This window comes from Agrobacterium salinitolerans (assembly GCF_027498475.1).
GTDB classification, from domain to species: domain Bacteria; phylum Pseudomonadota; class Alphaproteobacteria; order Rhizobiales; family Rhizobiaceae; genus Agrobacterium; species Agrobacterium salinitolerans.
Map to the genome: position 1 here is coordinate 1653187 of NZ_JAPZLN010000001.1, position 113684 is coordinate 1766870.

The window sequence follows — 113684 nt, forward strand, 5'->3', positions numbered from 1 at the left end:
GGTATATTTGCAGCGGATGCAATTGTCGGTCACGACATATGTCATGATGAACTCCAGAATATGCAGGCCGGGTCTTTGGGCTTCGGAACACAAGCCGTCGCCCGGAATTCAGACAGGGCAATTTCGCAAGTGACGTAATGCCTTTGCTTACAGATAGCAAGGATAAACAATTCTGAAAAAGGAGTGTGACCCGGAGGTTTATTCTAATCTTTGCTTCCGTCGCTGTCAGACAGAAACCTGTCGAGCGCCCTGCGCTCTTTTTTGGTGGGACGCCCGCTGCCCGGCTGGCGCAACGCCTGCTCAAGAGGCGTCATACTGTCGGAAGGTTCCCGTGGCGGCGTCTCGTCCTCATAGAGAAGTCTGGCTTCCTCATAGGGTCCACGCCGTGTTCCGCCGGACTTGACGACGAGTACCTTGTCCATCCGCTCAAAGCCGATCTCCAGCCTGTCCCCCGCCTTCAGCATGTGGCTGGGCTGGCGGATGGCAACGCCATTGACCCTTACGTGGCCCGACTGAATGTAGCTCTGGGCCAGCGAACGGGATTTGGCCATGCGGGCAAAGAACAGCCACTTGTCCAGACGCTGACGCGTGCTTTCGAGTGGCTGTTCGCTGCTTCCCATGGGCTTACTTCTTCAGCTGCTCCTTGAGAGCAGCGAGCTTTGCGAAAGGCGAATCCGGATCGAGCGGCTTTTCCTTGCGCGGCGGCTTGGCTTCGAAGCGCTGCTGACCCTGCGGCTTACCACCACGGTCATTGCGTTCCGGCCGGTCCTTGCGCTCCCCGCGATCGTGACGATCGTTGTTGCGGTTGTTGCCACGGTCCGGACGGCCACCATCGCGCTTGCGCTCGCCGTCGCCGCTGCGATTGGCACTTGCACCGTCACGATTGTCGCGACGGCCTTCACCGCGACGCTCGCCCTGTTCGCGCGCTCCATCACCACGGCCCTGACCGCGATTGCCGGGACGACGGTTTTCGACACGCTGATTTTCGTTGCGGCCACCCGGACGCCACAGAAGAACGGGCTTGGGCTCGGCGGCCTCAGCGCTTTCCGGCGCAGCCTCGGCTGCGACAACCTCTTCGCTGGCAGCCACCGGCGCCTCGACAGCTTCGCCTTCGACAGCAGCCGCCGTCTCGGACACCTGTTCTTCGGAAGCCGGCTCGTGTTCCTCGGTCTCGACGCTTTCCTCTTCAGCCGTCGCCGCTTCCGCGGCAGCCGGAGCAGAGGCACCGGCGTGGCTGGCGAGGAAGGCCTGTGCCTCTTCCGCCGTCACCTGATCGGCGCGGTAACCGAGGCCCTTGAGAATTTCTTCCATGTCATCAAGCGTCGCGCCGAGAATGGAAAGCATGGCGGTCGTCGTCGTGAAACGGCGACCGTCATAAGCGCCTTCCGGGCGCGGCTGCTGACCGGGTTTCCACTGCAGCAGCGGGCGGATGAGATCGGCCAGACGCTCGAGAATATCGATACGCACGGCACGCTTTCCGAGGAAGCGGAAACCGGCGAGCTTGTAGAACATACGCTCGAAGCTGGCATCGGTGACGACCGAGGTACGGCCTGCGGCCAGCACCGGAATGAGATCGCCGTAACCCGGCTTTCTAAGGCCATCATTTTTCAAAGCCCAAAGCAGCGTCACAAGCTCCGCCGGAGCGGGCTTGAGAAGTGCGGGCAGGAAAACGTGATAGGCGCCGAAACGCACGCCATAACGGCGCATGGAGGCGCGCGCGTCCTGATCGAGGGACTTCACGTCCTCGGCGACGTCGCGGCGGAACAGCACGCCAAGATTTTCCACGAGCTGGAACGCCAGACCCTTTGCCAGGCCCTGAAGATCTTCTGCGCGGGAAATATCGTCCAGCGGCTTCAGCACGGTCGCAATCTGGTGATTGACGAAACGCTCGACGCGCGCCAGCGCGTGATCACGGGCATTGCCGTTCAGCTGTTCGTCGGCAAGCAGGATCACCCGCGGCTTCATGATGTTGTCGCCGGCCGAAAGCCGGGCAACCGGCTCGCCCAACCAGCGAACCAGACCATCGGAGCTCAAAGCGAGATCGCCGTTTCCACTGGCATGCAGACGCGCGGCGCGCGCCTCGTATTCGAGCGCGAGCGCTTTTTGCGCCGCAGCCTGCACGGCCTTCTGATCCGGCCCTTCCATTCCCGGCACCGGGGTGAACCGGAACCCGGCCAATTGGCCGACGTGATGTCCTTCTACGAAGACATCACCATTTACACTGATTTCAGCTTCAAGCATCGCATTCTCTCTCAGGCGCCTCATGAGCACAGATGTCCTGCGATCAACAAAGCGTTTCGTCAACCTTTCATGTAGCGCATCGGACAATCGATCCTCGATTTCCCGAGTCTTTTCTTGCCAGTGTGTCGGATCGGCAAGCCATCCTGGGCGGTTCGATACATAAGTCCATGTTCTGATCTGCGCAATCCTCGCAGACAAGGTATCGATCTCCCCATCCGTGCGATCGGCGCGACGCACCTGCTCGGCCATGAAATCCTCGTTCACCGCCCCGCGCTTGACGAGATCGAAATAGAGCGTGGAGATGAGGTCGGCATGCTGTGCGGGGGCGATGCGGCGATAATCGGGCAGCGCGCAGGCCTCCCAGAGTTTTTCCACCCGCACATCCGTCGTGGTCACGTCGATGATTTCAGGGTAACGCGACAGATATTCCAGCGCCTGCTGGTCGATGGCCGGCAGGGCGCGCGAAAGCCCCTGGATCGTCGGCGCGGCGTCAAGGCTCGCGCGCAGATTGGCGATGGAGGAAAAATCGAAATTTTTCGTCCGCCACTGCAGCACCTTCACCGCATCGAACTGATGGGTTTCGATCCGCTCGACCAATTCGTCATCGAACGGATCGACACGCCCCGTCACGCCAAACGTACCGTCGCGAAGATGGCGGCCAGCGCGGCCGGCGATCTGACCGATCTCGCCGGGATTGAGATTACGGAACTGATAACCGTCGAATTTGCGGTCCTGCGCAAAGGCGACATGGTCGACATCGAGGTTGAGTCCCATACCGATGGCGTCCGTAGCGACAAGATATTCGACGTCGCCCGACTGGTAGAGGCCTACCTGCGCATTGCGCGTGCGCGGCGAAAGCGCTCCCAGCACCACAGCCGCGCCGCCGCGCTGGCGGCGCACCAGTTCAGCGATGGCATAAACCTCATCGGCGGAAAAGGCGACGATCGCCGTGCGTTGCGGCAAGCGGGTGATCTTCTTCTGACCCGCATAAAAGAGTTGAGACAGGCGCGGCCGCTCGACCACGGTTATTCCCGGCAGCAGTTTTTCAAGGATAGGGCGCATCGTGCCCGCGCCGAGCAGCAGCGTTTCCTCCCGCCCGCGCAGATGCAGCACCCGGTCGGTGAAGATATGCCCGCGTTCGAGATCGCCCGCCAACTGCACCTCGTCTATCGCAACGAAGGCGGCCGTCGTCTCACGCGGCATGGCTTCCACCGTGCAGACGGAGTATTTGGCTTTGGGAGGCGCAATTTTTTCTTCGCCGGTAATCAGCGCCACATTCGGCGCACCCACTTTTTCAACTAGGCGGGTATAGACCTCCCGCGCCAGAAGACGCAGCGGCAGGCCAATGACACCGCTTCCATGCGCGACCATCCGCTCGATCGCGTAATGGGTCTTGCCGGTATTGGTGGGGCCGAGAACGGCCGTGACACCGCGGCCGCTCAGGATCATGGGGCGAAAATTCAACGTACTATCCGCGAATCGACTTCATCTGCTTGCTTTGCCGCCCGACATTGCTGATGGGCCGCAGGCCTCACACATGGCAACGCCCGCAGCCAAAGGCAATAGGCCTCACCCGCAAAGTGGCGCGGGGCGACCAGTCGACGGAATTTTCCTTTCAGATTCAGCCAGTTGAACGAACAAAAAGAATCCGGCAAAAATGAAATCGATTCGGCTGCGGAACAGTCTGCGAACGAATCGAATACGAATCGCTGACTCGATGGGATTCAGCTTTTGTTCTCCGCAATATCTGGTTGGTCAGGGCGCAGACCATACCAGATTGTGAATCCGGATAAGTCCTTGGCCGGATTCGGCTTTACGGCAAAGCCACCGGGCAGAAAATCCCGGAATCGGCTGTCAAGCGGCAATCCCGGAAAAACCGATCCGAAACATGCATGAGGGACTGGATCAGAGCACCTCGCCGGCAAGCAGACGCGGCGCATTCGCATCCGTCGTGCCGGCCGCCTGACCGATGAAATAGGATTTGAGACCCGGCAAACGATCCACGACCCCGAGACCGAAATCGCGCATGATACGGATAGGGCCAATATCGTTGGAGAAAAGCCGGTTCAGCACATCCGTCGTCACGCCCATCCGCAACGTGTCGAAGCGCCGCCAGGACTGATAGCGCTCCAGAACGTTGAGTGAGCCGATATCGAGGCCGAGCCGGTCGGCCTCGACCACGGTTTCGGCGAGAGCCGCCACGTCCTTGAAGCCGAGATTGAGGCCCTGCCCGGAAATCGGGTGAATGCCGTGCGCCGCATCGCCCGCAAGCGCGAAACGCGGCGCAACGAAAGAACGCGCCAGCGTCAGCCCCAAAGGGAAAGCGCGGCGGGGGCCGACCGGACGAAGAGGACCGAGCTTGTGACCGAACCGGCGTTCCAGCTCTTCCTCGAACACCAGGTCGTCGGAAGCCACCAGCCTGTCGGCATCGGCCGTGCGTTCGGTCCAGACGAGCGAAGAGCGGTTTCCCTTCAGCGGCAGGATGGCGAAGGGGCCCGATGGCAGGAAATGCTCCTCGGCGCAGCCCTCATGCGGCCGCTCATGCTCAACGGTCGTCACGATACCGGACTGATCGTAAGCCCAGTGCACGGTCTTGATTCCGGCCATGTCCCTGAGCGCGGAGCGAACGCCGTCACAGGCAATCAGCAATCGCGCTTCGAGCGTCGATCCGTCGGAGAGGCGAATGGCCGTCGATTGCGGACCCGCGGTAAAATCGGAAACACTGACACTGTGACGGATTTTTATGTCAAGACGCTCGCAAAGGCCTCGCAATGCGCCCACAAGAGCAACGTTCGGAACCATATGGGCAAACGGCCTGCCTTCTTCCACGGCGCCGTCGAAAGTCAGGAACACGGGACGCACCGGATCGGCGGTCTTCGAATCGGTGACGATCATCTTGTGTATTGGCTGGGCTTCCGGCTCGATCTCGTTCCATATGCCGAAAACATCGAGCATCCGGGTGGCCGCTGCTATGATGGCGGATGCACGAACGTCCTTTGCCCAGACATCCTCGGGAGCGGCCTCAACCACCTGCACATCGAGATGCCGGGCCGCCTGCTTGATTGCGACAGCAACGGAAAGACCGACATATCCGCCGCCTGCCACCACTACGTCCAGCATCGCGCTTCTCCTCAAATCTTGTGCACGCATCATCCGGGCACTATAGACCATGTGACGTATTCCTACAGCCGGAGCAGGCCGAAAAAATGTCGCATCCCTCGCAAACGTCAGATCCGATGGCCAATCTCATCGCCACACTCGATCTTGAGAAGCTGGAAGAGAACCTGTTCCGGGGCGAAAGCCCGCAGATCGGCTGGCAGCGGGTTTTCGGCGGCCAGGTCATCGCGCAGGCATTGATTGCCGCGCAAAGGACCGTGGATGACGACCGTTTCGTGCATTCGCTGCATGCCTATTTCATGCGTCCCGGCGATCCGCTGGTGCCTATCGTCTACGAAGTGGAACGCATCCGCGACGGCGCGAGCTTCTGCACACGCCGCGTGGTCGCCATTCAGCATGGCAAAGCCATTTTTTCCATGTCGGCCTCGTTTCAGATTTTCGAGGATGGTTTCGACCATCAGATCAAAATGCCTGACGTGACGCCGCCCGAAAAACTGATGAGCGAAGAGCAGATGCAGGCGGCCTTTCTTGCCAAGGCACCCGCTTCTATCCGCAAATACTGGAGCAACAAGCGGCCGATAGAGATACGGCCGGTTTCGCTGACCCACTATATCTCGAAAGAAAAGCTGGAACCGCAGCAGGATATCTGGGTTCGCGCCGTCGGTGATGTGCCCGATGATCCGCGTCTGCAGTCGGCCATTCTCGCTTATCTCTCAGATATGACCCTACTCGACACCTCGCTCTACGCCCATGGAACAACGATCTTCGATCCCTCCATTCAGGTGGCTAGCCTCGATCACGCCATGTGGTTCCATCGCCCCTGCCGTCTAGACGACTGGCTGCTTTACACACAGGATAGCCCCAGCGCTTCCGGCGCACGCGGTTTGACCCGTGGCAATATTTTCACCAGACAGGGTGAACTGGTCGCCTCTGTGGCGCAGGAGGGTTTGATCCGCAAAAGGGCAAATGATTAAATAATGTGCTTTTTTCTAAAATCGCACATTTAATAGACGCAAATTTTGGCGACAAATGCTCCTTTTTCAGACGTCTTTCATATAAGTTTTATATTTCAATAGGTTAGATACACACTCAAAACTGGCACGCCCTTTGAATGTATGTCCGCAGTCGCTGTTACTGATCTGCCAGCGGCAGGAGAGTCGGCTCCGTGCCGAGGACAAAACAAAGGATGGGAAACCAGATGAAAATTGTGATGGCCATTATCAAGCCGTTCAAGCTGGATGAAGTGCGCGAAGCGCTCACCGGCGTCGGCATCCAGGGCCTGACCGTGACCGAGGTAAAGGGTTACGGACGCCAGAAGGGGCATACCGAGATTTATCGCGGCACGGAATATGCGGTGAGCTTCCTTCCCAAGCTGAAGATCGAGATCGCAGTTCCATCCGACGTCGTCGACAAGGCCGTTGAGGCGATCGCATCTGCGGCAAAGACCGGGCAGATCGGTGACGGCAAGATCTTCGTTTACTCTATCGAACAGGCCGTGCGCATCCGTACCGGCGAAACCAACACAGAAGCGCTTTGAAGCACGGCTGACAGGGGAGTTTTCTAGCTATGCAACTCAACAAGTTTTCAACGCTCGGCAAGCTGGGCGCCGCAGCGGCGGCCCTGATGGCTCCGGCCATCGCCTTCGCCCAGGACGCCGCGCCGGCAGCAGCCGCAGCGCCCGTTCCGGAAAAAGCCGACACCGCATTCATGTATGTCGCGACGATCCTCGTGCTTTTCATGATCATTCCGGGTCTGGCCCTGTTTTACGGCGGTCTCGTCCGCACCAAGAACATGCTCTCCGTTCTCATGCAGTGCACGGTTGTCGGCGCAGTCATGATGCTCGTCTGGGTCATCTACGGTTACTCCTTCGCCTTTGGCGGCGGCACCGGCCCCTATTTCGGCGGCTTCGGCAAGCTGTTCCTGTCAGGCGTTTCGCTTGACAGCACGTCTGCGACCTTTTCCGAAGGCGTGGTGATCTACGAATACACCTTCATCGCCTTCCAGATGACCTTTGCGGCCATCACGCCAGCGCTGATCGTCGGCGCCTTTGCAGAGCGCGTGAAGTTCTCCGCCGTCATTCTGTTCACCATCCTGTGGGCCACCTTCGTTTATTTCCCGATCGCTCACATGGTCTGGGATGCAAACGGCCTGATCTTCGGCATGGGTGCTCTCGACTTCGCCGGCGGCACCGTCGTTCATATCAATGCCGGTATCGCAGGCCTGATCGGCGCGATCATGGTCGGCAAGCGCACCGGCTTCGGCAAGGACATGATGGCCCCTCACTCCATGACGCTCACTCTCGTCGGTGCAGCCATGCTGTGGTTCGGCTGGTTCGGCTTCAACGCCGGTTCCAACCTCGAAGCATCGGGCGGTGCGGTTCTCGCAACCATGAACACCTTCCTCGCAACTGCGGCCGCCATCGTTTCCTGGTCGCTGGTTGAAAGCTTCACCCGCGGCAAGGCCTCCATGCTTGGCGCCGCCTCGGGCATGATCGCCGGCCTCGTCGCCGTCACCCCCGCCGCCGGCTCCGTCGGCCCGATGGGCGCCATCGTTCTCGGCCTCATCGTCTCACCGATCTGCTACTTCTTCGTCTCCGTGGTGAAGAACAAGTTCGGTTATGACGACACCGCCGACGTCTTCGGCGTCCACGGCATTGGCGGCATCATCGGCGCTCTCGGCACCGGCATCTTCACCTCACCGCTGCTTGGCGGCACGGGCAAGGAAGATTTCTCCATCGCCTCGCAGGTCTGGACGCAGTTCGTCGCCGTCGCCATCACCATCGTCTGGTGCGCCATCGTCTCCGCGATCCTCTACAAAATCGTCGACGTGATCGTCGGTCTGCGGGTTCCGGTCGAAGCCGAACGCGAAGGTCTCGACCTCGCAACCCACGGCGAAGCCGCCTATCATTCCTGATATCCGGGAAAAGGGGTTCTCCATCCCCTCTCCGAAAAGAAGGCCCGCTCCGGCGGGCCTTTTTCTTTGCCATAAATCCGAAGCGCTTCAAAAAACCGCATGGTTAACACGACATTAACCAGCAAGCGGTTAGTTTTCCCTGTCAATCCGGGATCAGGTCTCTTGCCGGATCTTGCCGAAACCACAAAACAACGGGTTCAGGGACATGGGCAGAATGCATTCTCCGACATTCGATGGTCGTCACACGCGCTTCGTGTTGACGGCGTTTTTCGTACGTCAGATCATGGCTCTCGCCGGTTTCGCTCTGCTGGCCACGATTGCACTGGGCATCGCAGCGCTCGCGACATGGAATGTCGCGGATCCGAGCCTTTCCTATGCGACAGGAAACCAGCCCACCAATCTTCTGGGCTATGGCGGTGCGATTTTCGCCGATATCGTGATGCAGTTCCTCGGGCTTTCTGCAATCATCTCCCTCCTGCCCGTCATCGCCTGGGCGATCGCGCTGATCGCCGGCCACAAATTCCACCGCATACCCGCTCGCCTCGTAGCCTGGGTCGCAGGCGCCATCGTCTGCGCCGCCTCGCTCGGCTGTTTTCCGGCCCCCGTGACATGGCCGCTGCCGAACGGCATCGGCGGCGTCATCGGAGACATGATCCTGCGTTTTCCCGCCCTTTTCATCGGTGCTTACCCCACCGGCACGATCGCCACGGTACTGGGTGTCATATTTGCGGCGCCTGCCGCATGGCTGATGCTTTTTGCCGCCGGTGTCGTTGGCGGTCTGGATGACGAGCTGGAACGCGAAGAAGCGGCTCCCGTCGCCACCAGCAAGGCCCGCGCAGCCCGTGAGGCCGAGGAGGAGGATGAAGACGACGGCGAGGGGTTCTTTGCCAATATGCTCGCCTTCGGCGCGCTGGCGCATTACTGGTATATCACCCAGGCGCGCTTCCGCCGCCTGTTCGGTTTGAAGTCTAAATCCCTGCACGATGAATTCGAGCATCCTTATGACTTCAACGAATATGAATTCGGCACGCTGAACGAACCCTCACGCCTCAAGACCGCGATCAACCGCCTCGACCAGCGCGCGGAACCGTCTTTCGAAGAACGCGCCGCATCGCGTCGCCAGATGTCACCTCCCTCCATCGCGCTCGATCATGACGAGGACATGGATGACGAATCACGCTTCGACGCGGATGGACGCCGGCTGCCGGACGGCATTCTCTCCGACGACGAAACCGACCAGAAATTCACCGCCAGACAGGCGCCTGGTCGCGGGCAGACCAGAATAACCGCCCCTTCCGCACGCCCGAAACCCAGCGAACGCGTGGCGCGCGAAGCCCAAGCCTCCTTCATCGCCGCCGACGGCTTCCAGCTCCCCACCGTCCATCTTCTGGCAGAGCCTAAGAACGTCGTTCGCGACAATATGTTGAGCGAGGAAGTGCTGGAACAGAACGCCCGCCTTCTGGAAGGCGTTCTCGAGGATTTCGGCGTCAAGGGAGAAATCATTCATGTCCGCCCCGGTCCGGTCGTCACGCTCTACGAACTGGAACCGGCACCCGGCATCAAGTCCTCGCGCGTCATCGGCCTTGCCGATGACATCGCCCGCTCCATGAGCGCGATTGCCGCCCGTGTCGCCGTCGTTCCCGGCCGCAACGCCATCGGCATCGAACTGCCGAACCAGACACGCGAAACCGTCTTCCTGCGGGAACTGATCGGCAGCCGCGATTTCGAAAACAGCAAGGCCAAACTCGCCATGGCGCTCGGCAAGACCATCGGCGGTGAACCCGTCATCGCCGATCTTGCCAAGATGCCGCATCTGCTCGTCGCCGGCACCACCGGCTCGGGCAAGTCGGTCGCCATCAACACCATGATCCTGTCGCTGCTTTACCGCATGTCGCCGGAACAGTGCCGCCTGATCATGATCGACCCGAAAATGCTCGAACTGTCGATCTATGACGGCATTCCGCATCTGCTCTCTCCCGTCGTTACCGATCCGAAAAAGGCCGTCGTGGCGCTGAAATGGACAGTGCGCGAGATGGAAGAGCGCTACAAGAAGATGTCGAAGATCGGCGTGCGCAATATCGACGGCTTCAACAGCCGCGTGCAGCAGGCGCTCGACAAGGGCGAAATCCTCACTCGCACGGTGCAGACCGGCTTCGACCGCCAGACCGGCGAGGCGATATACGAGACGGAAGAATTCGATCTGAAGCCCCTGCCTTACATCGTCGTCATCATCGACGAAATGGCCGACCTTATGATGGTCGCCGGCAAGGACATCGAAGGCGCGGTGCAGCGCCTGGCGCAAATGGCGCGCGCCGCCGGCATCCATGTCATTATGGCAACCCAACGCCCCTCCGTCGACGTCATCACCGGCACGATCAAGGCCAACTTCCCGACCCGAATCTCCTTCCAGGTCACGTCGAAGATCGACAGCCGCACAATCCTCGGAGAGCAGGGCGCCGAACAGCTGCTCGGCATGGGTGATATGCTCTATATGGCAGGCGGCGGGCGCATCCAGCGCGTACACGGTCCCTTCGTTTCCGACAACGAGGTGGAAGAGATCGTCGCCTATCTGAAGACGCAAGGCGCACCGGAATATCTGGAAGCGATTACCGAGGAAGATGACGAGGAAGGCAATGGCGGCGGCCCGGCCGGTGCCGGCAATTTCTCCGATTCCGAAGACCCATACGATCAGGCCGTGGCCGTCGTGCTTCGAGATGGCAAAGCCTCCACCTCCTACGTGCAGCGGCGCCTCGGCATCGGTTACAACCGCGCCGCCTCGCTGATTGAGCGCATGGAGCAGGAAGGCATCATCGGCCCCGCCAACCACGCCGGAAAACGCGAGATCCTCGTGCCGACGGAAGCAGACATCATCGAGCGGTAACGTCCGCAACCAAGCGGGGCGAAGAAGCGTTATTACACGCTTTCAACGTCATGAAGCCGCCGCCTTTTATGGGGACAATCGCTGCGATGAAGGAGAATAGAATGAACGACCTCACCACCGGCGAAACGGCCAACGCAAACACACCGCAAAACGGCGTGACGCGTCGTGGCGTGCTGACGGCATTTTCCATGGCCGCAATCATGGCCAGCCTTTCTCCGCTTGACGCTTTCGCCCAGGCGGCCGGCAATACCGCGACAGCGCAGAAAATCGCCAATCACTTCTCGTCGGTCAAAACCATGATGGGGGAATTCGTCCAGTTCGGCCCGCGCGGGGAACAGACCGGCGGAAAATTCTACATCGAACGCCCCGGCAAACTCCGCTTCAATTATGAAGACCCCTCGCCCATGCGTGTCATCTCCGACGGCAAGAATGTCGTCATCGGCAATATGAAGCTGAAGACGTGGGACCTTTATCCGCTTTCCAAAACGCCCCTCAGCCTGCTTCTTTCCGACAAGATCGATCTCAGCAACCAGAAGGTTCGGAACGTGAAGGAAGAATCCGACCTGACCACCATCGTACTGGGCGACAAGAGCGTCTTCGGCGATTCCACTATTACCCTGATGTTCGATCCGAAGACCTTCGATCTGAGGCAATGGACCACGACCGATGCCCAGAACAAGGACACGACCGTCATGATCTTCAACGTCCAGACCGGCGTGAACCTTGATGAGCGTGTCTTCAGCATCAATTACGAGGAAGTCCGCAGAGGCGGCTGACACATAAAAGCCGGTGGAAATTTTTCGAGAGGCGGCCCTGCGGTCGCCTTTTTCATTTTACCGCTAAAATACATTCCCGTTTTCGTCGCGATGTTATAAGCCTGCGCCCCGGAAACTTGTCCCGAACCGTACGGTTTGCGGCAATAAAAGCGGAGCGGATGCATGTCGTTTTCGATAACCACCTGGAACATCAACTCGGTCAGGCTCAGAATGCCGATCGTTGAGCAGTTTCTGGTACGCTACAAACCGGACATTCTCTGCCTGCAGGAAACGAAATGCCCGAATGGCAAGTTTCCGATGAAGCCGCTGAAGGCGCTCGGTTATGAGCATGTCATCATCCATGGCCAGAAGGGCTATCACGGTGTCGCCATCGCCTCGAGGATCCCGCTGACCGAAGATCACCGACAGGACTATTGCGGTATCGGCGACGCACGCCACATTTCCGCAATTTTTGAGGTCGGATCGCGTCGCGTGCGGCTGCATAATTTCTACGTTCCGGCTGGCGGCGACGAGCCGGATCGGTCGATCAACCCGAAATTCGGCCACAAGCTCGATTTCATCGAGGAAATGAAGGCACTGCGCGCCGATGGCGTGCCCGGCACCTCCTCCATTCTCGTCGGCGACCTCAACATCGCGCCGCTCGAAAATGACGTCTGGTCGCACAAGCAGCTTTTGAAGATCGTCAGCCATACACCCGTCGAAACCGAAGGCATGCTGGATATCATGAGGAAGGGCAACTGGCTCGATCTGATGCGCCTGAATGTGCCGGAGACGGAAAAGATCTATACGTGGTGGAGCTACCGCGCCAAGGATTGGGAAGCTGCCGACCGCGGTCGCCGTCTCGACCATATCTGGTCCTCACAGGATCTCGGTTCCTCGCTTGAAAAAATCGAGATATTGCGTGAAGCCCGTGGCTGGAACCGACCATCGGACCACGTCCCCGTCACGGCCCATTTCCGCTTCTGAACGATAGAGTTTGCGTCACACGAAGCGGTTCTGCAAACGGGCCGCACCCGCCGCCAGCGCCGCGATATTGTCGCGAATGCGCGCCGACACGATATCGGCAACCTCCGGAAACTCCTCCACCAGCCGGTGAAAGAGGATGCGCGTTATCCGGATGACTTCGGAATCTTCCGCTGCAATGGCGGTGAACTTCCTTTCACAGAGGGTAAAAAGCGCCAACTCCGAAAGCAGCGCACCCTTGCCAGGCGTCGCCTGCAACAGGGGTTTGCCATCTCTTCCAGCCGTGAAAAGTTCGAAATGACCCGATGTCACGGCAAAGGCGCATTCTGCCGGCGAATGTTCCCGGAACAATGTCTGCCCTGCCGACACCCGGCGGCGTTCCGCACCGAAGGCGATGAGCCGCAACTGATCGTCACTGAACCCAGCAAATAACGGCACTTGCCCCAGCAGAATAATATCGTCCGTCAAGGCCATGTCGATCACTACTCCGGAAAGCCGCCTGCATCACTATAGCGGTTTTCCAATATCGGTCCTCAAAATACAAGACGTTGAAACGCCGCGCATCTTTTCAGGAGGCGCGGCGTGAGTTTTGCAGCGATGACAGAGCCTCGTCTCAGGGAACGATCTTGTAACCACCGTTCTCGGTCACCAGGATTTCGGCGTTGGAGGGATCCCGTTCGATCTTCTGGCGCAGACGATAGACATGCGTTTCGAGCGTATGCGTCGTCACACCGGAATTGTAACCCCAGACCTCTTCCAGCAGCACATCGCGCGTTACCACCGTGCTGCCGGCGCGGTAGAGATAACGGATGATCGCCGCTTCCTTTTCCGTCAGACGAATTTTCTTGCCGTCTTCAGTCGTCAGCAGCTTCTGGCTAGGCTTGAACTGATAGGGACCGACGGTGAAAACCGCGTCCTCGCTCTGTTCATACTGGCGCAGTTGGGCCCGGATGCGCGCAAGCAGCACGGCGAAGCGGAAGGGTTTCGTCACATAGTCATTCGCCCCGGCTTCCAATCCAAGAATAGTATCGGAATCTGTATCATGCCCGGTCAGCATGATGATCGGCGCCTTGAAGCCGCCTTTGCGCAACAGCTTTACCGCCTCGCGGCCGTCCATGTCCGGAAGACCGACATCCATGATCAAAAGATCGACCTGGGCGGTCTTGGCGGTCTGAATGGCCTGTGCGGCATTGGCGCCGTTGAGCAGCGAGAATTCCTCATAGGGAGACAATTGCTCGGTCAGCGTCTCCCGAAGATCGTCGTCATCGTCCACCAGAAGGATAGTGCGAGCCGTCATTCGGATTCTCAGCCTTTCTTACTTTAGCGCATCGGCCCAAAAATCAGGCTCGATTTTCGAGAAGCACGATACGTAGTTTAAAAGAGTTAGAGCGTCGCTTACGCATCCCAAAAGAGGCCCGGCGCTCTAATTATCAGCCAATTCAGCGGTTTGCCGATGAAAGGTCAACCCATTGCCATGATATAACGAAGTGCTATGACTTCACGTTAAATAACCTGCAAAGCAAAATCTCGTGAAAAACATGAGCACACAGCCCGTAAGACAACGTAAACGCGCATCGACGCTCATGGTTCGGCCAGCTCCCTCGAAAATCAGTCGCGCCATAGTCCAACTCGGGCACCTCAACTTTCCCGCAGCGATCGGCCGCAACGGCCGCACCGCATTGAAACGCGAAGGAGATGGAAAGTCTCCCATCTCCACCATCGGCCTGATGCACGGGTTTTACCGCGGCGACCGCCTTACCGGCATCGTCACGGCATTGCCGATGCAGCGAACACGCAAGTCCATGCTGTGGTGCGACGAGCCCCGCAGCCCGAATTACAACCGGCTGGTTAACGCGCCCTTCGCCCCGAGCCATGAAGAGATGATGCGAAACGACAGCCTCTACGACGTCTGCCTGGTACTCGACTGGAACATCACCTCGAGAAGCCGCAACCGCGGCTCGGCGATCTTCATGCATCTTATCAGACCGGGATATGAGCCGACCGCGGGCTGTGTCGCCCTCCATCCCCGTGATATGCGGCGCATCCTGCCGCATCTGCGCAAAGGCACGAAAATCCGCATCCTGTGAATTTCAGACCGCAACCGGGCAACAAAAAACCCGCCATCAAGGCGGGTTTTTTTAGAGGGAGAAAGCCGGTTATTAAGCGGCTTCGTCCTGAGAATCGTCCTCTTCGACGGTCTTGCCGCGCTTGGGGCCCTTGGCAAGGTTGACTTCCACCAGGCGAACAGCCTCGGTTTCAGACATCTTGTTGACGGCGGCGATTTCGCGCGCCATGCGGTCGAGAGCAGCTTCATAAAGCTGACGCTCGGAATAAGACTGCTCCGGCTGGTTTTCCGCACGGTAGAGATCGCGCACGACTTCCGCAATCGCGATGAGATCGCCGGAATTGATCTTTGCATCATATTCCTGCGCGCGGCGCGACCACATGGTCCGCTTCACACGCGCCTTGCCCTGCACCACTTTCAGCGCCCGCTCGACAAAATCGCCTTCGGAAAGCTTGCGCATGCCGATGCTGACGGCTTTGGCGACAGGAACTTTAAGACGCATCTTGTCTTTTTCGAAATCAATGACAAAAAGCTCAAGCTTCATGCCGGCGACTTCTTGTTCCTCGATGGCAGAAATGGTACCGACACCATGAGCGGGATACACAATCGCTTCACCGGTCTTGAAACCGTGATGTGCTGGAGATTTCTTCTGCTGGGTCGTCATTCGTTCTAAAAACTCCCTGTTACATACCCGGGGATGCCGGGGTTGGGTCGGTCAGGCCCTGATGAGACGGGGGAACCGTCAGGTGACTCCGCACTGGTCCAGCCGTGCACGCAAAAACACACCTTCCCGTCTTGCGGGGTTCGATAACGTAAACGCTCGATATGTCACGGAAACCGCGTGCAAAAGAGGTGTTGCTTTCGTGGTGTTTTTGGGCACACAAATGCCACGCTGTGGATCAGTGTCGTTGGTGTACCACAAAAATAGGTGCAAATCAATAATTTGCTTCAACCGTGGCCGCAACATCACATGGCGGCCCGAGAACCGCCTAAAAATTAGCCGCAAAAATACTGTCGTCTGCTTCTAAACCGAGCCTTACGACAAAAGAAGCAAAAAAATTTCACTTACCGGGTGAAGAAACACGATAGCCTCTTAAACTCTTCGTAATTCCACGCCAATATCCGATTCGACTGAAAAGGCAAAATCCGCAAATTGGCGATGCTTTTTTATATTAAAGTGTGATTTTTGGAGGAATCCACGTCAAATGGGCTACAGAAACAATCCAAAACGCGAAAAACAGATCGAAAAAGCGCGCCAGCAGGCAATTGCCGAAAATGTCCAATTTCTTGATCCGGGTATTCTTTATGGAAGGGCAAGTACCGACGATATAGAATATTATTCCGCAGAGATGCTGGCTGCGAGCGCCGCTCACAGTTTCGAGGCGCTTTCACACTGGACCGGAGACGCTCCTCATATCAGCATTTCCCAGGTGGAGGGCGTTTCACCGCGGGATATTCCGGTAACGGTCCTGACCATTATCGGCCGCAATATGCCTTTCCTGTACGATTCTGTCATGGGCGAGGTCACCAGCACCTATCGCGGTCTTTACCTCGCGGTGCACCCGATCCTGGTGCGCGACGAAAGCGCGCAGGCGGGCTATCGTCTTGCGGAACCCGAGGATGATCCCGCTGAAAACGTCAGCCTCATCCAGCTGCATATCGCCCCACTCACACCGCAGGCCGTAGCGGCGCTGGAAGAAAGGTTGCGTTTCGTGCTGACGCAAGTCCAGTTTGCCTATCGCGACTGGCGGCCGATGCTGGCGAAACTCGATGAGGCGCTGGATGAATTGTCCAAGCGCGGTTCGTCACGGCGCAAGACCGAGCGTGCGGAAGCCGTCGAGTTCCTCAACTGGCTTCGCAACGACAATTTCACCTTTCTCGGCATGCGCGACTACACTTATTCCGGCAAGGGAAAGAACGCGAAGATCGAGCGCGGTGACGGCATCGGTCTCGGCAGCCTCAGCGATCCGGATGTACGCGTGCTGCGCCTCGGCAAGAACGCCGTGACGACGACGCCAGAAATCCTCGCCTTCCTCGACGGCCCGGATTTCCTCATCGTCACCAAGGCCAACGTGAAGTCCATCGTGCATCGTCGCGCCTATATGGACTATATCGGCATCAAGCGCTTCGACGAGGACGGCAATGTCATCGGCGAACTGCGCATCGTCGGCCTCTTCACCGCCACCGCCTATACGCGCTCGGTCAAGCAGATACCGCTGCTGCGCGCCAAGGTCGCGGAAGTCGAGCGGCATTTCGGCTTCGACCCCAACAGCCACTCCGGCCGCATCCTGCAGAATACGCTCGAGGCCTATCCGCGTGACGATCTCTTCCAGATCGAGACCGATCTTCTGATCCGCTTCGTCGAGCAGATCATGGAACTGAGCGACCGGCCGCGCGTGCGCGTGCTTGCGCGTATCGACCGTTTCGACCGTTTCGTTTCCGCCATCATCTTCGTTCCGCGCGAGGAGTATAATTCCTATGTACGCGAGAAGATCGGGGACTATCTGAGCAGGGTCTATGACGGGCATATTTCCGCCTACTACCCCGCCTTCCCTGAAGGCGCCGTCGCCCGCGTCCACTTCATCGTCGGCCGCACGGAAGGCAAGACGCCGCGCATCGCCCAGGACAAGCTCGAAGACGCCGTCAGCGACATTGCGGCGCGCTGGATAGACCATTTCGTCGCCCTCTCCGAGCCGGGCGCACCGGTGCTGGAGGTCGATCAGGCCTATCAGGAAGCCTACACGCCGGAAGAAGCGATCGGTGACATGCCGGATATTCTGGGCGCCGCAAAGGGCGAACCGGTCCGCATCGAATTTTACCAGCAGGAAGGTCAATCGGCGGAAACGCTGTCGCTGAAGATTTTCCACCGCGACGGCCATCTGCCGCTTTCGCGCCGCGTGCCTTTGCTCGAAAATCTCGGTTTCAACGTCATCAGTGAGCGCACCTTCGATATCGGCGTTGTTTCGGACGGCAAAAAGCGTGACATCGTGCTGCACGACATGGAACTGTCCGTCGCCAAGGGGACGACACTCGATCTGGTGCATTATGGAGAGAAACTCGAAGAAGCGTTCCTAGCCGCCTTCTCCGGCAAGGTCGACAATGACAACTTCAACCGCCTGATCCTCGCCTGCGGCCTGACCGTGCGCGAAGTCTCCGTGCTGCGCGCCTATGCGCGTTATCTCCGCCAGACCGGCATCGTCTATTCACAGGAGCATATTTCCGAAACGCTCTATAAGTATCCGGCGATTTCCCGCAATATTTTCGCGCTGTTCAAGGCCGGCTTCGATCCGTCCGTCGACGAAAAGAAACGGCTGAAGAAACTCGCCGAAATACACAAGGCAATCGAAGCGGCGTTGAGCGGCGTTCCCAATCTCGATGAGGACCGCACGCTCAGGCGTTACGTCAACGCCATCGATGCTACGCTGCGCACCAATTACTTCCAGAAAAATGCCGATGGCACGCCGCGTGACCTGTTGGCATTCAAGTTCGATCCCAAGCATCTGGACGGCCTGCCCGACCCACGGCCTTTCCGCGAAATATTCGTCTACGGAACAGAAGTCGAAGGCGTGCATCTGCGTTTCGGCAAGGTCGCGCGCGGCGGTCTGCGCTGGTCGGATCGCGGTCAGGATTACCGCACGGAAGTGCTCGGCCTCGTCAAGGCGCAACAGGTCAAGAATGCGGTGATCGTTCCGGTCGGCGCCAAGGGCGGCTTCTTCCCGAAGAACCTGCCGGCCGGCGGCTCCCGCGACGAAGTCTTCAATGCCGGCCGCGAGGCCTATAAGACCTATATCCGCACCCTGCTGTCCATCACCGACAATATCGTCGACGACGCCATCGTGCCGCCAGCCGACACGTTACGGCTCGACGGTGACGACCCCTATTTCGTCGTTGCCGCCGACAAGGGAACGGCGACCTTCTCCGATACGGCGAACGGTCTTGCCCATGAAGCCGGTTTCTGGCTGGACGACGCCTTCGCATCGGGCGGTTCGGCCGGTTACGACCACAAGAAGATGGGTATTACCGCCCGGGGCGCCTGGGAAACGGTAAAACGCCATTTCCGCGAAATGGATACCGACATCCAAACCACGCCATTCACCGTGGCCGGCGTTGGCGACATGTCCGGCGACGTTTTCGGCAACGGCATGCTGCTGTCGGAAAAGATCAGGCTGATCGCGGCCTTCGATCACCGCGATATCTTCATCGATCCCGACCCGGATACCGACAGATCCTTTACTGAGCGCAAGCGGCTTTTCGAACTGCCGCGTTCCAGCTGGCAGGATTATGACCGTTCGGCCCTCTCGGCCGGCGCGATGATCATCTCGCGTGCCGAAAAATCGGTGACACTGACGCCGGAAGCCGTGGCCGCCATCGGCCTCGACAAATCAGTCGCCACACCCTTCGAGATCATGACCGCCATCCTGAAAGCGCCAACCGATCTTCTGTGGTTCGGCGGCATCGGCACCTACATCAAGGCGGCGGTGGAAACCAATGCCGAGGTGGGTGACAGGGCGAACGACCCCATCCGCGTCAACGCAACTGAGCTGCGCGCCAAGGTCATAGGAGAAGGCGCCAATCTCGGCATCACCCAGAAGGGGCGCATCGCTTATGCGCTTTCGGGCGGGCGATGCAATTCCGACGCGATCGACAATTCGGCCGGCGTGAACTCCTCAGACGTCGAGGTCAACATCAAGATCGCGCTTGCCTCCGCCGTTAACAGCGGTCGCCTGACGATGCCGAAACGCAACCAGCTTCTCGCCTCCATGACGCCTGATGTGGCGCAGCTGGTGCTGCGCAACAACTACCTGCAATCGCTGGCGATTTCACTGACGGAGCGGCTGGGGCTCGCCAACCGCGAAGAACTCGGCCGCCTGATGAGCGCGCTGGAGGCGACCGGACAACTGAACCGCAAGGTCGAGACCCTGCCGGACAATGCCGAATTCAGCGAAAGATACGCCACCGGCAAACCGCTGACCCGGCCGGAAATTGGCGTGCTCCTCTCCTATGCCAAGCTCACTTTGTTCGATGCATTGGTGGCAAGCCCGCTTCCGGACGAACCCTATCTCCAGCATCTGCTGGTCGATTATTTCCCGGCCAAGATGCAGAAGAATTATGCGGACGACATCAAGGCGCATCGTCTGCATCGCGAAATCGTCGCGACCGCGCTCGCCAATGCCGTCGTCAATCGCGGCGGCCCGGGCTTTGTGCAGAAACTTGCCGATGCGAGCGGCCTTCTGGCGGCCGACGTCGTCAAGGCGGCGGTGATCGTCGAGGATGGTTTCGGTCTCAAACGCCTGTGGAGCGAAGTCGACGCGCTGGACGGCAAGGTCGGAGGGGAAGTCCAGAACGGGCTTTATGCCATGATCACGCGCATTTTCTCCGACGCGAGCAGGCTTTACCTGCAAACCGGGAGCGCAGGTGCGGCCGCGGGTGACATGGCGACCGAAATCGAGCGACTGAAAACCGCAATCAAGACGCTGTCGCCGGCAGCGGCGAAGTATCGCCGCGAACTCGGCGTGACGGAAATCGATGGCGTTCCTTCCGGTCTTCTGGAGGAACTCGATACGCTTTCCCTGCTCGTCTATGTGCCAGAGATCATGCGCATCGCCGAAAGCGCTGGCACAACGCTCGCCCGCGCTGCCGAAAGCTATGCCACCGTCTCCTCGACCTTCCGTGTCGCGCGCCTCTTGGATGCAAGTCAGCGCATCACCCCGGCGGATCATTATGAGAGCCTGGCTCTCCTGCGCAGCCAGGACCAGATTTCCTCGTCGCGACGCCGGATTGTTATCTCCGCACTAACAGAATATGCCAAGGAGAAGGATCCGGTCCAGGCCTGGTATGCCGCGGACCGCGTGCGGGTCAACCGCATCGTCTCCGAACTCGGCGCACTCAGCGACAGCGGTGATACCAACCTTGCCCGTCTGACGGTCGCGGCCGGGCTGCTTGGCGATATCGTTCAGGTACGCTGATCGGAAGCCTCAAAAACGCCATCCGGGTCCCCCCGGATGGCCCCAGACAAGGCGGATGCGCCTGCATCACACATTTTATTCCTGATTTTCCGATAGGACGATGAATGACTGTCCCTTCCCCAAATGCGGAAACAGCGGTTGCCAAACGCGGCATCTGGGGCTGGGTGATGTTTGACTGGGCGGCGCAGCCGTTTTTCACGGTCGTCACGACCTTCGTTTTCGGGCCTTATTTCGTCGCGCGGCTCACCGACGATCCGATTTCGGCGCAGGCGACATGGAGCAACATGGCGACGGTGTCGTCGATCATCATCGCCCTCTTCTCCCCCATTCTCGGCTCCATCGCCGACCAGTCCGGCGCACGCAAGCCCTGGATCGCCTTTTTTGCCGTCATCAAGATTGTCAGTCTCTTTTTCCTCTGGTTTGCCGCGCCCGGTTCGCCGCTCATCCTTCCAATCGTCTGCATGATCCTCGCTTCCATCGCAGCGGAATTTTCCATCGTCTTCAACGATTCCATGATGCCGCGCCTGACCAACCCGCAAAATGTCGGGCGCATTTCCAATCTCGCCTGGGGACTCGGTTATCTCGGCGGTATGGTGGTGCTGATTGCCGTGGTGACGCTTCTCGCCGCCAATCCACAGACCGGCGTGACAATCGCCGGTATCAAGCCCCTTTTCGGCCTCGATCCTGCAACCGGCGAGGACGCCAGAATAACCGGCCCGCTCGCCGCACTCTGGTATCTCATTTTCATTCTACCGATGTTTCTTCTCACTCCCGATGCTGAAAAAGGTCTGCCCTTTGCCGCCGCAATCCGCTCGGGATTGGGGGAACTGAAGATCACGCTGCGCGAACTGCGATACCGCCCGATGCTGTTGCGGTTTTTGATTGCGCGCATGCTCTATCAGGATGGCGTAAATGGCGTTCTTATTCTGGGCGGGGCCTTCGCCGCCGGCATGTTCGGCTGGGCGACGATGGAAATCGGCCTCTTCGGCATCCTGCTCAATGTCGTCGCCATCGCCGGCTGCTTTGCCGCCGGACGTGTCGACCAGAAACTCGGGTCGCGCATCACCATCCTCATCAGCCTCGTGCTCCTGTTGCTGGCCACGCTCGGAATCGTCTCGACGGAAAAGGGCTCGACGCTGTTTGGCTGGATACAATTATCCTCGGCGGACAATGGCGGCATCTTCGCGACAGGCGCGGAAAAGGCCTATCTGCTCTATGGCGTTTTGATCGGCCTCGCCTTCGGCCCCGTCCAGGCATCGTCCCGCTCTTATCTCGCCCGAAATATCACCGTGGCAGAAGCGGGCCGTTATTTCGGCATCTACGCGCTTTCCGGACGCGCCACCAGTTTCATGGCGACACTGTCATTTTCCATAGCAACCTACATAAGCGGCTCCGCCCATATCGGCATGGCCACGCTCATCGTATTTCTGGGGGCAGGTTTCCTGCTCCTGTTGCGCGTACCGGAAAGAACGGCAGGCTAAGAGCCAGAAGCAAAAGCCGATGCGGTTTGCTGAAACCGGTCATCGGCCCGACAGGATCAAAGCTGATCGAGCTTTTGCTGCAATGCGCGCAACTGCGCCTTCAGCTCATCGATTTCGGATGCATTCGGCTTGCGGGTTTCCTTGGGCGCCTGCGGCATTGCGAAAGGTGTGAAACCCTGCATCGCCTGCCGGAACAGTTCCGTATTGCGGCGGATCTGCTCTTCCATCATTTGCAGCGGCGCCTGAAAATTGCGGGCAAGCGAACCATCGCCGAAAGCCTTGGCCATATGCTCCTGCATCTGGCTCTGCTGATCGGAGAAGGTCTTCATAGAATGTTCGAGAAATGTCGGCACGACCATCTGCATCTGGTCGCCGTAATAGGAGATCAATTGCCGCAGAAACGCCGTCGGCAGCAAGGTATTGCCGGTTTTGGCTTCCTGTTCGACGATGATCTGCGTCAGCACCGCATGCGTGATGTCTTCGGACGACTTGGCATCCTGAACCTTGAAGTCCTCGCCGCGCTTGACCATCTGCGCCAGATCATCGAGCGTCACATAGGTGCTGGTGCCGGTATTGTAGAGCCGCCGATTGGCGTATTTTTTAATGATTGTTTCGCCGTCGTGTTTCGCCATGCCCGCCTCCTCGCGATGATGGTATTTTCTTGTTTTTTGGTGTTATTGCTCTTCCCGGCGCAAAGTGTATGCGCAAAACGAGCCCTCTGACAAATGTTTTGTGCATCGCAACAGTTTGTTTTTTGCGCAGCAATTTTCCGCAAGATTTCGGCGTGATTTAGCAACATCTTTTAAAGCAACTTTCGCCATTTGACTTGTATTGAAAGCTTTGCCAGTCTCCGCCCGCAAGTGAGGAGAAAACTGATGACCCTGCCTTCAATCGTGATTGCCAGCGCCGCGCGCACAGCCGTCGGCTCCTTCAATGGCCACTTCGCCAATACGCCAGCCCATGAGCTCGGGGCGTCCGTCATCAGCGCCGTGCTGGAGCGCGCCGGTGTCGCGGCAAACGAAATCGATGAAGTCATTCTCGGTCAGGTCCTGACGGCGGGCGAGGGGCAGAACCCGGCGCGGCAGGCTGCCATGAAGGCCGGCATACCACAGGAAGCGACCGCCTTCGGCCTCAATCAGCTTTGCGGCTCCGGTCTGCGCGCCGTGGCCCTCGGCATGCAGCAGATCGTCACCGGCGACGCGAACATCGTCATTGCCGGCGGCCAGGAATCCATGTCCATGGCGCCCCATTGCGCGCACTTGCGCGGCGGCGTGAAGATGGGCGATTTCAAGATGATCGACACCATGCTGAAAGATGGCCTCACCGACGCCTTTTACGGTTATCACATGGGCATCACCGCCGAAAACATTGCCCGCCAATGGCAGCTTTCCCGTGATGAGCAGGACCAGTTCGCAGTCGCATCGCAAAACAAGGCCGAAGCCGCGCAAAGCGCCGGCCGTTTTGCAGATGAGATCGTGGCTTTCACGGTAAAGGGCCGCAAAGCCGATATCGTCATCGATACGGATGAGCATATCCGCGCTGGAGCTTCGCTGGAAACCATGGCCAAGCTGCGCCCCGCCTTCGACAAGGAAGGTACGGTCACGGCCGGCAACGCCTCCGGTCTGAACGATGGCGCAGCCGCTACACTTCTGATGTCGGAACAGGAAGCGGCAAAGCGTGGCATCAAGCCGCTGGCGCGTATTGCCTCCTGGGCGACGGCCGGTGTCGATCCGCAGATCATGGGCACCGGCCCCATCCCTGCGTCGCGCAAAGCGCTGGCCAAGGCCGGTTGGTCGATCAACGATATCGGCCTTGTCGAAGCCAACGAGGCCTTTGCCGCCCAATCCTGCGCGGTCGTGCGCGAACTGGGCCTTAACCCTGACATCGTCAACGTCAATGGCGGAGCGATTGCCATCGGCCATCCGATCGGCGCTTCGGGCGCGCGCGTCCTGAACACGCTGATTTTCGAAATGCGCCGCCGTAACGTGTCGAAGGGTCTCGCAACGCTCTGCATCGGTGGTGGCATGGGTGTCGCCATGTGCATCGAAGCACTCTGAAACCGCCTCACGACTTGCCAAAAAGCAATTCCGGTTCAGCGCGCAATAGGGTAGAAGCGGCCTCCCATTGGCCGCATTTCTGTGGCCGGTGAGCACGACGAACAAGTTCTGCAAGATATGGAAGCATCCTCGTATATGCAGGCGCTTCAGTGACAGGTCATGGAGGCCGATATGAGCCGGGTTGCGTTGATTTCCGGCGGGACGAGCGGCATAGGCGCCGCAATTGCCCGCGCCCTGCAGGCGGCCGGCTACCGGGTGGCCGTCAATTACGCCTTCACGACGGACAGGGCGGAAGCATTCCAGAAAGAAACCGGCATCCCCGCTTTTCAATGGGATGTGCGCGACTATGACGCCTGCGTCAATGGCATAGCCAGGGTAGAAGAGACCTTCGGTCCCGTCGAGGTGCTCGTCAACAATGCCGGCATCACCCGCGATGCGATGTTCCATAAAATGTCGCCGCAGCAATGGCGCGAGGTGATCGACACCAACCTCACCGGTGTGTTCAACATGACCCACCCCGTATGGCCGGGCATGCGCGACCGCGGCTTCGGCCGCATCGTCAACATCTCCTCCATCAATGGCCAGAAAGGTCAGGCGGGACAGGCCAATTATTCCGCCTCCAAAGCGGGCGACATCGGCTTCACCAAGGCGCTCGCCCAAGAAGGCGCCAGCCGTAACATCACCGTTAATGCCATCTGCCCCGGCTATATCGGCACGGAGATGGTAAGAGCGATACCGGAAAAGGTTCTGGCTGAGCGGATCGTGCCGCAAATTCCCGTTGGACGGTTGGGCGAACCGGAAGAAATCGCGCGCTGCGTTCTGTTTCTGGTGTCGGACGAAGCGGGCTTCATCACCGGCTCCACCATGACCGCCAATGGCGGGCAATATTTCGCCTGAGATCAGCTGCCCTTCCCTCTAATGGCAGTTCAGTCAGTAAACTTTTCGTGATAATGATGCTGCTCGATCTGCCACGCACAAAAACTTGACCAGGAAATACTGGAAAGTATAAATCGCTAAACTAATGAAAATACGATAGTTTTCGTTTAGTTTAGAATGAGTCTAGAAATGTAGCATCGATTCAAACATAGGTTTTTCTTGACAGTGGGTGTCCTGTTTTGGTTTAAGAATGAAAACAACGTGTTGCGTCATACAGGCAGTCCATCATGCTGGTTTGCAGCTGCAATTACATTACCGATCACGATATCCGGGACGTCATCAACGAGCTCCTCGATGAGGACTGTTGGCAATTGATCGTTCCTGCAAAAGTGTATCACGCCATGGAAAAACGCGGTCGCTGCTGCGGCTGTTTTCCAACCGTTGTTGACCTGATCATCAAGACCACTGAAGAATATCACGCCCGTCGCCACTCGACTGAGGCCGATGTTTTTGATTTTATGTCCCGCCTGAAGAGATTCCATGAAGACAACAGGAGAGCGGACATTGAAAGGCGACAAAAAAGTCATCGAGCGGCTTAACGAGGCCCTTTTCCTCGAACTCGGTGCGGTGAACCAATATTGGCTGCACTACCGGCTGCTGAACGACTGGGGCTACACCAAGCTCGCAAAGAAGGAGCGTGCCGAATCCATCGAAGAGATGCAGCACGCTGACAAGATCATTGATCGTATCATCTTCCTCGAAGGTCATCCCAACCTTCAGACGCTGGCGCCGCTGCGGATTGGCCAGAACGTGAAGGAAGTGCTTGAAGCCGATCTGGCTGGCGAATACGACGCCCGGACCTCCTACAAGAAATCGCGTGACATCTGTTCCGAGGCCGGAGACTATGTCTCCATGAAGCTGTTTGAGGCCCTGCTGATCGACGAGGAAGGCCATATCGACTTTCTCGAAACCCAGCTCGAACTGCTCGGCAAGATCGGCGAGGAAAAATACGGCCAGCTCAACGCCGATTCCGCCAACGAAGCAGAATAAGCACTGGCGACAAAACAGAAAAGGCGGCCAAGGCCGCCTTTTTTATTTGCCCGAAAGGTGCTGGAACTCCGCCACAACCTGTTCGTATACCGCACGCTTGAACGGTACGATGAGTTCCGGCAGGCTTTCCATCGGCTTCCAGGCCCATGCGTCGAATTCAGCCGTATGTCCGGTCGGCGGCGGATCGATCTGGATCTCGCTTTCGTCGCCTTCGAAACGGAACGCAAACCAGCGCTGCGCTTGCCCACGATATTTGCCCTTGAGACCGATACCGATCAGTTCGGGTGGCAGGTCATAGTGAATCCAGTCGCTCGCCTCCGCAAGCAGGCTCACCGTTTTCATGCCTGTTTCTTCGTAGAGTTCGCGAATCGCGGCCGTCAAAGGCCGCTCACCATCATCGATGCCGCCCTGCGGCATTTGCCACAGATGCGGTGAGCCGTCATATTCAGAATTGCCTTCCTTGATGCGCCTGCCGGCCCAGACAAGGCCCTCGGCGTTCAGAACCATAATTCCCGCACAGGGACGGTAAGGCAAATCTTCTGCTTTGATTGTCATGGGAAACCCGCACTGTCTGAGCGCCAGAAATGGCCGCACGCAAGGTTTACTGCCCTGCCTGCCCGGAAACAAGCGCAGAAACACCGACAATCTCGATGCCGCGCCCGCCAGCCTCACGCGACCATTTGGAGATCGCCGCAACGCTTTCATCAAAAGCCGAAGCTACGCCGATCGCCTGGCCGTTACGCCGTGCAATTCGCTCCAGTTCATCCAGCTTGCGTAGAATGGCAGCTTCGGTGACTTCGCCATCAAGCAGAATATCGGCAAAACCCTGTGGGGCGGAAATCGCCTTGGCAATACCGCCACTCAGCGATTGCGCTGAAGAGCCATCATCCAGAAACAGCAGGCCACGCTTGCCGATGTCGCGCATGACAGGCTCCAGCGCCGCCTGCTCGGCAAGGAAACGCCCGCCGAGATAATTCATGACGCCGGTGTAATTGGTGATCTTCGCCATGGAGCGATGCAGCCGGTCGATGTTGACCTTGGCGGGATCACCCGCCAGCAGCGTGTCAGGGCCGGGATTGGTGCCTGGATAACCGAAAGGCTCAAGCGGTATCTGCAGAAGGATTTCATGCCCCTGTCGGCGCGCTTCCTGCATCCAGCGCTGCAAGCTGTTGCCGCTGGCGGCAAAGCCGAGCGTCACCTCCGGCGGCAGCTCGCGGATCGCTTTTTGCGACCCCGTCTGGCTGAGACCGAGCCCGCCGACCACAATCGCCACCCGGGTGCCGCGTGCGCCAGACCAAGGCCGTGCATATTGCTCCATCGGCCGCAAACCGTCCGCGCCGATGACCGGTAATTTTCCGAATGCGGTTTCTTCCAGCAGTTCCTCATTGGGTCGCATCGCCATGCGCGGATCCTGGCCATAGGTTTGGCCGCTCATCAGCACCGGCCCTTCACCCTCACGCGAGCGGGGAGAGTAAACCGATACGACATTGCCATCAGGCATCGTCTCGCGACTGATCTTGGCGCCCGAGCGACCGCCTTGCGGCTGGAGACCGGCGGCATCGCCGGGAGCCATTACATCGGCCGGTGCGATTTCAGGTTTTTTTTCGGCAAGCTGGCGCTGTGCCTCCGGGCCGCTCGCCGTCTTCTGCAAATTGCCGGGCGAAAGCGCCGTATAGACGGACAAGCCGCCGACTGAGGAAACCGCAAGCACCGACAAAGCCACAATGACGGAAAAGCGCCGGTTGATACCGGCGCTTTTTTTCTGACGGCCCAGAAGCGGTTTTCGCAGGTCCGAAGGCAATGAACGATCCGTCCAAACGGTTGGGCAAGACAACGCGCCGGCTGACCGGCGAACTATCTTACTGCTTGTTGACCACAGCCTTTTCCGGATTCGGCGGGAAAGACGGATCCGTCTTGGTGCCGCGCAACAGGTCCAGAGCATAGTTGAGCTGGATGTCGTCCTTGGCTTCCGGCGGAACATAAGCGGAGGAACCCGAACCTTCATCGGTTTCGCTCTGTCCCTTGATGTGGCCTGAAAGACCGGATTCACCTTCGGTGGTCACCTTGCCCTGCAGCTCAGGCGGCAATGGCTGCTCCACCTTGATGTCAGGCTCAATGCCCGTACCCTGGATCGATTTACCCGACGGCGTGTAATAAAGCGCCGTGGTCAGGCGCAGCGCACCTGCCTCGCCGAGCGGAATGATCGTCTGAACCGAGCCCTTACCGAAGGAGCGCGTACCGACCACGGTTGCGCGACGCAAATCCTGCAGCGCACCCGCGACGATTTCCGAAGCCGAAGCCGAACCGCCGTTGACGAGCACGATCACCGGCTTGCCATCGGTCAGATCGCCTGCTGTCGCATTGAAGCGACGCGTCTCATCGGGATTACGGCCACGGGTCGAAACGACTTCGCCGCGCTCGAGGAACGCATCGGAAACATTGATCGCCTGATCGAGCAGACCACCCGGGTTGAGGCGCAGGTCGAGAACATAGCCCTTCAGCTTGTCGGCCGGCACTTCAGCCTTGATCTTCTTGATCGCCTTTTCGAGGTCGTCATAGGTCTTCTCGGTAAAGGAGATGACGCGCAGATAACCGACATTGTCGCCCTCTACACGGGACTTGACGGCCCGAACGGCAATGACATCGCGCATGACGGTGAATTCGAGCGGCTTGTCGGCGCCTTGACGGATGATCGTCAGCTTGATTGGCGTCTTGACCGCGCCGCGCATCTTTTCGACCGCCTGTTCCAGCTTCAGGCCACGAACCGGCGTACCGTCGATTTCCGAAATGAAGTCGCCGGCCAGGATGCCTGCGCGGGAAGCTGGCGTATCGTCGATCGGCGTGATGACCTTGACGAGCTCGTTCTCCATGGTCACTTCGATGCCGAGGCCGCCGAATTCACCCTTGGTCTGGGTGCGCATGTCGTTGGCATCCTTGGCATTCATGAAGCTAGAATGCGGATCGAGCGAGCTCAACATGCCGTTGATTGCGTTTTCAACCAGCTTCTCGTCATCCGGCGGCGTCACATATTGTGCGCGGACGCGCTCGAACACGTCGCCAAAAATCGACAGTTCCTTATAGGTCGAAGGCCCGGCCGCCTGTGCCGGCATGCTCGCCGAATAAATCACGCTCATCGCCGTGGCGCCCATAAGCCCACCGATAAGGAGAAGCGAAACCTTACGAATCATTGTGCGCCCTTCCGGTCTTTTTTGCGGTCCACCACGGCTGAGAATCAACCGGCACACCATCTTTCCTGAACTCAATGTAGAGCGTTGGCCTGTCGGTTTCCAGCGCCAATGCTGCTGCACTTGCTACTCTTTTTGCACCCATGGAAGCGATGGGCTCTCCGGAGAACACGAACATTCCCTGCCGCGTCCTCACATTGTCCATGCCCGTCATCACCACATGATATCCGTCACCCGTATTGAGGATGATCATCCGGCCATAACTGCGAAAATCTCCGGCAAACACCACGAAGCCGTCTGCAGGCGCCGTCACGATCGCTTCCGGTCCGCTCGCGACAACAATTCCCTTGGAAAAGTGGCCCGTTCCATCCGCATCACCGAAGCGCCGCAGCACATCGCCGGTAACCGGCAGCTCCAGCTTTCCCTTCAAACTCGCGAAGGGATATGCGGGCGCAATACGGTTTTTATCGGGCATTCCAGCCTCGGCCGCGGCCCGTTCCTTTTCGCGTTCCGCCTCCGAAAGACGGGCCAGGCGCTGCTCTTCCGCCCGCGCCTTTTCCATCGCCTCACGCACCGAGGTAATCTCGCCTTCAAGCGAACTGACCAGCCCCTCAAGACTCGTCGCCTTGCTTGCAAGCTCCTCAGATCGCTTGCGTTCCGCCTCCAGCTCCGCCGCCGTCTGGGTGTTCTTGCGATCGTTTTCGGCAATCAGCAGGTCGAGGCGTTTTTCCTCTTCCAGACTTGCCGTCATCATACCCGTAAGATCGTCCTTTTCGCGAGCGATTGCCTGCCGGACATCGGTCAATTCTTTGAGAGCGGCGACCAGCTTGTCGGTTTCACCGCGAATGCCGGGCACGACGGCGCCAAGAAGAATGGCGCTTCGCACGGACGCCAACGCATCCTCCGGCGAGACAAGAAGGGCGGGGGGCGGGTTTCGGCCCATGCGCTGTAACGCTGCCAGAACCTCCGCCAGCACGCCGCGTCTTTCCCGAAGCGACGCCTTGACGCCGTCCTCGCGCACCGAAAGCTTGGCCAGACGATCTTCGCCGTCGCTGATCTTGGCTTCCAGCGCCTTGCGCCGGGCGGCCGATGCGATCAACTCTTCCCGGATGCGTGCGCTGTCCTGATTGAGGGAAGCGATACTTTCCTCAAGCTTCCTTGTCTTGTCTTCCGAAAGACCGATGCTGTCGACCAGTTCCTCCAGATCCTGCCGGTTCTGGTCGCGGCGCTTCTCCAACGTCTGTAGCGCATCCGGCGACGTATCGTCGCCTGCGGCCGGAACCGCGCCCGCATCGTCCCGCGAATAGGTCGGACCGATCCCCATCACGAAAGCAGCAATAACCGCGCCCGCAAGGGCAGCGTGCCGTTTTCGTTGAGGCCTGTTGTCCATGTGAACTTTCTTTGATGCCGAAGCAGAAGCGCCAATATTAGGGATTTTGCCGCGATCTTCCAAGAGGCCCTGGAAAGGCCGCCGGCAAAGCCGTGAGCTATCAGCGGTGTCCGGGAGCTTCATGTTGAAATTGAGACATTTATCCGAATCGAAATCCGATCAAACGCGATGATAAGGATGACCGGAGAGAATCGTGACGGCGCGGTAAAGCTGTTCGGCAATCAGGATACGAACGATCTGATGCGGCCATGTCAGCTTGCCGAGATTGAGAACGACCGTCGCCTTGTCGTAAAGCGCAGGATCGAGCCCGTCTGCCCCGCCGATGGCGATAACGAGGTCACGCTTGCCGCTATCGCGCAAATCGCCAAAAAACGAAGCAAAGGCGGGACTGTCCAGCGCCTTTCCGCGCTCGTCCAGCAAGACGAGGGCGGCACCGTCTGCCAGATGTTTTTCCAGCATCGCGGCTTCTTCGCGCTTGCGGGTCTCCGCATTCGATGCCCGGCTTTCCGCAACCTCGATCACCCGCGAAAACTCCAGCCCGATCGCCGGGCCGGTCTTTGCCAGGCGCTCGATATAACGGGCCGCAAGATCCTTTTCGGGGCCGGATTTCAGCCGTCCCACCGCAAAAATTGAAATCCGCATCGCAAACCTGCATTCGTCGTGACCCAACAGGGTCACGCTCTTAACAGCATAGCCTGCGGATTCCTATGTGGCCGGTCTGATTTCCGGCCAGAGGCGCCGTTTCCGAAGTCAGGCATGATCTTCGGCAGAAGCGATGCACTCGCTCAAAGGCTCACCGCATCAATGCAGCGTCTCTTCCGGCATGTCCGGCGTCGCCCACATTTTTTCAATGTTGTAGAAAGCGCGGATTTCCGGACGGAAGACGTGAACGATGATGTCGCCGGTATCGATCAGCACCCAGTCTCCAGTCTCGAGACCTTCGACGCGGGCGTTTCCGAACCCTTCATCCTTCATATCCTTGAGAAGATGCTCGCAAATCGCCGAAATATGCCTGTTCGACCGCCCGGAGACCACGACCATGTAGTCCGCAAGCGCCGATTTTCCGGCAATGTTGAGAGAAACGATATCTTCAGCCTTGGAGTCCTCGAGGCTCGCGAGGACGGTTTCGAGGGCATGGCCGGCGGCATCGGCGCCACTGTCCTGGCCCTTCGGGATAGCAACAAATGCTCTTCCCTTGGCGTGTACTGTTGTCAGAGGTTTTCCTTTCCAAGAATGACAAAACAGGTACTGGCGACGCGATTCTCTGCGTCACACAATAAAGGTGGCATCAAAGCATTAACTTTTCAAGATATGGACCCATCCACACCCGGCACATACATCATTTGTGATCGAAGTCGTCATTTACGACCGTTACGCAACGCCGTGGAGCTGAGCGTCGAACGCGGCCCATGAATGAAAACCCAGGCAGGCGCCGCTTTTTTCCACAAAACGCCGGCATCGTCCTCATCCACCCGTGCATGGCTGAAGGCCTGCGCCATGGTGGAGGAGAGATAAGAGAGCGTGGAACCCGGCCGATCGATCACGGCAATCGGAAATGTCTCGGCGATCCGCCGCCATTTCTGCCAGCGATGGAAGCTTTTCAGATTGTCTGCTCCCATGATCCAGACAAAACGGACATGCGGATTTTTCGCCTTCACCTTGGCAAGCGTATTGGCCGTATAGCTCATGCCCAGTGATTTTTCGAAAGCCGTCACCTTGATGCGTGGATCATGGACCAGCTTTTCACAGGCGGCAATGCGGTCTTGGAGGGATGCCAGTTCGGAGCGGCTTTTCAGAGGATTACCCGGAGTGACGATCCACCAGAGCTGATCAAGACCCAGCCTGCGCAATGCAATTTCCGCCACCAGCGCATGACCGGCATGCGGCGGATTGAAGGAACCGCCGAAAAGCCCGACGACCATGCCGCGCTCCACATGCGGCATGGTGAGATAACGTCTGTCGAGGCGCTTATCGGCCGGCAAATATCAGGTCCGTGTCTGGCCGGTGCCATGCACACGGTATTTGAACGATGTGAGCTGCTCGACGCCGACAGGACCGCGTGCATGCATCTTGCCGGTGGCGATACCAATTTCCGCACCCATGCCGAATTCGCCGCCATCGGCAAACTGCGTGGAAGCATTATGCAGCAGAATGGCCGAATCGAGTTCGTTGAAGAACCGCGCGACCACCTCAGGGTCCTCAGCGATCACAGCCTCGGTGTGGTTGGACGAATAGGTGCCTATATGCTCGATCGCACCCGAAATACCCTCCACCACGGCGACCGAAATGATCGCATCGAGATATTCGGTGCGCCAGTCCTCTTCCGTTGCCGGTGTGAGACCCGCCACCACATCGCGAACGGCCTGCGAACCGCGCACTTCGCAGCCAGCTTCGATCAGGGCTTTGACGAGCGGCGTAAGATGCGTGGAAATGGCAGCGGCGTCCACCAGCAATGTCTCTGCCGCGCCACAAATACCCGTGCGGCGCATCTTGGCATTGACGACGATACGTTTTGCCATGTCGAGATCGGCGGATTTGTCGATGTAGACATGACAAATACCTTCCAGATGGGCAAAGACCGGCACACGGGCTTCCGACTGTACCCGCGCCACGAGACTTTTGCCGCCGCGCGGCACGATAACGTCAACCGTGCCGTTCAATCCGCTCAAAAGCGCGCCGACAGCGGCGCGGTCGGTCACCGGCACCAGCTGAATGGCATGCTCGGGAAGACCGGCGATCTTCAGCCCTTCCACGAGGCAGGCATGGATAGCACGCGATGAATGTTGCGAATCCGAGCCGCCGCGCAGGATGACGGCATTACCCGCCTTAAGGCACAATGCGCCGGCATCCGCCGTCACATTCGGACGGCTTTCGTAGATCACGCCGATGACGCCGAGCGGCGTGCGCACGCGCTCGATCTTCAGCCCATTGGGACGATCCCAGGCGGCGATGACTTCACCGACTGGATCGAGCAGCACCGCAACCGAACGGATGCCTTCGGCGATACCGGCGATCCTTGCATCGTTGAGGGTCAACCTGTCCACGAAGGAAGCGGCAAGGCCTGCGCTTTCCGCCGCAGCCAGATCTTTCCTGTTGGCGGCAAGGATCGCATCTCTGGATGCCTCGATGGCGGAGGCCATGGCAAGCAGCGCGCGGTTCTTCTGGTCTGCGCCGGCAATGGACAACGGTCGCGAAGCAGCTTTCGCCTGAGCGCCGATGGTGATCATCAGCGCGTCAATATCATGGCTTTGCTTCACGGCCTGTTCAGGCATGGACCTCATCCTTCTTTACATTTTTAACTTTGACGGCAGCGCCCGTCATGACCAGATCGTCACGATGAATCATGGCCGCTCGCCCGACATAACCGAGGATCGCCTCGATTTCGTTGGACTTGTGGCCGATGATGAGGCGCGCTTCCTCTGCATCGTAACCCGCAAGACCACGAGCGACTTCACGGCCTTCCGCGCCCATGATGGCAATGGCATCGCCGCGTCCGAAATTACCCTTCACCTGCCGCACGCCGGCAGGAAGCAGGCTTTTACCGGCATAAAGCGCCTTTTCCGCGCCGGCATCCACATGGATTTCACCGGCCGGCTGCAGTTGCCCGGCAATCCAGGTCTTGCGCGCCGTCACCGGCGTGCCCGATGGTGCGAACCATGAGGAGCGCGCGCCATTTTCAATGGCCTTCAGCGGATTGAGCGTCTTGCCCGAAGCGATGATCATGCCGCACCCGGCAGCTGTCGCGATCTTGCCCGCGTCGATCTTGGTGCGCATGCCGCCGCGTGAAAGCTCGGATGCCGCGCCACCCGCCATGGCTTCGATTTCGGGCGTGATATCGGCAATCGTCTCGAGAAATTTCGCATCGGGATCGAGATGCGGGGGTGCCGTATAGAGCCCGTCAATATCCGACAATAGCACCAGAAGATCGGCACCCGTCATGGTCGCCACACGCGCCGCCAGACGGTCATTGTCGCCATAACGAATTTCGGTGGTCGCAACCGTGTCGTTTTCATTGATGATCGGGATGGCGCCGATCTTCAGCAACTGGTTGATGGTGGCACGCGCATTGAGATAACGGCGACGCTCTTCAGTATCGGAAAGCGTCAAAAGAATCTGACCGGCAACGATCTCATGCCGCGACAGGCTTTCCGACCATGCCCGCGCCAGCGCAATCTGGCCGACAGCCGCCGCCGCCTGGCTTTCTTCCAGCTTCAATGCACCGGAGGGCAGGCCAAGCACGGTGCGGCCAAGCGCGATGGCGCCCGACGACACAACCTGCACATCTGCGCCATTTTTCTTCAGCGCGGCGATATCCTCGCAAATGGCGTCGAGCCAATCTTTTTTGAGACCGGTCTTCCGATCCACCAGAAGCGCCGACCCAATCTTGATGACGATCCGGTGATGGCTCGCCAGCGGCTTGCGCGTCAGGCTCATAGGCGGTCGTCCTCTTCCTCGGCCTCGCTGTCCTCATGCGGCATCGACCGGTCCGGCAGAGCGGTTTCGCCGCCATTGCTCGCCGACACAATAATATCGCGAAGGGCGCGCAGCGCTTCCGTCATCCCGATATGGGCGGCAGCGGAGAGAAGGAGCGGGGGACGGCCGCAGGCCTTCTCCAGTTCCTTGGCCTTCTTTTTCAGCTCTTTTTCATCCAGCACGTCGATCTGCGACAGCGCCACGATTTCCGGCTTGTCAGTCAGCCCGCCGCCATAGGCGTCCAGCTCAGCCTTGACCGTCTTATAGGCCTTGCCGACCTTTTCTTCCTGTGCAGAGACGAGGTGGAGAAGCACGCGGGTACGCTCCACATGGCCGAGGAAACGGTCACCGATGCCCACACCCTCATGCGCGCCCTCGATGAGGCCCGGAATATCGGCCAGCACGAATTCGCGGCCATCGATGGTCGCGACGCCCAAGTTTGGGTGAAGAGTGGTGAAGGGATAGTTGGCGATCTTCGGCCGCGCACGGGTGACCGTCGCAAGGAACGTGGATTTACCCGCATTGGGCAGACCGACGAGACCGGCATCGGCGATCAGTTTCAAGCGAAGCCAAACTGTCTTTTCCTCGCCTGCGAGGCCGGGATTGGCATGGGTGGGAGCCTGATTGGTGGACGACTTGAAATAGGCATTGCCGAAACCGCCATTGCCGCCGGCGGCAAGACGAAAGCGTTGGCCTTCTTTCGTCAGATCGACGATCAGCGTCTCATTGTCTTCCTCGAAGATCTGCGTACCGACCGGCACCCTCAGCACCACATCTGCGCCCTTGGCACCGGTGCGGGTCTTACCCATGCCGTGCTGTCCGATAGAGGCCTTGAAATGCTGCTGAAAGCGGAAGTCGATCAGCGTGTTGAGGCCGTTGACCACCTCAACCCAGACATCGCCGCCGCGTCCGCCATCGCCGCCGTCAGGGCCGCCGAACTCGATGAATTTTTCACGCCGGAACGACACGGCGCCCGCGCCGCCATCACCGGACTTGATATAGACTTTTGCTTCATCGAGAAATTTCATCGGACTGCCGTTCTGTCGGTTTGTGGACACATCAGCTCAAGGCGTTGTGCCAACCAAAAATATCGTCGTTTCGAATACAAGCGCTTCTCCACAAGGTCAAAGACTATCGTGCGGGAAGCGCGTGCGTGAGACAAGGCCGGTTTGCGGCAACCGGCCTTGTTTTGATTGTCAGCGGTGCTGCAGAACGAAATCCTCAGCCGTGATCGCCGTATCGATATGCGCCACCATCGCAGCACGCGCCGTGGCGTAAATCTGGTGGCAGCCGGTCACCCGGAAGCCGAGTTTCTCCTGCACACGCAGCGAAGCGGGGTTATCCGCAAACACACCGGAATGAAGGGTCACCCCCGGCATGCGGCGGAAGAACCGCTCCACCACGCCAGCCACCGCCTCGGTCATGTAACCCTTGCCCCAATAGAAGCGGTTCAGCCAGTAGCCGAGATGCCACTCGCCATGCCGCAATTCTACCGAAACGACACCGATCAGGGTATCGTCACCGCTGGTGATGGCGAAATCCCAGTCGGGCAGGGTGCCGGAGGTGCGCAGCACCAGCCATTCCAGCGCATCCTGCTTGTGATAGGGCGCAGGAACGCGAGCAAGCATCCTGGTCACGGCAAAATCGCCGAGCGATTCCGCGATGCTGCCGGCATCGGAAAGCCGCTGCGGACGCAACACCAGACGCTGCGTCTCGATGACGGGGCAGGGGCCGGGCGGTGCCATGGTGGTGGCAGTCCGGCGACGGGTCAGTTCGAGCGCGCTCATCCCATGTCCCCCCAGCTCTTCAGCGAAACCCAGGTCTTTCGGTCCAGCCGGTACCATTCAACCGGCACCATGCCGCCAAGCGCCAGCGAACCGACCATGCCGGAACCCTGGAACTGGAAACCGCATTTCTGGATGACGCGGCGCGAGCCAATGTTGGTGACCCGGCAACGGGCGTCGATCTGGTCGATTTCACGCGTGCGGAAGGCCATGTCGATCAGCGCATGCGCCGCTTCGGTCATGTAACCGTGGTTCCAGTAGGGTTCCCCCAGCCAGTAACCGATCTCCAGCGTCTTTTCGTCTTCCTGGGGCTCGAGCGCGCAGCAGCCCAGAAACTCGCCATTGTCCATGCGGGTAATCGCATAGACGCACTTGCCAATCTCGCCAGCTTTGGAGCGTCGCACAAAATCCGCGGCGTCTTTGGCCGTGTATGGGTGCGGCATACGCGACACCATGGTCGCGATATTGGCATTGTTGGCAAGATGGGCAAGGGCGTCGATGTCTTCTTCGTGAGGCTTGCGTAAGACCAGCCTCTGCGACAGTAAAACGGGGCAATCGCTCCTCGACCGATCGGGCCTCGGCCGCTCTTCGGGTGACCGTGATTGGTCAACCCTCAACAATTCAGCTTGCATGGTTCAGTCCCTCCATGAGGTTAAAGAAAAAGGGGAGTTGGGTGGTGCCCCATCTCCCCTGTTTTCTTGACTGAACCTGATACGTCTCAGCCGGGTCGATGGGACACCGGCTGCATATGACGCTTACCGGCTTATTCTGCGGCTTCCGCTTTCGGGGCCACGGATACGAATACGCGGCCATTGGCCTTCGTACGGAAGTTCACGTTACCTGCGGTCAGTGCGAAAATCGTGTGGTCCTTGCCGATGCCAACATTGGCGCCCGGATGCCACTGCGTGCCGCGCTGGCGCAGAATAATGTTGCCTGGAATGACAGCTTCGCCGCCGAACTTCTTTACGCCAAGGCGCTTGGATTCGGAATCGCGACCGTTACGCGAGGAACCGCCAGCTTTTTTGTGTGCCATTGGAGTTCTCCTTTAAACCTTGTTTCCCGTGTCGCGCCGATCAGGCAGCAACGATGTCCGTGATGCGGACGACAGTGTGATGCTGACGATGGCCGCGCGAACGCTTGGAGTTCTGACGACGACGCTTCTTGAAGGCGATGACCTTCTTGCCGCGGTTGTGTTCGACAACTTCAGCCTTGACGATGGCACCCTTGACGAAGGGAGCACCGAACTTGGCGTCGGCACCTTCGCCGACCACGAGAACTTCGGTGAATTCTACAGTTGCGCCTGCCTCTGCTTCCAGCTTTTCGATGGTCAGCACGGCGTCGGCCGCTACGCGGTACTGCTTACCGCCGGTCTTGATGACTGCGAACATTTTTTATCCTTTCATGTTCGTTCCGGCTCTGCCCGCAAATGCAAGCTGGCCGTCTTTTTATCAGTCGGAGTAGCGGAAATCCGTCAGGGCTGATGCCCCTTTGAATGTCTGCCGGTGAAACCGCCATTTGAAAGGCGGCATAAACAGAAGGCGCACTACGCCATCAATTTGGGTGCCGATTACGCGAGACGCCGGTTTATGTCAAGATGAAGACGGCCTGAAAAGTAACTGTAACGCCAAGAATTTCATGCTTTTTCGGCAGGTGCGGCAGTCAGGTCTCGAAATTTGTTCAGCAAGTGTTTATATGGGCCTTCCAACAAGGAGCAGAAATGGCCCGCATAGACCAGACCGACGATTGGCGGGACCGCCACGCGCCGACACTTTCCGCCTTTGAGTCGCTGGCGATCGAGGCATATGGCCACCTGCCGGAAGAATTTCGCGCACTGACCAAGGATCTCATCATCGAGATCGCGGATTTTCCGACCGACGATGTGTTCGAGGACATGGCGCTCGAAACGCCCTTCGATCTTCTCGGATTGTTCGAGGGTCGCGGCATCTCCGAACGTTTCACGATGGAAACGGGCGAGATGGTGAACCGCATCACGCTTTATCGCCGTCCCATTCTCGATTATTGGGCCGAGAACGAGGAGACGCTGGGCGATATTATCACCCATGTCCTCATTCACGAAATCGGCCACCATTTCGGCCTGTCGGACGACGACATGGAGCGGATTGAAGAAAGCGCCGACGAGGCCGCCGCCGAACGCTGATCGGGGCGGCTGCCGCAGCTATTGCTCGCCGAGCTTCATGTCTGGATGGTATTCCTTGCCCTCGACGACCTTGGTCACGGCCTGTCCGCAATGCATGACGCCGGCTGCAGCGTTAAAGGCGTAGCTTGGCGAACCCGCCAGTTCCCAGCCCTTGTTCAGAGCTTCGGTAACGCGATGACAAAATTTGGCGTCGTCGGGACCGGTGATGAAACGATAGACCTTCACGTCTCTTTTTCCTTTCTTGCCGCGATGATATCGGCCATGGCGACCAGCCTCTCGGCTTCCGCCACATGCAGCCGCTCGATCATGCGTCCATTCATGTTGATGACGTTCAATTCCACAGATCCGGGCCCTGCGAAAGCGGCAATGATCTGGCGTGCGTCGCTTACTGCCGCCTCGTCCGGACCGAAATGGCGATTTGCAGCTTCAATCTGGGCCGGATGGATCAGCATCTTGCCGTCGAATCCCATCGCCCGCCCCTGGGCACATTCCGCCTCGAAAGCGGCGATGTCGCGAAAATCATTCGACACGCTGTCGATGACATCAAGACCATAGGCGCGTGCGGCAAGCACGACCTGCATCATCCAGGGAACGAGATAAGTGCGTCCGGTCGCGTCTGGAACCCGGGTTTCCTTACGCAGATCGTTAAGACCGATAACAAAGGCAGCAAGCCGCGAATCCGGCGTATGTGCGGCATCAGCGATTGACGCGGCGTTCAGCACACCAAGCGGCGTCTCGATCATCGCCCAGATTTTCAGCGCCTCAGGCGCATCGGCCTCGGACAGAAGATCTGCCAGATCATGGATGGCAGCAGGCTGCTCCACCTTGGGCAGCAGCACCGAATCCGGCTTGCAGGAAAGGACAAGCTGCAAATCCGCTTTTCCATCCGGTGTCGAAAGCGGATTGATGCGGATAATGGCTTCCCGAAGACCGAAAGATCGCTCGGAGAACAGCTTTTCAAGATTATCCCGCGCCTTCCCCTTCATCCCGGGAGCAACGGAATCCTCGAGATCGAGGATGAAGCCGTCACAGTCGAGCGCCGGAATTTTCGCCAGCGCACGTTCGTTGATCGCTGGCACCGAAAGGATGGAACGGCGGGGTCTTGCAAGAATATTTTCTGAAAAACTGACCATGCCGCACTTGTGTCAAGCTTTTGTGACATCTGCAAGCTGACAATCCACCGAATCCTCTTGCAAGCCGGAAGAAGAAGGCCCACATTCGTCTGGAAAGAAAGGTTGAATCATGCAAGGCATCCGTTCATTTTTCATCGCCGCCTCCGGTATCGCAATTTTGGCCATGGCGGCTCTTTTCACGGCGTCGCTCACGGTGGCTTTCATCGGCGTACTCGCCGTTCTCAGTGCAGCCCGAATTTTGTCGGCGCGCCTGAAGCCAGCTCCCATTCCGGTCAAGACCCGCAACCAGCGCGACATGCGCGTCTGGAACGACGGTAAGGGCACCATTATCGATCTCTAAGATCGGTTAGCCGAGAAAAACGCCGGTGCGCCACATATGGCGTACCGAAGAACGGGTGTTTGCGCTTCTAAAGTTCCGCGTTTTAGAGTATTTCGAGGCCTGAACGCCGGGAAGCCGCTGCTGGCTCTGAACCCGTCATCGGAAATACGGAAAGCGACAGATGGAAAAATTCACCAAGCTGACGGGCGTCGCCGCGCCCATGCCAGTGGTCAATATCGACACCGATATGATCATTCCGAAAGACTATCTGAAAACCATCAAGCGCACCGGCCTTGGCAAGGGCCTTTTTGCCGAGTCGCGTTATCTCGAAGATGGTTCGCCCAATCCGGATTTCGTACTGAACAAGCCCGCTTATCAGAACGCCCAAATTCTTGTCGCGGGTGACAATTTCGGCTGTGGCTCGTCGCGCGAACATGCACCATGGGCCCTTCTCGATTTCGGCATCCGCTGCGTCATCTCAACCAGCTTCGCCGACATCTTCTACAATAACTGTTTCAAGAACGGCATCCTGCCTGTCGTCGTCAGCCCCGAGAACCTCGAAAAGCTGCTGGACGACGCCTCGCGCGGCTCGAACGCCGTTCTCTCCATCGATCTGGAGCGCCAGGAAATCAGCGGCCCCGATGGCGGCACGATTTCCTTCGAGATCGACGAATTCAAGCGGCACTGCATGCTGAACGGTCTCGACGATATCGGCCTGACTCTGGAACATGCCGGTGCCATTGACACGTTCGAAAAGGCAAACGCCTCGGTCCGCCCCTGGGCCTGACCACATTTCCGCTCTTCAAAAAAGCCGATCCCGTACCAAACCGTACCGGATCGGCTTTTGCTTTGCTTGAAAAGCCCCTGAGGCGGAGATAAGAAGCCCCCGATCCCGTCCGGCTGCAATACGACTTGGCATGCGCAGGACGGAACGAGTTTGACGCCGCGCTCGCCGCCATCGAAAACCCTTCGTGATGTTTTCCGGCGCGCCGCCCAAGGAGGGTTCTCATGACAGTCCGTTCGCTTTTCCTGCTGCCCGGTGATGGTATCGGCCCTGAGGCCATGGCCGAGGTCCGCAAGCTGATCGATTATATGAACAGCGCGCACAATGCCGGCTTCACCGTTTCGGAAGGCCTCGTCGGCGGCTCTGCCTATGACGCCCATGGCGTGGCCATTTCCGATGCGGATATGGAAAAGGCGCTTGCCGCCGATGCGATCCTGTTCGGCGCCGTCGGTGGTCCGAAGTGGGATGGCGTTCCCTATGAGCACCGTCCGGAAGCGGGCCTGCTGCGCCTGCGCAAGGACCTCGAACTTTTTGCCAATCTGCGCCCGGCCATCTGCTACCCCGCACTTGCCGCTGCTTCCTCGCTGAAGCCGGAACTGGTCGAAGGTCTCGATATTCTTATCGTTCGCGAATTGACGGGTGGCGTTTATTTCGGTGAGCCGAAGCAGATCATCGATCTCGGCAACGGCCAGAAGCGCGGCATCGACACACAGATCTACGACACTTTCGAGATCGAGCGTATCGCCAGCGTCGCCTTCGAACTGGCCCGCACCCGCGATAACCGCGTCTGCTCGATGGAAAAGCGCAACGTCATGAAATCCGGCGTGTTGTGGAACCAGGTGGTCACCGAAACCCACGCCGCCAAGTACAAGGACGTTCAGCTGGAGCATATGCTGGCGGATGCCGGCGGCATGCAGCTGGTGCGCAAGCCCAAGCAGTTCGACGTGATCGTCACCGACAACCTCTTCGGCGACATGCTCTCTGACGTCGCCGCCATGCTCACCGGCTCGCTCGGCATGCTCCCCTCGGCCTCGCTCGGCGCACCCGATGCCAAGACCGGCAAGCGCAAGGCCATGTATGAGCCGGTCCACGGCTCGGCCCCTGACATTGCCGGCAAGGGCATCGCCAACCCCATTGCCATGATCGCGTCCTTCGCCATGTGCCTGCGTTATTCGTTCAACATGGTAGATGAGGCAACGAAGCTAGAGACGGCCATCGCCAACGTGCTCGACAAGGGCATCCGCACCGCCGACATCATGGCCGATGGTTGCCGTCAGGTCGGCACGACTGACATGGGTGACGCGGTTCTCGCCGAATTCAAGGCGCTTTCGGCGTAACGCCTGACGAAACCGGCTGGGCAGTCGGCGCGTTCGTCTGCCCATCTTCCTTCGGCAAAAGATGCTCATATCTTTTGTCAGTCAGAGTCTTCAGAAAGGCGACGATGGCGTCCACACGCTTGTCGTCCAGCGCCGGCGCGGATGTCAGTTCCGCCATGGCGATATTTTCAGGCACTTCCGGCGCATCCCACGTCTTGCCCGTTTCCGGATTGATCTGGCGGCTCGGCTTCTTGCTTTTATATTTCACGTAAAACAGCACCACCGTGCGCAAATCCTTGAACACGCCATTATGCATGTAAGGACCGGTGACGGCGACATTGCGCAGCGTTGGCACCTTGAACTTGCCACGCTGGGCGGCATCGCCGGCAACTTCGGGATTTTGCGCCAGTCCCAGATCAACCGCGCTCGGTTTGGAGCCGTTTGCAGCCCGGACCGACGTATTGGCGGGAACGCCGATGTTGAAATATTTGTGGTTGGTGAAGAGGCCGTCTTCCAGACCCTTGGCGCCACGGATTTCATGGCATGTATTGCAATTGGTGAATTGCGTCGAGGAGATCAGGACCCGACCCAACTCTTCCTGATCGGTCAGCTTCTCCTCGCCGCGAAGGAAGCGGTCATATTTGGAATCGAAGGTGGAGAACTCGTCCGAGCGCTCGAAGCTCGCAAGCGCTTTGGTCATTGCGGCATAGGCGATCTCGTCGCTCTCAAAAACATCCTTGCCGAACTGCGTGCCGAAAGCCGCGACATAATCCGGGTTTTCCCTGAGCCGTTTGACGACCGAGGCCTTGTCCGGCATGCCCATTTCGAGGGGATTGAGCGGCGGACCGCCCGCCTGATCTTCAAGCAGGGAGGCGCGGCCATCCCAGAACTGCCCGCCGACATACTCTCCCGCCGCATTCCTGCCGAAGGGCGGCGTAAACCTAGCATAAGCTGCAGTGGGCGCGTTGCGGTCGCCCAGCGAAATCCCATCGTCGCCGACAGATACGTCCCGCCCGACCTTATCGCTCTCTCGCGCATCGGAAAAACCGGCAGCCTGCATATGGCAAGTGGAACAGGCCATGGTGCGGTTCATCGAAAGGTTGGGATCGTCGAATAGCGCCGCACCGAGCTTTTCCAGCGTTGCGTAATCTTCACCGCCGTGGGCAGCCATACCATCGACACCGGTGCCCAAGAGGGCCAGCAGAATGGATGCGGCAAAAGCAGCGGAGACAAAAAATCCGGGTTTCATCATCGATAGGCACGCTCGATATAAATGCGCGAGGGCAGGTTCGGACCGGGACGTATGAAGCGGCTTTCGATCCGGCTGCGCTTCACCGAACATGGATCACGGCAGACACCTCCGCTCTTCCATGCCCTATAAAGAAATCTATAGCACTTTCCTGTGGGCCAAGCCTACAAACTTTCGCAGCTTTGTCCACTTTGCCGCAGGTCCACGGACAACACCCGGAAACGATCAACCGCCTTTGGCGATGGCGTGGAAAAAAGTCCCCGAGACAAGACCTCTCCGGCCGCCCGATGGCCCGAGCGGACGACCCTGCCCGTCAGCAATCTGGGCGAAGGGCTCATCGCGGCCGGGATCGGTAACCCGCGCATAATGGAATTCATGGCCGCGCAGAACATCCCGCGCCGTGCCGAGCGGTCCGCTTGCCGCGATTGTCGCCTGCCGATAGCCGAGATTCATCTTGCGCGTCGCAAAGCTGGTGGCATGCGACAGAAGTCCGGTCATGGCATGGGTCACACCATCCGCATCTTCCAGCGCCTCGCCGAGCACCATGTAGCCGCCGCACTCGCCATGAACAGGTTTTGTCGCAGCAAAGCGGGCAAGGCCTGTCTTGAAACCAGCCGCATCCGCAAGTTTTCCGGCGAAAAGCTCGGGATATCCGCCCGGCAGCCAGCAGATATCGCAGCTTTCGTCAGGCGCCTCATCCGCGAGCGGCGAGAAGGGCACTATCTCGGCCCCGGCTGCCTGCCAATGCTTCCTGAGATGCGGATAAAGGAAAGTGAACGCCGCATCCTCCGCCAGCGCAATGCGCTGGCCGGGCGGTGCAATCGCCGTATCTACAGAGCCAGAAGGCACATTCACCGGCGCGGCGAGAGAAAGCAGGGCGTCTAGATCGATGGATTTTTCCATCACATCCGCCAGCCGTTCGATATGCGCATCGATTTCGGGATGTTCGCTGGCCTGCACCAGCCCCAGATGCCGTTCGGGCAGGATGAGCGAAGGATCACGCAACACGCAGCCGGCAAGGGGAAGGCCGATTTTCTCGATGGCTTCCGTGCACAGCGTCCGGTGTCTTTCACTGCCCGCCCTATTCAGCACCACCGCCGCCATGGTAACGGCCGGATCGTAGTGGGCAAAACCATGGGCGACGGCAGCAGCCGTCTGCGACTGGCCGGAGACATCCAGCACCAGCAACACGGGAATACCGAACAGCCGCGCCAGATCCGCCGCCGAACCCGTGCGATTTTCCGCAACCGGAATACCGTCGAACAGCCCCATGGCGCTTTCGATCAGAACAAGTTCCGCGCCATCGGCCTGCTGCGAAAACAGATGCCGCAGCAAGTCCGGCCGCATGGCCCAGCTATCCAGATTGAGACCTAGCGTGCCGGTGGCGAAGGCATGGAAACCGGGATCGATATAATCCGGCCCCGTCTTGATGCCGCGCACCTTGATACCCCGTCGAGCAAAGGCCCGGAGCAGGCCGATAGTCACGCTGGTCTTGCCGGAGCCCGAGCGCGGCGCGCCGATAATGATCGCCCGCGCTGTCATGAGCCGGAAACTCCAAGTCGCGCCCGCATCGATACAATCTCGCCGATAACAATTAAAGCCGGCGCTTCGAAATTTTGCCTGATTGCATCGTCAGCTATACTTTCCAAAGTGCCGATGAAAATCCGCTCCTGCGCCGTCGTCGCAGACGTGATGACGGCGACCGGCGTTTCGCCGGAACGGCCGCCCTGCATCAAAAGACCGGCGATCGTGCCGATGTTCTTCAGCCCCATGTAAACGACGATGGGTTCGCGTGTTTTCGCCAGCGCCAGCCAGTCAAGATCCTCTTCGGTGCCCGCCGCGTGGCCCGTGGCCAGCGTTACGGCGCGGCTGATGCCACGCATGGTGGCGGGGATGCGGGCGGAAGCAAGCGCGGTGAACGACGAGGTCATGCCCGGCAATATGCGAAACGGAATACCAGCATGGACAAGCGCCTCTGCCTCTTCCCCGCCACGCCCGAAGATAAAGGGATCACCGCCCTTCAGCCGCAGCACCTTTTTGCCTTGGCCGGCGAAATCGATCAGCGAAGCGGTAATGTCATCCTGCGTTGCGGAGGGCTTGCCACCCCTTTTGCCCGCAAAAACAATCTCTGCCTGCGGACCAAGCGCAACGACATCGTCGCTCACCAGCGCATCGCGCACGATGATATCGGCCTGAGACAGCGCGAGCGCCACTTCCAGCGTCAGATAACGCACGTCGCCCGGCCCGGCCCCCGCGAGCCAGACGTGACCGGCCTCAAAGACCGGACCTTTTGCGGCGATGCTGTTTAAAATCTGCGGTATCGACATTTTTTTGGCTGCTTTTTAACGATGACGGAAAAAGCCGTCCCGGCTATAGAAATTCATATGGATACGGATGGAAAGACCCTTCGCCGCGGCTGGACCACGGGCACCTGCGCGGCGGCCGCCACGAAGGCGGCCTGCGCTGCCCTTTTGACCGGCGAATTTCCTTACCCTGTCGAGGTCGAACTTCCAAGCGGCGCGAGGCCCGCATTTTCCCTCGCCATCGAGGAAAAGGGTGATAATTTCGCCCGCGCCGGTGTCGTCAAGGATGCGGGTGACGATCCCGACGTCACCCATGGCGCGCTGATCGAAAGCACGGTCAGACGAGGTCAACCGGGAAGCGGTATCATCTTCAAGGCCGGGAAGGGCGTGGGCACCATCACCCGGCCGGGCCTGCCCCTGCCGCCGGGAGAACCCGCCATCAATCCCGTGCCGCGCAAGATGATCGAAACGGCCATTCGCGAGGTGGCCGGAGAAAGTACCGATTTCGAGGTCGAGATTTCCGTCCGCGATGGCGAGAAACTGGCGGAAAAAACCCTGAACGGCAGGCTCGGCATCGTCGGCGGTATTTCTATCCTCGGCACCACCGGCATCGTCATTCCGTTTTCCTGCTCGGCGTGGATTCATTCGATCTGGCGCGGCATCGATGTGGCGCGCGCCACCGGCTGCACCCATGTGCTGGGCGCTACCGGCAACACCTCCGAAAAAGCCGGGCAGGCGCTTTACGATCTTCCGGAAACCGCGCTTATCGACATGGGCGATTTCATCGGCGGCATGCTGAAATACCTGCGCAGCCATCCGGTCGAGCGGGTGACGATCGCGGGCGGCGTCGCCAAGATGACTAAGCTCGCCCAGGGAATGCTCGACGTGCACTCCAAAAAGGGATTGGCCGATCTCGATGCGCTGGCGGCATTGGCGCGGGAAGCCGGAGGAAATGAAAATCTCGCCATTGCCATCCGTCAGGCCAACATGGTCGCGCACGCCTTTGAGCTGGCCGAAAGCGCCAAGATAGATCTCGGTGCGGTCGTTGCTGAAAAAGCCTGGGTAACCGCAGCGGCAGCGCTGAAGATGCCGGCCATTGCGCTCGATATTCTGGTGTTCGATCGTCAGGGCGCGCTCAAGGGCCGCACCGCCTCCACGCCGTCGCATCAGCCTTTCGCATCTTCCTTCGGAGACCGGAACCGCCGAACATAGTCGGTGCTATAAAGCGCGCTTTCACGAAAATCAGTCGAGGCAATCCCACGTCCGACGAAGATCAGGGCCGTCCGCTCCACCGGTTCGGCTGCGAGCTTGTCCTCAATGTCGAACAGCGTTCCTCTGATAACCCGCTCATCCGGCCAGGACGCGCGAACGACGATGGCGACCGGGCAATCCGAACCGTAAAGCGGCGTCAGCTCTTCCACCACCTTGCCGATGGCATGAATGGCGAGATGGACGGCGAGCGTTGCGCCCGTCGCACCGAAAGCCTTCAGCGTCTCACCCTCCGGCATCTTCGATGCGCGCCCGGAAATGCGGGTCAGCACAAGGCTCTGCGCCACTTCCGGCACGGTCAGTTCCCGCTGCAAAGTGGCGGCGGCGGCGGCAAAGGACGGCACGCCCGGGGTGACGGTATAATCCAGACCCAGCCGCTCCAGACGGCGAATCTGCTCGCCCATGGCGCTCCAGACGGAAAGGTCGCCGGAATGCAGCCGCGCCACATCCTTTCCGGCCTCCGCTGCGGCCACAAATTCCGCCTCGATCTCATCCAATGAAAGCGCGGCCGTATCGACGATGCGGGCGCCCGGAGGACAATATTCAATGAGCGCTTTCGGAACCAGCGAGCCGGCATAAAGGCACACCGGGCAGGCGGCGACAAGATCGCGCCCACGCACCGTAATGAGATCGGCGGCGCCCGGACCGGCGCCAATGAAATGAACCGTCATTATTGTTCTCCATGTTCGATGGCGCTGCTGCTTTTCTGCGGGGCGTCGTCAGTCGTTGCGATGGCCACCGTGACATCGTCAACCACAAGACGCGGCGCAACCAGCCTTGCATTCTCTCCGGCGGCGGCAAGCGCCGCCGCTTCGCTCACACTTGGCGAGCCGGCATGATCAAGGCTCGCCTGTGAAAATGTCATTGTTTTCGAAGCAACCGCCTCGAGCCGTTCCTGCGATACGATCTCAAGCGACAGCGACAGGCTTTTCGCCGCTTCCAAAAGACCGGCTTCACCGGCTTTGAGCGGCGCGGTCGCCAGGCATTCCGCCGTCACGTCAAAAGCACGTTCTGCGGCACGTACGGCGGCAATGACAGCAGCGGGACCCGTGCCTCTGCGACAACCTATGCCAGCCACGGTCACCATGGCTTGGTCCAGCTCCATTGCGTCACCGGCATTGCCGGACGCCAGCCCGACATGGAACCGACAGCCGCCACCCGCGACACATCCAGACGGATCATCGATCCGCCGTGCCGCGCATGGGCGGCAAGCAGAATGGCCTCCATTTCCAGCGTCACCGCATTGGCGACCAGCCGCCCGCCGGGTTTCAGGGCCTCCATAGCCCCCTCAAGCACACCGTCTTCACTGCCGCCGCCGCCAATGAAAATCGCATCCGGCTTGGCCAAGCCTTCGAAAGCCGCAGGGGCCGCGCCGATCATGACCTCAAGCGCCGGAACACCGAAAGCTTCGGCATTGCGAGCGATACGCTCCGCCCTTTCCGGGTGTTGTTCTATGGCGATGGCGCGGAGCGAGTGGTGCGACAGCATCCACTCTATGCCGATCGAACCCGAACCGGCACCAACATCCCACAGCAACTCGCCCCGCCGTGGGCCAAGAGAGGAAAGTGTCACGGCGCGGATTTCACGTTTGGTGATCTGCCCGTCATGTTCGAACAGGCTGTCATCAAGCCCACATGTGAAAGGCAGAACGCGGGCGCCATCGGCCGCGACGACGTCAATCCCCACCACATTCAGCGGGTCGATGTCTTCAAACGAGAAATCGGCCGCCCTGACCTGCCGCCGCCTCTCCCGCTCTCCGCCCAGGGCTTCGAGCAAAATGAATTCCGACTGGCCTAAACCGAGATCAGACAGCAGATTTGCAATCAAAGCCGGCGCATGCGCGTCAGACGTCAGGGCGATGATGCGCGCACCCCCATGGAGATGCGGGCGCAGAAGATCGACGGAACGGCCATGCAACGAAACGCACTCGGTTGATTGCAGCGCCCAGCCAAGCCGCGAGGCGGCAAGCGAAAAGGCGGAGGGCGAGGGATGACAAACCGTCTCGTCCGCCTCGATTTGCCGCAAAAGCGTGACGCCGACGCCGTAAAAAAACGGATCGCCTGACGCCAGCACACAAACGCGCCTGCCACGCAGCGCCACGACATCGCTCATCTCGGTGTCAAAGGGCACCGGCCAGCGCTGAGCGTCACCGCGAATGGCCGCAGCCGCCAACTCCAGATGGCGTTTGCCGCCAAAAACCACTTCGGCCGCTTCAATTGCCTCAATTGCCTTGCTGCCCAGCCCTTGCAGCCCGTCCTCACCTATGCCGACGATGGAGAGCCACGGCTTTTCTTTCTTTTCGGTGGAAGCCTCATTTTTTGTGGAAGCCTGGCCCGTTCCGGAATATTCAGACGTCATGACACGCTCCATACTCATCCTTGGCGGCACGGCGGATGCCCGGATACTGGCGGGCAGGCTGGCGCAGGAATCCTGCGACCGTATTCTCCTCTCCATGGCCGGCAGGACGCTCTCGCCGGTGGAACAGCCAGTGCCGATGCGTAGTGGCGGCTTCGGTGGAGCTAGCGGTCTTGCGGATTTCATTCGCACCGGGGATTTCGATATTCTCGTGGACGCCACCCATCCCTATGCGGCGAAAATTTCCGCCAATGCCATTGAGGCGGCGCGGCTCGCCAGAGTTCCGCTGGTCGTCCTTTCGCGTCCTGCCTGGCAGCGCCAGCCGGGTGACAGGTGGCATGAGGTCGACACTGTCGAACAGGCTGTCGCCGCGCTCGGCAGCGAAGGCAGACGCGTGTTTCTGGCTTTGGGACGGCAGGAGCTTCTTCCTTTCGAAACCGCGCCCCAGCACAACTATCTCATCCGCAGCGTCGACCCGGTGGAGCCGCCACTGAAACTGCCGCATGCGCGCTATATTACCGCGCGCGGCCCCTTTGCGCTGGACGACGAAATCCGCATGCTGGACGAAAACCGCATCGAGACGGTGGTCTCGAAAAACTCCGGTGGCAGCGCGAGCTATGGTAAGATCGAAGCGGCGCGACGGCTCGGCCTTCCGGTCATCATGATCGACCGGCCGCGACAGCAAAACGACGCGCCCCTGAATGACGTGACAGTGCCGGACATTGCCGCTGCGCTCACCGCCATTCGCCATCAGCTCTCTCTTCTCGAAAAACGCGGCGAATAAACCAGCGGTTCCTTGCCGGAACGTTCAATCAGACGGGTTTCAACCGAGCCGACGATGATGCAGGTAGCCATATCCGCCATATCGCTCGAAGCTTCCGAAAGAGGCACAACCCGGATACGCTCATCCGTCCGGCCTGCCGCGCGACCGAAGATCACCGGCACCGAACCGGGCAAATGCGCCCGCAACAGATCAAAAGCGGTCCCGAGCTGGTGCGGCCGTGCCCTGCTGACGGGATTATAGAACGCCATTACAAAGCCTGCTTCTGCCGCCGCGATCAGCCGTTTTTCAATGATGCCCCAGGGTTTCAGATTATCCGATAGCGAAATGGCGCAGAAATCATGGCCAAGCGGCGCGCCGGCTCTCGCAGCGACCGCCAGCATGGCTGTCACACCCGGCACGAAGGAGAAATCGATATCGCGCCATTCGGCGGGGCCGCTTTCGATCGCCTCGCAAACTGCCGCCGCCATGGCGAAAACGCCCGGATCGCCGCCGGACACCACGCACACCTTGCCGCCGGAAGCTGCAAGCCGCAGAGCCTGCTCGGCGCGGGAAATCTCCTCGCGATTGTCCGAAGCGTGGCGACGCTGGTCCGGCCGAAGCGACAGCCGGTCAATGTAAGGGAAATAACCGAAAAAATCGTCCGAAGCTTCAACGGCAGCGAGCGCTTCCGGCGTTATCTGGGCCTGACTGCCCGGGCCAAGACCGACGACGACGAGCCTGCCCGTCATGACTTTTCACCAGCCAAGGGTCTTGTTTTCCAGCCAGGAACCAGAACCAGCGAAAAATATGGAGCAGGCGACGCATCGCGATCGACAAGCCGCACCGCATGGCTGTTGGCCATGGTGCCGCGCTCGACATAAAGCGCGTCTTCAAGCTTGCCAGCCTTTTCCAGCGCCCGGCGGATTTTCGGCAGGTTGCGCCCGACCTTCATGATGACCGCCCCATCCGTTCCGGAAAGGCGGTCCGTCAAAACATCTTCTCCAAGTGTACCGGGAAGCACGCTTAAAATATCGTCGCCTTGCACCAGCGGCAGGCCAGCCATGGACCAGCATCCCGACATGGCGGTGATGCCAGCCACGACCTCGACGGGATAAGACGGCGCCAACCGCAGATGCAGGTGCATATAGGAGCCATAAAACAGCGGATCGCCTTCGGAGAGCACGGCAACATTTCGCCCAGCCTCGAGATGCACGGCAATATCCTTCGCCGACTGATCGAAAAAACCCGCGATGGCATCTTTGTATTCATCGCCGTTTTTGTCGCTTTCGACGGTTACCGGGTAAACCAGCGGCATTTCCAGCGTGCCCGGACGAATGAAGGCTTCGACAATACCGCGACCGTTGCCGCTGCTTCCCTTCTTGCAGAAGAAGGCGAGAACATCGGCACTTTCGATGGCACGCACGGCTTTCAGCGTCAAAAGCTCCGGATCGCCGGGACCGGTGCCGACGCCAACAAGCTTGCCCTTGGGATGTTCAAGGAGTGCCGCGCTCAAAGGCCCGCCCTCGCAACCGCGTTGATCGCAGCGGCGGTCATGGCCGAGCCGCCGAGACGCCCCTTGACGATGGCGTAGGGAATAGCGAGCGAACTTGCCTCTAGGGCGTCTTTCGATTCCGCCGCACCCACAAAGCCAACGGGCATGCCAATGATGGCCGCCGGGCGGGCATCGCCTTTTTCCAGTATTTCGAGGAGATAGAACAAGGCGGTTGGTGCATTGCCGATCGCGACAAGCGCGCCATCCAGCTTGTCCGCCCACAGATCAAGGGCGGCAGCGGACCGTGTGTTGCCTATCCGTTTCGCAATATCGGGCGTGCGAGCATCGCGAAGGGTGCAGATAACCTCATTGCCGGCCGGAAGGCGCGCGCGCGTCACGCCATGCGCCACCATCTCAGCATCGCAGAGGATAGGCTTGCCAGCGAGGAGGGCGGAACGCGCAGCGCCAACGAAATCGGGCGAAAAGCGGAAGTGGCTTGCCGCCTCCACCTGGCCACAGGCATGGATCATACGAATGGCGATATCTGCCTGTTCATCGCTGAAGGCGGACAGATCCGCTTCTTCACGGATGATGGCGAAGGAGCGTTCATAGATCGCATTGCCATCGCGAATATAGTCATAGTCGGTCATCAGTCATCCTGTCGAAGCGCCGCGCCGATTACTCCCGTGCCCAGACGGACAAGAAAGGTGGCAGCGTTTTCTCCGGGCTTATGTTCTTTTTCGTAAAGACGGGCAAGCCGCGAAAGCGCCGTCCTGCGATGCTGAAAAGGTAAAATGCCATTGGGCGCGTCGCCGGCGCGGCCCGAAATAGAAAATGCCAGGCCTTCAGCAGTGCCGGAAAACGTCAGAAGCGCCGGTCCTGGATGGGCACATCCCTTGCCACAGCCGGAAATATGAAGCGTGAAAGAGCCATCCAGCAGGGAAGGGCATTCTTCAGCCGCAAAGGCGGCCAACTCATGGGTGGCAAAGAAGGCCGACCCACAACGTGGCGCGCCCGAGCACACGGCAACGGAAGAGCGCGCGTCCCCGAAAGCAGTGATAACACCCGTCTCGCCCGCCACCGCAAGCAAATCGCGGCAGACCGTAGAAGGACCGAATAATAGCAGGCTATGGTTTGGCGATGGCCGCAACGTTTCGATACCGAGCGCATCGGCCTGCTCGCAGAGCTTCGCCAGATCGGAAGCCGGGAGTTGCCCGAAAGCAGGTGCGATGCCGACAGCAAAGCGATCCTCTCCCGTCGTCATCAGCCCCAATGGCAGAGACGTGTCCGTAAGTTCATCGGCAATCTCTCCAGCCAGCAGACGATCTCCGCAGATCGACCTCGTCGCTGCAACATCCAGATCGCGGCCGCGGGCAAGCGGTCCTTGAGCAGCCAGATGGACGAGCAGAGAGACAACTATATCCGGCGCCGCGTGCGTCTCGATCAACCCTGCCCTCAGCGCCTTCGGCTGCGGCCCGCCAAGCATCAATTGCCAAAGGGTTCTGCCACCCAGAGACGCCGCCTTCAGGCGAATATCGGCCAGCAAACCATCCAGAGACAGGCGACCGCCACCATCAATGACGACCGACATCTTGGCGGCGAGTTTTTCATGAAGTCGAAGCCTGCCGGCTTCTCGCCGAATTGCTGCGGCAAGCGGGCGGGCATCGGCAATTTCCGTATCATCCCGACCGGCGAGAGGCGAGGTCTCTATCGCAAGTCCGTGACGAAGCGGCAGGTCCAGCGCCAGTACCTCCTTCTCCAGCGCAATCGCACTGTCGGGCGTCAGACCGCGAAACTGCACCCCGCCGCGGGCGGTGATGTCGATCAATCCGTTGCCATGCCGCTCAGCAAGATGGCAAAGCGCCACCATCTCGCGCGGCGATATATCAGCCTCAAAAGCAATTCGCGACAAAAACCCGTCGCCTGTCCGCATGGGGGCGGAAAGGGCGGGGCAGACGCCACGGCGGCCAAACGGCTGAACGGTATCAACGGCAGCGGCCATCACGCCTTTCTCCTTTCGGAAAACGGCAGGATCAGCATTTCCAGTTCGGCATCAACCGCGTTGCGGCGGCTATGCCACAACCCGCGACGGCGCGCGGATAAAAAGCGTTCGGCCATCACCCGCGCCGCTGTCGGGTTTTCCCGCAGAAGAAAGTCGCGCACGGCCTCGTCGCCCAAATAGGCGTCGTAGAGGCATTCGATCAGAGATGAGGACACGACATGCGTCGTCTCCGCAAATCCGATCAGGCGGTCAACGGTTTCAAGCAGTTCCGCGGCACCACGCGGCCCATGCCGCATCTGGCCGGCGATGAAGCGCGGGTTGACGGCGCGTGCCCGCACCACACGCGTCAGCGCCTGCGAGATCGTCCGCGCACGCGGGCGGGCCGGATCGGTCGTATCCAAGGCAACGATATCGGCAATATCCCCGAGCGCAGCCTTCGCAGCGGAAAAACCGCCAATGAAGGCGACATCAGACGAACCGTCGAGCAAATCCCGACCGGGATCATCGCCGGTATGAACGAGAAGATCGGCCCGGCGCACAAGTTCGGTAAAGCCGGCATCCTCAACGATGTCGAGTCCATCGGCGCCGCCAAAAGCATGGTTTGCAGCCTCGAGATATGCCCGCCCCAGCTCCTCGCGTTCCTCCCAGGTACCGCCCGCCAGCTTTTCCTCGATACCCGCGCCATAGGTGCCGGGCGCAGAACCGAAGATGCGCGCCGGGATATGCCCGAGCGCTGCGGCCTCCTCCGCAAGCGGATTGTCGCCCGGCGCTTCATCCCTGCGCGCGACGGCTTTGGTGGCGGCGTCGAGAAGCGCGATCAGCGCCGGAAACATGTCGCGGAACAGCCCGGAGATGCGGAACGTCACATCAACACGCGGTCGCCCGAGGCTGGCGGGCGGCAAAACCTCGATACCGGTGACACGACCGGTAGCGGGGTCATGCATCGGCCTTGTCCCCATCAGATGCAGCGCCTGCGCCACATCCTCACCGCCATTGCGCAGGCTGGCGCTGCCCCAGAGATCGAAGACCAGGTGCTTCGGCCAGTCGCCATGGCTCTGTAGATGATGGCGCAATACTTCTTCAGCTGCCATTTTGCCGAGTTCAAATGCCGTCGGCGTCGGCATGGTGCGGGGATCGGCGGCATAAAGGTTGCGACCAGTGGGCAGCACATCGAGCCGCCCGCGCGCAGGTGCGCCGGAAGGGCCGGGAACGATATGCAGGCCATTGAGCGCGGCAATCAGGGCGGCTTTTTCCGATTTGGCGCTTTCAAGCCTCAGAAGGTCGGTCTCACCCTCGGCACTGCGGCCAAAAACATGCTGGCCGTCCTTGATCGCAAAATCCTTGAGGTCGCAGAGAAAAGCATCGATGCGCGACAGCGCCGCATCTGGATCATCTTTCTCCACCACGCCCGCTTCCGCCGCAAGCCCGGTCTCCAGCGCCTTTTCAACGATCAGTTTCGCCAGCCGGTCACGCCGGCGGCGATCCAACCCATCCGCCTGCGCATATTCATCGACCAGTTGCTCCAGCGCCGACTGCTCCGGCGAAAGCCCGGCATTCACGAGTACTGGCGGAACATGGCCGATGGTCACGGCCGCGATGCGCCGCTTGGCGACCGCCGCCTCGCCCGGATTGGAAACGATGAACGGATAGACCACCGGCAGTGAGCCGGTGACAATTTCGGGAAAACAATTGCAGGAAAGCGCTACCGTCTTTCCGGGCAGCCATTCCAGCGTTCCATGCGCGCCCACATGCACGATGGCATGCGCACCCGCAATCCGCTGCATCCATGCGCCGAAGGCAACAAGCGCGTGACGTGGCGGCAGGGCGGGGTCGTGGTAGTCCACCCGACGATCGTCATCGCGGCCCCGGTCCGGCGCGAGCGCCACGAACACTTCGCCGAAACGTGCGGCGCGGAACCGGAACGCGCCATCGACGAATGCGTCGTCATCGATTGCCGCGCCCCATGTCGCGTTCACGGATGCGGCAGATGCCGACGGCAAGGCGGAGAAAAAAACCTCGTAGGTGGAAAGATCAATTGCCGCTTCCTGTTGTTCGACGCAGGCGAGCAACGCCCGCGCAGTCTCAGGAATATCCTCGACCGTATAGCCAGCCCCGGCGAGATCCTGCATCATTTCGAGAACGCTTTGCGGCACATCGAGACCGACGGCATAACCGGTTCGCCCGGGCGCCGCACCGGGATAGTCCGGCATCAGAATAACGATCCGCCGATCCCTTGGAGCGGCATTCCGCAGCCGCAGGAAAGCGGCGATGCGATTTGCCGCCTGCTCGATGCGATCAGCCTCGGGTACATTGAGCAAACTCGCGCCGCCATCCACACGCGCCTGTTTGAATGAGATCGCACCGACGAGAATCCGGCCATCCAGCTCCGGCAGGACGACATGCATGGCGAGATCGGAAGGATTGAGACCGCGCGCATTTTCCGCCCATCCGTCCCTCCGCGTCGTCGCCATCACCACCTGAAACACCGGAACGCCCATCCGGTCAAACAAGGTTGCCCCGTCATCATCCGTCTGACTGGCGAAGGCGGTGGCGGCAATGATGGCGGCGGGCTTCAGATCGGGCAGCGCCGTTTCGAGGAAACGGATCGCTTCGCCATCCTTCAGACCACTGACAAAAATCGGCAATGGCGCAAAGCCGCGCTGCGAGAGCGCCTTAAAAAGCGCGTCCACCGGTGCGGCATCTGCCGCCAGAAGCATGGAGCGGTAAAACAGAATGGGCAGAACGGGCACACCTTCGGGAAAACCCGCGCAGGCTTCCGCCCTATCCACAACGCCCCTGCCGGGCCGGTAGAAACCGGCTTTTGGTAGCGGCTCGGCTTCGATATCCGGCCATGCCTCGGCCCTTGCAAGAGCGGCGAGACCAAGGGCAAGCCGATCCATATTCTCTTGCCCACCCTCACGGAAGAAGGAGAGGACCGAGGCCAAAATCCGCCGATCGACGGTCGAGGCCGCTTCCAGTTTCTCGTCCCTTTCGCTGCACTCACCCGGCAAAAGCAGAAGCTTGATGCCACGCCCGTGCGCAAGGATGGAAAGCTGATCGACGCCGTAACGCCAGCGTTCCGCGCCGCCGAGAATCCGGATAAGAATAACCTTGGCATGTTCCGCCGTCTTTTCGACCCAGAGATCGACCGACATGGGATGCCGAAGCTCGGAGAGGTTGGCGGCTGACAGGGAGGGGAGCGCCCCCCCTGTTCGCCGCCAGGCCTGTTCCAGCCCGGCAAGATCGCTTGCCGAAAAAGACAGTATCACCACATCAGACCGGGGCTGGTTGAGATCAACCGGCTCGATCAGATCGTCCAGAGACGAGGATGTGGTAGCGAGGATGTGCATCGTTAGGCGGCCAGCATCTGTTCGATCTTTTCGCGGTTGATGCCCTTTTCGCCGATGACGACGAGGCGGCTGCGGCGTTCCTCACCCGCAGCCCAGGGCCGGTCGTAATAATGGTTGACACGGCTGCCGACAGCCTGCACCTGCAGGCGCATCGGCTTCGCGGCAATTTCGATGAAGCCCTTGATGCGCAGGACATTTTCGGCAGCGGCCGTCTTGGCGATACGGGCCGCCAGCGCTTCTGGATCGGTAACAGTCGGCAGATCGATGACGAAGCTGTCGAAATCGTCATGCTCGTGGTCGAGTTCGCCATCATGGTGGGTGCGGCGGTTTTCGATATCCTCTTCCACCGCAAGACCAAGACCGATCAGCACGGCGGGGTCGATGGCGCCATTGGAGGCCACAACGATCTTTGCCGCCTTCGGCAGATGTTCGAGAACATGCTCCTTGGCCTTGTCCAGGCCGGCATCGTCAAGAAGATCGGCCTTTGTCAGCACGATAAGATCGGCGCAGGCAACCTGATCTTCGAAAACCTCTTCGACCGGGTCATCGTGATCGAGCGCCTCGTCATTGGCCCGTTGGGCCGCGAGTGCTTCCATGTCGTGCGCCACCTGACCCTCGGCAAGGGCGGCGCCATCCACTACGGCTACGACAGCGTCCACCGTCACACGGCTCTTGATCGCCGGCCATTGGAAGGCCTGCACCAAGGGCTTCGGCAGGGCAAGGCCCGAGGTCTCGATGAGGATATGCTCCACCTTCGGCTGGCGGCTCAGAATCTGTTCGATGGCGGGCTGGAAATCATCCGCCACCGTGCAGCAGATGCAGCCATTGGCCAGTTCGACGATGTTTTCTTCCGGGCAGCTTTCAATACCGCAACCTTTGAGAATCTCGCCATCGATGCCGATATCGCCGAACTCGTTGACGATGATCGCCAGCCGCTTGCCGTCCAGCTTTTCGAGAAGGCCGCGCAGCAGCGTGGTTTTGCCAGCCCCCAGAAAGCCGGTGACGATGGTGCAGGGAACGCGGTCCAGAAGGGTGCTCATGATCTCTCCTCGGTAAAATCGAATGGGGGAATGCGCGCCACCATGCCGCGCTTTAAGGGTTCGGGGCGGCCGCGCCAGGGCATCAGGCCGTCGGGGGCGGCCGCCAGCAGCTGCGCACCGGTCAGCAAATCTTCCGCATCACCGGTCGTCAGCCCGCCGAAGACATAGGACCAGCCATTGGCGCTGCGCAGCACGGCGCTAAGCCCGCGCTTGCAATTGGCGAGGCAGTTGACGGAACGAACGGTGACACCGGTTTCCTGCGCCTTTGCGATGACGGCATCGGCGAGACGTGAACCGGGGCGCGGTTCGGCATTGGGATCGGTTTCATCGCGGCAGCTTCTGCAAACGAAGACGGTCACGCCGGACGCCGTTTCGTTCTGCGTGTTTCCGCCTGCACATGAAGATGTCGCTGAAATATCCAAACCGTATCGTTTCCCGCGCCTTACAAAAAATCTCGGGGGTGCGGATGCCGAATACGGCATGCGGACAGACGCAAGCCGGGTGTTCGATCTAACCGACTGACCGGAGCACCCCGCCCGGCAGACGTTTTTCCTGAAACGGCAGGTCTCCTGGCTCGCGGCTTTACATCCTGACACCGCCTTCCCGAACCCGTTAAGGCGTCCAGTGGCTTTACGGTGCGGGCTTACCGCTTACAGTTGCGGGGGCAGCCACGGAATGACCCGGTAATCGGGTTGGAACCGTGTTCCCTCTTAGCTTTTCCCGTTGCCGGGAAAAGACCGTCAGTCCGTTACCCTTAGGCTGAACGGGCGTGGGGGTCAATGCCGCGACCCTGTGGCCCGCACATTGCCGGGTGCGGCAAATTGGGTATAGTCGCCGCTCCGAATGGCGGGGCACCGGGTCCCACGCCGCTTGATGAAAAGGAAAACGCGATGACACGCGACATCAGCGACAGCGAAGCCGAACGTCACCGGCAGAAAATGGTCAACCGCAAAACGGTGCAGGACGCCGAGGTTGCGGAAAAGACCATCGAAAAAGGTCTGCTGATGATCAATACCGGCCCGGGCAAGGGCAAATCCACCGCCGCTTTCGGCCTTGCCCTGCGCATGCTCGGCACTGGGCGGCGGGTCGGCGTGGTGCAATTCATCAAGGGTGCATGGTCAACGGGAGAACAGCAGGCGCTGAATTTGTTCGGCGACAGGGTGGTGTGGCGCACCATGGGCGAAGGGTTCACCTGGGACACGCAGGATTTGAAGCGCGACGTTGCGGCGGCGGCAAAGGCCTGGGAAGAAGCCAAGGTCCTGATGGCCGACGAGACCGTCGGCCTGCTGATCCTCGATGAGCTGAACATCGCGCTCCGTTACGATTACCTGCCACTGGAGGAGGTGGTCGAAACGCTATCCAGCCGAAGGCCCGATCTGCACGTCATCGTTACCGGCCGCAACGCCAAGCAACCGCTCATCGACGCGGCCGATATGGTGACGGAAATGACCCTAGTGAAACATCACTTCAAGGCCGGCGTAAAAGCGCAGGCGGGGATAGAATTCTGACATGGCTGCACGCGTGCTGATGTTTCAGGGAACCGGCTCGGATGTCGGTAAATCGCTGATGGTGGCCGGCCTTGCCCGCGCGTTCACCCGGCGCGGCCTGTCCGTCATGCCGTTCAAGCCGCAGAACATGTCAAACAATGCGGCCGTGACCGCCGATGGCGGCGAGATCGGCCGGGCACAGGCGCTGCAGGCACGGGCGGCGGGCGTGCCGCTTTCCGTGCACATGAACCCGGTGCTCCTGAAGCCGCAGAGCGAGACCGGCGCACAGGTGGTGGTGCAGGGCAAGATCGCCGGCAATGCCAGGGCGGCCGACTATCAGAACATGAAGGCCGGGCTGATGCCGCGCGTGCTCGAAAGCTTCAACCGCCTGAAACAACGGGCCGATCTGGTGCTGGTGGAAGGGGCGGGCAGCGCCTCCGAAATCAACCTGCGTACCAATGACATCGCCAATATGGGTTTTGCCAGAGCTGCGGACGCGCCTGTGATCCTGATCGGCGATATCGACCGGGGCGGCGTCATCGCCAGCCTCGTCGGCACCAAAGCCGTGCTCGAAGCTGAAGACGCGGCGATGATCGAAGGTTTCATCGTCAATCGCTTTCGCGGTGATCCGGCCCTGTTTTCAGACGGCATGCGGATAATTAGGGAACAGACCGGCTGGGCCTCTATCGGCCTTCTGCCACATTTCTCAGATGCCGCCAAACTGCCGGCGGAAGATGCGCTGGGGCTCTCCGGCCCGGCCCAACAGAAGCCTGGCGCAAAGATCCGCATCGCCGTGCCGATCCTGCCGCATATTTCCAATTTCGACGATCTCGATCCGCTGGATATGGAACCGGATGTCGAACTGATCCGCGTGCGGCCGGGCGAAACCATTCCGGCCGATTGCCGGCTGGTGCTGCTTTGCGGATCGAAAGCCACCATCGCCGATCTTGCCGTGCTGAAAGATGCGGGCCTAGACATCGATATAAAGGCGCATGTGCGGCGCGGCGGCTACGTTCTCGGCCTGTGCGGCGGATACCAGATGCTCGGAAAAACCGTTGCCGACCCTGACGGCATTGAGGGATCGCCGGCAACTGTCGATGGGCTCGGTCTGCTTGATGTCGACACGGTTTTGACGGGCGACAAGCGACTCGTTTCCGTTCAAGGCGTGAGCTTTGATGGTATTGGTTTATCCGGCTACGAAATGCATGTCGGGGAAACCACGGGAGCAGCGGGCAATCTGGCGTTTTCGACGATCGACGGGCATAGCGATGGAAGCATTTCACCCGACGGTCGCGTCTTCGGCACCTATATTCACGGCCTCTTCGCGGATAACAGCCAGCGGAGCGCGTGGCTGGAACGTCTCGGCGGGCAGGGCACGGAGCTGAACTACGATGCGCAGGTGGACGCCGTTCTTGATCGCCTCGCGGCGCACCTGGAACAGCACCTCGATCTCGACCGTCTGCTTGCTATAGCGCGATAAGGATCGCCAGAAGTCCGAACAGGCCGATCAAGAGCAGGTCGGCAATCCGCACAAGCCGCAGCGCCCTGCGAATATCGCCGGCAACCAGCGCCGCCCTGCCACCTTCACCCATGAAACGCGCCTCGATCATCTGACCGCCATAGGAGCGCGGCCCTGCGAGCGCAAAGCCGAGAGCACCGGCCAACGCCGCCTCCGGCCAGCCAGCGTTGGGAGAACGGTGATGATGGGCATCGCGACGTATCGCAGCCATAGCCCTGCCGGGTGATGCGCCCTTAACAAAAAACGCGGCAACCACGAAAAGACCGCCGCTCAACCGTGAGGCCGGCAGATTGACCAGATCGTCCAGCCGGGCGGAGGCCCAGCCGAAGGCCTCATGGCGGGGTGAGCGATGGCCGATCATGCTGTCAGCCGTATTGATCGCCTTGTAAGCCGCGCCGCCCGGCAGGCCCAGGATGCCGAGCCAGAAGGCGGGAGCGACGATGCCGTCGGAAAAATTTTCGGCCAGACTTTCAACCGCCGCCCGGCAGATCGCCGCTTCGTCCAGCTTTTGAGGATCCCGCCCGACGATCATCGATACCGCCTTGCGGCCGCCTTTCACACCCTCACGCTCCAGAGCAATGGCGACAGCCTCCACATGCTGCTCAAGACTTTTCTGCGCCGGAAGCGAAGCTCCCAGCACAGCAACCAGTAAAATGCCGAAGGGCAGAAAAAGCAGGGTGGATTGCGCAAACCACGCAACAAGCAGCGTCAGCCCGACGAAAACGAGGAGAGCCGCGACACCGGCTCCCTTGCGCTGTGAAAATGACGCACTCTCCCGGTTCCATTTTTTGTCCAGCAGCGCGATAAGCGAACCGATCCAGGTGACGGGATGGCCGATGCGTTTGAACAGCCATTCCGGATAGCCGGTCAGGCGTTCGATCACGAGCGACAGGAAAGCGAGAGCAAAAAACATGGGCGAAACAGTACCAGAAAAGGCGAAAGCTGCGATCCGTCACGGTGGCAATCTCGGCAGGGCGCGTCTGCTGTTTCCTGAAGCGCCTGAACCGTGGATCGACCTTTCGACTGGGATCAATCCGCACTCCTACCCGCATTCGCCGATCCCCGCCAGCGCATTCGCCCGCCTGCCGGAACCGGACGCCGCCGAAGAATTGAAAAGTCTGGCGGCAACGCATTTCAATGCGCCTTCCGCCCGGCATGTAGCGCTTTCCCCCGGCACGCAGATGCTGATGCCATTACTGGCTCAGATCGCTATCGCCCGCGGGGCAAAAAGCGGCGCCGTCCTTTCCCCCGCCTATGCGGAACATGCCCGAACCGCACGCATGGCCGGACTGGCTGTGACCGAGGCGGAAAACATCAGCGCGATGTCGGCTCATGACTATGGCGTCGTGGTCAATCCCAATAATCCCGATGGCCGCATCACGGATCGCACCGCCTTGTTGTCGCTGGCCGCCGCCATGCGCCGCAAGGGTGGGCTGCTCGTCGTGGACGAAGCCTTCATCGAGACAGGAGGTGCCGAAAGCCTCGCAAATGCCGCCTGTCAGGATGCACTGGTCATCCTGCGCTCTTTCGGTAAATTTTACGGCATGGCAGGCGTTCGGCTGGGTTTCGCGATTGCGCAGCCCGATATTGCTGCTGAACTGGAGGCAAGGCTCGGCCCCTGGGCGGTATCCGGCCCGGCGCTGCATATCGCGACGCAGGCTCTGGCGGACGGGGAATGGCAATCGTCCATGCGTCTGCACCTTGCAGAAGACGCCCGGCGCATGAACGCCATGCTGGAAAAAGCGGGGCTGGCAATTGCCGGCGGCACGTCGCTGTTTACTCTGGTGCGGGATCCCCGCACCACAAACCTGTCCAGCCATCTTGGCCGACACGGCATTCTGGTCCGCATTTTTGATGAGAGGCCGAACGACATGCGTTTCGGCCTTCCCGGTAGCGAAACGGAGTGGCAGCGCTTTGAGGAGGCGCTGTCATCCTTTGACTATTCCTCGAAGGTGTAGGTCTCAATCGACTCCGGCTTCATTTCGATGGAGAAGCCCGGCAATTTCGGCGGCATGTAAGCGGCGTTTCTGATATCGCAGGGTTCGATGAAATGCTCGTGCAGGTGGTCGACATATTCGATCACGCGGCCTTCCTTCGTGCCAGATACCACGAGATAGTCGATCATCGACAGATGCTGCACATATTCGCAGAGGCCGACGCCACCGGCATGCGGCCAGACCGGCAGATTGTATTTGGCGGCGATCAGCAGCACCGCCAGCACCTCGTTCAGACCGCCCATGCGGCAGCTGTCGATCTGCACCACATCGATGGCGCCCTCGGCGATGAACTGCTTGAACATGATACGGTTCTGACACATTTCACCCGTCGCCACCTTAACCGGACCGATGGCCGCGCGGATCTTGCGATGGCCGGCGACGTCGTCCGGGCTCGTCGGCTCTTCAATGAAGAAGGGGTTGCAGAAGGCAAGCTTGTTGACCCACTCGATGGCCTGATCGACTTCCCAGACCTGATTGGCATCAATCATCAGGTAACGGTCGGGACCGATCACCTCACGGGCAATGGTAAGACGGCGAATATCGTCTTCCAGATCGCGGCCAACCTTCATCTTCACATGGTTGAATCCGGCATCGATGGCTTCCTGGCAAAGACGACGCAGCTTGGCGTCGTCGTAACCCAGCCAGCCGGCCGACGTGGTGTAGCAGGCATACCCTTCGTTCTTCAGCGTCTCGATACGTTCCTTCTTGCCGCTTTCGGCTTTTTTGAGGATCGCAAGCGCTTCGTCCCGGGTCAGCACGTCGGTCAGATAGCGGTAATCGACGATATCGGCAATTTCTTCCGGGCTCATATCGGCAACGAGCTGCCACACCGGCTTGCCGGCCTTCTTGGCCAGCAAATCCCATACCGCATTCACAACGGCGCCGGTGGCGAGATGCATCGCGCCCTTGTCCGGGCCGATCCAGCGCAACTGGCTGTCGCTCGTCAGATGTCGCCAATATTTGCCGGGGTTCTCGGTGACGGTGGCAAGATCGGTGCCAACCACCAGATGACGCATCGCTTCGATGGCCATGCAGCAGATGTCATTGCCGCGACCGATGGTGAAGGTCAGCCCGTGGCCTTTAAGACCCGGCTCATCGGTATCGAGAATGACATAAGCCGCCGAATAATCCGGGTCGGGGTTCATCGCGTCCGAGCCGTCGAGACTTTGGGACGTCGGAAAACGCAGGTCGAAAACACGCAGATCAGTAATTTTGGTCATGGCCGTTCACTCGCGGTCAGTGTCAAAGGAAATCGTTTAGTCGAGGTGGAAGGTTTCTTCCATCATCGCCCACCACTCGCCTTCCTTGCGGCTTTCGAGCGGTTGCTGACAGGGAATGGTGAAAGACCACCACTCCTGGTTCTTCGGGCTTGCAGCCATCTTCGCCATGTCGGCGCTGATATCGCTGCCGTGATATTCCCAATAGCCGAAGAGCAGATTTTCCGGCTCGCGCAGGAAGATCGTATAATTGCGGATATTGCAGTCGCTGATGAGCGCCAGAATTTCAGGCCAGACGGCGGCATGCAGCCTTTTATATTCCGCGATCATTTCCGGTTTGACGCCTATGACCATGCCCATGCGCTGCATGAAAAACTCCGTTATTGCTTGATGGTGGCGAGCGCCGCGCGCAACTTCGACTGTGGCAGGCTCAATCCCAGCCGTTCCGCTGCGGCAACGACCGGAGCGAAGCGGCGGCGCTTCTTTTCATCGTGGTTGCCGGCGATATCGGCCAGCCGATGCGCGAGAAAGGGATTGCGCAAACGCGCCCGCAGCACGCCAATATAGGCCTGCGCCTCTTCTCCCATGCCTTCAGCGGCAAAGACCGGCAGAACCTCGTCCCGCCAAAGCGTCTCCAGATCCGCAACGAGAATATCGTCGACCATTGCCTGACGCACGGTTTCATCCTTGCCTCGCCCATCCTGCAACCAGCGCTCCGCCAGATAGGAATGACCGAGATTGAGCAGGAAAAGCTTCAGCTTTTCATAATGATCGAGATCATCGGTCAACACCACGGCGGGGTGCGTGCAGGGAAGGACAAGCCCGTCCTGCTTCTCGATTGCCCAGAGTGCATAGGGCTCCGCGACGGCACCCACCGGGTCGATAGGCTCGGAGACGATGCGATCCACGAGACTATTGGCGAAACGGCACTTCTCATTCAGATAAAGGGCAAAACCCGCCGGCAATTGCCATTCATCTGCAAGCCGGCGAATGACCTGTTTCAGCTTTTCGCCATTACGTGGCACGAGCTCACAAGGGAAGATGGAGACCGGTGCTTCCGGATTGCTCTGAAAACGCTCCAGCAGCAACATGCAGAGTTTGGCCGGAAAGCTTTTCGGTACGATCGTGAAATCGTCAGCAAGCCCGGCATTATCAGCCGAATCCAGCTCATAACCGCGATCGCCCGTATTGGACAGAATGACCTCGGCCTCGCAGGCAAGGCGGCGCACTTCGGCCCAGTCGGTCGCAGCCGTCAATGCCCGCGCGACAGCCCCGCCCCGAATTTCCTCATCCACTTCCTGCCCATCGCGGATGCCGCAAATACGCACGGGGTAGGGCGCCCCGCCGTTCAGCGCCGTAACACGCTTCAGGCTCTCCGCGTTGCCGGTCGTCTGTACAATCGCGATGCGCCCCAGAGCCTCGCCCTTGTCCAGCGCCTGCGAAACAAAGAGATCCGCATGCGCCAGAAGAAAGCGGCTGGTGCCGAATTGCAGGATGGGCGTATCGGGCGTCATGCGACCTCCACCATGCCCTTGATAACTCCGGCCTTCGGATCGGTCAGGCCGGCGAATCGTGAGGGCACATCGGCAAGCGTCATGCGATGGGTGATCAGTGCTTCCGGTACCTTGCCCTCCCGCAGCGCCTGCAGGACGCGCTCGAAATCCTCAGGCGTAGCATTGCGACTGCCGAGCAGCGTCGTTTCCCTCTTGTGGAACTCCGGATCGTTAAAGCTGATATCGCTGGCGACGATGGAGACCAGCACATAGGAACCGCCATGGCCGACAAAGGAAAAGCCGCGTTCCATGGCTTTCGGATTGCCGGTCGCGTCGAAGACCGCATCGAAAAAATCGCCGCCGGTGATGTTGGAGAGGCAATCCCTGTCGCCCTCGCCGAGCGCCACCGTGTGTACGACCCCGAGATGCTCTCTGCAGAAATCCAGCCGGTCGCTGCGCCCATCGATCATGGTCACTTCGCCGCCATCGAGAACCGCGAAAACCGCAACCGCCATGCCGATCGGGCCGGCGCCGACGATCAGAACCTTCTGCCCCTTCTCGACTGCGCCACGGCGCACCGCATGCGCACCGATAGCCAGAAATTCGGTCATCGCCGCCTGATCGAGGCTCAACCCCTCCGCCTTCAGCACGAATTGTTGCGGCACGCTCAGATATTCGACCATGCCGCCATCGCGATGAACGCCCAGCACACCGATATTGCGGCAGCAATTGCTCTTGCCCTTCAGGCAGGCGCTGCATTTGCCGCAAGAGATATAGGGAATGACGGTGACCACGTCGCCTGCGGACAGATGGCTGCCTTCCGGCGCCTCTTCCACCGTGCCGGAAAGCTCATGGCCCATGATGCGCGGATAAGAGAGATAAGGCTGGTTGCCGGTGAAGATGTGCAGATCCGTGCCGCAAACCCCGATGCGGCGAATACGCACCAGCACTTCGCCTTCGCCACGCACTGGTGTCGGCAGTTCCTTGGAAACGAGTTGACCTGGGGTTTCGCAGAAAATCGCCAGCATGTATCACCTGTGGGAAAGGGAATAAAAACGAACGGCGTTACCGCCAAAGACTGCCGCATGGTCCTTTGCCGGCACGATATCGCGGCAGAAATCCAGCCATACCTGATAGTCGCCCGCCAGCCGCAACACCGGCCAATCACTGCCGAAAATCACGCGGTTGCCGCCAAAGAGTTCCAGAATGGTCTCGGCATAAGGCCGTATCGCTTCCGGCCGCTGATCGCCGCGCTCGGTCAGCAGACCGGAAAGCTTGCAATGGACATTCGGAAGAGCCGCCAGAGCGGCCATATCCTTGCGCCAGTCGCTGTAGTGTCCGGCGGCAATCAGCGGCTTCGCGCCGTGATCGATGACGACAGGCAATTGCGGATGGCGGCGAGCAAAGGCGAGGAGATGAGGGAGATTGGGCGGCAGGACCAGCGCATCGAACGCCAGACCGTGCTCTACCAGCGTCGCCACGGCGGGATCGAGTGCCGGATCATCGATCCAGGCGACATCCTCGATGCCCTGCAACATCGGACGCACACCCTTGAACGCCGAATGTTTTGCCCGACGGGCGATTTCACTCGCCGCATCGGCGGACTTCATATCCACCCAGCCGACAACGCCCCTGATGAAATCGGTCTTTTCCGCCAGTTCCAGCATGAAATCCGTGTCGGCCGCCGTCTCCATCGTCTGAACCAGCACGGTGCCGGAAACTCCGGCAGCGGCCAGCAAAGGCGACAGGTCGGCGGGGAGAAAATCCCGGTAGATGGCGGCGAGCGACGGCGGCGGCCACTGCCCGGCGCGATCCTTCATCAGCCAGAAATGCTGGTGGGCGTCGATGAGCATCGCCTCAGGCCTTTCCGCCCGGTACGGGCGCACCTTCGGCGACCAGGCCGCGCCTGTGCAGTTCGGACCAGAATTCATCCGGGATCGACTGCTCGAACCACTCTATATTGGAGGCGAGCTGCTGCGCATTGCGCGCACCCGAAACGACCGTGACCGATGCCGGATGGGCAAGCGGAAATTGCAGTGCGGCCGCCTGCAGCGATACGCCGAGTTCCTCGCAAACACCCTGCAGCGCATCGACACGCGTAAGAATATCGGCAGGCGCGTCGGCATAATTGAATTTGCGGTTGCCGGCCAGAATGCCGGAATTGAATGCACCGGCGACAACGATGGCGACACCGCTTTCAGCGCAACGGTTCATGAAAGCAAGGCTCTGCTGCTCCAGCAGCGTATAACGGCCGGCAAGCATGGCGACGTCTATATCGAAGACATCCATGGCGTCGCTGACGATTTCCCACTCATTGACACCAAGGCCGACGGCCCCCGTCGATCCCTCCTCGCGCAGCTTGCCAAGCGCCCGGAAGCCGCCGCCGGTGGTCAGCTGCTCCCAGTAGTGCTGATGCTTTTCGCCATGGGTGAAGGAGCCGATATCATGGACATAAAGAATATCCGGCTTCAGAACGCCTAGCCGTTGCTGGCTTGCCTCGAAGGAGCGCAGAATACCGTCATAGGAATAATCATAGACCGGGCGGAACGGCAGGGGCGTTATATAGGCATCCTCCTCCGGACCCACGGTCTCGTCCGGCACCATCACACGGCCGACCTTGGTGCTCAGCGTGTATTCGTTCCGGTCATGCTCCGTCACCATGGTGCCGAGGCGGCGCTCCGACCGCGTATAGCCGTAGAACGGCGCGGTATCAAAATAACGCATGCCGCTTTCCCATGCCTTGTCGAACGCGCCCTTGGATTCCTCATAGGGCGTGACGCGGTAGAGATTGCCCATCTGGGCGCAACCGAGGCCCATGACGGTGACGTCGACGGCGCGGCGCGGCAATTTACGTGTATCGGAGACTTTCATCGCAGGGACTTTCCAGCTCGCCTTTGGAAGGACGCGCCGCCGCAAGGCGGCGCGCCGTCAGCATTAGTAAAGCACGTTCTTGGCTTCAGGCTTCTCGATATTGTCCTTGGTGACAACAACAACGCCGGTATCGACGAACTTCTCAACCTTTTCCTTGTTGATGAGCTTGGTCACGGTTTCCACGCCCTTTTCACCCATCTGGTACGAACCCTGAACCACGATGCCGGCAAGCGTGCCGTCCTTGACGAAGCTCTGCAAATCCTGGTTACCGTCAAAGCCGATGGCGACGACCTTGCCGGCCTTGCCGGACTGGGCAAGCGCGCGGCCGACACCGATGGCAGTAGGCTCATTGGCGCCGAAAATGCCCTTCAGGTCGGAATTGGCGGCCAGCACGTCGGTGGTCTGGTTCAGCGCGGTCGCCATCTGCGACTGCGAATAGAACGGACCAACGATCTGAAGCTTCGAGTGCATCTGGATGTAGTCGGTAAAACCGCCGACACGGCCGATTTCGGAACCGGCACCGGCGACATAGGACATGACGGCAATCTTGCCTTCCGTGCCAACCTTGTCGATCAGCGCCTGGGCCGCCAGTTCGCCGGCCTTCTTGTTATCGGTTGCCAGGAACGACTGGTAATATTGCTCCGAACCCTTGGCGAGCTGCGAGTCGATCAAAACGACGGGAATACGGGCTTCCCAGGCCTTCTTGACGGCCGGCACCAGCGCGTCCGGGTCGGAAGGTGCCAGGACAATGCCCGCGACCTTACGATTGATGGCGTTTTCGACCATGTTGACCTGGTCGGCAATGGCGGACTCGGCAGCCGGACCCTGGAAGGTCATGGTATTGCCGGAAGAGTTCTTCATCGCCGCATCAGCACCCTTCTGAACATTCTGCCAGAAGGTGGAGTTGACGGTCTTGACGATGACGGCGATCTCACCGGCCTGCACGGTGGAAACGCTCCACAGCGCGATTGCGGATGTCAGAAGGGCAGTCGCAATTTTCTTCATTTCTTCCTCCGTGATGTCGGCATACCGGGCCTCCCCTGCCGATCTTGTTTGCGGAAAGGGTCCGCAGCCCTTTGGTCAGCGGCGGTTGCGCAGCTGGTCGATCCAGACGGTGACCAGAATGACGAGGCCGATGATGATCTGTTGCGTGAAGGCGGACACGCCATTCATATTGAGACCGTTGCGCAGGATGCCGATGACGAAGGCGCCAATGGCCGTGCCGGAAATGGTGCCCACGCCGCCGATCAGCGACGTGCCACCTATGACCGCACTGGCAATGGCATCCAGCTCATACATCACGCCTTCGTTTGGCTGGGCGGTAACGAGACGCGACATCAGCACGCAGCCCGTGAGCCCGGCGAGCGTGCCGGACAGGATGTAGGTGAAATTGGTGACACGGGCGACATTGACGCCGGAAAGGCGCGCGGCTTCGGCGTTGGAACCGACAGCGTAAATGTGACGGCCAAGGATCGAGCGGTTGAGCATGAAGGAAACCGCAAGCGCAATCACCACCATCAGGATGACGGGGTAGGGGATACCGGGAAACACCACATTAGGAAAGCCGTCGTCACCGATAGTGACGATGCGAAAGAGGGCGCCGTTGCCAAGTTCGCCAAAGGATTCGCCGAGGCCCGAAACGGCGCGCGCGCCGGTGATTTGCAGGGCCACGCCGCGGGCGATCAACATCATGCCTAGGGTGGCGATGAAGGGCGGTAGCTTGAAACGGGTGACCAGAAGACCGTTAATGAAGCCGCAGAGCGATCCCGTCAGAATGCCGAGCAACATGCCGACCGGCACCGGCATACCGAGTTCCTTCACCGCAAGAGCGGCGACGACACCGGCGAGCGCCAGCACCGAACCGACCGAAAGATCGATACCACCGGTGATGATGACGCAGGTAGCCCCGATGCCGAGCAGCGCGATGGACGTGACCTGCAAGGCAATCGTCATGCCGTTATTGACGGTGAAGAAGGCGCTGCTGGTGGCGGAGAACACCGCGACGAGGGCGAACAGGCTGCCGAGCGCGGCAAACTTCTGGATGATGTCCTTCTGGCGATCGCTGACAGCGAAGCCCTTTTTAGGTTCTGCAATATTGGCCATGTCGTTCCTCACTGCGCGGCCCGGCCGTAACCGGACGCATACCGCATGATTTCTTCCTGATTGGTCTTGGCGGTTTCGAGCACGCCCGTAATCCGGCCCTGATGGAAAACGGCGATACGATCCGTCAGCCCCAGAATTTCCGGCAGTTCCGAGCTGATGAGAATGACGCCGATACCCTGCGCGGCGAGCTCGTCCATGATCTTGTAGATCGCGAATTTCGCGCCGACATCGATGCCGCGTGTCGGCTCGTCGAAGAACAGCACGCGCGACTGCCGGAACAGCCATTTGCCGATAATGATTTTCTGCTGATTGCCGCCGGAAAGCAGTCGCACCGTCTGCCCGATGGAGGGAGTACGGATATTCAGGAGATCGACGTAGCGCTTTGCCACATCGTCATGCTTTTTGAAGTCGATGAGCCCGAAACGGTTGGAAACCTCGCCGAGATTGGCAAGCGTCGTATTGGCCGCCACTGACATCTTGATGGCGAGGCCATCGCTTTTGCGATCTTCCGAGAGATAGGCGATGCCTTCTTCGATGGCGTCCTGCGGTGAGCCGATCGAAAGCTCGCGCCCGTTGAAAACGATCCTGCCCGCATCGAGCGGATCGGCGCCGAAGACAGCCCGGGCGACTTCGGTGCGGCCGGCACCCATCAACCCGGCAAAACCGAGGATTTCACCACGGCGCAGCGAAAAACCGACGTCGTGGAACACGCCGCTGCGCGTCAGGCCCTCGACGAAAAAAATAACGTCTTCCGTGGGGCGCGATGTCCGCTCGGGGAATTTGTCTTCCAGCGAACGCCCCACCATGCGCGTGACAATGTCATCAACGGTGATCGAGGCAAAATCGTCGGTTGAAATATAACGTCCGTCGCGCAGAACCGTCACACGATCGACGATTTCGGCCATTTCATCGAGACGATGGGAAATATAAACGATCCCGACACCGGATGCCTTGAGATCGCGGATGACCTTGAACAGGAGCCGGGTCTCCTGCTCGGTCAGCGAAGAGGTCGGCTCATCCATGATGAGCACTTCAGCGTCAAGAGAAAGCGCCTTGGCGATTTCCACCATCTGACACTGAGCGACCGAAAGGCCGCGGACAATCTGGTCCGGATCGATATCCACACCCAGCCGGTCGAGACAACGCTTGGCATCGAGACGCAGCTTCTTGCGGTCGACGAGTAAACCACGACGTGGTTCGCGCGCAAGATAGATGTTTTCAGCGACGGAAAGATGCGGAACGAGGTTGAGTTCCTGGTGGATGATGGCGATGCCGGCGGCTTCGGATTCCAGCGGCGATGCATATTGCACCTTCGCACCTTTATGAAGGATGGTGCCGTCGCTCGGCTGATAGACGCCGCTGACGATCTTCATCAGCGTCGATTTTCCCGCGCCATTTTCGCCGCAGACGGCATGCACCTCGCCTGCGCGCAGATCGAAATGCACGTTCGAAAGTGCTTTGACGCCGGGAAATTCCTTGCTGATATTATCGAGGCGCAGGAGCACCGCGCGCTGTCCGTGCGCCATCCGTTCAGACGAAAAATCGCCCCGAATTGTCGATGCGCCCTGCGACATCTGGAAACCTCCACCCTGTTCCCCGCTCCACCGGGGGCCTTTAACAGGGCAAATGGTTAGGCCGGTTTTTTATAATGGTCAAGCCAATTAGGTTAAAAATTGGAGGCTAGCTTTAGAGGCAACGGATAGCCATCGTGAGAAACTTTAAAATAGTATCGTATTTTCAGTATATTGAGTAATTTCTTGCGTATTGCTACACTTGGCGTTACGGTAAGGCCAAATACAAGCATCACGAAGGCTTCAGCAAAAAACACATGAGTGGTCAGGCCAAAATAGCGGAACCGCGCAGGCTGTATCAACAGATTGCGGATCAGATACGCGAACTCATCGACATGGGTGAATTCCTGCCTGGGACGCGGCTTCCTGCTGAGCGGGAACTGGCGCAGAAACTCGGTGTATCGAGGCCTTCCTTGCGCGAGGCGCTGATTGCGCTTGAAATCGATAACACCGTTGAAATTCGCATGGGTTCCGGCGTCTATGTATCGGCCGAAGCGCTGCAGACTACCCATCATACCAAATCGCTCGGTGACAGCCCCTCCGAACTGATGCAGGCGCGCGCCGCTCTGGAGGGTGCCACCATCGTGTTGGCGGCAAGCCGGATGACTGATGAGACAATCGCGACCCTCCGCCAGATACTCAATACCATGCAGCGGGAAATCGAAGCCGGCCGCAAGCCTCTGGATCAGGATCGACTGTTTCACGTCATCATCGCCGAGCAATCCGGTAACAGCGTTTTGGCCCGAATGGTGGCGAACCTCTTCGACGAGCGCCACAGCCCCATTTCGGCCCAGCTTCGCGTGAAATTTGAAGACCGCGATACCTGGACCCAAGCCCTTCAGGAGCACGAGGCCATTCTGGCGGCGCTTGAACTGAAAGACCCGCTGCTGGCGCAGGCCGCCATGCATACGCATCTGGAAGGTTCGAAGAGACGCTGGGTCGAAAATTGATCTAGAAACATAGCAGGCAATATAACGGGAGGAGGATAACCCGTGAGTGAGAATTCCGAGGCAACCATTTTGCTGAACGCCAACGACAATGTCGCGGTGGCACGTCGGTCCATTCCGGCCGGCGGCGCGACGGGCAGGGGCGATCTGGCGGCGCTCGAGCTGATCGGGCGCGGGCACAAGGTGGCCCTGAAGTTCATCAAATCGGGCGATGAGGTGCTGAAATACGGACAGGTCATTGGTATCGCCACCCAGGATATTGAGCCCGGCCGGCACGTGCACCTGCACAATCTCGCCATGGTGCCTTCCGAACACGCACATCAGTTCAGTGTTGATATCGAAGAAAAGGGCATGGTGCCGGAAGCCGAACGCCGGACGTTTAGGGGTTATGACCGCGGTCTCGGTGGTGTTGGAACGAGAAACTATATCGGCGTCATCGCTTCGGTGAACTGTTCCGCCACGGTGTCGCGTTACATCGCGGATTATTTCAACAAGCAGGGCGGCCTTGATGGTTTCGACAATGTCGATGGCGTCGTGGCGCTGACCCATGGCGGCGGCTGTGCGCTGAATACGAAATCGGAAGGTTACCGCCTGCTGATCCGCACCATTCAGGGTTATGCCCGCCACCCGAATTTCGGCGGCATTCTGCTGATCGGCCTCGGTTGTGAAACCAACCAGATCGCGCCCATTCTCGAACATTACAAGATGGAAGAGGGTGAGCGGCTGCGCACCATGACGATCCAGCAGCATGGCGGCACCCGCAAGACAATCGATGCGGCGATCGCCGAGATCAAGGCCATGCTGCCTATGGTCAATGCCGCCCGCCGCACGGAACAACCGCTTTCCAAGCTGAAGGTGGCGCTGGAATGCGGCGGTTCGGATGGTTATTCCGGCATTTCCGCCAACCCGGCTCTGGGTTACGCCTCCGACCTCATCGTCCGTAACGGCGGCACCACAGTCCTCTCGGAGACGCCGGAGATTTACGGCGCCGAGCATCTCCTGACGAAGCGCGCCGTCACCCCTGCCGTCGCCGAGAAGCTCCTACAGCGTATAGACTGGTGGCGTGATTATACCGCCCGCAATGGCGACGAACTCAATAACAACCCCTCCCACGGTAACAAGCTTGGCGGCCTGACCACGATTCTGGAAAAATCGCTGGGCGCGGTCGCCAAGGGCGGCTCCATGCCGCTGAAGGCGGTTTATGAGTTTGCTGAAACCGTGACGGAACAGGGTTTCGTCTTCATGGATACACCCGGCTATGACCCCGTTGCCGTCACCGGCCAGGTCGCGGGCGGCTGCAACGTCATCTGTTTCACCACCGGTCGCGGCTCGGTTTCCGGTTTCAAGCCGTCGCCGTGCATCAAGATCGCCACCAATTCCGAAATGTATGAACACATGAAGGAAGACATGGATATCAATTGCGGTGAGATCGTCACCGGCGCTGAAACCATCGAAGAATCCGGCAAACGAATTTTCGAGCATATTCTGGCGGTAGCGTCCGGCGACAAGACCGTCAGCGAAATATACGACTACGGCGATAATGAATTTGTGCCGTGGCAGGTTGGAGCCGTGACCTGAACACTGCGGCGCCAAGACTGTCCCACGTGAAACAAAAGGCCCGGAAATCAATTTCCGGGCCTTCTTTATTCCTGATTATTTCCGCGCTTAATGGCGGAAGTGGCGCATGCCGGTAAAGACCATTGCCACATTATGCTCATTCGCAGCGTCAATCACTTCCTGATCGCGCATGGAGCCGCCCGGCTGGATGACAGCGGTAGCGCCAGCAGCAATCGCGGCGAGCAAACCATCGGCAAAGGGATAAAATGCTTCCGAAGCGACGGCGGAGCCGCGCGTCAACGGCTCGGCAAGACCAAGAGCCTTGGCGGCATCTTCCGCCTTCTGGGCAGCGATACGCGCGGAATCCACACGGCTCATCTGGCCTGCGCCGATACCCGCGGTCTGCCCGTCCTTGGCGTAAATGACGGCATTGGACTTCACATGCTTGGCGATCTTGAAGGCAAACTTCATGTCTTCAAGTTCCTGCGGTGTCGGCGCTCGCTTGGTGACGACCTTGAGGTCCAGATCCTCGACCATGCCATTGTCGCGGCTCTGCACCAGCAGGCCGCCCGAGACGGTCTTCGCAGTGAGGCCAGCCGCGCGCGGATCAGGCAAACCGCCAGCGGCAAGAAGGCGCAGGTTCGGCTTGCGGGCGATGATGGACTTGGCTTCTTCGGTGACATCAGGCGCGATGATGACTTCGGTGAAGAGCTTGACGATCTCTTCCGCCGTTTCCGCATCGAGCGTGCGGTTCAGGGCAATCACGCCACCAAAAGCGGAAACGGAATCGCATGCCAGCGCCCGCCGGTAAGCTTCGGCAAGTGTCGGCCCCGTCGCCACGCCGCAGGGATTGGCGTGCTTGATGATAGCGACTGCCGGCGTATTTTCCGGCAAGAATTCCGCCACGAGCTCGTAAGCTGCATCGGTGTCATTGATGTTGTTGTAGGAAAGCTGCTTGCCCTGAAGAAGCGTCGCGGTCGCAACGCCAGGACGCTTTTCGCCGGTGAGGTAAAAACCAGCGCTCTGGTGCGGGTTTTCGCCATACCGCATCTTTTCCTTCAGCGCGCCGCCGATAGCGCGGTAATCCGGCGTTTCGATTGCAAGCGCCTCTGCGAACCAGTTGGAAATCACCGCATCATAGGCAGCGGTGCGGGCATAAGCCTTGGCGGCAAATCGCTGGCGCAGCGTATAGGACGTCTGGCCGTCATCGGCCTGCAGGGCCTCAACCAGATCGGGATAGTCAGACGGATCGGTAACCACAGTGACATAGGCGTGGTTCTTGGCGGAAGCGCGGATCATGGCCGGGCCGCCAATATCGATGTTTTCCACCGTCGTCGGATAATCGCCGCCCTTGGCGCGAACTTCTTCGAAGGGATAGAGATTGATGACCGATAGATCGATCGCCTCGATGCCGTGCGCCTTCATCGCCTCGACATGATCGGCATCATCCCGGATCGCCAGCAAGCCGCCATGAACGCTGGGATGCAGCGTCTTCACGCGACCATCCATGATCTCGGGAAAATTCGTGACGTCTGAGACATCCGTAACCGGCAGGCCTGCCTCAGCAATGGCCTTTGCCGTACCGCCGGTCGAAAGCAGCTTGACGCCAAGCTTGGAAAGCACCGTCGCCAATTCGATAATGTCCGTCTTGTCAGACACGGAGAGAAGCGCCGTGCGGATTTTTACCTTATCGGGGGCGGGAATTTTCTTGGACACGACGGCCATCAGGCATACTCCGTTTAACGGGGAGGACAGGCTGGAATGGAATTGATCCAGCAATTGCCGCCGCGTTAACACAGCTTACCGGATTAATAAACAGCGGGGATGCCGAACGATGACAACTATGGTGGTTTTTGACCGGCATCGCCGGAAATTTGCCTAGGCTTGGCGTTCGATCAGCCAGCGGATTTCCCGCGTATTCGCAAGATTGAAGGGGAGTTCAATCTGCTGCGACGGGCGCATACCGGATGCGTCGGCCATGAAGACGTCTTCGGTGACGAAAAGCTCCAGCCCGGGTGCGGAAAACAGCCAGACGATTCCATCCGCTGCCTCCAGATAGACCGACTCCTCATCCCGCTGATGTAGCTGAATGTGGGGATGAATATGGAAACGTGAAACCGCTGTGACCGACTGCGATTGCGCTTTCGCCGCATTTTCGTCGCGCCGCAGCAGATCCCGACCCTTTATCTTGGTGCCGACCGCATTCAGTTCTATTTCCCGCTCATGGTAACAACCGAAATTCTGCAAATAACCGTCATGTGATGCCCAGAGAACATCATTACCGTTAGCATCCGCCCCGCGCCTGCTGTCGACGTGGGTGACGCCTGACACCATAATCGGACCAAGTAGCCGCGAGCGCGACAGTCTACAGGATGAGGTATCCGCAAGCGTGACGGTGGAATGCGCCGCCGTGGAACGGCTGGCGCGCTGATATTCCGGCGCGGCGTTACGTGGAAAGCCGGAATTGACGATGAAGCGGTTCTTGCCGCAGGACATTTCGAAAGACAGGCAACCCGAATGAGCACTCCGTGAAAGCTCCGCCGAGCCGGGATACCCTGTATCGACGATGATGACCGTATCGTCCGTCGCAAGCCGGTGATAGTTCACATCCGGCAGGACCTTTGAAGGCCGGCCGGCCGTTTCATCATAGCGCAATACGGAAACAAGCTCATTGGCGAGCGTGGCCGTGGCGCCGTTGAACAGCGCGAGATCGCCGCCCTGATGCCGGAAGAATCGGATCGCCGGGAACATGCGGTCTATCGCCGGCACCAGACCTGACGGCAGATCATGGCCGAGATTGATATAACTTTGCCGAAGCGGCAGGAGATCGAGCAACAGATCCAGCATGACGCGTGGATTACGGGAAACATGTCCGCCATCGGGCAGAATCTGGCGTTCCATTTCCTGAGCCAGCTTCATTCCATTCCGCGTGATCCGTGAAAGGCGCGTTGGCATGGCAATGGAAGCCATGGCCAATGCAATCCTGATCCTCAGCCGCGCTTCGCCATCGGGCGCGTGTCTGACAATTCTTTCGAGATACCGCACATGAAAGGCGAGGCTTTTCAGAAACCGGCGATAAAAGCCGGCATCGGCCTCGTATAAAACGACGGGAGAGTGCGAAAGCCAGGCAATGAGCCTTTGTGCGGCGATTTCCGGTGACCAAGCAATACCTGCAAGCCGTTTGCCATGAAGCACCATCCACTCCGCAACAATGCGGCGCGCTCGTTTGCAGGCCTCGCTCGATTTATCGGAGCGAATATGCCGTAGCCAACTAAATGCATGCAGCCGTTCTTCAAAGACCACCGAGGGATATTCCATCTGAAATGGCGAAGCTCCGCCAGTTTCGACGACACGCCCGGCCAGCGCGATGCGGCCCCGCAACAGTTCCTCGGCGAAATAGGGATCGATGGCTCTAAGATCGGTCGGCGCCGCCACCAGACCGTCTGGCGCACGAGTGGCAAATCGCGACATATGCAGGCGCAGAGGAGTGAGTCCGACACACAGATGACGATACGCCATCCGCGACAGAAGACCGGCGGCATTCATGCTGCCTGCAAAGGACCCTAACAAGCTGTGTTTCCCGTTTCACATGTTTTGTTTTTATCAGTGAACCGCGACGACCGGAACGTTTTCGATAAATATCTAATGATTCGCGAGAGCTTGGCTTTTTTCTACTTCTTACGCAAGACACTGCTAAAAAACCCATCGACGCCGCCGAACATATCCGGCGTTGTGCGAAGATCGCCATCGGGACTGATGGCCGCTTCCATTCCGGGCCAATCCTCGCGGCGGACGGCAACACGCTCCACGTCGGGATTTTCCGCCAGAACCTCGGCAATCATCGCTTCTCCTTCAGAAGGATCCAGCGAGCAATTGGAGAAGACAACGAGACCGCCCGGTCCAACAAGGGTCAGCGCATGCCGCAGCATCTGGCCCTGAAGGGCAGCGAGTTTGGCAATATCGTTCTCATCCTTGGTCCAGCAGACATCGGGATGTTTGCGAAGTGTCCCGGTGGAAGAACAGGGCGCATCGAGGAGGACCGCGTCAAAGAGCTGTTCCGGCTGATACTTCAGCATATTGGCCTCCACCGTTTCGGCACGGAGACCAAGCCGGTCGAGGTTTTCCCTGAGGCGACGAAGACGGTTTCCCGACTGATCCAGCGCCGTCACCTTGGCGCCCGCCAGCGCAAGCTGCGCGGTCTTGCCGCCCGGGGCCGCACAGAGATCGGCAACACGTTTGCCCGCAATGTTACCCATAAGCCGAACCGGCATGCTGGCGGCAAGATCCTGCACCCACCATGCACCCTCCGCGAAGCCTTCGAGCGAGGGGATCTGCCCCTCGAATTCACCCAGACGCACGCTGCCGTTCGGCATCAGCGTACCGCCCAGTTTTTCCGCCCACAGAGCGGGATCAACCTTGATCGTGAGATCGATAGAGGAAGGCGTCAGCTGCGCTTGCGAAATCCTCTGAGCCGCCTCAATTCCGTAAGCCGAAACAAGCCGCTCGTAGAACCAGTCCGGCAGCACGGGAACGTCGGCGACAGCCTTTTCGATCTCCATCTTTTCACGACCGAGCCGTCGAAGAACAGCGTTCACCAGTTTGACGAAACGCCGGTTGCGCGGATCGCGGTGAGCCTGCTCCACGGCGAGATCGACAGCGGAATGGTCCGGCACATCGAGGTAAAGCATCTGCGCCGCACCGACGACAAGAACGTGATGCAGCGATCGCGCGCCCTGCGGCAGCGGACCATCGAGCAGCATCGACAAAGCCGTTTCAATCCGGGGGAGGTGGCGAAGCGCGCTGTTGACGATGGCCCTCACGAGCGCCCGGTCGGCAAGCGACAGGGCTCGATAGACGGGATTGCCGTTCTCGCTATCGAGCATCCCATCCAGCGAGGTCTTTTTTTCCAGAACGGCGGCCAGAATGCGAGTGGCGGCAATGCGCGCGGCGAGACCCGGCTTATCCTGGAAAGACGAAGGGCCGTCTTCACGGCCCTTCCCATTAGCCGGTCTCGGTTTTCTGGACCGCGCCGGCTTATTCTGAATATCGGATGTCAAGACCACGGCCCCTTGCGCTCGTTTTCATTGCCTCGTCCCCAGCCTGTTTTGGGAACGGAGCTTGATTTGCGCAGAGGTCTATCACCCGATGGCGGCGGCGTCGATCCTCGCGGGGAAAACTCCTGCGCCATGGCGTGCAGTGCGGCCAAGCGATTTTCCGTATTCGGATGCGTGGAGAAGAGATTGTCCATGCGCTCGCCGGAAAGCGGATTGATGATGAACATATGCGCCGTTGCCGGGTTACGCTCGGCATCGTCATTGTGGATACGCTGCGCCATGCCCGAAATCTTCTGCAATGCGGAAGCAAGCCAGAGCGGGTTGCCGCAGATTTCCGCGCCGCGCCGGTCGGCGGAATATTCCCGTGTGCGGCTGATCGCCATCTGCACCAGCATCGCGGCCAGCGGCGCCACGATCATCGCCACCAGCACGCCGATAAAGCCGAGCGGATTATTGTTGTTCTCCCGGTTGCCGCCGAAGAAGAAGGCAAAATTGCCGAGCATGGATATGGCGCCCGCCAGCGTGGCGGTGATTGTCATGGTCAGCGTATCCCGGTTCTGCACATGCGCAAGCTCATGCGCCATGACACCGGCCACTTCCTCCGGTGTCAGACGCTGCAGCAATCCTGTCGAAGCGGCAACGGCGGCGTTCTGCGGATTACGCCCGGTCGCGAAGGCGTTGGGTTGCGGGCTATCGTAAATATAGACCTTCGGCATCGGCAGACCGGCATTTTGCGACAGGTCGCGGATCATGTGAAAAAATTCGGGCGCATTCGCCTCGTCGATCTCCCGCGCATGATAGGCGGAGAGAACCATCTTGTCAGAGTTCCAGTAGGAAAAAATATTCATACCGGCTGCTATGACCAGGGCAATCATCATGCCGCCCTTGCCGCCGATCAGAAAACCGACACCCATGAACAATGCGGTCATGAAGGCCAGAAGCATTGCCGTGCGCATCATGTTCATCCGTTTAACTCTCCTTGTCACTCACCGGGAATATTCCGGGGTTTATAAAGCCCCTCGGATTATATATCATCTGGTAAACGGCAAACGTATTTCAATATCCCGTCATAGGGAGGATTTCATGCAGAATGCGAATAATGACAACGCCACAGACAGCGGCGCGGAAGGTGTAAAGCGACTTTCGCCGGCGGCGCAGCGAGCGTTGAAAGAAGCGGAAGAACGGCGCAGGCAACAGGCCGATCTCAAGTTGCCGCCGGAAACCGGCGGCCGCGGCGGTGCAGAACCCGTGCGTTTCGGCGATTACGAAATAAAAGGCCGGGCCATCGATTTTTGAGCCCATAAATAAAAATACCCGCCAAAGGCGGGTATTTTATATTTTAAAACAAATAGGTACTTATTTCTGCTCCAGAAGCCGGCATACCGCTTCAAGCTGTTCCAATGTCCGGTAACCGATACGGATTTGCCCAGATCCGCCCTTGTGGCTGATCTTTACATCCAGCCCAAGAGCATCGGACAGGCTGCGTTCGAGCGCAATCGTATCGGAATCCTTTTCCGCAGCAGGTCGCTTCTCCGCAACATCGCCCTGCGATTTGATGTCATTCTGCGCCAGGCGCTCGGCATCACGAACCGAAAGTCCCTTGGATACGATTGTTTTCGCGAGCGTCGCCGGATCGGAAGTGGAAACAAGCGCGCGCGCATGACCTGCGGAGAGCGAACCATCCGCCAGCATATCCCTTACCGGATCGGGAAGCTTCAAAAGCCGCAGGCTGTTGGCAACGTGGCTTCGGCTCTTGCCGATGATTTCACCGAGATCATTCTGCGTATAGCCATGTTCGGCGATGAGCTGCTCATACCCCATCGCTTCTTCGAGCGGATTGAGATCGGAACGCTGTACGTTTTCGACAATCGCCAGTTCCAGCGCCGTGCGATCATCCACGTCGCGAACAATGACGGGAACATCGGTAAAGCCCGCCAGCTGCGCCGCGCGCCAGCGGCGCTCACCGGCTATAATCTCGTAGCGGTTGACTCCTACCGTTCTCACCACCACTGGCTGAACAATTCCATGCTGACGAATGGAGGCAGCAAGGTCCTGCAGCTCGTTTTCATCAAAATGACGCCGCGGGTTTCTTTGGCTGCGAGCGATGAATTCAATGGGAATGGTGCGATCAGCGTTAACCGCGCGTTGAGGCTCGCCGACCGGTACGGGCTGATCCATTTCACCGATCAATGCGGCAAGACCGCGCCCCAACCGACGCTTGGAAAGATCATCACTCATAAAATATTACTCCATACAGTCCGCAAATGTCAGGCAGCTTTGCGCAGGCGCTCTCTCTGGATCACTTCGGATGCAAGTTGCAAATAGGCCTGACTGCCGGCGCATTTCAGGTCATAAAGAATGGCCGGTTTACCATAGGACGGTGCTTCCGAAACACGAACGTTGCGTGGAATGAGGGTATGGTAAACCTTCTCGCCAAGATGGCTTCTCACATCCGAAACGACCTGTTGCGCAAGATTGTTACGCGCATCGAACATCGTCAAAACGATACCCTGTATATCAAGCTGCGGATTGACCGATCCACGTATCTGGCTGACCGTATCCAGCAGCTGGCTGAGACCTTCCAGGGCAAAGAACTCACATTGCAGCGGCACCAGCACCGAATGGGCGGCCGTCATCGCATTCATCGTCAAGAGATTGAAAGAGGGCGGGCAATCAACAAGAATGTAGGAGTAGCCCTTGGCTTCCATCGTCTCCATGGCCGCACGCAGCAGGAAAACGCGGTTGGAAACATTCGCGACCTGCATTTCGAAACCGAGCAAATCCATCGTGGAAGGCACGATATCGAGATTTGGAACGGCCGTGGGAACAGCAACGTCCGCTACCCCATGATCCCCCAGGAGAAGATCATAGGAAGAAAGCTTGCGCTCCTTGCGGTCAATGCCAAGCCCGGTACTCGCATTACCCTGCGGGTCCAGATCCACGATCAGTACACGCTCACCAATAGCCGCCAGTGCGGTAGCCAGATTGATGGCGGTTGTTGTTTTACCGACGCCGCCTTTCTGGTTAGCAACTGCGATAATCCGGTTTTTTTCAAAAGTCATGCCGCACCTGGCCAGTTCGTCAGCGCCTCAAAGCAAGGTTGCTGATTTCAAGAACAACAGAATCTGCCTCAATGGCACTCTGATGTTTTACCAGATCAAACTTCCAGCGACCATGTGCTTTCTGCACTTCAGAATCATAATCCCGGCCTTTATTAAAATAGGCCTTGAGATTTGGGTTATTCTGCGCCCAGGGATGAATATAATCGAAAAGCAAATCCAGTTCGGCGAGCGCGCGAGCCGAAACAGCCTCGCAGTTTTTGATGATCTCCGGTGCCGTCTCGATCCTGACGGGGTGAACTGCACCTCTTGCACCGGTTTCCTTCAGTGCAATTCGCAGGAATGCCGCCTTTTTATTGTTACTTTCGACCAGATCAACCCAGCCGTCGCCAAGATCAGCAAGAAAAATCGCGGTGACAATACCGGGGAATCCGCCGCCGCTTCCAAGATCAATCCATTTTTTTGGCTGCGGAGAGAGTTGGAATATTTGCGCGCTATCAGCCACATGCCGGTTCCAAAGCTCCGCGAGAGTGGAAGGTGCTACCAGATTCGTGGTCTTGTTCCACTTCTTAAAAAGCTCGACAAAATATTCGAGTCTTTCCTGTGTTTCACGTGAAACACTCTGGCCGTTTATCTTCATAATCCGACTCGCTATTGGTGCATGCGTAATTTTTCACTTCGCGTTGCGGAATCCTTCCGCAGAAGTGCGAGCAGCAGCGATATCGCAGCCGGTGTCATGCCGTCAACACGAGCGGCTTGGGCAATATTCTCAGGACGGGCTTTTTCCAGCTTTTGTTTAAGCTCGTTGGAGAGGCCGGATAGGCTCTTAAAATCAAAGTCATCAGGGATTTTCCTGTCTTCGTCCCGTTTGATATCGATGATATCAGCACTCTGCCTTTGCATGTAGACCGCATAACTCGCCTCAATCTGCAAGGTCTCGGCCACTTTCCCATGGAGGGCGCCCAGTTCTGGCCAATGCTTGGCAAGGACTTCGAGAGACATATCCGGATAGGCGAGCAATTCATAAACAGACCTGCGTTGACCGTCCTGATTAAGTTTCAACCCTTGCTTCGCCGCCTGGGATGGGCTGATGGAAATAGCCTTCAGCAGCTCTCGAGCACGATCCAAATCGGAAATGAAATTCGCGAAGCGTTCCTGCCGCTCGCGGCCGACAATGCCAGCAATCTGGCCAACTGGTGTAAGCCGCAGATCCGCATTGTCCACGCGCAGCGAAAGGCGATACTCCGCTCTGGAGGTAAACATGCGGTAGGGTTCACTGACGCCCTTCGATGTCAGGTCATCAATCATGACCCCAATATAGGACTCGGTTCGGCTAAAATAGACCGGATCGGCATTGCCTGCATAAAGCGAGGCATTCAAGCCGGCAACAAGACCTTGAGCACCCGCCTCTTCATAACCCGTCGTTCCATTGATCTGGCCGGCTAGAAACAATCCCGCAATCTTACGGCATTCCAGCGAGGGTTTCAGCTCGCGTGGATCGACATAGTCATATTCGATCGCATAACCCGGCTGCAGAATCGTCACCTGTTCAAGGCCCGGTATCGTTCGGATAAATTGTTCCTGCACGGCAGCGGGAAGGGACGTTGATATGCCATTTGGATAAATGGTGTGATCGTCGAGACCTTCCGGCTCGAGGAATATCTGATGACCGTCCCGTTCACCGAAACGGGTGATTTTATCCTCAATCGACGGGCAATAACGCGGACCGACCCCTTCGATCTGTCCCGAATACATCGCCGACAGATGAATATTGTCCTGAATGATCTTGTGGCCAGCTGGCGTGGTTCGAGTTACACCACATTCAATTTGGGGATTGAGAATACGATCCGTCATGAAGGAAAAGGGGACAGGATCCTCATCGGCAGCCTGCCGATCCACCGCATTCCAGTCAATCGTGCGTCCGTCCAGTCGGGCAGGGGTGCCGGTTTTAAGGCGCCCCATAACGAGACCCAATCGCGAGAGCGTATCAGAGAGGCCAACTGACGGCATTTCTCCAACGCGTCCCGCCGGAACCTTTTCGGAACCGATATGAATGAGGCCACGTAGGAAGGTACCGCTCGTCAGCACCACTGCGCCACACGGAATCCGGCTACCATTCTTCATGATAACTGCCGCGACACGATCATGCGCCATCTCAATATCGAAAGCATCGCCTTCAATAATGGTCAGGTTTTCAATCGCATCGATCTCCTGATGCATGGCATCGCGGTAGAGCCGGCGGTCGGCTTGGGTTCGCGGACCACGGACAGCCGGACCCTTCTTACGGTTGAGCATGCGGAACTGAATACCTGCCGCATCGGCAACCCGGCCCATCAAACCATCCAGCGCATCGATTTCCCGAACGAGGTGTCCCTTTCCCAGACCGCCTATGGCAGGATTACAGGACATGACACCAATCGTCTCACGCTTATGGGTAACAAGGGCGGTTTTTGCACCATGCCTTGCGGCAGCAGCTGCGGCTTCGCTTCCCGCGTGGCCACCGCCAATAACAATGACATCAAATGACTGGTGCATATCCCTGCGCCCTGTTCTACCAACATCGACATCACCGCTTCGGCCGCCGATGTTTCACGTGAATCATTTTCCTATGCAGAATTCCGAGAAGATCACGCCGAGCAAATCTTCCACATCAACGCGGCCGGTAATCCGTCCGAGCGATGTTGCAGCGAGTCTTAAATATTCCGACCTTATCGCAAGGTCCAGGGTCTCGGAATCGACCGCATCACTAACATAGTTCAGCGTCTCTTCAAGTCGTTTTTTATGCCGAGCGCGCGCAGGAACCAAAGTCTGGCCGGCACCGACGCGTTTTTCTAGTTCCTGCTTCAGCATCGACCGCAGTTCATTCAAGCCTATTCCTTCCTGGGCTGAGATAGACAGATCAAATCCATCATTCAAAGTAGGGGAATGGAGCGCTGTTTTCGTTCTCACTCGCAAATAGCTCTGGCTCCCGAGCGATTCAACAGGTTGTTTCGGGAACGAATCATTATCCTGAAGCAATAGAACGAGATCTGCCGTCTCGGCTGTCAAAACCGCGCGCCGCACGCCTTCAAGCTCAACGATATCCTGTGTTTCTCTTATTCCTGCCGTATCGAATATCCGAACCAAATATCCTTCCAGATTGATATCGACGCTCAAAACGTCTCGTGTTGTACCGGCAATGTCGGTAACGATCGCAACATCCCGACCGCTAAGAGCGTTCAAAAGAGTGGATTTGCCTGCATTTGGTTCACCGACCAGCGCCACCTTGAACCCGTCGCGAATGATTTCACCGCCGTTACCGCCCTGGAGATGATCACGGATTTCCGTTTTGAGAAGCGCCATGGCCTCCCAAACCTGAGCCGCCACGGAATCTGGAACGTCCTCCTCGTCGGCAAAATCTAGTTCCGCTTCGATGAGAGCGCGGGCTCGCGTCAGGCGGCTGGCCCAATCGTCATAAAGCGCCGACAATTTGCCAGTGCTCTGTTCCACCGCCAAGCGCCGCTGCATCTCCGTTTCAGCCTGCAACAGATCAGCGAGGCCTTCGACCTCAAGGAGATCCATCTTCCCATTCTCGAAGGCTCTACGAGAGAATTCACCGGCATCCGCGGGCCGAAGACCCTCAAGATTTTCGAGCTCGGCAAAAATCGAAGCCATGACCGCACGACTGCCATGGCTATGAATTTCAACGCAATGCTCACCCGTGAAGGAATTTGGAGCTGGAAAGGCGATTACCAGCGCCTGGTCGATGACATCGTCGTTTCGACTCCGAATCGAGCACAACATGGCCTTTCGTGGTGACGGAAGTTCCCGTCCCGTCAGCATCTTCAACGCATCGAAAGCTCTGGAGCCGCTAATCCTGAGAACAGCCACACCCGCCGGCAAGGCACCGCTGGAAAGCGCGTAGATCGTATCGGTGGAAGCTGGCATCATTCACCTCAGTCTAAAACAGGCAAGCCGCATCCGAATAAACGGACGCGGCTTTGAAGCTCTCACGATGAATCCGGCTAAAGGCCGGATCAGGTATTCATCGATTCGAAGAAATCCGAATTGTTCTTGGTCTGCTTCAGCTTGTCGATCAGGAATTCGATGGCGTCCATCGTACCCATCGGCGCGAGAATACGGCGAAGAACAAAAATCTTCTGCAGATCCTGACGCGGCACCAGCAGGTCTTCCTTACGCGTACCGGATTTCAGAATATCCAGTGCCGGGAAAATGCGCTTGTCGGCAACCTTGCGGTCAAGCACGATTTCCGAGTTACCCGTACCCTTGAATTCTTCGAAGATGACTTCATCCATGCGGCTGCCGGTATCGATCAGCGCGGTCGCGATAATGGTCAGTGAACCACCTTCTTCGATGTTACGCGCGGCCCCGAAGAAACGCTTCGGACGCTGCAGGGCGTTGGCATCGACACCACCCGTGAGAACCTTGCCGGAGGAGGGAACAACCGTATTGTAGGCACGGCCGAGGCGGGTGATGGAATCGAGCAGGATGACGACGTCGCGACCGTGTTCGACCAGGCGCTTGGCCTTTTCGATGACCATCTCGGCGACCTGCACGTGACGGACGGCTGGTTCGTCAAAGGTCGACGACACAACCTCGCCCTTCACGGAACGCTGCATGTCGGTCACTTCTTCCGGACGCTCATCGATAAGGAGAACGATCAGATAGCATTCCGGATGGTTTGCCGTGATGGAATGGGCGATGTTCTGCAGCAGAACGGTCTTACCCGTGCGCGGCGGCGCTACGATCAATCCGCGTTGACCTTTGCCGAGCGGTGCGACGAGATCGATCACACGCGACGACAGGTCCTTCGAAGTCGGAACGTCCAGTTCCATCTTGAAGCGCTCATTCGGGTAAAGCGGCGTTAGATTGTCAAAGTGAACCTTATGGCGGATCTTTTCCGGATCGTCGAAATTGATCGTATTGACCTTGAGAAGCGCGAAATAACGTTCGCCTTCCTTGGGGCCGCGGATCGGGCCTTCAACGGTATCGCCGGTTTTCAGCGAGAAGCGGCGGATCTGCGACGGCGAGATATAGATATCGTCCGGACCGGGCAGATAGTTTGCATTTGCGGATCGCAGGAACCCGAAACCGTCCTGCAGGACTTCGACGACGCCCTCGCCGATGATTTCGATGTCCTGGCTCGCGAGAACCTTGAGGATTGCGAACATGAGCTCCTGCTTGCGCATGGTGCTCGCATTTTCAACTTCCAGGGATTCGGCAAAAGTCAGCAAGTCGGTAGGCGATTTGCTCTTAAGTTCCTGAAGCTTCATTTCAGCCATGAAGAGAAGACCGTTTGATAATGTAATGTCGGGGGAGGGCGTGTTCGCGAATCAGATGCTGTGGGAAATGCCGCAGATGACTGAATAATTCACATGCCACGAAGATGAGTGGCCCGAAAATAGCGATTGTGCACGGCCGCTGCAAGAGGAAAGCACGAATTCCGCGAAATTTATCGTTGCACCGCCCTAGCCGAAGGGTTTCACAACCACAAGTATGACGATGGCGATCATCAGCACCGTCGGAACCTCGTTCATCAACCGCCAGTGACGGGCAGGCCGCGTATTTTCATCCCGCGCGAAACGTTTTGCGCTGCGCGTGAAATAAACATGGGTCGCGGTCAGAAGCACCACCAGCGCGATCTTGGCATGCAGCCAGCCGCCGGAAAAACCATAAACCGACCAGGCGAGATAAAGTCCCAATATCCAGGATATCATCATCGCTGGGTTCATAATCACCTTGATCAGCCGCTGTTCCATGACCTGGAAGGTTTCGGACTGCTGCGAACCCGGGGGTGCATCGGTGTGGTAGATGAAGAGCCGCGGCAGGTAAAAAATTGCCGCCATCCAGGAAATCACGGCGATGATATGCAGCGCCTTGATCCAGAGATAAAGATCGGCCGGATCGGCATAAAATAACAGGGCGACGAAAGCGGCAAAGACACCAATTGCGATGCCCGCGCGCAAAGCCGCCCGGTTACCGGAACGGGCGGAGGTTTGTTTTTCGTCACTCATGCCCCGGCTCCGCCGCGCACGCGCTGCACCAGCCGGGTCACGTTTTCCGGGTCAGCCTGGGGGGTAATGCCATGGCCCAGATTGAAGATCAGCGGACCTTGTCCCAGCGCCTGCAGCACAGCATCGATGCCATCCTGCAAGGCCTTGCCGCCCGCCACCATCAGCATGGGATCGAGATTGCCCTGCACCGGGCCTTCCTTCTGCAAGTCTCTGGCAAAACCGAGCGGCACCGACCAGTCGAGCCCGATGGCGTCGGCGCCCGTCTTGCGGCGATAATCTTTCAGAAGATAACCAGCTCCTTTGGCGAAGGCGATGATCTTTGTCGAGGGCCGGCGGGCGCGCACCGATGCGATAATGCGGGCGACCGGCTTTATCGCATAGTCCTCGAATTCCTTCTCACCGAGCACACCGGCCCAGGAATCGAAGATTTGAACCGCATCGGCACCGGCATCGATCTGCGCCACCAGATAATCGGCGGAAACCTCGGCCAGAAAAGCCAACAGCTTTTCCATGGCGGCCGGCTTCTGATAACCGAACAGCCGCGCCGGGGCCTGATCCGGCGTTCCGTGTCCCGCGATCATGTAGGTCGCAACCGTCCATGGGGCACCGCAAAAACCGAGAAGCGTCGTTTCATCCGGCAAAGAGGTGCGCAGACGGGAAACGGTTTCGAAAACGGGCGAAAGATGCGCCATGACATTTGCGCCGTCCAGCTTCTCGATACCGCTGACATTGATCGGGTCCATGGCCGGACCTTTTCCTTCGCTGAAAGACACGTTGCGATGAAGCGCATCCGGAATCACGAGAATATCGGAAAAAAGAATGGCGGCATCCAGCCCAAACCGGCGAATGGGTTGGAGAGTAACCTCCGTCGCCAGTTCGGGATTATAACAGAGATCGAGGAAACTACCGGCGCTCTTTCGCGTTTCCCTGTACTCGGGAAGATAACGCCCAGCCTGCCGCATCAGCCATATGGGCGGTGGTGTGACCGTTTGCCCGTTCAACACCGTCATAACCTTGCGTTCGCTCATGGCACCCAGCTTCTAAAAAATAAAATCAAAGAGATTTAAAAGATTTTCTATTTCTTAGAGTCTGTGGGTAGCAAGGATTAAAATCATTCCAGTCGAAATGCCGCAGTCACCAAGTTTCAAGCGTGCCTGCGGATGTTATCGCTCCGTTTGTTTTGGAATAATCCGTAGAATCTAAATTTTATAAATGATTTCAGTTGTTTATGTCAGAACAGAATAACAGAGCGATTGTGGATAATTTGTGGAAAATTTTGAACAGTTGCGCATTCTCCCAACAATCCACAAGCACGTCGGAGACGACTTAAGCCACTTGCGGATTGTGGAAAAACACCACTTTATTCACGTCGCGGTTCGACCCGCAGGACAATTCGGAGATTTGTCCCGGTTTATCAACAGCGGGAGAAAAACAGCGTGGAGAACAAAAAAAGCTTCTTCCATCTGCACCTGATTTCGGACTCAACGGGGGAGACTCTAATGTCGGCTGGTCGGGCCGTCTCGGCCCAGTTCCATGCTTCCATGCCTGTGGAACATGTCTATCCGATGATTCGAAACCAGAAGCAGCTCGCGCAGGTCGTGGATCTCATCGACAAGGAACCGGGCATTGTTCTCTATACGATCGTCGACCAGCAGCTGGCGGAGTTTCTGGATTTGCGATGCCACGCGATTGGCGTACCCTGCGTGAATGTTCTTGAACCAATCATCGGCATCTTCCAGACCTACCTCGGTGCGCCGTCCAGACGGCGGGTGGGTGCGCAACATGCCTTAAATGCGGATTATTTCGCGCGGATCGAGGCGCTTAATTTCGCTATGGATCATGATGACGGGCAAATGCCGGAAACCTATGACGAGGCCGATATCGTCATTATCGGTATTAGCCGCACATCGAAAACACCAACCAGCATCTATCTCGCCAACAGGGGAATAAAGACCGCCAATATTCCTGTTGTTCCCAATGTACCGCTACCCGAAAGCCTGTATGCCGCCACCCGGCCGCTGATTGTGGGCCTGGTCGCGACATCGGACCGCATATCGCAGGTGCGGGAAAACCGCGAACTCGGCGCGACGGGCGGATTTGACAGCGGTCGCTACACGGATCGCGCCACCATCATGGAAGAGCTGAAATATGCGCGAGCGCTCTGCGCCCACAACAATTGGCCGCTGATCGACGTTACGCGCCGCTCCATCGAGGAAACGGCGGCGGCCATCCTTGCCCTTCGTTCGAGGACACGATAATCCGAATCGCATCATTCGGAGCAGACAGTCGATGAAACAGGAACTGATCCTCGCCTCGTCCAGCGCATCCCGCCAGATGTTGATGCGTAATGCGGGGCTGACATTTTTAGCCATCCCGGCGGATATTGACGAGCGCGCGCTCGATGAACAGCTGGAACGAGACGGAGCCAGCCCGGAAGAGGTGGCACTGGAACTCGCCAGGGCCAAGGCTCTTGCCGTCAGCAGGCTCTATCCCGGAGCATTGGTTCTCGGCTGCGACCAGACCATGGCGCTCGGCGCCCGCGTCTATCACAAGCCAAAAACCATGGCGGAGGCCGAATCGCATCTCCTGTCATTGTCCGGCAAGGTTCACCGCCTGAACAGCGCCGCCGTTCTCGTACAACATGGTGAGGTGGTGTGGCAGATTGTTTCCAGCGCTGAGCTGACCGTTCGGACTTTGAGCGCCGAATTTGTCTCCCGCCACCTGCAACGGGTGGGAGAAAAGGCCTTGAGCAGTGTCGGTGCGTACCAGCTCGAAGGAGAAGGAATCCAGCTATTCACCTCGATCGAGGGTGACTATTTCACGATTCTCGGCTTGCCGCTTCTGCCGCTTTTATCCAAACTGCGCGACATGGACGTTATCGATGGCTGATTCACGTGAAACATTAACCATAAACGCATTCGTTGTCGGCTATCCGATCAAGCATTCCCGATCGCCCATCATCCATTCTTATTGGCTGAAGAAATTCGGCATTGCCGGTTCCTACAAGGCTGTGGAAGTCTCCCCGGATGATTTTGCGAATTTCATTGCAACGCTGAAGCAAGGAAAACCGGGCACGGCCGTCGGTGGCAATGTCACCATTCCCCATAAGCAAGCGGCTTATCAGCTAGCAGACAGGCCCGATGCGCTGGCGGAAGAACTCGGTGCCGCCAACACAGTCTGGATGGAGGAGGGCGAACTCCACGTTACGAATACGGATGGTTATGGTTTTGTCTCCAATCTCGATGAGCGACATCCGGGTTGGGACAGGGCCGAGCGGGCCGTGGTTCTAGGCGCTGGCGGTGCAAGCCGGGCGGTCATCCAATCGCTTCGTGATCGCGGCATTGCCGAAATCCACGTCCTCAACCGTACCGTCGAACGGGCCCGCGAACTGGCCGACCGTTTTGGGCCGCGGGTTTTTTCCCATCCCCAGGCAGCGCTTTATGAGGTCATGCAGGGTGCCGGACTTTTCGTGAATACGACGTCGCTCGGCATGGACGGGACGGAAGCGCCGCATCTTGATTTTTCGCTGTTGGCCGCCCAGGCCGTCGTAACCGATATCGTCTATGTGCCGCTGAAAACCCCGATCCTCAAAATGGCGGAAGAGCAGGGCATGGCTACCGTCGACGGGCTCGGCATGCTGCTTCACCAGGCAAAACCCGGCTTCGAGCGGTGGTTCGGCAAAACGCCGGAGGTCGATGAGGCCCTGCGTTCTCTCATCATCGAGGATATGGAGAAACATTGATGATCGTCATCGGTCTCACCGGCTCGATTGGAATGGGAAAAACGACGACGGCGAGGTTGTTTGCGGGAGAAGGCGTTCCGGTTCTCGATTCCGATGAGGTCGTGCACGGGCTTTACCGGGCGGAAGCCGCCCCGCTGATCGAAGCGGCCTTTCCGGGCACGACCGTTTCCGGTGCGGTGGACAGGCAGAAACTCGGTGAGATCTTGCGGCAGAATCCGGCTAATTTTAGCAGACTGGAAGAGATCGTGCATCCGCTGGTGCGGGATAGGCAGGAGGCTTTTCTGGCTCAAGCAAGGAAAGAGGATCGGCAATTCGCCCTCCTCGATATTCCGCTGCTGTTCGAAACCGGGGCGGAAAGCCGCGTCGATAAAGTCGTTGTCGTCAGTTGCGCGCCGGAGATTCAGCGAGAGCGGGTTTTGTCCCGACCGGGAATGACGGAGGAGAAATTCGAAATGATCCTCGCCCGCCAGATGCCCGATGTGGAAAAGCGCCGGCGTGCCGACTTTATCGTCGATTCCGGAAATGGTGTCGAAGCGGCAAGGGATCAGGTAAAAGAGATTCTGCACAAACTGGCCGCTCAGTCGCGCCGCGGAGATATGAATGCGTGAGATCATTTTCGATACGGAAACTACGGGGCTTGAATCGAAGCTGGACCGCGTGATTGAAATCGGCGGCATCGAGTTGATCAACCACTTTCCCACCGGCCGAACTCTGCATCTGTACATCAGCCCGGAAGATCGCAAGGTTCACCCCGACGCACTTGCCGTTCACGGGATTACCGATGAGTTTCTGAAGGATAAACCCAAATTCGCTGAGGTCGTCGACCAGATTCGTGACTTCTTCGAGGGTGCGCGCTGGGTGGCGCACAACGCCACGTTCGACATGGGCTTCATCAACGCCGAATTTGCCCGTCTCGGTATTGAACCGGTCTCTGCCGAGCTGGTGACGGATACGCTTTCGCTTGCCCGTCGCAAGCACCCGATGGGACCGAACTCGCTGGACGCGCTTTGCCGTCGTTACGGCATCGACAATTCCCATCGCACCAAGCACGGCGCGCTTCTTGACTCCGAACTGCTCGCCGAGGTTTATATTGAAATGATTGGCGGGCGCCAGACGGCGCTCGGTTTCGGTTCCGCCGCCAAGCAGGAAACCATCATCGTCGAGGACGATGTACCGCTTGAGCCGCTGCAAAGGCCGCGGGCTTTGCCCTCCAGGCTGGATGCGGAAACGGTCGCGGCCCATGGCAAACTTGTTCTCGGCATGGGCGACAAGGCGATCTGGAACCGTTACCAGAATTGATACCTGTCCAGGCACTTTAAACGGTGAATGCCATCAAAGAAAAACCCGGGCATGAACCCGGGTTTTGTTTTGTCTGAATTCTGCAGCGCAGAGCCGCGTCACTTAGTTCGGTACCGCCTGAACCTTGGCCTTGGCCTGTTCCTCGGCAACGCGCTGGGCGAACATCTGCGCGAAATCGATTGGATCGATCATCAGCGGCGGGAAACCGCCATTGCGGGTAACGTCCGCAATGATCTGGCGCGCGAAGGGGAACAACAGGCGCGGGCATTCGATGAACAGCACCGGCAGCATATGTTCCTGCGGGAAGCCGGCAATGCGGAACACGCCGCCGTAAACCAGTTCGGCCGCGAACAACACCTTGTCGCCATCCTTGGCTTCCGCGTTCAGCGTCAGAACAACATCGAAATCCGAACCGGAGATCGGGTTTGCGTTGACGTTGACATTGATATTAATCGACGGCGCATTGTCACGTGCCTGAAGCGAGCGAGGAGCACCCGGATTTTCGAAGGAAAGATCCTTGATGTACTGGGCAAGAATGTTGAGGGAAGGACTTACTGCGTCCTGTGCACCATTTTCAGCGGTCATTACATTTCCTCACGGCATGAATTCGTGGAAGGCGGTCTACCATTTCGACCGGGGGCTTACAACCCTTCGTGATCGGGTCACCGCGATCCGTTCCGCCCGGGATCAGGGTTTTGGCAGGTCGCGATTGTCCGGTTTGCGCGACCATGGGGAATCATCCTTTGGCTCGTCGCGATGAAACTCTTCCTCGTCGAGATCCACTACCTTCGAATTGCCCGTATGTCCCGGGTCATTCCGAAAGCCGGAAAAATCTCCGGGCTGAGAACCAGATTGCTGGCCGGAGTGCCGAAAGGAACCAGCAACGACGACGCGCGGCCCGAAGGCCTTCCAGAAAAAGCGCCGTACGGTGGGAGACAGAAGCAGAAGGCCAAGAATGTCGGTAATGAAACCGGGAATGAAAAGCAGGATCCCGGCAACGACGCGCATGGCGCCATTCACCAACTCATCCGCCGGCTGCGCGCCGGTACGCCCCGCGTCCTGGAGGTTTCTCACCATGCCGATGCCTCCGAGCCGCAGGATGAGCAACCCCAGAAACGAGGTGAACAGGACAAGCGCCAATGTCAGCCACAAACCGATTGCCTTGCCAACAATGATGAAACCGGCAATTTCGAGGATGGGCATCATCAGGATGACGATGGGGAGAAAGGAAAAACGCATCTTCTAGCCTTGCGTGTGCATCTCTGGCAGATTGCCGGTTCCCGGGACACCGATGATTGAATCTGCGCATTTGAATGATGATAAGATGCAGACTATATGATGGTGTAGTTTTCGAATTTAAATGGCGGTTTTGGTAAAAGATGGGCTTTAGCGACTTTATCACATTGTTTTTTCTCGTTGCAGCGGTGCTGATCTTTTTTCAGCTGCGCAGTGTCCTCGGCCGCCGCACGGGCAATGAGAAGCCGCCATTCGACCCCTATAGCCCGCGAGATGCGGTGAAGGGCCCGGTTGCAGATGATAATAAGGTCGTGACCTTGCCAAAGCGCAGCGAGGGGGACGACGAAAACCGTTTTGCCGAGGCGGACGCGCTTGCGCCCGTCGATACGCCGCTCAATGCGGCTCTGCGTGAGGTGATGACCAGGGACCCGTCCTTCGGGCCGAAGGAATTCCTGAACGGCGCCCGCATGGCCTATGAAATGATCGTCATGGGCTTTGCCGATGGCGACCGCAAGACGCTCAAGAACCTTCTGTCGAAGGAGGTTTTTGACGGTTTCGAGGCGGCCATTTCCGAGAGGGAAGGTCGTGGCGAGGTGGTGAAGTCCACCTTCGTGGGTATCGAGAAAGCAGATATCACGCAGGCCAGTGTGCGTGATTCCGAAGTGCAGATCACCCTGAGGATCGTCAGCCAGCTGATTTCGGCGACCTATGACAAGGATGGCAAGCTGGTGGATGGCGATCCGGATGCGGTTGCGGAGGTGGACGACATCTGGACCTTCTCGCGCGATATCCGCTCGCGCGATCCGAACTGGAAGCTGATCGCCACCGAATCCGAGCAATGACCGCGCCCTTTTCGATCGAAGAAGTTTCTTTCAGCGACCTGCCCGGATGGCGGCAAGACGATCCGGGCAAGCTTTTTCCGGCGATGGCGACAATCCTGTCGCACCTTCGGAACGCAAAACCCTACAGGACAGGCGCGCTCGGGGTCACGGCAGCGGAACTGGTTTCGCTTCTGGAAAGCGCAGAGAAAAACCCAATAGACAGCTCGGAGCAGGCGCGCCGGTTTTTCGAAACCAATTGCGTGCCTTTCAGGATTTCTTCAGCTCCGGGAAAAAGCGGTTTCGTGACCGCTTTTTACGAACCCGAACTGGAAGTGTCATCTGAACCCGACGACATCTGGCGTTATCCGATTTACCGCCGTCCGCCCGAACTGGTGGATATCGACGACGCCAATCGGCCCGTCGGTTTCGATACGTCCTATGCTTTCGGCAGGGAGGATGAAAACGGTATTTGCTATTTTCCCGACCGGCGGGAGATCGATGAAGGGTATCTGGAGGGCAGGGGCCTTGAGATTGCCTGGGCAAGATCGAAGGTCGACGTGTTTTTCGTCCATGTGCAGGGTGCGGCGCGTCTGGTGTTTCGCGATGGCGCGGTAAAGCGCATCACCTATGCGGCAAAGGCCGGGCATGCTTTTTCACCGATTGGCCGTCTGCTTATCGATCGCGGGGAACTTGATCCGAAAACCGTGTCGATGCAGGCGATCCGCAAATGGCTCGCTGACCATCCCGACAAGGTGGATGGGGTACTATGGCATAACCGCTCCTATATTTTTTTCCGGGAGGCGGATGTCGCCGGTCAGGATATGGGGCCGATTGCGGCTGCGAAGGTTCCGTTGGTCGCGGGGCGCGCGCTTGCGGTGGACAGGCTCATCCACACGTTCGGGCTTCCCTTCTTCATCCATTCGCCGTCGCTTACGCATCTCGATGACGGAAAACCTTTTGCGCGGCTGATGCTGGCGCTCGATACGGGTTCAGCCATTGTCGGCCCGGCCCGTGGCGATATCTTCACTGGTTCCGGTTTCGAAGCAGGAGAGCTTGCCGGTACGGTGCGCAATGAGGCCGACTTTTATATACTGATACCGCAGATGGCTGCGCAGAGGTATCGGTGATGAAGAGCAGTCGCAAGCTCGGCAAGGAAGAGCGCATTCTGTGGGGAAAGGTTGCAAAAACCACGCGGCCGATCTCCGGCAGACTGGAAGATTTGCTGGCTTTCGAGGACATGGAGGAACCTCTGGTTGAACCCGAGGTTTCCCAGACCGGAAAAAGCAGCTTTCCGCGCATGCTTGCGGAGCCTGCCGAGCCGCCATCAGCGGCTCCGGACAAAAAGCCGAAAATTCATCAGCCGATGGAAAAACCGGTCAAGCGCAAGCTCACCCGTGGCCGGCTACCGCTGGAAGGGCGGATCGATCTGCACGGTATGTTTCAGAGCGAAGCTCATGCGGTGCTGCTTGATTTTCTGTTGCGCGCGCATGAACGCGGTCTGAGGCATGTGCTCGTCATAACGGGCAAGGGCCGTTCCATCGGCAGCGACGGTGCGCTAAAAAGGGCGGTGCCCATGTGGTTTTCCAAACCGGAATATCGCCACCTGATTTCATCCTATGAGGATGCATCCGCCAATCACGGCGGCGACGGCGCGCTTTATGTGCGGCTGGCGCGTCGGCGCGGTGAAAAGTCATGACACCTTTTGCGGAGGCCGTGCGGCAGCTTCGCGAGCGCAAGGGCGTGACGCAGAAGGAAATGGCCGCCGCCATCGGCGTGTCGCCCGCCTATCTTTCGGCGCTGGAGCACGGCAAGCGCGGCAAGCCGAGCTTTGATCTGTTGCAGCGCATTGCCGGATATTTCAACATCATCTGGGACGAGGCGGAGGAATTGTTCTTTCTGGCCGGCTCGTCCGACCCGAAAGTGGTTATCGACACCATCGGCCTGCCGCCGCAATATACGGCTTTCGCCAACCGGCTGGCACGGGATATTCGCAAGCTGCCGCCGAGTGTGGTAGAGGAACTGTCAGCCGTGCTGCAAAAAAGCCGTTCTTGCGATTGAAACCCCTCTATCCCCTGCTTTATGCAGCATCCTGAAGCATGCGGCCTTTGGGATTGGGTGTAGAATTTCTATAGTCGCATGTCGGATTTGAGTGATTCGCTGGCTTCAGGCCCTCTCACTGGAAACCTGGCCCGAGAAAACTTTGGAAAGAGTATTTATGACCGAAACATCGTCAAGCGAAGTCGGCGCGAACGCGGAATATGGAGCCGATTCGATCAAGGTCCTCAAGGGCCTTGATGCCGTGCGCAAACGGCCCGGCATGTATATCGGCGATACCGATGACGGTTCCGGCCTGCACCACATGGTCTATGAGGTCGTCGACAACGCCATCGATGAAGCGCTTGCCGGCCATGCCGATCTGGTGACGGTGACGCTGAACGCTGACGGATCGGTGACGGTGACGGATAACGGGCGCGGTATTCCAACCGACATCCATTCTTCCGAAGGCGTTTCCGCCGCTGAAGTCATCATGACCCAGCTTCACGCGGGCGGTAAATTCGACCAGAACTCCTATAAGGTTTCCGGTGGTCTGCACGGCGTCGGCGTCTCGGTGGTTAACGCGCTTTCCGTCTGGCTGAAGCTCAGAATCCGCCGCAATGGCAAGGTGCATGAAATCGGCTTCACCCATGGTGTCGCCGATGCGCCGCTTTCCGTCATTGGCGAATATGAAGGCCGCTCGGGCACGGAAGTGACCTTCCTGGCAAGCCCGCAGACCTTCACCATGACGGACTATGATTATGGAACGCTGGAGCATCGCCTGCGCGAACTCGCATTCCTGAATTCCGGCGTGCGCATTCTGCTGACAGACAAGCGCCATTCCGACGTCAAGCAGGAAGAGCTGCTGTATGATGGCGGTCTCGAAGCCTTCGTCCGTTATCTCGACCGCGCCAAGAAGCCGCTGGTTGACAAGCCAGTCGCCATCAAGGGTGAAAAGGACGGCATTACGGTTGAGGTCGCGCTGTGGTGGAACGACAGCTACCACGAGAATGTGCTCTGCTTCACCAACAACATTCCCCAGCGCGACGGCGGCACCCATATGGCCGGTTTCCGCGCGGCGCTGACCCGTCAGGTAACCTCCTATGCGGAAACCTCGGGCATCCTGAAAAAGGAAAAGGTGAGCCTGCAGGGCGAGGACTGCCGTGAAGGTCTGACGGCCATTCTTTCCGTCAAGGTTCCCGACCCCAAATTTTCCTCGCAGACGAAAGACAAGCTCGTTTCGTCCGAAGTGCGTCCGGTCGTGGAAAGCCTTGTCAACGAAGCGCTCTCCACCTGGCTGGAAGAACATCCTTCCGACGCACGAATTCTGGTCGGCAAGGTTGTGGAAGCGGCGGTCGCCCGCGAAGCTGCCCGCAAGGCACGCGAACTGACGCGCCGCAAGGGCGCTCTCGATATCGCCTCTTTGCCCGGCAAGCTTGCCGATTGCTCAGAGCGCGATCCGGCGAAATCCGAACTTTTCCTCGTCGAGGGTGACTCCGCTGGCGGTTCGGCCAAGCAGGGCCGCTCGCGCGAGACTCAGGCCATCCTGCCGCTGCGCGGCAAGATCCTCAATGTAGAACGCGCCCGTTTCGACAAGATGTTGTCCAGCCAGGAAATCGGCACGCTGATTACAGCGCTCGGCACCTCCATCGGCAAGGATGAGTTCAACGCCGACAAGCTGCGTTACCACAAGATCATCATCATGACGGATGCTGACGTCGACGGCGCTCACATCCGTACCCTGCTCTTGACCTTCTTCTTCCGCCAGATGCCGGAACTGATCGAGCGCGGCCATCTCTATATCGCCCAGCCGCCGCTTTATAAGGTCACGCGTGGCAAATCCGTGCAGTACCTCAAGGATGAGAAGGCGCTGGAAGAATACCTCATTTCGATGGGTCTTGAGGAAGCATCGCTGACCCTCGGCACCGGTGAGGTTCGCGTCGGCGCCGATCTTCGCGAAGTCATTCTCGATGCGCTGCGCATGCGTTCGCTGATCGACGGGCTTCATTCCCGTTACAGCCGCTCGATCGTGGAACAGGCGGCGATAGCCGGCGCGCTGAACCCCGAGCTTTCGGCCGATGCCGCCCGCGCCGAGGAGACCGTTGCTGAAGTGGCGCGGCGTCTCGACATGATCGCGGAAGAAACCGAACGTGGCTGGTCCGGCACGGTGCTGCAGGATGGCGGCTTGCGCTTCGAGCGCATGGTGCGCGGCGTCAAGGAAGTCTCGACGCTGGATATGGGCCTGCTCGGTTCGGCCGATGCCCGCCATATCGATCAGCTCGCAGCTCGTATGCGCGATATCTACGCCACGCCGCCGGTCCTGCAACGCAAGGACGGCACGATGGAACTGGCCGGTCCGCGCGCGCTTCTGGATGCAATTTTTGCCGCTGGCCGCAAGGGTCTTTCCATGCAGCGTTATAAGGGTCTCGGCGAAATGAATGCCGAGCAGCTGTGGGAAACGACGCTTGACGCCAATGTTCGCTCGCTTCTCCAGGTCAAGGTCAACGACGCCACCGATGCCGACGGCCTGTTTGCCCGCCTGATGGGCGACGAAGTGGAGCCGCGTCGCGACTTCATCCAGGAAAACGCGCTTAGCGTCGCGAACCTCGATATCTAATCCTGTGGAGCGTTTCGCGGAACGATTCACGTGAAACGAAACTTTAACAAAAGGCCCGGCGGTCAATTCCGCCGGGCCTTTTGTCGTTCTGAGAACATCAATCAACCTTGCCGGTGAAGCGACCTTCGAAGGCCACATCCGAAAGGGGCAGACGCTTGCTCGGCACTTCCCGCTCCGCTAGATCATCAGGGAGAACGGACTTGTCGGTCAGCGTGCCGATGGCGACCGCGGCTTCAACCTTGTAGCCTTCCGGAATGTTCAGTTTTTCAACGATTTTATCCTTCAATATGCCACCCATGCCGTGCGCGTGGTAACCGAGCAGATGTGCCTGCATGGCAAGCGAAAACCAGGCGGCACCCGCATCAAAGGAATGGGTAGCGGATGGCTTTTTCTCGCCTTCACGCGAGATGTTGTGGTCGCGGGAAGTGACGAAGAGCAGCACGGAGGCATTTTTTGCCCAGCGCTGGTTTCCCTCCATCAGCAGTTCCACGAAGAGCGGCCAGTCTTCGCTATCCTTGTGCGCATAGACAAACCGCCATGGCTGATAGTTGGAGGCAGACGGCGCCCAGTGCGCGGCATCCAGAATGGTCATCAGATGCTCTTGCGGCATGGCGTGGCCATCGAAGGCGCGTGGAGACCAGCGATCGAGGAAGAGGGGATCGACGGGATATTCTGATTGCCGGGAATTACTGTTCGTCACGAGCCATGTCCTTATGATTGAAGGGAAGGAAAAGGTATTTTTCGAAACTTGGCTCAGTCAAGGGGTGACAAGTATGAATGCATCGTTCATATATGCATCACCTTGTCTGACAACCGGGAGAGAGTTCCATGAAATTGATGCGTGTTGGCCAGCCCGGCCAGGAAAAACCAGCCATTCTCGACGCGGAAGGAAAAGTCCGCGATCTGTCCGCCCATGTCAAAGACATTGGCGGCGATGCCATTTCTCCAGAGGGTCTCAAGAAGATCGCCGCGATCGACCTCGGCACACTTCCGGTGCTGAACGAAGAGCGCATCGGCGCCTGCGTTGCCGGAACGGGAAAATTCATCTGCATCGGCCTCAATTTCTCCGACCACGCCGCCGAAACAGGTGCGACCGTACCGCCGGAACCGGTCATTTTCATGAAGGCGACCTCGGCCATTGTCGGTCCGAACGATAACGTCACCATTCCGCGCGGTTCTGAGAAGACCGACTGGGAAGTCGAGCTTGGCGTCGTCATCGGCAAGACCGCGAAATATGTCTCGGAAGCCGATGCTCTCGACTATGTCGCCGGTTATTGCGTTTCGCACGATGTTTCCGAGCGCGCCTTCCAGACGGAGCGTGCCGGTCAGTGGACCAAGGGTAAGTCCTGCGACACTTTCGGCCCCATCGGCCCATGGCTGGTGACGAAGGACGAAATCACCGATCCGCAGAACCTCGGCATGTGGCTGAAGGTGAACGGCCAGACCATGCAGGATGGCTCCAGCAAAACCATGGTTTACGGCGTTGCCCACGTTGTCTCCTATCTCAGCCAGTTCATGTCGCTGCATCCCGGCGATGTCATTTCCACCGGCACCCCCCCCGGCGTCGGCATGGGCCTGAAGCCGCCGCGTTACCTGAAGGCTGGTGACGTCGTGGAACTCGGTATCGAGGGCCTCGGTTCCCAGAAGCAGACTTTCGTCGCCGATATCTGATCGCTACGGCGTTCAACGGAAAGTGAGGCGCTGGCGGGAAACCGCCGGCGCCTTAAATTTTGTGCACCTGCGAAAAGCTGCTATGGTTGAAAAAAAGAGCGTGATCGCGAGGGAGGCGTCATCAGTGTTCTACCACCTCTATGAAATGAACCATGCAGCCATGGCGCCGCTGCGCGCCGGTGCCGATATGATGCGCCAGGCCTGCAACAATCCTATGAACCCGCTTTCCAGCACGGCTTTCGGAAGAAGCCTCGATGCTGGCTTCGAGGTTTTCGAACGCCTGACGCGCCGTTATGTCAAACCGGAATTCGGACTTGCCACGACTATTGTCGATGGTGAGACCGTCGCCGTTGCCGAAGAGACCGTCTGGTCGCGTCCGTTCTGCAATCTCGTTCATTTCAAAAAAGAGGTCGATCCTGCCCGCCGGCCCGAGCCGAAGGTGCTGCTGGTTGCGCCGATGTCCGGCCATTATGCCACATTGCTGCGCGGCACCGTGGAGGCCTTGCTGCCTTCGGCAGATATTTACATTACCGATTGGATCGATGCCCGCATGGTGCCGGTGAGTGATGGGACCTTCGATCTTGACGATTACATCAGTTATGTCATCGACATGCTGCGCGAGATCGGTCCAGGCGCGCATGTGGTCGCCGTCTGTCAACCGTCCGTGCCTGTTCTGGCCGCCGTTTCGCTTGTGGAGGCCGATGGCGATAAATTTGCACCGGCATCCATGACGCTGATGGGCGGTCCTATCGATACGCGCATCAATCCCACAGCCGTCAATGGCCTGGCCACGGCGAAGCCAATCGAATGGTTCCGCGATAATGTCGTCATGCAGGTGCCGTGGCCCCAGCCCGCCTTCGGCCGCAATGTCTATCCCGGCTTTCTGCAACTCTCCGGTTTCATGTCGATGAACCTCGACAAGCACATGACTGCGCATAAGGATTTTTACCTCAACCTGATCAAGAATGACGGCGATTCCGCGGAAAAACACCGCGAATTTTACGATGAATATCTGGCCGTCATGGACCTGACGGCGGAATTCTATCTGCAGACGGTGGAAACCGTCTTCATCGACCATGCGCTTCCGAAGGGGAACATGCGGCATCGGGGTAGGGCGGTCGATCCCGCTGCTATTCGCAAGGTCGCATTGTTCACTGTCGAAGGGGAGAATGACGATATTTCCGGCGCTGGCCAGACGAAGGCGGCCCATGATCTCTGCCGTAACATCCCTGAAGATAAACGCGCACACTACATGCAACCGGATGTAGGGCATTACGGCGTCTTCAACGGTTCGCGCTTCCGCAAGGAAATAGTGCCGCGCATGCTGGATTTCATTGGCAAACACCAGACAGCCTAAGGCAAAACGGCAGGTGACGCCGCGCATTTGCGTGGCCAAGGGATGGACGAATCGGTTATGAAGGCTTCATGTTTTCGCTCCTCAGAAAGTCCCTGAAGTCGCCGGCGCCAAAGAAGATCGTGCCGAGCCAGCGCACCGTCGCGGTTGCGGGCCGGCAGGTGCCGATCACGGTCAGGGAAAACCCGCGGGCCACGCGCATCACCTTGCGCATCGAGCCGGGCGGCCGGGCGCTGAAGCTGACGATCCCGATGGGCCTGCATCACCGTCAGGTCGACGATTTTCTCGAAAGGCATCAGGGCTGGCTGGAGGGCAAGCTTCAGAAGTTCAGCCCTGATGACGGTCTGCGTCCCGGTGCGACCATCGATATCAGAGGCACCTCCCATCGCATCGAACACACCGGCAGCCTGAGGGGCCTGACCCACGTCGCGAAAGACGCTGATGGTGCGGCTGTTCTGAAAGTCAGCGGCGCGCCCGAGCATCTGAGACGGCGGATCGCGACTTTCCTGAAAAAGGAAGCAAAGGCTGATTTGGAACGGTTGGTTGCCATTCACGCCCGCGCCGCCGGCAGGCCGGTGCGATCCATCAGCATGAAGGATACACGCAGCCGCTGGGGCTCCTGTTCCCATGATGGAAACTTGAGTTTCTCCTGGCGCATCGTCATGGCCCCGGAAAGCGTCATCGATTATCTCGCAGCCCATGAGGTCGCGCATCTGAGCGAAATGAACCATGGCCCGAAATTCTGGGCGCTGTGCGAAAAGCTCTGCCCCCACACCAATGAAGCCAAGGACTGGCTGAAACGCCATGGCTCCCGACTTCACGCCATCGATTTCGATTGAAACCGGTGGCGGGCATCGCCATCTGGATTCACGTGAAACATTCCATCAAAAAGGGATGCGATTTGGCTCGACTCTTGTCGCATTTCATGTCAGGTCGCGGGTATGAAACCGGATATCAAGATTTGCGGATTGAAGACACCGGAAACGCTGGAGCGCGCCATCAGGCGCGGTGCGTCCCATGTCGGTTTTATTTTCTTTGAAAAAAGCCCGCGCTACATCGAGCCGGATCTTGCCGGCAGGCTGGCCGAAGCCGCCCGTGGCGCCGCCAAGGTGGTTGCCGTCACCGTCGATGCCGACAATGATTATCTCGATGAAATTATCGATCTCGTAAGGCCGGACATTCTGCAACTGCATGGCAGCGAAAGCCCGGAGCGGCTGCTGAACATCAAGGCGCTTTACGGTCTGCCTGTCATGAAGGCGATTTCCATTCGCGATGCCGGTGATCTCGCCAAAATCGAGCCTTATATTGGCATTGCCGACCGTTTCCTGCTGGATGCCAAGGCGCCTGCCGGTTCTGACCTGCCGGGTGGAAACGGCATCTCGTTTGACTGGACGATTCTGCGCTCACTTGACGAAAGTGTAGATTACATGCTTTCCGGTGGGCTGAATAAGGACAATGTCGCCGAGGCTCTGGCGGAAACCAAGGCAGGCGGACTAGATTTGTCGTCCGGCGTCGAAAGCGCGCCGGGCGTCAAGGATTTGTCCATGATAGATGCGTTTTTTGATGTGGTGAATGATTGGTCGAAAGGCCCAAAGGGAGCTTGAAGTGAACGACGCGCCAACACCCAATTCTTTTCGCGCTGGTCCTGATGAGGACGGACGTTTTGGCATTTACGGAGGTCGCTTCGTTGCCGAAACGCTGATGCCGCTCATTCTGGATTTGCAGGCGGAATGGGATAAGGCCAAGACCGATCCCGCGTTTCAGGCGGAACTCAAGCATCTTGGCGCGCACTATACCGGCCGCCCGAGCCCGCTTTATTTTGCGGAGCGCCTGACGGCGGAACTTGGCGGCGCGAAGATTTATTTCAAGCGCGAAGAGCTGAACCACACGGGTTCGCACAAGATCAATAATTGCCTCGGCCAGATTCTGCTTGCCAAGCGCATGGGCAAGACCCGCATCATTGCCGAAACCGGTGCCGGCCAGCACGGCGTTGCCTCGGCAACCGTTGCGGCGCGCTTCGGCCTGCCTTGCGTCGTTTACATGGGCGCGACCGATGTCGCCCGTCAGGCCCCGAATGTGTTCCGCATGAAGCTTCTGGGTGCCGAGGTGAAGCCGGTCACGGCCGGTCATGGCACGCTCAAGGACGCCATGAACGAGGCCCTGCGCGACTGGGTCACCAATGTTGAAGATACCTATTACCTGATCGGCACCGCGGCCGGCCCGCATCCCTATCCGGAAATGGTCCGTGATTTCCAGGCGGTCATCGGCGAGGAAGCCAAGGCACAGATGCTGGAAGCGGAGGGCCGCCTGCCGGATATGGTCATCGCGGCCGTTGGCGGTGGATCGAATGCCATCGGCATCTTCCATCCTTTCCTCGATGACAAAAGCGTGCGCATCGTCGGCGTCGAAGCTGGGGGCAAAGGCCTGTCGGGCGAAGAACACTGTGCCTCGATCACGGCTGGCTCACCCGGCGTGCTGCATGGCAACCGCACCTATCTGCTGCAGGATGAGGATGGCCAGATCAAGGAAGGCCATTCCATTTCCGCCGGCCTCGATTATCCCGGCATCGGCCCCGAGCACTCCTGGTTGAGTGATATCGGCCGCGTGGAATATGTGCCGATCATGGACCATGAGGCGCTGGACGCCTTCCAGATGCTGACCCGCCTTGAAGGTATCATCCCGGCTCTCGAGCCGAGCCATGCCTTGGCCGAGGTCATCAAGCGCGCGCCGAAGATGGGTAAGGATGAGATCATCCTGATGAACCTCTCCGGTCGCGGCGACAAGGATGTCCACACCGTCAGCAAATTCCTTGGAATGGATGTATAAGATCATGACCGCACGTATGGACAAGCGCTTTGCCGATCTGCGCGCTGAAAACCGCCCGGCTCTGATTACCTATTTCATGGGCGGCGACCCGGATTTCGAAACCTCGCTCGGCATCATGAAGGCGCTGCCGGAAGCGGGCGCTGACGTCATCGAACTCGGCATGCCCTTTTCCGACCCGATGGCGGATGGCCCGGCCATTCAGCTGGCCGGCCAGCGCGCGCTGAAGGGCGGACAGACGCTGAAAACCACGCTCGATCTCGCCCGCGAATTCCGCAGGCAAGACGATGCAACGCCGATCGTGATGATGGGATACTATAATCCGATCTATATCTACGGTGTGGAGAAATTTCTGGACGACGCGCTCGCGGCTGGCGTCGATGGCCTGATCGTGGTCGATCTGCCGCCGGAAATGGACGATGAACTCTGCATCCCGGCACTCGCGCGCGGAATCAATTTCATCCGTCTGGCGACACCCACGACCGATGGCAAGCGCCTGCCTGCCGTCCTTAAAAATACATCAGGTTTCGTCTATTATGTCTCGATGAACGGTATCACCGGTTCAGCACTTCCCGATCCCTCGTTGATCTCGGGCGCTGTCGGTCGTATCAAGGCGCATACGGAACTGCCGGTCTGTGTCGGTTTCGGTGTCAAGACGGCCGATCATGCAAAAGCGATCGGCGCAGTGGCGGATGGCGTGGTGGTGGGTTCGGCCATCGTCAACCAGATTGCGGGCAGCCTGACCAAGGACGGGCAGGCGACCGCCGATACCGTGCCGGCCGTTACGACGCTGGTAAAAGGACTTTCAACGGGCGTGCGTGCATCGCGCCTTGCCGCTGCGGAATAAGCGCGCGGCCCAGTCAGGAGTAGACAGTTGAACTGGATCACCAATTACGTTCGGCCGCGGATCAATTCCATGCTTGGCCGCCGCCCGGAGGTTCCGGAGAACCTATGGATCAAGTGCCCGGAAACGGGCGAGATGGTCTTCCACAAGGATCTGGAAGACAATAAGTGGGTCATCCCGGCTTCCGGTTACCATATGAAGATGCCGGCCAAGGCACGCCTTGCCGATCTTTTCGATGATGGCGTCTATGAGGCCTTGGTCCAGCCGAAGGTCGCGCAGGACCCCTTGAAGTTCCGCGATTCCAAAAAATACACCGACCGTCTGCGCGACAGCCGCACGAAGACCGAACAGGAAGATACGATCCTTGCCGGTGTGGGCCTCTTGAAAGGCCTGAAGATCGTCGCCGTCGTGCACGAATTCCAGTTCATGGGCGGATCGCTCGGCATTGCCGCCGGCGAAGCCATCGTCAAAGCCTTCGAGCGCGCCATTTCCGAGCGCTGCCCGCTGGTGATGTTCCCGGCCTCGGGCGGCGCGCGCATGCAGGAAGGCATTCTTTCGCTGATGCAGCTGCCACGTACCACGGTTGCCGTGAACATGCTGAAAGAAGCCGGCATGCCCTATATCGTGGTTCTGACGAACCCGACGACCGGCGGCGTCACGGCCTCCTACGCCATGCTGGGCGATGTGCATATCGCCGAGCCGGGCGCCGAGATTTGCTTCGCAGGCAAGCGTGTGATTGAGCAGACCATTCGCGAAAAACTTCCCGAAGGCTTCCAGACCTCGGAATATCTGCTTGAACACGGCATGGTGGACATGGTGATTGACCGCCGCGAAATCCCCGACACGCTCGCCAATATGCTTAAGATCATGACCAAGGCGCCTGCCGATAACGCAAATGCTGTCGTTCCGTTGGCCGCTTCGGCCTGATGAAAAAAATATGTCGCCCGGAGGCATAAACTGCCTTCGGGATGATGCTATACGTTGCCTGATTTCATTTTTGGGGCGGCGGACAAATGGCAAACAAAACGCCTGAAAGGCGAATGGAAGACATGACGAAGCCCGCGATCGGTGAGGCCGAAAAGATCATTGAAGAGCTGATGCAGCTCCACCCCAAGGGCTTTGATCTTTCACTCGACAGAATTTCCCGTCTTCTCGAAAAACTCGGCAATCCGCAAAACAGAATGCCGCCAGTGATCCACGTGGCGGGCACCAATGGCAAGGGCTCCGTCAGCGCCTTTTGCCGGGCTTTGCTGGAAGCGGCAGGACTTCCCGTTCATGTCCATACCAAGCCGCATCTCGTCAATTGGCATGAGCGCTATCGCCTTGGCGTTGCCGGTGAGAGGGGCCGCTTTGTAGAGGACGCTGTCTTCGCGGACGCCCTACGTCGCATCGCAATCGCTAACGATGGGCAGAAGATCACCGTTTTCGAGATTTTGACGGCAGTCATGTTCCTGCTTTTTTCGGAGCATCCCGCTGATGCCGCGATCGTAGAGGTGGGATTGGGTGGTCGCTTCGATGCGACCAATGTGATCAATAACCCTGCCGTTTCCATCATCATGCCGATTTCGCTCGACCATGAAGCTTATCTCGGCGACCGCGTGGAACTGATCGCTGCCGAAAAGGCCGGTATCATGAAAAAGGGCTCGCCTGTCGTCATTGGCCACCAGGAATATGACGCCGCACTAGACACGCTTGTCGCGACGGCCGAACGTATTGGTTGCCCGGTCTCCGTTTATGGGCAGGATTTTTCCGCCCATGAAGAATTCGGCCGCATGGTCTATCAGGATGAGTTCGGCCTGACGGATGCGCCGTTGCCAAGGCTTCCCGGCCGCCATCAGCTCGCCAATGCCGCCGCAGCGATCCGCGCTGTGAAAGCAGCCGGTTTTGAGGTGACGGAACGGATGATTGAAAAGGCCATGACCTCCGTGGAATGGCCCGGCCGTCTTCAGCGCATCCTGACCGGCAAAATCGCTGAAATGACCCCGAAGGATTCGGAAATCTGGATCGATGGCGGTCATAACCCCGGTGCGGGTGAAGTGATTGCCGAGGCCATGGCCGGCTTTGAGGAAAAGACGCCGCGCCCGCTCTTCATCATCGCGGGCATGATCAATACCAAGGATCCGGTGGGGTATTTCAAGGCTTTCGCCGATATAGCCGAATATGTCTTCACCGTGCCCATCGGCGGCACGGATGCGGCGATTGATCCCGTCGTGCTTGCCCATGCCGCTTTTGATGCCGGTCTGGTGGCAGCGCCCACATCGTCGCTGATGCATGCGCTGGAAGAGCTGTCGCGCCGTTTCAATGCCGAAGGACCAGCGCCGCGCATCCTCATCGGGGGCTCGCTTTATCTTGCCGGCAACGCGCTTGCCCTTAACGGCACGGTTCCCCAATAAAGAAAGCCCGGCAGCGATGCCGGGCTTTCTCATTCCATTGATATTGCTTATGCGGCGCCGGAAATCCAGGCTGAGAGCGCTGTCTTGGGGGCAGCGCCAACCTTGATGTCGGCCACTTCGCCGCCCTTGAACATGGCGAGCGTCGGGATGGAACGCACACCGAACTGGGCCGCGAGTTCCGGGTTTTCGTCGATGTTGAGCTTCGCGACCTTGACCTTGCCGGCCAACTCGGACGAAATTTCCTCAAGGCTCGGCGCGATCATCTTGCACGGGCCGCACCATTCAGCCCAGAAATCCACCACGACGGGTTCGGCGGATTCGAGGACTTCGGACTGGAAGTTGGCGGCATCGACTTTTACGGTAGCCATATCTGGCTCTCCTTTCAGTAAATCTTTTCCGCTATCGATGTGATGCGGGCGCGTCGAAATTTCAATGCCCCGGTATCTCACTTTGTCTTTATTGCGGCAAGTGCCTCCGCCATGGCATCGTCACCAACCCGCACGAAAGCGGCATTTTCCGTATAGATCAGCGCGCAGACAAATTCCTTGCCGGGATAAAGCGGTGCAAGAATTTCGCGATAGATCGCAAGCTGCGCGGTGTGGGAGAAAGGTATCTCGCGTGACGTGCGCGGCGGAACCCGGCTTGTCTTGTAGTCGACCAGAATGACCCGATCACCGTCTACCGCCAGCCTGTCGATGCGGCCGGAGACGGCATAGTGCTGCCGGCCGAGGGTCATCGTGCCCATGATCGACACTTCCGCACGGCTGTTGGCGGAAAAGGCCGGCTGCACCGCCGGTTCGGAGAGAACCCGCAAAACCGCCTGGATCAAATGTTCGCGCTCACTGGCAGGCCAGAAACGCGCTGCACGTTCGGCATAACGCCGGGCCGCCTCTTCCCGCTCGCTTTCCGCAAAATCCGGCAGGGCTTGCAGCATGCGATGCACCAGCTTGCCCCTTTGCAGGGCAAGGCTGGAAGCTTCCGTTTTTTCCCCGAACAGCGGTGACCGCACGGCCAGATCGTCCGCGCCGTCATCAATGATGGTGCCGGCACCAGAGGGGCTGAGCGGCCTTGGCAGGGAGGGCAGGGCAGGCAGGGGTGCAAGAAGGCCTGGCGGAAGCTTGTGGTCTTCTTCCTGCTGGGTTTCCGCCGGCTTCTGCGGTGCAGGTGCCTGGCGTGCTTCAGACTTGCGCCAGACAAGCCCCTGCCATTCCTCGCCATCGGCACTGAACAGTTGCGGCTGGCAATGATCCTGATTCTCCGCAAGCGCCGCCTTGACGATGGCGTGCCAACATTCAGGGTTTTCTTTCTGGCCGCGATAACCACAGACGACAAGATGATCGGCAGCGCGGGTCATCGCCACATAGAGCAGCCGGCGATATTCGTCTTCCGCAGCCGTTTTCAGGCGCTCTTCGTCCGAGCGGATGAGATGATTGGAAAAACCGCTGCCGGGTAGCCAGACCGGAAAGGCATCACCAACCGCTTCCACGAAGCGCAGTTTCGGCACATGGCTGTGGTTGAAGGCTTTCGAGCCGCCATCCACCACAAAAACCACCGGTGCTTCCAGCCCCTTGGAGGCGTGCACGGTCATGATGCGCACTTCGCCGCGATCCTTGTCCTGCTCGCGCTTCACTTCCGGTGAATCGGTTTCCAGGACGGAAAGAAAGGCCTGAAGGCCGGGCAGGCCAGTTCTTTCGTAATCCAGCGCAAAGGACAGGAACTCGTCGAGAACGTCGCTCGCTTCGTTGCCAAGCCGTCCAAGGAATTTTTTGCGTCCGTCATGCAGGGTCAGAACAGCCGCGAAAAAATCATGCACTGTGGCGGTTTTCGACAGTGAAACAAAATGCCGAAGTTTGTCGGTGACGATGGATAAACGGCTGGTTTCTTGGCCCGAAAGGACTTGCAGCCTCTGCCACACGCTCTCCGTCTCGGATCGCGTGGCGGCGATCTCGAAGACATCGTCTTCCGTCAGGTTGAAGAGCGGGCTTTTCAGCAGCGCCGCCAGCGAAAGATCATCTTCCGGCAGCACCACGAACCGGCCAAGCGCCAGAAGGTCCTGTACGGCGATATGGTCGGTCAGACGGAGGCGGTCGGCACCGGCGACGGGAATGTTCTTGCGCCGCTTCAACTCGCGGGTCAGCGCGTTGACGAAGGCGGCGCGTTTTCTGACAAGCACGAGAATGTCGCCGGCCTCGATAGCGCGCTCCACGCCTTTTTCGATGATAGTTTCGTTTCCGATCATGTCGGCAATGCGCGCGGCGATACGGCGGGCGACGATCGTGGCCGGCGCGCTTTCCCGCAGCGCATCGAAGGGGGCCGTCCAGTCTTCTTCATCCTCTGTGGTTTCCGGCGCCACCATATCCCACACTTCAACGGTGCCGGGATGGCCGGCGCGGTTGGAACGATGTTCGACTGGCTCATTATCGGCACTGAGGCCGCTCGCATTTTGCGGGATCGAGAAGACCTGATCGACGGCGGCCAGCACATCTTCAGTGGAACGGAACGAGAGCGGCAGGCGGATGCGATGAAAGGCCTGCTCCACCTGATCGACACGCCTTTGGGTCTCGTCGCGCTCCTGCGAGAACCGTTCCGGCCGGGCGCCCTGAAAGGAATAGATCGACTGTTTTTCGTCACCCACAGCAAACAGCGTCCGGCGTCCCATGCGGGCGCTTTCTCCGGTGAAGAAATCCGCCGCCAGCGACTGGATGATCGACCATTGCACCGGGCTGGTATCCTGCGCCTCGTCGACCAGAATATGGTCGATGCCCTGATCCAGCTTGTAATGCACCCACGCACCCGCCGTATCGCGGTTGAGCAGATTGGCGGCGCGCTCGATCAAGTCTTCGAAATCCAGCTGGCTGCGCTGCTTTTTCAGGTCTTCGAAATCGCCGATCAACCGTTCGGCCAGCACAAGGGCGCTTTTTGTCGCCGCTAGCATGCGCACCAGACGATAGCGATTGCGGCAGGCCACGACATGGTCGCGCGCCAGCGTCAGCGCATCGACGAGATCAGGCGCGGATTTCTGCATGCCCTTGTTGATGACGTAGGCATCCGATTTCCTTTCGCCTTTGGCTGTCAGAAGCGCCGCTTCGATGAATTCCATCCGCCGCACCGGGTCCGACTGCCGTTTTGCCTCCCGGAGCGCATAAGCGACCTCTATGACGCGTGATCCTCCCACCTCGTCAGCAAGGGTTAGATACGTATCGAGCGCAA

108 protein-coding genes and 1 riboswitch (2 of these 109 only partly in view) are annotated in these 113684 nt (G+C 58.8%); of the genes, 43 read left to right on the forward strand and 65 right to left on the reverse strand.

Annotated features, from left to right (window positions below; translation table 11 throughout):
- From fdxA to O9X91_RS07890, 4 genes are all read right to left on the reverse strand, one after another.
- Positions 1-45, reverse strand: the 5' portion of a protein-coding gene (fdxA, locus tag O9X91_RS07875) for a ferredoxin FdxA (RefSeq protein WP_035222116.1). 294 nt of this gene lie to the left of the window's left edge; only the first 45 of its 339 coding nucleotides appear in the window; it begins with the start codon at positions 43-45; its stop codon lies beyond the left edge, outside the window.
- A gap of 158 nt (positions 46-203) precedes the next feature.
- Entirely contained in the window at positions 204-620 is a 417-nt protein-coding gene (locus O9X91_RS07880) for an RNA-binding S4 domain-containing protein (RefSeq protein WP_142912924.1), read from the reverse strand.
- Between the two features lie 4 nt (positions 621-624).
- Positions 625-3690: a helicase-related protein gene (locus O9X91_RS07885; RefSeq protein ID WP_142912923.1), complete on the reverse strand. Its 3066-nt coding sequence runs from the start codon at positions 3688-3690 to the stop codon at positions 625-627.
- Between the two features lie 456 nt (positions 3691-4146).
- Positions 4147-5421: a ubiquinone biosynthesis hydroxylase gene (locus O9X91_RS07890; protein WP_373692760.1), complete on the reverse strand. Its 1275-nt coding sequence runs from the start codon at positions 5419-5421 to the stop codon at positions 4147-4149.
- 26 nt (positions 5422-5447) lie between these two features.
- Between O9X91_RS07890 and tesB the strand changes: the two genes are divergently transcribed.
- The 6 genes from tesB (at position 5448) to O9X91_RS07920 (ending at position 12894) form a co-directional block, all read left to right on the forward strand.
- A complete protein-coding gene (gene tesB, locus O9X91_RS07895; RefSeq protein WP_142912922.1) occupies positions 5448-6332 on the forward strand; it encodes an acyl-CoA thioesterase II in 885 nt (294 codons plus the stop codon).
- A 212-nt stretch (positions 6333-6544) separates the two neighbouring features.
- Positions 6545-6895 (forward strand): P-II family nitrogen regulator, encoded by a 351-nt coding sequence (locus O9X91_RS07900; RefSeq protein ID WP_004444057.1) that lies wholly within the window; start codon positions 6545-6547, stop codon positions 6893-6895.
- A 29-nt stretch (positions 6896-6924) separates the two neighbouring features.
- Positions 6925-8271: an ammonium transporter gene (locus tag O9X91_RS07905; RefSeq protein ID WP_089153197.1), complete on the forward strand. Its 1347-nt coding sequence runs from the start codon at positions 6925-6927 to the stop codon at positions 8269-8271.
- Positions 8272-8485: 214 nt separating this feature from the next.
- The gene (locus tag O9X91_RS07910) at positions 8486-11152 is read left to right on the forward strand and encodes an FtsK/SpoIIIE family DNA translocase (RefSeq protein ID WP_165691078.1); all 2667 of its coding nucleotides are present in this window, start codon (positions 8486-8488) and stop codon (positions 11150-11152) included.
- Between the two features lie 50 nt (positions 11153-11202).
- The gene (locus O9X91_RS07915; RefSeq protein ID WP_165691077.1) at positions 11203-11928 is read left to right on the forward strand and encodes an outer membrane lipoprotein carrier protein LolA; all 726 of its coding nucleotides are present in this window, start codon (positions 11203-11205) and stop codon (positions 11926-11928) included.
- A gap of 162 nt (positions 11929-12090) precedes the next feature.
- Positions 12091-12894 carry an exodeoxyribonuclease III gene (locus tag O9X91_RS07920; RefSeq protein WP_269833838.1) on the forward strand — a complete coding sequence of 268 codons (804 nt, stop codon included), beginning with the start codon at positions 12091-12093 and terminating at the stop codon, positions 12892-12894.
- Between the two features lie 15 nt (positions 12895-12909).
- Here the strand turns inward: O9X91_RS07920 and O9X91_RS07925 are convergent, their stop codons facing one another.
- Positions 12910-13365 carry a cyclic nucleotide-binding domain-containing protein gene (locus tag O9X91_RS07925; protein ID WP_142912920.1) on the reverse strand — a complete coding sequence of 152 codons (456 nt, stop codon included), beginning with the start codon at positions 13363-13365 and terminating at the stop codon, positions 12910-12912.
- 139 nt (positions 13366-13504) lie between these two features.
- Positions 13505-14188 carry a response regulator transcription factor gene (locus tag O9X91_RS07930; protein WP_077981300.1) on the reverse strand — a complete coding sequence of 228 codons (684 nt, stop codon included), beginning with the start codon at positions 14186-14188 and terminating at the stop codon, positions 13505-13507.
- Between the two features lie 286 nt (positions 14189-14474).
- On the opposite strand from O9X91_RS07930, the gene O9X91_RS07935 reads away from it, so the two are divergent.
- Complete coding sequence (locus O9X91_RS07935) at positions 14475-14978, forward strand: L,D-transpeptidase family protein (protein ID WP_089153196.1); 504 nt, start codon at positions 14475-14477, stop codon at positions 14976-14978.
- A 72-nt stretch (positions 14979-15050) separates the two neighbouring features.
- Here the strand turns inward: O9X91_RS07935 and O9X91_RS07940 are convergent, their stop codons facing one another.
- Positions 15051-15620 carry a CarD family transcriptional regulator gene (locus O9X91_RS07940; protein WP_003505223.1) on the reverse strand — a complete coding sequence of 190 codons (570 nt, stop codon included), beginning with the start codon at positions 15618-15620 and terminating at the stop codon, positions 15051-15053.
- Positions 15621-16161: 541 nt separating this feature from the next.
- On the opposite strand from O9X91_RS07940, the gene O9X91_RS07945 reads away from it, so the two are divergent.
- The gene (locus O9X91_RS07945) at positions 16162-20922 is read left to right on the forward strand and encodes an NAD-glutamate dehydrogenase (protein WP_142912919.1); all 4761 of its coding nucleotides are present in this window, start codon (positions 16162-16164) and stop codon (positions 20920-20922) included.
- Between the two features lie 104 nt (positions 20923-21026).
- Positions 21027-22403, forward strand: a complete 1377-nt coding sequence (locus O9X91_RS07950; RefSeq protein WP_142912918.1) for an MFS transporter — start codon at positions 21027-21029, stop codon at positions 22401-22403.
- Positions 22404-22459: 56 nt separating this feature from the next.
- On the opposite strand, the gene phaR is transcribed toward O9X91_RS07950, so the two are convergent.
- A complete protein-coding gene (gene phaR / locus O9X91_RS07955) occupies positions 22460-23035 on the reverse strand; it encodes a polyhydroxyalkanoate synthesis repressor PhaR (RefSeq protein WP_003520279.1) in 576 nt (191 codons plus the stop codon).
- A 243-nt stretch (positions 23036-23278) separates the two neighbouring features.
- Here phaR and O9X91_RS07960 point away from each other — a divergent pair, with 243 nt between their 5' ends.
- From O9X91_RS07960 to bfr, 4 genes are all read left to right on the forward strand, one after another.
- A complete protein-coding gene (locus tag O9X91_RS07960) occupies positions 23279-24460 on the forward strand; it encodes an acetyl-CoA C-acetyltransferase (RefSeq protein WP_142912917.1) in 1182 nt (393 codons plus the stop codon).
- Positions 24461-24631: 171 nt separating this feature from the next.
- A complete protein-coding gene (gene phbB / locus O9X91_RS07965; protein WP_003520276.1) occupies positions 24632-25357 on the forward strand; it encodes an acetoacetyl-CoA reductase in 726 nt (241 codons plus the stop codon).
- Between the two features lie 266 nt (positions 25358-25623).
- Positions 25624-25935 carry a (2Fe-2S)-binding protein gene (locus O9X91_RS07970; RefSeq protein ID WP_077983626.1) on the forward strand — a complete coding sequence of 104 codons (312 nt, stop codon included), beginning with the start codon at positions 25624-25626 and terminating at the stop codon, positions 25933-25935.
- On the forward strand, positions 25901-26386 hold the full coding sequence (gene bfr, locus O9X91_RS07975) for a bacterioferritin (protein WP_131829419.1): 486 nt from the start codon (positions 25901-25903) through the stop codon (positions 26384-26386). The genes O9X91_RS07970 and bfr overlap by 35 nt, the downstream gene beginning before the upstream one ends.
- 42 nt (positions 26387-26428) lie before the next feature.
- Here the strand turns inward: bfr and O9X91_RS07980 are convergent, their stop codons facing one another.
- From O9X91_RS07980 to rplU, 14 genes are all read right to left on the reverse strand, one after another.
- Positions 26429-26941: an RNA pyrophosphohydrolase gene (locus O9X91_RS07980; protein WP_142912916.1), complete on the reverse strand. Its 513-nt coding sequence runs from the start codon at positions 26939-26941 to the stop codon at positions 26429-26431.
- A 46-nt stretch (positions 26942-26987) separates the two neighbouring features.
- The gene (locus tag O9X91_RS07985) at positions 26988-28187 is read right to left on the reverse strand and encodes a divergent polysaccharide deacetylase family protein (protein WP_142912915.1); all 1200 of its coding nucleotides are present in this window, start codon (positions 28185-28187) and stop codon (positions 26988-26990) included.
- Positions 28188-28245: 58 nt separating this feature from the next.
- A complete protein-coding gene (locus O9X91_RS07990) occupies positions 28246-29574 on the reverse strand; it encodes a S41 family peptidase (protein ID WP_077983630.1) in 1329 nt (442 codons plus the stop codon).
- Positions 29564-30961, reverse strand: a complete 1398-nt coding sequence (locus O9X91_RS07995; RefSeq protein ID WP_142912914.1) for a murein hydrolase activator EnvC family protein — start codon at positions 30959-30961, stop codon at positions 29564-29566. Before O9X91_RS07995 ends, O9X91_RS07990 begins: the two co-directional genes overlap by 11 nt.
- 159 nt (positions 30962-31120) lie before the next feature.
- A complete protein-coding gene (gene rlmH / locus O9X91_RS08000) occupies positions 31121-31603 on the reverse strand; it encodes a 23S rRNA (pseudouridine(1915)-N(3))-methyltransferase RlmH (protein ID WP_077983632.1) in 483 nt (160 codons plus the stop codon).
- A gap of 159 nt (positions 31604-31762) precedes the next feature.
- Positions 31763-32206, reverse strand: coding sequence for a ribosome silencing factor (gene rsfS / locus O9X91_RS08005; protein ID WP_269833842.1), 444 nt, complete (start codon positions 32204-32206; stop codon positions 31763-31765).
- Between the two features lie 113 nt (positions 32207-32319).
- Positions 32320-32904, reverse strand: a complete 585-nt coding sequence (locus tag O9X91_RS08010; protein WP_077983633.1) for a nicotinate-nucleotide adenylyltransferase — start codon at positions 32902-32904, stop codon at positions 32320-32322.
- 42 nt (positions 32905-32946) lie between these two features.
- Complete coding sequence (locus tag O9X91_RS08015; RefSeq protein ID WP_162520496.1) at positions 32947-34233, reverse strand: glutamate-5-semialdehyde dehydrogenase; 1287 nt, start codon at positions 34231-34233, stop codon at positions 32947-32949.
- Complete coding sequence (proB, locus tag O9X91_RS08020; RefSeq protein ID WP_142912913.1) at positions 34226-35395, reverse strand: glutamate 5-kinase; 1170 nt, start codon at positions 35393-35395, stop codon at positions 34226-34228. Before proB ends, O9X91_RS08015 begins: the two co-directional genes overlap by 8 nt.
- On the reverse strand, positions 35392-36462 hold the full coding sequence (gene obgE / locus O9X91_RS08025; protein WP_077983635.1) for a GTPase ObgE: 1071 nt from the start codon (positions 36460-36462) through the stop codon (positions 35392-35394). The genes proB and obgE overlap by 4 nt, the downstream gene beginning before the upstream one ends.
- Positions 36463-36630: 168 nt before the next feature.
- Positions 36631-37221 carry a GNAT family N-acetyltransferase gene (locus tag O9X91_RS08030; RefSeq protein ID WP_142912912.1) on the reverse strand — a complete coding sequence of 197 codons (591 nt, stop codon included), beginning with the start codon at positions 37219-37221 and terminating at the stop codon, positions 36631-36633.
- Positions 37218-37850, reverse strand: coding sequence for a GNAT family N-acetyltransferase (locus O9X91_RS08035; protein WP_077983637.1), 633 nt, complete (start codon positions 37848-37850; stop codon positions 37218-37220). The genes O9X91_RS08030 and O9X91_RS08035 overlap by 4 nt, the downstream gene beginning before the upstream one ends.
- 131 nt (positions 37851-37981) lie before the next feature.
- The gene (gene rpmA / locus O9X91_RS08040) at positions 37982-38251 is read right to left on the reverse strand and encodes a 50S ribosomal protein L27 (RefSeq protein WP_003492686.1); all 270 of its coding nucleotides are present in this window, start codon (positions 38249-38251) and stop codon (positions 37982-37984) included.
- Between the two features lie 40 nt (positions 38252-38291).
- Positions 38292-38606 (reverse strand): 50S ribosomal protein L21, encoded by a 315-nt coding sequence (rplU, locus tag O9X91_RS08045; protein ID WP_003492690.1) that lies wholly within the window; start codon positions 38604-38606, stop codon positions 38292-38294.
- 329 nt (positions 38607-38935) lie between these two features.
- Here rplU and O9X91_RS08050 point away from each other — a divergent pair, with 329 nt between their 5' ends.
- On the forward strand, positions 38936-39376 hold the full coding sequence (locus tag O9X91_RS08050) for a metallopeptidase family protein (RefSeq protein WP_003492693.1): 441 nt from the start codon (positions 38936-38938) through the stop codon (positions 39374-39376).
- 18 nt (positions 39377-39394) lie between these two features.
- On the opposite strand, the gene O9X91_RS08055 is transcribed toward O9X91_RS08050, so the two are convergent.
- The 3 genes from O9X91_RS08055 to O9X91_RS08065 are packed head-to-tail and all read right to left on the reverse strand — an operon-like array spanning position 39395 to position 40674.
- The gene (locus O9X91_RS08055) at positions 39395-39601 is read right to left on the reverse strand and encodes a DUF1737 domain-containing protein (RefSeq protein ID WP_063951515.1); all 207 of its coding nucleotides are present in this window, start codon (positions 39599-39601) and stop codon (positions 39395-39397) included.
- Positions 39598-40509, reverse strand: a complete 912-nt coding sequence (locus O9X91_RS08060; RefSeq protein ID WP_142912911.1) for an HpcH/HpaI aldolase/citrate lyase family protein — start codon at positions 40507-40509, stop codon at positions 39598-39600. The genes O9X91_RS08055 and O9X91_RS08060 overlap by 4 nt, the downstream gene beginning before the upstream one ends.
- A 12-nt stretch (positions 40510-40521) precedes the next feature.
- The gene (locus tag O9X91_RS08065; RefSeq protein WP_162520489.1) at positions 40522-40674 is read right to left on the reverse strand and encodes a hypothetical protein; all 153 of its coding nucleotides are present in this window, start codon (positions 40672-40674) and stop codon (positions 40522-40524) included.
- On the opposite strand from O9X91_RS08065, the gene O9X91_RS08070 reads away from it, so the two are divergent.
- The 3 genes from O9X91_RS08070 (at position 40619) to leuB (ending at position 42949) form a co-directional block, all read left to right on the forward strand.
- Complete coding sequence (locus O9X91_RS08070; protein ID WP_137412341.1) at positions 40619-40849, forward strand: hypothetical protein; 231 nt, start codon at positions 40619-40621, stop codon at positions 40847-40849. The genes O9X91_RS08065 and O9X91_RS08070 overlap by 56 nt on opposite strands.
- A 160-nt stretch (positions 40850-41009) precedes the next feature.
- Complete coding sequence (gene leuD / locus O9X91_RS08075) at positions 41010-41615, forward strand: 3-isopropylmalate dehydratase small subunit (protein ID WP_077983639.1); 606 nt, start codon at positions 41010-41012, stop codon at positions 41613-41615.
- 221 nt (positions 41616-41836) lie between these two features.
- Positions 41837-42949: a 3-isopropylmalate dehydrogenase gene (gene leuB, locus O9X91_RS08080; protein WP_142912910.1), complete on the forward strand. Its 1113-nt coding sequence runs from the start codon at positions 41837-41839 to the stop codon at positions 42947-42949.
- On the opposite strand, the gene O9X91_RS08085 is transcribed toward leuB, so the two are convergent.
- The 3 genes from O9X91_RS08085 to cobA form a co-directional block, all read right to left on the reverse strand.
- Entirely contained in the window at positions 42930-44180 is a 1251-nt protein-coding gene (locus tag O9X91_RS08085) for a cytochrome-c peroxidase (RefSeq protein WP_142912909.1), read from the reverse strand. The two genes, leuB and O9X91_RS08085, sit on opposite strands and share 20 nt — an antisense overlap.
- Positions 44181-44402: 222 nt before the next feature.
- Complete coding sequence (locus O9X91_RS08090; RefSeq protein ID WP_142912908.1) at positions 44403-45719, reverse strand: cobyrinic acid a,c-diamide synthase CobB; 1317 nt, start codon at positions 45717-45719, stop codon at positions 44403-44405.
- On the reverse strand, positions 45716-46504 hold the full coding sequence (gene cobA / locus O9X91_RS08095; protein ID WP_142912907.1) for a uroporphyrinogen-III C-methyltransferase: 789 nt from the start codon (positions 46502-46504) through the stop codon (positions 45716-45718). Before cobA ends, O9X91_RS08090 begins: the two co-directional genes overlap by 4 nt.
- Positions 46505-46561: 57 nt before the next feature.
- Between cobA and O9X91_RS08100 the strand changes: the two genes are divergently transcribed.
- Positions 46562-47692: a cobalt-precorrin-5B (C(1))-methyltransferase gene (locus O9X91_RS08100; RefSeq protein WP_162520495.1), complete on the forward strand. Its 1131-nt coding sequence runs from the start codon at positions 46562-46564 to the stop codon at positions 47690-47692.
- Here O9X91_RS08100 and cobM read toward each other — a convergent pair.
- Genes cobM through cbiE form a run of 3 tightly spaced genes read right to left on the reverse strand, consistent with a single transcriptional unit; the run spans position 47647 to position 50107 of the window.
- Positions 47647-48420: a precorrin-4 C(11)-methyltransferase gene (gene cobM, locus O9X91_RS08105; RefSeq protein WP_142912906.1), complete on the reverse strand. Its 774-nt coding sequence runs from the start codon at positions 48418-48420 to the stop codon at positions 47647-47649. The genes O9X91_RS08100 and cobM overlap by 46 nt on opposite strands.
- Positions 48420-48836 carry a cobalamin biosynthesis protein gene (locus O9X91_RS08110; protein ID WP_162520514.1) on the reverse strand — a complete coding sequence of 139 codons (417 nt, stop codon included), beginning with the start codon at positions 48834-48836 and terminating at the stop codon, positions 48420-48422. The genes cobM and O9X91_RS08110 overlap by 1 nt, the downstream gene beginning before the upstream one ends.
- The gene (gene cbiE, locus O9X91_RS08115) at positions 48830-50107 is read right to left on the reverse strand and encodes a precorrin-6y C5,15-methyltransferase (decarboxylating) subunit CbiE (protein WP_077983645.1); all 1278 of its coding nucleotides are present in this window, start codon (positions 50105-50107) and stop codon (positions 48830-48832) included. The genes O9X91_RS08110 and cbiE overlap by 7 nt, the downstream gene beginning before the upstream one ends.
- Here cbiE and O9X91_RS08120 point away from each other — a divergent pair.
- Positions 50106-50888 (forward strand): cobalt-precorrin-6A reductase, encoded by a 783-nt coding sequence (locus tag O9X91_RS08120; protein WP_142912905.1) that lies wholly within the window; start codon positions 50106-50108, stop codon positions 50886-50888. The two genes, cbiE and O9X91_RS08120, sit on opposite strands and share 2 nt — an antisense overlap.
- On the opposite strand, the gene O9X91_RS08125 is transcribed toward O9X91_RS08120, so the two are convergent.
- From O9X91_RS08125 to O9X91_RS08155, 7 genes are read right to left on the reverse strand one after another with little or no spacing between them, the layout of a single operon-like run.
- On the reverse strand, positions 50855-51616 hold the full coding sequence (locus O9X91_RS08125; protein ID WP_142912904.1) for a precorrin-3B C(17)-methyltransferase: 762 nt from the start codon (positions 51614-51616) through the stop codon (positions 50855-50857). The two genes, O9X91_RS08120 and O9X91_RS08125, sit on opposite strands and share 34 nt — an antisense overlap.
- Complete coding sequence (locus tag O9X91_RS08130) at positions 51613-52380, reverse strand: precorrin-2 C(20)-methyltransferase (protein WP_269833836.1); 768 nt, start codon at positions 52378-52380, stop codon at positions 51613-51615. Before O9X91_RS08130 ends, O9X91_RS08125 begins: the two co-directional genes overlap by 4 nt.
- Entirely contained in the window at positions 52377-53009 is a 633-nt protein-coding gene (locus O9X91_RS08135) for a precorrin-8X methylmutase (RefSeq protein WP_137412348.1), read from the reverse strand. Before O9X91_RS08135 ends, O9X91_RS08130 begins: the two co-directional genes overlap by 4 nt.
- Positions 53009-54361 (reverse strand): precorrin-3B synthase, encoded by a 1353-nt coding sequence (cobG, locus tag O9X91_RS08140; protein ID WP_269833835.1) that lies wholly within the window; start codon positions 54359-54361, stop codon positions 53009-53011. Before cobG ends, O9X91_RS08135 begins: the two co-directional genes overlap by 1 nt.
- Positions 54361-57711 carry a cobaltochelatase subunit CobN gene (cobN, locus tag O9X91_RS08145; RefSeq protein WP_269833834.1) on the reverse strand — a complete coding sequence of 1117 codons (3351 nt, stop codon included), beginning with the start codon at positions 57709-57711 and terminating at the stop codon, positions 54361-54363. Before cobN ends, cobG begins: the two co-directional genes overlap by 1 nt.
- Positions 57712-57713: 2 nt before the next feature.
- Complete coding sequence (gene cobW / locus O9X91_RS08150; RefSeq protein WP_269833833.1) at positions 57714-58751, reverse strand: cobalamin biosynthesis protein CobW; 1038 nt, start codon at positions 58749-58751, stop codon at positions 57714-57716.
- Positions 58748-59173, reverse strand: coding sequence for a DUF1636 family protein (locus O9X91_RS08155; RefSeq protein WP_162520494.1), 426 nt, complete (start codon positions 59171-59173; stop codon positions 58748-58750). The genes cobW and O9X91_RS08155 overlap by 4 nt, the downstream gene beginning before the upstream one ends.
- Positions 59174-59293: 120 nt before the next feature.
- A riboswitch (cobalamin riboswitch) is annotated at positions 59294-59508 on the reverse strand.
- Between the two features lie 133 nt (positions 59509-59641).
- Here O9X91_RS08155 and cobO point away from each other — a divergent pair.
- Both cobO and O9X91_RS08165 read left to right on the forward strand, forming a co-directional pair.
- Positions 59642-60259, forward strand: a complete 618-nt coding sequence (gene cobO, locus O9X91_RS08160; RefSeq protein ID WP_137412352.1) for a cob(I)yrinic acid a,c-diamide adenosyltransferase — start codon at positions 59642-59644, stop codon at positions 60257-60259.
- A gap of 1 nt (position 60260) precedes the next feature.
- Positions 60261-61718, forward strand: coding sequence for a cobyric acid synthase (locus O9X91_RS08165; protein ID WP_142912900.1), 1458 nt, complete (start codon positions 60261-60263; stop codon positions 61716-61718).
- Here O9X91_RS08165 and cbiB read toward each other — a convergent pair.
- A complete protein-coding gene (cbiB, locus tag O9X91_RS08170) occupies positions 61705-62670 on the reverse strand; it encodes an adenosylcobinamide-phosphate synthase CbiB (protein ID WP_142912899.1) in 966 nt (321 codons plus the stop codon). The genes O9X91_RS08165 and cbiB overlap by 14 nt on opposite strands.
- On the opposite strand from cbiB, the gene cobD reads away from it, so the two are divergent.
- Complete coding sequence (gene cobD, locus O9X91_RS08175; RefSeq protein ID WP_077983656.1) at positions 62669-63715, forward strand: threonine-phosphate decarboxylase CobD; 1047 nt, start codon at positions 62669-62671, stop codon at positions 63713-63715. The two genes, cbiB and cobD, sit on opposite strands and share 2 nt — an antisense overlap.
- On the opposite strand, the gene O9X91_RS08180 is transcribed toward cobD, so the two are convergent.
- The 9 genes from O9X91_RS08180 to O9X91_RS08220 form a co-directional block, all read right to left on the reverse strand.
- The gene (locus tag O9X91_RS08180; protein ID WP_137412356.1) at positions 63697-64974 is read right to left on the reverse strand and encodes an L-fuconate dehydratase; all 1278 of its coding nucleotides are present in this window, start codon (positions 64972-64974) and stop codon (positions 63697-63699) included. The genes cobD and O9X91_RS08180 overlap by 19 nt on opposite strands.
- A gap of 36 nt (positions 64975-65010) precedes the next feature.
- Entirely contained in the window at positions 65011-65340 is a 330-nt protein-coding gene (locus tag O9X91_RS08185; RefSeq protein ID WP_077983658.1) for an L-rhamnose mutarotase, read from the reverse strand.
- An 11-nt stretch (positions 65341-65351) separates the two neighbouring features.
- Positions 65352-66485: a mannitol dehydrogenase family protein gene (locus O9X91_RS08190; protein WP_142912898.1), complete on the reverse strand. Its 1134-nt coding sequence runs from the start codon at positions 66483-66485 to the stop codon at positions 65352-65354.
- Positions 66482-67492, reverse strand: coding sequence for a zinc-binding alcohol dehydrogenase family protein (locus O9X91_RS08195; protein ID WP_142912897.1), 1011 nt, complete (start codon positions 67490-67492; stop codon positions 66482-66484). Before O9X91_RS08195 ends, O9X91_RS08190 begins: the two co-directional genes overlap by 4 nt.
- Before the next feature lie 3 nt (positions 67493-67495).
- Positions 67496-68317, reverse strand: coding sequence for an amidohydrolase family protein (locus O9X91_RS08200; RefSeq protein WP_142912896.1), 822 nt, complete (start codon positions 68315-68317; stop codon positions 67496-67498).
- Positions 68318-68321: 4 nt separating this feature from the next.
- Positions 68322-69335 carry an aldo/keto reductase gene (locus O9X91_RS08205; protein WP_142912895.1) on the reverse strand — a complete coding sequence of 338 codons (1014 nt, stop codon included), beginning with the start codon at positions 69333-69335 and terminating at the stop codon, positions 68322-68324.
- Between the two features lie 63 nt (positions 69336-69398).
- The gene (locus O9X91_RS08210; protein WP_080792163.1) at positions 69399-70340 is read right to left on the reverse strand and encodes an ABC transporter substrate-binding protein; all 942 of its coding nucleotides are present in this window, start codon (positions 70338-70340) and stop codon (positions 69399-69401) included.
- A 75-nt stretch (positions 70341-70415) separates the two neighbouring features.
- Positions 70416-71438 (reverse strand): ABC transporter permease, encoded by a 1023-nt coding sequence (locus O9X91_RS08215; RefSeq protein WP_077983716.1) that lies wholly within the window; start codon positions 71436-71438, stop codon positions 70416-70418.
- 8 nt (positions 71439-71446) lie between these two features.
- The gene (locus O9X91_RS08220; RefSeq protein ID WP_162520493.1) at positions 71447-73012 is read right to left on the reverse strand and encodes a sugar ABC transporter ATP-binding protein; all 1566 of its coding nucleotides are present in this window, start codon (positions 73010-73012) and stop codon (positions 71447-71449) included.
- Between the two features lie 254 nt (positions 73013-73266).
- On the opposite strand from O9X91_RS08220, the gene O9X91_RS08225 reads away from it, so the two are divergent.
- Together O9X91_RS08225 and O9X91_RS08230 are read left to right on the forward strand one after the other, a co-directional pair.
- The gene (locus O9X91_RS08225) at positions 73267-73959 is read left to right on the forward strand and encodes a FadR/GntR family transcriptional regulator (RefSeq protein ID WP_142912894.1); all 693 of its coding nucleotides are present in this window, start codon (positions 73267-73269) and stop codon (positions 73957-73959) included.
- A 42-nt stretch (positions 73960-74001) separates the two neighbouring features.
- On the forward strand, positions 74002-75534 hold the full coding sequence (locus O9X91_RS08230; RefSeq protein ID WP_020809849.1) for a UxaA family hydrolase: 1533 nt from the start codon (positions 74002-74004) through the stop codon (positions 75532-75534).
- 87 nt (positions 75535-75621) lie between these two features.
- Here O9X91_RS08230 and purH read toward each other — a convergent pair whose 3' ends face one another.
- The 4 genes from purH to htpX form a co-directional block, all read right to left on the reverse strand.
- Positions 75622-77238 (reverse strand): bifunctional phosphoribosylaminoimidazolecarboxamide formyltransferase/IMP cyclohydrolase, encoded by a 1617-nt coding sequence (gene purH / locus O9X91_RS08235; RefSeq protein WP_142912893.1) that lies wholly within the window; start codon positions 77236-77238, stop codon positions 75622-75624.
- A gap of 153 nt (positions 77239-77391) precedes the next feature.
- On the reverse strand, positions 77392-79059 hold the full coding sequence (locus O9X91_RS08240) for a heparinase II/III family protein (protein WP_162520513.1): 1668 nt from the start codon (positions 79057-79059) through the stop codon (positions 77392-77394).
- A 125-nt stretch (positions 79060-79184) separates the two neighbouring features.
- Positions 79185-80570 carry an RsmB/NOP family class I SAM-dependent RNA methyltransferase gene (locus O9X91_RS08245; protein ID WP_142912892.1) on the reverse strand — a complete coding sequence of 462 codons (1386 nt, stop codon included), beginning with the start codon at positions 80568-80570 and terminating at the stop codon, positions 79185-79187.
- On the reverse strand, positions 80567-81532 hold the full coding sequence (gene htpX, locus O9X91_RS08250; RefSeq protein ID WP_142912891.1) for a zinc metalloprotease HtpX: 966 nt from the start codon (positions 81530-81532) through the stop codon (positions 80567-80569). Before htpX ends, O9X91_RS08245 begins: the two co-directional genes overlap by 4 nt.
- A gap of 118 nt (positions 81533-81650) precedes the next feature.
- On the opposite strand from htpX, the gene O9X91_RS08255 reads away from it, so the two are divergent.
- Positions 81651-81863, forward strand: a complete 213-nt coding sequence (locus O9X91_RS08255) for a DUF1674 domain-containing protein (RefSeq protein ID WP_077983668.1) — start codon at positions 81651-81653, stop codon at positions 81861-81863.
- Between the two features lie 60 nt (positions 81864-81923).
- On the opposite strand, the gene O9X91_RS08260 is transcribed toward O9X91_RS08255, so the two are convergent.
- The 8 genes from O9X91_RS08260 to hemE all read right to left on the reverse strand — a co-directional run bounded on the left by O9X91_RS08260 (position 81924) and on the right by hemE (position 90668).
- Positions 81924-82805 (reverse strand): ParB/RepB/Spo0J family partition protein, encoded by an 882-nt coding sequence (locus O9X91_RS08260; RefSeq protein ID WP_003505321.1) that lies wholly within the window; start codon positions 82803-82805, stop codon positions 81924-81926.
- Between the two features lie 29 nt (positions 82806-82834).
- Entirely contained in the window at positions 82835-83629 is a 795-nt protein-coding gene (locus O9X91_RS08265; RefSeq protein WP_142912890.1) for a ParA family protein, read from the reverse strand.
- Positions 83630-83648: 19 nt separating this feature from the next.
- Positions 83649-84266, reverse strand: coding sequence for a 16S rRNA (guanine(527)-N(7))-methyltransferase RsmG (rsmG, locus tag O9X91_RS08270; RefSeq protein ID WP_142912889.1), 618 nt, complete (start codon positions 84264-84266; stop codon positions 83649-83651).
- An 11-nt stretch (positions 84267-84277) separates the two neighbouring features.
- Entirely contained in the window at positions 84278-86161 is a 1884-nt protein-coding gene (gene mnmG, locus O9X91_RS08275) for a tRNA uridine-5-carboxymethylaminomethyl(34) synthesis enzyme MnmG (protein WP_142912888.1), read from the reverse strand.
- Between the two features lie 63 nt (positions 86162-86224).
- Positions 86225-87556: a tRNA uridine-5-carboxymethylaminomethyl(34) synthesis GTPase MnmE gene (mnmE, locus tag O9X91_RS08280; protein WP_162520492.1), complete on the reverse strand. Its 1332-nt coding sequence runs from the start codon at positions 87554-87556 to the stop codon at positions 86225-86227.
- 86 nt (positions 87557-87642) lie between these two features.
- Complete coding sequence (rho, locus tag O9X91_RS08285) at positions 87643-88908, reverse strand: transcription termination factor Rho (protein ID WP_004444236.1); 1266 nt, start codon at positions 88906-88908, stop codon at positions 87643-87645.
- A gap of 186 nt (positions 88909-89094) precedes the next feature.
- The gene (hemJ, locus tag O9X91_RS08290; RefSeq protein ID WP_162520491.1) at positions 89095-89640 is read right to left on the reverse strand and encodes a protoporphyrinogen oxidase HemJ; all 546 of its coding nucleotides are present in this window, start codon (positions 89638-89640) and stop codon (positions 89095-89097) included.
- Positions 89637-90668 carry a uroporphyrinogen decarboxylase gene (hemE, locus tag O9X91_RS08295; protein ID WP_269834292.1) on the reverse strand — a complete coding sequence of 344 codons (1032 nt, stop codon included), beginning with the start codon at positions 90666-90668 and terminating at the stop codon, positions 89637-89639. The genes hemJ and hemE overlap by 4 nt, the downstream gene beginning before the upstream one ends.
- Positions 90669-91076: 408 nt before the next feature.
- Here hemE and O9X91_RS08300 point away from each other — a divergent pair, with 408 nt between their 5' ends.
- The 5 genes from O9X91_RS08300 to dnaQ are packed head-to-tail and all read left to right on the forward strand — an operon-like array spanning position 91077 to position 94681.
- Positions 91077-91898: a pyruvate, water dikinase regulatory protein gene (locus O9X91_RS08300; RefSeq protein ID WP_077983674.1), complete on the forward strand. Its 822-nt coding sequence runs from the start codon at positions 91077-91079 to the stop codon at positions 91896-91898.
- Positions 91899-91929: 31 nt separating this feature from the next.
- Positions 91930-92529: a Maf-like protein gene (locus O9X91_RS08305; protein ID WP_142912885.1), complete on the forward strand. Its 600-nt coding sequence runs from the start codon at positions 91930-91932 to the stop codon at positions 92527-92529.
- Positions 92522-93382 carry a shikimate dehydrogenase gene (locus O9X91_RS08310; protein ID WP_142912884.1) on the forward strand — a complete coding sequence of 287 codons (861 nt, stop codon included), beginning with the start codon at positions 92522-92524 and terminating at the stop codon, positions 93380-93382. Before O9X91_RS08305 ends, O9X91_RS08310 begins: the two co-directional genes overlap by 8 nt.
- Positions 93382-93990 carry a dephospho-CoA kinase gene (gene coaE, locus O9X91_RS08315; protein ID WP_142912883.1) on the forward strand — a complete coding sequence of 203 codons (609 nt, stop codon included), beginning with the start codon at positions 93382-93384 and terminating at the stop codon, positions 93988-93990. The genes O9X91_RS08310 and coaE overlap by 1 nt, the downstream gene beginning before the upstream one ends.
- A complete protein-coding gene (dnaQ, locus tag O9X91_RS08320) occupies positions 93983-94681 on the forward strand; it encodes a DNA polymerase III subunit epsilon (RefSeq protein ID WP_077983678.1) in 699 nt (232 codons plus the stop codon). Before coaE ends, dnaQ begins: the two co-directional genes overlap by 8 nt.
- A gap of 102 nt (positions 94682-94783) precedes the next feature.
- On the opposite strand, the gene secB is transcribed toward dnaQ, so the two are convergent.
- Complete coding sequence (gene secB, locus O9X91_RS08325; RefSeq protein ID WP_077983679.1) at positions 94784-95266, reverse strand: protein-export chaperone SecB; 483 nt, start codon at positions 95264-95266, stop codon at positions 94784-94786.
- Positions 95267-95368: 102 nt separating this feature from the next.
- On the reverse strand, positions 95369-95920 hold the full coding sequence (locus O9X91_RS08330; protein ID WP_142912882.1) for an FxsA family protein: 552 nt from the start codon (positions 95918-95920) through the stop codon (positions 95369-95371).
- A gap of 140 nt (positions 95921-96060) precedes the next feature.
- Here O9X91_RS08330 and O9X91_RS08335 point away from each other — a divergent pair, with 140 nt between their 5' ends.
- The 5 genes from O9X91_RS08335 to gyrB all read left to right on the forward strand — a co-directional run bounded on the left by O9X91_RS08335 (position 96061) and on the right by gyrB (position 101389).
- Positions 96061-96759, forward strand: coding sequence for a Tim44/TimA family putative adaptor protein (locus O9X91_RS08335; RefSeq protein WP_142912881.1), 699 nt, complete (start codon positions 96061-96063; stop codon positions 96757-96759).
- Positions 96756-97865 carry a murein transglycosylase A gene (gene mltA / locus O9X91_RS08340; protein ID WP_142912880.1) on the forward strand — a complete coding sequence of 370 codons (1110 nt, stop codon included), beginning with the start codon at positions 96756-96758 and terminating at the stop codon, positions 97863-97865. The genes O9X91_RS08335 and mltA overlap by 4 nt, the downstream gene beginning before the upstream one ends.
- On the forward strand, positions 97865-98434 hold the full coding sequence (locus O9X91_RS08345) for a Smr/MutS family protein (RefSeq protein ID WP_003505344.1): 570 nt from the start codon (positions 97865-97867) through the stop codon (positions 98432-98434). The genes mltA and O9X91_RS08345 overlap by 1 nt, the downstream gene beginning before the upstream one ends.
- Positions 98431-98796, forward strand: a complete 366-nt coding sequence (locus O9X91_RS08350) for a helix-turn-helix domain-containing protein (protein ID WP_003521160.1) — start codon at positions 98431-98433, stop codon at positions 98794-98796. Before O9X91_RS08345 ends, O9X91_RS08350 begins: the two co-directional genes overlap by 4 nt.
- A gap of 157 nt (positions 98797-98953) precedes the next feature.
- Positions 98954-101389, forward strand: a complete 2436-nt coding sequence (gyrB, locus tag O9X91_RS08355; protein ID WP_077983721.1) for a DNA topoisomerase (ATP-hydrolyzing) subunit B — start codon at positions 98954-98956, stop codon at positions 101387-101389.
- Between the two features lie 97 nt (positions 101390-101486).
- Here the strand turns inward: gyrB and O9X91_RS08360 are convergent, their stop codons facing one another.
- On the reverse strand, positions 101487-102089 hold the full coding sequence (locus tag O9X91_RS08360; protein WP_142912879.1) for a nitroreductase family protein: 603 nt from the start codon (positions 102087-102089) through the stop codon (positions 101487-101489).
- Between the two features lie 128 nt (positions 102090-102217).
- Between O9X91_RS08360 and O9X91_RS08365 the strand changes: the two genes are divergently transcribed.
- The 8 genes from O9X91_RS08365 (at position 102218) to O9X91_RS08400 (ending at position 110474) form a co-directional block, all read left to right on the forward strand.
- Positions 102218-103060 carry a fumarylacetoacetate hydrolase family protein gene (locus O9X91_RS08365; protein WP_077983684.1) on the forward strand — a complete coding sequence of 281 codons (843 nt, stop codon included), beginning with the start codon at positions 102218-102220 and terminating at the stop codon, positions 103058-103060.
- A 124-nt stretch (positions 103061-103184) separates the two neighbouring features.
- Positions 103185-104417, forward strand: a complete 1233-nt coding sequence (locus O9X91_RS08370; protein WP_244614247.1) for a polyhydroxyalkanoate depolymerase — start codon at positions 103185-103187, stop codon at positions 104415-104417.
- Positions 104418-104485: 68 nt separating this feature from the next.
- Positions 104486-105253 (forward strand): M48 family metallopeptidase, encoded by a 768-nt coding sequence (locus O9X91_RS08375; protein ID WP_142912877.1) that lies wholly within the window; start codon positions 104486-104488, stop codon positions 105251-105253.
- A 102-nt stretch (positions 105254-105355) separates the two neighbouring features.
- Complete coding sequence (locus O9X91_RS08380; RefSeq protein WP_077983687.1) at positions 105356-106018, forward strand: phosphoribosylanthranilate isomerase; 663 nt, start codon at positions 105356-105358, stop codon at positions 106016-106018.
- A gap of 1 nt (position 106019) precedes the next feature.
- Positions 106020-107240 carry a tryptophan synthase subunit beta gene (gene trpB, locus O9X91_RS08385; RefSeq protein WP_077983723.1) on the forward strand — a complete coding sequence of 407 codons (1221 nt, stop codon included), beginning with the start codon at positions 106020-106022 and terminating at the stop codon, positions 107238-107240.
- Positions 107241-107244: 4 nt separating this feature from the next.
- Positions 107245-108084 (forward strand): tryptophan synthase subunit alpha, encoded by an 840-nt coding sequence (gene trpA, locus O9X91_RS08390; protein WP_080793324.1) that lies wholly within the window; start codon positions 107245-107247, stop codon positions 108082-108084.
- Between the two features lie 27 nt (positions 108085-108111).
- Positions 108112-109008: an acetyl-CoA carboxylase, carboxyltransferase subunit beta gene (gene accD / locus O9X91_RS08395; RefSeq protein WP_077983688.1), complete on the forward strand. Its 897-nt coding sequence runs from the start codon at positions 108112-108114 to the stop codon at positions 109006-109008.
- An 86-nt stretch (positions 109009-109094) separates the two neighbouring features.
- Positions 109095-110474 carry a bifunctional folylpolyglutamate synthase/dihydrofolate synthase gene (locus O9X91_RS08400; RefSeq protein ID WP_193559317.1) on the forward strand — a complete coding sequence of 460 codons (1380 nt, stop codon included), beginning with the start codon at positions 109095-109097 and terminating at the stop codon, positions 110472-110474.
- Between the two features lie 47 nt (positions 110475-110521).
- On the opposite strand, the gene trxA is transcribed toward O9X91_RS08400, so the two are convergent.
- Positions 110522-110842: a thioredoxin gene (gene trxA / locus O9X91_RS08405; protein ID WP_003505361.1), complete on the reverse strand. Its 321-nt coding sequence runs from the start codon at positions 110840-110842 to the stop codon at positions 110522-110524.
- Between the two features lie 77 nt (positions 110843-110919).
- Positions 110920-113684: the 3' portion of a double-strand break repair helicase AddA gene (gene addA / locus O9X91_RS08410; RefSeq protein WP_142912875.1), read on the reverse strand. It continues 793 nt past the right edge of the window; the window shows 2765 of its 3558 coding nt (coding positions 794-3558); its start codon lies off the right edge, out of view — the gene reads right to left on this strand; it ends in the stop codon at positions 110920-110922.

Excerpts from the sequence above, each read along its gene's own strand:
- O9X91_RS07880 (WP_142912924.1), bottom strand. The coding sequence starts at position 620 with ATGGGAAGCAGCGAACAGCCACTCGAAAGCACGCGTCAGCGTCTGGAC.
- O9X91_RS07885 (WP_142912923.1), bottom strand. The coding sequence starts at position 3,690 with ATGATCCTGAGCGGCCGCGGTGTCACGGCCGTTCTCGGCCCCACCAAT.
- tesB (WP_142912922.1), top strand. The coding sequence starts at position 5,448 with ATGTCGCATCCCTCGCAAACGTCAGATCCGATGGCCAATCTCATCGCC.
- O9X91_RS07900 (WP_004444057.1), top strand. The coding sequence starts at position 6,545 with ATGGGAAACCAGATGAAAATTGTGATGGCCATTATCAAGCCGTTCAAG.
- O9X91_RS07905 (WP_089153197.1), top strand. The coding sequence starts at position 6,925 with ATGCAACTCAACAAGTTTTCAACGCTCGGCAAGCTGGGCGCCGCAGCG.
- O9X91_RS07910 (WP_165691078.1), top strand. The coding sequence starts at position 8,486 with ATGCATTCTCCGACATTCGATGGTCGTCACACGCGCTTCGTGTTGACG.
- O9X91_RS07915 (WP_165691077.1), top strand. The coding sequence starts at position 11,203 with ATGAAGCCGCCGCCTTTTATGGGGACAATCGCTGCGATGAAGGAGAAT.
- O9X91_RS07920 (WP_269833838.1), top strand. The coding sequence starts at position 12,091 with ATGTCGTTTTCGATAACCACCTGGAACATCAACTCGGTCAGGCTCAGA.
- O9X91_RS07925 (WP_142912920.1), bottom strand. The coding sequence starts at position 13,365 with ATGGCCTTGACGGACGATATTATTCTGCTGGGGCAAGTGCCGTTATTT.
- O9X91_RS07930 (WP_077981300.1), bottom strand. The coding sequence starts at position 14,188 with ATGACGGCTCGCACTATCCTTCTGGTGGACGATGACGACGATCTTCGG.
- O9X91_RS07935 (WP_089153196.1), top strand. The coding sequence starts at position 14,475 with ATGGTTCGGCCAGCTCCCTCGAAAATCAGTCGCGCCATAGTCCAACTC.
- O9X91_RS07940 (WP_003505223.1), bottom strand. The coding sequence starts at position 15,620 with ATGACGACCCAGCAGAAGAAATCTCCAGCACATCACGGTTTCAAGACC.
- O9X91_RS07945 (WP_142912919.1), top strand. The coding sequence starts at position 16,162 with ATGGGCTACAGAAACAATCCAAAACGCGAAAAACAGATCGAAAAAGCG.
- O9X91_RS07950 (WP_142912918.1), top strand. The coding sequence starts at position 21,027 with ATGACTGTCCCTTCCCCAAATGCGGAAACAGCGGTTGCCAAACGCGGC.
- phaR (WP_003520279.1), bottom strand. The coding sequence starts at position 23,035 with ATGGCGAAACACGACGGCGAAACAATCATTAAAAAATACGCCAATCGG.
- O9X91_RS07960 (WP_142912917.1), top strand. The coding sequence starts at position 23,279 with ATGACCCTGCCTTCAATCGTGATTGCCAGCGCCGCGCGCACAGCCGTC.
- phbB (WP_003520276.1), top strand. The coding sequence starts at position 24,632 with ATGAGCCGGGTTGCGTTGATTTCCGGCGGGACGAGCGGCATAGGCGCC.
- O9X91_RS07970 (WP_077983626.1), top strand. The coding sequence starts at position 25,624 with ATGCTGGTTTGCAGCTGCAATTACATTACCGATCACGATATCCGGGAC.
- O9X91_RS07980 (WP_142912916.1), bottom strand. The coding sequence starts at position 26,941 with ATGACAATCAAAGCAGAAGATTTGCCTTACCGTCCCTGTGCGGGAATT.
- O9X91_RS07990 (WP_077983630.1), bottom strand. The coding sequence starts at position 29,574 with ATGATTCGTAAGGTTTCGCTTCTCCTTATCGGTGGGCTTATGGGCGCC.
- O9X91_RS07995 (WP_142912914.1), bottom strand. The coding sequence starts at position 30,961 with ATGGACAACAGGCCTCAACGAAAACGGCACGCTGCCCTTGCGGGCGCG.
- rlmH (WP_077983632.1), bottom strand. The coding sequence starts at position 31,603 with ATGCGGATTTCAATTTTTGCGGTGGGACGGCTGAAATCCGGCCCCGAA.
- O9X91_RS08010 (WP_077983633.1), bottom strand. The coding sequence starts at position 32,904 with ATGCCGCATGTGGAGCGCGGCATGGTCGTCGGGCTTTTCGGCGGTTCC.
- O9X91_RS08015 (WP_162520496.1), bottom strand. The coding sequence starts at position 34,233 with ATGCCTGAACAGGCCGTGAAGCAAAGCCATGATATTGACGCGCTGATG.
- proB (WP_142912913.1), bottom strand. The coding sequence starts at position 35,395 with ATGAGCCTGACGCGCAAGCCGCTGGCGAGCCATCACCGGATCGTCATC.
- obgE (WP_077983635.1), bottom strand. The coding sequence starts at position 36,462 with ATGAAATTTCTCGATGAAGCAAAAGTCTATATCAAGTCCGGTGATGGC.
- O9X91_RS08030 (WP_142912912.1), bottom strand. The coding sequence starts at position 37,221 with ATGAGCGCGCTCGAACTGACCCGTCGCCGGACTGCCACCACCATGGCA.
- O9X91_RS08035 (WP_077983637.1), bottom strand. The coding sequence starts at position 37,850 with ATGCAAGCTGAATTGTTGAGGGTTGACCAATCACGGTCACCCGAAGAG.
- rpmA (WP_003492686.1), bottom strand. The coding sequence starts at position 38,251 with ATGGCACACAAAAAAGCTGGCGGTTCCTCGCGTAACGGTCGCGATTCC.
- rplU (WP_003492690.1), bottom strand. The coding sequence starts at position 38,606 with ATGTTCGCAGTCATCAAGACCGGCGGTAAGCAGTACCGCGTAGCGGCC.
- O9X91_RS08050 (WP_003492693.1), top strand. The coding sequence starts at position 38,936 with ATGGCCCGCATAGACCAGACCGACGATTGGCGGGACCGCCACGCGCCG.
- O9X91_RS08060 (WP_142912911.1), bottom strand. The coding sequence starts at position 40,509 with ATGGTCAGTTTTTCAGAAAATATTCTTGCAAGACCCCGCCGTTCCATC.
- O9X91_RS08070 (WP_137412341.1), top strand. The coding sequence starts at position 40,619 with ATGCAAGGCATCCGTTCATTTTTCATCGCCGCCTCCGGTATCGCAATT.
- O9X91_RS08065 (WP_162520489.1), bottom strand. The coding sequence starts at position 40,674 with ATGGCCAAAATTGCGATACCGGAGGCGGCGATGAAAAATGAACGGATG.
- leuD (WP_077983639.1), top strand. The coding sequence starts at position 41,010 with ATGGAAAAATTCACCAAGCTGACGGGCGTCGCCGCGCCCATGCCAGTG.
- leuB (WP_142912910.1), top strand. The coding sequence starts at position 41,837 with ATGACAGTCCGTTCGCTTTTCCTGCTGCCCGGTGATGGTATCGGCCCT.
- O9X91_RS08085 (WP_142912909.1), bottom strand. The coding sequence starts at position 44,180 with ATGATGAAACCCGGATTTTTTGTCTCCGCTGCTTTTGCCGCATCCATT.
- O9X91_RS08090 (WP_142912908.1), bottom strand. The coding sequence starts at position 45,719 with ATGACAGCGCGGGCGATCATTATCGGCGCGCCGCGCTCGGGCTCCGGC.
- cobA (WP_142912907.1), bottom strand. The coding sequence starts at position 46,504 with ATGTCGATACCGCAGATTTTAAACAGCATCGCCGCAAAAGGTCCGGTC.
- O9X91_RS08100 (WP_162520495.1), top strand. The coding sequence starts at position 46,562 with ATGGATACGGATGGAAAGACCCTTCGCCGCGGCTGGACCACGGGCACC.
- cobM (WP_142912906.1), bottom strand. The coding sequence starts at position 48,420 with ATGACGGTTCATTTCATTGGCGCCGGTCCGGGCGCCGCCGATCTCATT.
- O9X91_RS08110 (WP_162520514.1), bottom strand. The coding sequence starts at position 48,836 with ATGGTGACCGTGGCTGGCATAGGTTGTCGCAGAGGCACGGGTCCCGCT.
- O9X91_RS08120 (WP_142912905.1), top strand. The coding sequence starts at position 50,106 with ATGACACGCTCCATACTCATCCTTGGCGGCACGGCGGATGCCCGGATA.
- cbiE (WP_077983645.1), bottom strand. The coding sequence starts at position 50,107 with ATGACGTCTGAATATTCCGGAACGGGCCAGGCTTCCACAAAAAATGAG.
- O9X91_RS08125 (WP_142912904.1), bottom strand. The coding sequence starts at position 51,616 with ATGACGGGCAGGCTCGTCGTCGTCGGTCTTGGCCCGGGCAGTCAGGCC.
- O9X91_RS08135 (WP_137412348.1), bottom strand. The coding sequence starts at position 53,009 with ATGACCGACTATGACTATATTCGCGATGGCAATGCGATCTATGAACGC.
- cobG (WP_269833835.1), bottom strand. The coding sequence starts at position 54,361 with ATGGCCGCTGCCGTTGATACCGTTCAGCCGTTTGGCCGCCGTGGCGTC.
- cobN (WP_269833834.1), bottom strand. The coding sequence starts at position 57,711 with ATGCACATCCTCGCTACCACATCCTCGTCTCTGGACGATCTGATCGAG.
- cobW (WP_269833833.1), bottom strand. The coding sequence starts at position 58,751 with ATGAGCACCCTTCTGGACCGCGTTCCCTGCACCATCGTCACCGGCTTT.
- cobO (WP_137412352.1), top strand. The coding sequence starts at position 59,642 with ATGACACGCGACATCAGCGACAGCGAAGCCGAACGTCACCGGCAGAAA.
- O9X91_RS08165 (WP_142912900.1), top strand. The coding sequence starts at position 60,261 with ATGGCTGCACGCGTGCTGATGTTTCAGGGAACCGGCTCGGATGTCGGT.
- cobD (WP_077983656.1), top strand. The coding sequence starts at position 62,669 with ATGGGCGAAACAGTACCAGAAAAGGCGAAAGCTGCGATCCGTCACGGT.
- cbiB (WP_142912899.1), bottom strand. The coding sequence starts at position 62,670 with ATGTTTTTTGCTCTCGCTTTCCTGTCGCTCGTGATCGAACGCCTGACC.
- O9X91_RS08180 (WP_137412356.1), bottom strand. The coding sequence starts at position 64,974 with ATGACCAAAATTACTGATCTGCGTGTTTTCGACCTGCGTTTTCCGACG.
- O9X91_RS08185 (WP_077983658.1), bottom strand. The coding sequence starts at position 65,340 with ATGCAGCGCATGGGCATGGTCATAGGCGTCAAACCGGAAATGATCGCG.
- O9X91_RS08190 (WP_142912898.1), bottom strand. The coding sequence starts at position 66,485 with ATGACGCCCGATACGCCCATCCTGCAATTCGGCACCAGCCGCTTTCTT.
- O9X91_RS08195 (WP_142912897.1), bottom strand. The coding sequence starts at position 67,492 with ATGCTGGCGATTTTCTGCGAAACCCCAGGTCAACTCGTTTCCAAGGAA.
- O9X91_RS08200 (WP_142912896.1), bottom strand. The coding sequence starts at position 68,317 with ATGCTCATCGACGCCCACCAGCATTTCTGGCTGATGAAGGATCGCGCC.
- O9X91_RS08205 (WP_142912895.1), bottom strand. The coding sequence starts at position 69,335 with ATGAAAGTCTCCGATACACGTAAATTGCCGCGCCGCGCCGTCGACGTC.
- O9X91_RS08210 (WP_080792163.1), bottom strand. The coding sequence starts at position 70,340 with ATGAAGAAAATTGCGACTGCCCTTCTGACATCCGCAATCGCGCTGTGG.
- O9X91_RS08215 (WP_077983716.1), bottom strand. The coding sequence starts at position 71,438 with ATGGCCAATATTGCAGAACCTAAAAAGGGCTTCGCTGTCAGCGATCGC.
- O9X91_RS08220 (WP_162520493.1), bottom strand. The coding sequence starts at position 73,012 with ATGTCGCAGGGCGCATCGACAATTCGGGGCGATTTTTCGTCTGAACGG.
- O9X91_RS08225 (WP_142912894.1), top strand. The coding sequence starts at position 73,267 with ATGAGTGGTCAGGCCAAAATAGCGGAACCGCGCAGGCTGTATCAACAG.
- purH (WP_142912893.1), bottom strand. The coding sequence starts at position 77,238 with ATGGCCGTCGTGTCCAAGAAAATTCCCGCCCCCGATAAGGTAAAAATC.
- O9X91_RS08240 (WP_162520513.1), bottom strand. The coding sequence starts at position 79,059 with ATGAATGCCGCCGGTCTTCTGTCGCGGATGGCGTATCGTCATCTGTGT.
- htpX (WP_142912891.1), bottom strand. The coding sequence starts at position 81,532 with ATGAACATGATGCGCACGGCAATGCTTCTGGCCTTCATGACCGCATTG.
- O9X91_RS08255 (WP_077983668.1), top strand. The coding sequence starts at position 81,651 with ATGCAGAATGCGAATAATGACAACGCCACAGACAGCGGCGCGGAAGGT.
- O9X91_RS08260 (WP_003505321.1), bottom strand. The coding sequence starts at position 82,805 with ATGAGTGATGATCTTTCCAAGCGTCGGTTGGGGCGCGGTCTTGCCGCA.
- O9X91_RS08265 (WP_142912890.1), bottom strand. The coding sequence starts at position 83,629 with ATGACTTTTGAAAAAAACCGGATTATCGCAGTTGCTAACCAGAAAGGC.
- rsmG (WP_142912889.1), bottom strand. The coding sequence starts at position 84,266 with ATGAAGATAAACGGCCAGAGTGTTTCACGTGAAACACAGGAAAGACTC.
- mnmG (WP_142912888.1), bottom strand. The coding sequence starts at position 86,161 with ATGCACCAGTCATTTGATGTCATTGTTATTGGCGGTGGCCACGCGGGA.
- mnmE (WP_162520492.1), bottom strand. The coding sequence starts at position 87,556 with ATGATGCCAGCTTCCACCGATACGATCTACGCGCTTTCCAGCGGTGCC.
- rho (WP_004444236.1), bottom strand. The coding sequence starts at position 88,908 with ATGGCTGAAATGAAGCTTCAGGAACTTAAGAGCAAATCGCCTACCGAC.
- hemJ (WP_162520491.1), bottom strand. The coding sequence starts at position 89,640 with ATGAGTGACGAAAAACAAACCTCCGCCCGTTCCGGTAACCGGGCGGCT.
- hemE (WP_269834292.1), bottom strand. The coding sequence starts at position 90,668 with ATGAGCGAACGCAAGGTTATGACGGTGTTGAACGGGCAAACGGTCACA.
- O9X91_RS08305 (WP_142912885.1), top strand. The coding sequence starts at position 91,930 with ATGAAACAGGAACTGATCCTCGCCTCGTCCAGCGCATCCCGCCAGATG.
- O9X91_RS08310 (WP_142912884.1), top strand. The coding sequence starts at position 92,522 with ATGGCTGATTCACGTGAAACATTAACCATAAACGCATTCGTTGTCGGC.
- coaE (WP_142912883.1), top strand. The coding sequence starts at position 93,382 with ATGATCGTCATCGGTCTCACCGGCTCGATTGGAATGGGAAAAACGACG.
- dnaQ (WP_077983678.1), top strand. The coding sequence starts at position 93,983 with ATGCGTGAGATCATTTTCGATACGGAAACTACGGGGCTTGAATCGAAG.
- secB (WP_077983679.1), bottom strand. The coding sequence starts at position 95,266 with ATGACCGCTGAAAATGGTGCACAGGACGCAGTAAGTCCTTCCCTCAAC.
- O9X91_RS08330 (WP_142912882.1), bottom strand. The coding sequence starts at position 95,920 with ATGCGTTTTTCCTTTCTCCCCATCGTCATCCTGATGATGCCCATCCTC.
- O9X91_RS08335 (WP_142912881.1), top strand. The coding sequence starts at position 96,061 with ATGGGCTTTAGCGACTTTATCACATTGTTTTTTCTCGTTGCAGCGGTG.
- mltA (WP_142912880.1), top strand. The coding sequence starts at position 96,756 with ATGACCGCGCCCTTTTCGATCGAAGAAGTTTCTTTCAGCGACCTGCCC.
- O9X91_RS08345 (WP_003505344.1), top strand. The coding sequence starts at position 97,865 with ATGAAGAGCAGTCGCAAGCTCGGCAAGGAAGAGCGCATTCTGTGGGGA.
- O9X91_RS08350 (WP_003521160.1), top strand. The coding sequence starts at position 98,431 with ATGACACCTTTTGCGGAGGCCGTGCGGCAGCTTCGCGAGCGCAAGGGC.
- gyrB (WP_077983721.1), top strand. The coding sequence starts at position 98,954 with ATGACCGAAACATCGTCAAGCGAAGTCGGCGCGAACGCGGAATATGGA.
- O9X91_RS08365 (WP_077983684.1), top strand. The coding sequence starts at position 102,218 with ATGAAATTGATGCGTGTTGGCCAGCCCGGCCAGGAAAAACCAGCCATT.
- O9X91_RS08375 (WP_142912877.1), top strand. The coding sequence starts at position 104,486 with ATGTTTTCGCTCCTCAGAAAGTCCCTGAAGTCGCCGGCGCCAAAGAAG.
- O9X91_RS08380 (WP_077983687.1), top strand. The coding sequence starts at position 105,356 with ATGAAACCGGATATCAAGATTTGCGGATTGAAGACACCGGAAACGCTG.
- trpA (WP_080793324.1), top strand. The coding sequence starts at position 107,245 with ATGACCGCACGTATGGACAAGCGCTTTGCCGATCTGCGCGCTGAAAAC.
- O9X91_RS08400 (WP_193559317.1), top strand. The coding sequence starts at position 109,095 with ATGGCAAACAAAACGCCTGAAAGGCGAATGGAAGACATGACGAAGCCC.
- trxA (WP_003505361.1), bottom strand. The coding sequence starts at position 110,842 with ATGGCTACCGTAAAAGTCGATGCCGCCAACTTCCAGTCCGAAGTCCTC.